Source organism: Amycolatopsis sp. NPDC005003, assembly GCF_053600695.1.
In genome coordinates, this window is record NZ_JBSGAI010000014.1 from 57672 (window position 1) to 168604 (window position 110933).

General features: G+C 71.7%; 115 protein-coding genes and 1 pseudogene (2 of these 116 cut by a window edge). 65 read left to right on the plus strand and 51 right to left on the minus strand.

Features of this window, described 5'->3' with window-relative positions; genetic code table 11:
- Positions 1 to 1442, plus strand: the 3' portion of a protein-coding gene (locus tag ACWED2_RS18115; RefSeq protein ID WP_449691627.1) for a HelD family protein. It extends 649 nt beyond the left edge of the window; 1442 of the gene's 2091 nt are visible here — the last part of the coding sequence; the start codon falls outside the window, past its left edge; its stop codon occupies positions 1440 to 1442.
- A gap of 78 nt (positions 1443 to 1520) precedes the next feature.
- The gene (locus ACWED2_RS18120; protein WP_449691628.1) at positions 1521 to 2918 is read left to right on the plus strand and encodes an alpha/beta hydrolase; all 1398 of its coding nucleotides are present in this window, start codon (positions 1521 to 1523) and stop codon (positions 2916 to 2918) included.
- Positions 2919 to 2945: 27 nt separating this feature from the next.
- Here ACWED2_RS18120 and ACWED2_RS18125 read toward each other — a convergent pair whose 3' ends face one another.
- From ACWED2_RS18125 to ACWED2_RS18140, 4 genes are all read right to left on the minus strand, one after another.
- Complete coding sequence (locus ACWED2_RS18125) at positions 2946 to 4961, minus strand: AMP-binding protein (RefSeq protein WP_449691629.1); 2016 nt, start codon at positions 4959 to 4961, stop codon at positions 2946 to 2948.
- A gap of 215 nt (positions 4962 to 5176) precedes the next feature.
- A complete protein-coding gene (locus ACWED2_RS18130) occupies positions 5177 to 6058 on the minus strand; it encodes a substrate-binding domain-containing protein (protein ID WP_449691630.1) in 882 nt (293 codons plus the stop codon).
- A gap of 242 nt (positions 6059 to 6300) precedes the next feature.
- Positions 6301 to 7323, minus strand: a complete 1023-nt coding sequence (locus ACWED2_RS18135; protein WP_449691631.1) for a LacI family DNA-binding transcriptional regulator — start codon at positions 7321 to 7323, stop codon at positions 6301 to 6303.
- A gap of 451 nt (positions 7324 to 7774) precedes the next feature.
- Positions 7775 to 8362, minus strand: coding sequence for a TetR/AcrR family transcriptional regulator (locus tag ACWED2_RS18140; RefSeq protein ID WP_449691632.1), 588 nt, complete (start codon positions 8360 to 8362; stop codon positions 7775 to 7777).
- A 193-nt stretch (positions 8363 to 8555) separates the two neighbouring features.
- Between ACWED2_RS18140 and ACWED2_RS18145 the strand changes: the two genes are divergently transcribed.
- Complete coding sequence (locus tag ACWED2_RS18145) at positions 8556 to 9269, plus strand: FadR/GntR family transcriptional regulator (protein ID WP_449691633.1); 714 nt, start codon at positions 8556 to 8558, stop codon at positions 9267 to 9269.
- Between the two features lie 31 nt (positions 9270 to 9300).
- Here the strand turns inward: ACWED2_RS18145 and ACWED2_RS18150 are convergent, their stop codons facing one another.
- Genes ACWED2_RS18150 through ACWED2_RS18180 form a run of 7 tightly spaced genes read right to left on the minus strand, consistent with a single transcriptional unit; the run spans position 9301 to position 18134 of the window.
- The gene (locus ACWED2_RS18150) at positions 9301 to 11547 is read right to left on the minus strand and encodes an alpha-L-fucosidase (RefSeq protein ID WP_449691634.1); all 2247 of its coding nucleotides are present in this window, start codon (positions 11545 to 11547) and stop codon (positions 9301 to 9303) included.
- 26 nt (positions 11548 to 11573) lie between these two features.
- On the minus strand, positions 11574 to 12431 hold the full coding sequence (locus ACWED2_RS18155; RefSeq protein ID WP_449691635.1) for an aldo/keto reductase: 858 nt from the start codon (positions 12429 to 12431) through the stop codon (positions 11574 to 11576).
- Positions 12431 to 13450, minus strand: a complete 1020-nt coding sequence (locus ACWED2_RS18160) for an ABC transporter permease (RefSeq protein WP_449691636.1) — start codon at positions 13448 to 13450, stop codon at positions 12431 to 12433. Before ACWED2_RS18160 ends, ACWED2_RS18155 begins: the two co-directional genes overlap by 1 nt.
- Positions 13443 to 14942, minus strand: a complete 1500-nt coding sequence (locus tag ACWED2_RS18165) for a sugar ABC transporter ATP-binding protein (RefSeq protein WP_449691637.1) — start codon at positions 14940 to 14942, stop codon at positions 13443 to 13445. The genes ACWED2_RS18160 and ACWED2_RS18165 overlap by 8 nt, the downstream gene beginning before the upstream one ends.
- Positions 14943 to 14980: 38 nt before the next feature.
- Positions 14981 to 16048 carry a sugar ABC transporter substrate-binding protein gene (locus tag ACWED2_RS18170; protein ID WP_449691638.1) on the minus strand — a complete coding sequence of 356 codons (1068 nt, stop codon included), beginning with the start codon at positions 16046 to 16048 and terminating at the stop codon, positions 14981 to 14983.
- Entirely contained in the window at positions 16045 to 16818 is a 774-nt protein-coding gene (locus ACWED2_RS18175; protein WP_449691639.1) for an SDR family NAD(P)-dependent oxidoreductase, read from the minus strand. The genes ACWED2_RS18170 and ACWED2_RS18175 overlap by 4 nt, the downstream gene beginning before the upstream one ends.
- Positions 16815 to 18134, minus strand: a complete 1320-nt coding sequence (locus tag ACWED2_RS18180) for an enolase C-terminal domain-like protein (protein ID WP_449691640.1) — start codon at positions 18132 to 18134, stop codon at positions 16815 to 16817. Before ACWED2_RS18180 ends, ACWED2_RS18175 begins: the two co-directional genes overlap by 4 nt.
- 183 nt (positions 18135 to 18317) lie before the next feature.
- Here ACWED2_RS18180 and ACWED2_RS18185 point away from each other — a divergent pair, with 183 nt between their 5' ends.
- The 7 genes from ACWED2_RS18185 (at position 18318) to ACWED2_RS18215 (ending at position 25029) form a co-directional block, all read left to right on the plus strand.
- A complete protein-coding gene (locus ACWED2_RS18185; RefSeq protein WP_449691641.1) occupies positions 18318 to 19169 on the plus strand; it encodes a fumarylacetoacetate hydrolase family protein in 852 nt (283 codons plus the stop codon).
- Complete coding sequence (locus tag ACWED2_RS18190) at positions 19166 to 20011, plus strand: amidohydrolase family protein (RefSeq protein ID WP_449691642.1); 846 nt, start codon at positions 19166 to 19168, stop codon at positions 20009 to 20011. Before ACWED2_RS18185 ends, ACWED2_RS18190 begins: the two co-directional genes overlap by 4 nt.
- On the plus strand, positions 20008 to 21285 hold the full coding sequence (gene larA, locus ACWED2_RS18195; RefSeq protein WP_449691643.1) for a nickel-dependent lactate racemase: 1278 nt from the start codon (positions 20008 to 20010) through the stop codon (positions 21283 to 21285). The genes ACWED2_RS18190 and larA overlap by 4 nt, the downstream gene beginning before the upstream one ends.
- Positions 21286 to 21357: 72 nt before the next feature.
- On the plus strand, positions 21358 to 22029 hold the full coding sequence (gene larB / locus ACWED2_RS18200; RefSeq protein ID WP_449691644.1) for a nickel pincer cofactor biosynthesis protein LarB: 672 nt from the start codon (positions 21358 to 21360) through the stop codon (positions 22027 to 22029).
- Positions 22026 to 23159 carry a nickel pincer cofactor biosynthesis protein LarC gene (gene larC / locus ACWED2_RS18205; protein ID WP_449691645.1) on the plus strand — a complete coding sequence of 378 codons (1134 nt, stop codon included), beginning with the start codon at positions 22026 to 22028 and terminating at the stop codon, positions 23157 to 23159. Before larB ends, larC begins: the two co-directional genes overlap by 4 nt.
- Positions 23159 to 23962, plus strand: coding sequence for an ATP-dependent sacrificial sulfur transferase LarE (gene larE / locus ACWED2_RS18210; RefSeq protein ID WP_449691646.1), 804 nt, complete (start codon positions 23159 to 23161; stop codon positions 23960 to 23962). Before larC ends, larE begins: the two co-directional genes overlap by 1 nt.
- Positions 23963 to 24057: 95 nt before the next feature.
- Complete coding sequence (locus tag ACWED2_RS18215) at positions 24058 to 25029, plus strand: amidohydrolase family protein (protein ID WP_449691647.1); 972 nt, start codon at positions 24058 to 24060, stop codon at positions 25027 to 25029.
- A gap of 44 nt (positions 25030 to 25073) precedes the next feature.
- On the opposite strand, the gene ACWED2_RS18220 is transcribed toward ACWED2_RS18215, so the two are convergent.
- Positions 25074 to 26015 (minus strand): GlxA family transcriptional regulator, encoded by a 942-nt coding sequence (locus ACWED2_RS18220; protein ID WP_449691648.1) that lies wholly within the window; start codon positions 26013 to 26015, stop codon positions 25074 to 25076.
- 40 nt (positions 26016 to 26055) lie between these two features.
- Positions 26056 to 27087 (minus strand): YbhB/YbcL family Raf kinase inhibitor-like protein, encoded by a 1032-nt coding sequence (locus ACWED2_RS18225; RefSeq protein ID WP_449691649.1) that lies wholly within the window; start codon positions 27085 to 27087, stop codon positions 26056 to 26058.
- A 68-nt stretch (positions 27088 to 27155) separates the two neighbouring features.
- On the opposite strand from ACWED2_RS18225, the gene ACWED2_RS18230 reads away from it, so the two are divergent.
- A complete protein-coding gene (locus ACWED2_RS18230) occupies positions 27156 to 27794 on the plus strand; it encodes a GntR family transcriptional regulator (RefSeq protein ID WP_449691769.1) in 639 nt (212 codons plus the stop codon).
- 53 nt (positions 27795 to 27847) lie between these two features.
- Here the strand turns inward: ACWED2_RS18230 and ACWED2_RS18235 are convergent, their stop codons facing one another.
- Positions 27848 to 28738: an aldo/keto reductase gene (locus ACWED2_RS18235; protein WP_449691650.1), complete on the minus strand. Its 891-nt coding sequence runs from the start codon at positions 28736 to 28738 to the stop codon at positions 27848 to 27850.
- Positions 28739 to 28822: 84 nt separating this feature from the next.
- On the opposite strand from ACWED2_RS18235, the gene ACWED2_RS18240 reads away from it, so the two are divergent.
- Entirely contained in the window at positions 28823 to 29395 is a 573-nt protein-coding gene (locus tag ACWED2_RS18240) for a TetR/AcrR family transcriptional regulator (RefSeq protein ID WP_449691651.1), read from the plus strand.
- A gap of 6 nt (positions 29396 to 29401) precedes the next feature.
- Here ACWED2_RS18240 and ACWED2_RS18245 read toward each other — a convergent pair whose 3' ends face one another.
- A complete protein-coding gene (locus ACWED2_RS18245; RefSeq protein ID WP_449691652.1) occupies positions 29402 to 29788 on the minus strand; it encodes a hypothetical protein in 387 nt (128 codons plus the stop codon).
- Between the two features lie 105 nt (positions 29789 to 29893).
- Positions 29894 to 30586, minus strand: coding sequence for a glycoside hydrolase family 12 protein (locus ACWED2_RS18250; protein ID WP_449691653.1), 693 nt, complete (start codon positions 30584 to 30586; stop codon positions 29894 to 29896).
- Between the two features lie 375 nt (positions 30587 to 30961).
- On the opposite strand from ACWED2_RS18250, the gene ACWED2_RS18255 reads away from it, so the two are divergent.
- Positions 30962 to 31330, plus strand: coding sequence for a VOC family protein (locus tag ACWED2_RS18255; protein WP_449691654.1), 369 nt, complete (start codon positions 30962 to 30964; stop codon positions 31328 to 31330).
- A 1-nt stretch (position 31331) separates the two neighbouring features.
- Here ACWED2_RS18255 and ACWED2_RS18260 read toward each other — a convergent pair whose 3' ends face one another.
- Genes ACWED2_RS18260 through ACWED2_RS18275 form a run of 4 tightly spaced genes read right to left on the minus strand, consistent with a single transcriptional unit; the run spans position 31332 to position 36047 of the window.
- On the minus strand, positions 31332 to 33032 hold the full coding sequence (locus tag ACWED2_RS18260; protein WP_449691655.1) for an amylo-alpha-1,6-glucosidase: 1701 nt from the start codon (positions 33030 to 33032) through the stop codon (positions 31332 to 31334).
- A gap of 25 nt (positions 33033 to 33057) precedes the next feature.
- Entirely contained in the window at positions 33058 to 33867 is an 810-nt protein-coding gene (locus ACWED2_RS18265) for a carbohydrate ABC transporter permease (protein WP_449691656.1), read from the minus strand.
- Complete coding sequence (locus tag ACWED2_RS18270) at positions 33864 to 34808, minus strand: carbohydrate ABC transporter permease (protein ID WP_449691657.1); 945 nt, start codon at positions 34806 to 34808, stop codon at positions 33864 to 33866. Before ACWED2_RS18270 ends, ACWED2_RS18265 begins: the two co-directional genes overlap by 4 nt.
- Positions 34809 to 34817: 9 nt before the next feature.
- Entirely contained in the window at positions 34818 to 36047 is a 1230-nt protein-coding gene (locus ACWED2_RS18275; protein WP_449691658.1) for a sugar ABC transporter substrate-binding protein, read from the minus strand.
- A 159-nt stretch (positions 36048 to 36206) separates the two neighbouring features.
- On the opposite strand from ACWED2_RS18275, the gene ACWED2_RS18280 reads away from it, so the two are divergent.
- Together ACWED2_RS18280 and ACWED2_RS18285 are read left to right on the plus strand one after the other, a co-directional pair.
- A complete protein-coding gene (locus tag ACWED2_RS18280) occupies positions 36207 to 37223 on the plus strand; it encodes a LacI family DNA-binding transcriptional regulator (protein WP_449691659.1) in 1017 nt (338 codons plus the stop codon).
- 301 nt (positions 37224 to 37524) lie between these two features.
- Positions 37525 to 37680, plus strand: a complete 156-nt coding sequence (locus ACWED2_RS18285) for a hypothetical protein (RefSeq protein WP_449691660.1) — start codon at positions 37525 to 37527, stop codon at positions 37678 to 37680.
- A gap of 15 nt (positions 37681 to 37695) precedes the next feature.
- Here ACWED2_RS18285 and ACWED2_RS18290 read toward each other — a convergent pair whose 3' ends face one another.
- The 3 genes from ACWED2_RS18290 to ACWED2_RS18300 form a co-directional block, all read right to left on the minus strand.
- A complete protein-coding gene (locus ACWED2_RS18290) occupies positions 37696 to 38934 on the minus strand; it encodes a GDSL-type esterase/lipase family protein (RefSeq protein ID WP_449691661.1) in 1239 nt (412 codons plus the stop codon).
- Positions 38935 to 39051: 117 nt separating this feature from the next.
- On the minus strand, positions 39052 to 40608 hold the full coding sequence (locus ACWED2_RS18295) for an alpha-L-arabinofuranosidase B (RefSeq protein WP_449691662.1): 1557 nt from the start codon (positions 40606 to 40608) through the stop codon (positions 39052 to 39054).
- A 237-nt stretch (positions 40609 to 40845) separates the two neighbouring features.
- A complete protein-coding gene (locus ACWED2_RS18300) occupies positions 40846 to 41238 on the minus strand; it encodes a winged helix-turn-helix transcriptional regulator (protein WP_449691770.1) in 393 nt (130 codons plus the stop codon).
- A gap of 144 nt (positions 41239 to 41382) precedes the next feature.
- Between ACWED2_RS18300 and ACWED2_RS18305 the strand changes: the two genes are divergently transcribed.
- Positions 41383 to 42240, plus strand: a complete 858-nt coding sequence (locus ACWED2_RS18305; RefSeq protein WP_449691663.1) for an SDR family oxidoreductase — start codon at positions 41383 to 41385, stop codon at positions 42238 to 42240.
- 27 nt (positions 42241 to 42267) lie between these two features.
- Here ACWED2_RS18305 and ACWED2_RS18310 read toward each other — a convergent pair whose 3' ends face one another.
- Entirely contained in the window at positions 42268 to 42492 is a 225-nt protein-coding gene (locus ACWED2_RS18310; RefSeq protein ID WP_449691664.1) for a hypothetical protein, read from the minus strand.
- Between the two features lie 169 nt (positions 42493 to 42661).
- Between ACWED2_RS18310 and ACWED2_RS18315 the strand changes: the two genes are divergently transcribed.
- Together ACWED2_RS18315 and glgX are read left to right on the plus strand one after the other, a co-directional pair.
- Positions 42662 to 43528, plus strand: a complete 867-nt coding sequence (locus ACWED2_RS18315) for a manganese catalase family protein (RefSeq protein ID WP_449691665.1) — start codon at positions 42662 to 42664, stop codon at positions 43526 to 43528.
- A gap of 133 nt (positions 43529 to 43661) precedes the next feature.
- Complete coding sequence (glgX, locus tag ACWED2_RS18320) at positions 43662 to 45845, plus strand: glycogen debranching protein GlgX (protein ID WP_449691666.1); 2184 nt, start codon at positions 43662 to 43664, stop codon at positions 45843 to 45845.
- A gap of 48 nt (positions 45846 to 45893) precedes the next feature.
- Here the strand turns inward: glgX and ACWED2_RS18325 are convergent, their stop codons facing one another.
- On the minus strand, positions 45894 to 46370 hold the full coding sequence (locus ACWED2_RS18325) for a DUF4383 domain-containing protein (RefSeq protein ID WP_449691667.1): 477 nt from the start codon (positions 46368 to 46370) through the stop codon (positions 45894 to 45896).
- Between the two features lie 189 nt (positions 46371 to 46559).
- On the opposite strand from ACWED2_RS18325, the gene ctaD reads away from it, so the two are divergent.
- Entirely contained in the window at positions 46560 to 48332 is a 1773-nt protein-coding gene (ctaD, locus tag ACWED2_RS18330; protein WP_449691668.1) for an aa3-type cytochrome oxidase subunit I, read from the plus strand.
- Positions 48313 to 48549 carry a hypothetical protein gene (locus ACWED2_RS18335; RefSeq protein WP_449691669.1) on the plus strand — a complete coding sequence of 79 codons (237 nt, stop codon included), beginning with the start codon at positions 48313 to 48315 and terminating at the stop codon, positions 48547 to 48549. The genes ctaD and ACWED2_RS18335 overlap by 20 nt, the downstream gene beginning before the upstream one ends.
- Before the next feature lie 40 nt (positions 48550 to 48589).
- On the opposite strand, the gene ACWED2_RS18340 is transcribed toward ACWED2_RS18335, so the two are convergent.
- The gene (locus ACWED2_RS18340) at positions 48590 to 49432 is read right to left on the minus strand and encodes an SDR family oxidoreductase (RefSeq protein WP_449691670.1); all 843 of its coding nucleotides are present in this window, start codon (positions 49430 to 49432) and stop codon (positions 48590 to 48592) included.
- 168 nt (positions 49433 to 49600) lie between these two features.
- Here ACWED2_RS18340 and ACWED2_RS18345 point away from each other — a divergent pair, with 168 nt between their 5' ends.
- The gene (locus tag ACWED2_RS18345; RefSeq protein ID WP_449691671.1) at positions 49601 to 50038 is read left to right on the plus strand and encodes an Hsp20/alpha crystallin family protein; all 438 of its coding nucleotides are present in this window, start codon (positions 49601 to 49603) and stop codon (positions 50036 to 50038) included.
- On the plus strand, positions 50038 to 50352 hold the full coding sequence (locus ACWED2_RS18350) for a hypothetical protein (RefSeq protein ID WP_449691672.1): 315 nt from the start codon (positions 50038 to 50040) through the stop codon (positions 50350 to 50352). Before ACWED2_RS18345 ends, ACWED2_RS18350 begins: the two co-directional genes overlap by 1 nt.
- Before the next feature lie 83 nt (positions 50353 to 50435).
- Here the strand turns inward: ACWED2_RS18350 and ACWED2_RS18355 are convergent, their stop codons facing one another.
- On the minus strand, positions 50436 to 51653 hold the full coding sequence (locus tag ACWED2_RS18355) for a PP2C family protein-serine/threonine phosphatase (RefSeq protein WP_449691673.1): 1218 nt from the start codon (positions 51651 to 51653) through the stop codon (positions 50436 to 50438).
- A 122-nt stretch (positions 51654 to 51775) separates the two neighbouring features.
- Between ACWED2_RS18355 and ACWED2_RS18360 the strand changes: the two genes are divergently transcribed.
- From ACWED2_RS18360 to ACWED2_RS18385, 6 genes are all read left to right on the plus strand, one after another.
- The gene (locus ACWED2_RS18360) at positions 51776 to 52255 is read left to right on the plus strand and encodes a MarR family transcriptional regulator (RefSeq protein ID WP_449691674.1); all 480 of its coding nucleotides are present in this window, start codon (positions 51776 to 51778) and stop codon (positions 52253 to 52255) included.
- Between the two features lie 74 nt (positions 52256 to 52329).
- Positions 52330 to 53193 (plus strand): STAS domain-containing protein, encoded by an 864-nt coding sequence (locus tag ACWED2_RS18365; protein ID WP_449691675.1) that lies wholly within the window; start codon positions 52330 to 52332, stop codon positions 53191 to 53193.
- Positions 53190 to 53582 carry an STAS domain-containing protein gene (locus tag ACWED2_RS18370; protein WP_449691676.1) on the plus strand — a complete coding sequence of 131 codons (393 nt, stop codon included), beginning with the start codon at positions 53190 to 53192 and terminating at the stop codon, positions 53580 to 53582. The genes ACWED2_RS18365 and ACWED2_RS18370 overlap by 4 nt, the downstream gene beginning before the upstream one ends.
- Positions 53572 to 53994: an ATP-binding protein gene (locus tag ACWED2_RS18375; RefSeq protein WP_449691677.1), complete on the plus strand. Its 423-nt coding sequence runs from the start codon at positions 53572 to 53574 to the stop codon at positions 53992 to 53994. The genes ACWED2_RS18370 and ACWED2_RS18375 overlap by 11 nt, the downstream gene beginning before the upstream one ends.
- Positions 53991 to 55028, plus strand: a complete 1038-nt coding sequence (locus tag ACWED2_RS18380) for an ATP-binding protein (RefSeq protein ID WP_449691678.1) — start codon at positions 53991 to 53993, stop codon at positions 55026 to 55028. The genes ACWED2_RS18375 and ACWED2_RS18380 overlap by 4 nt, the downstream gene beginning before the upstream one ends.
- A complete protein-coding gene (locus ACWED2_RS18385) occupies positions 55028 to 56239 on the plus strand; it encodes a PP2C family protein-serine/threonine phosphatase (protein ID WP_449691679.1) in 1212 nt (403 codons plus the stop codon). The genes ACWED2_RS18380 and ACWED2_RS18385 overlap by 1 nt, the downstream gene beginning before the upstream one ends.
- Here ACWED2_RS18385 and ACWED2_RS18390 read toward each other — a convergent pair.
- On the minus strand, positions 56208 to 56984 hold the full coding sequence (locus ACWED2_RS18390) for a GntR family transcriptional regulator (protein WP_449691680.1): 777 nt from the start codon (positions 56982 to 56984) through the stop codon (positions 56208 to 56210). The genes ACWED2_RS18385 and ACWED2_RS18390 overlap by 32 nt on opposite strands.
- A gap of 140 nt (positions 56985 to 57124) precedes the next feature.
- Here ACWED2_RS18390 and ACWED2_RS18395 point away from each other — a divergent pair, with 140 nt between their 5' ends.
- From ACWED2_RS18395 to ACWED2_RS18405, 3 genes are all read left to right on the plus strand, one after another.
- Positions 57125 to 57994 carry a Cgl0159 family (beta/alpha)8-fold protein gene (locus ACWED2_RS18395; RefSeq protein ID WP_449691681.1) on the plus strand — a complete coding sequence of 290 codons (870 nt, stop codon included), beginning with the start codon at positions 57125 to 57127 and terminating at the stop codon, positions 57992 to 57994.
- Between the two features lie 32 nt (positions 57995 to 58026).
- Positions 58027 to 59511: a CoA-acylating methylmalonate-semialdehyde dehydrogenase gene (locus ACWED2_RS18400; RefSeq protein ID WP_449691682.1), complete on the plus strand. Its 1485-nt coding sequence runs from the start codon at positions 58027 to 58029 to the stop codon at positions 59509 to 59511.
- Positions 59512 to 60098: 587 nt separating this feature from the next.
- On the plus strand, positions 60099 to 60461 hold the full coding sequence (locus ACWED2_RS18405; RefSeq protein ID WP_449691683.1) for a hypothetical protein: 363 nt from the start codon (positions 60099 to 60101) through the stop codon (positions 60459 to 60461).
- Here the strand turns inward: ACWED2_RS18405 and ACWED2_RS18410 are convergent.
- Complete coding sequence (locus tag ACWED2_RS18410) at positions 60458 to 61033, minus strand: TetR/AcrR family transcriptional regulator (protein WP_449691684.1); 576 nt, start codon at positions 61031 to 61033, stop codon at positions 60458 to 60460. The two genes, ACWED2_RS18405 and ACWED2_RS18410, sit on opposite strands and share 4 nt — an antisense overlap.
- Positions 61034 to 61227: 194 nt before the next feature.
- On the opposite strand from ACWED2_RS18410, the gene ACWED2_RS18415 reads away from it, so the two are divergent.
- From ACWED2_RS18415 to ACWED2_RS18435, 5 genes are all read left to right on the plus strand, one after another.
- Entirely contained in the window at positions 61228 to 61680 is a 453-nt protein-coding gene (locus ACWED2_RS18415; RefSeq protein ID WP_449691685.1) for a (2Fe-2S)-binding protein, read from the plus strand.
- Positions 61667 to 62629 (plus strand): FAD binding domain-containing protein, encoded by a 963-nt coding sequence (locus ACWED2_RS18420; protein WP_449691686.1) that lies wholly within the window; start codon positions 61667 to 61669, stop codon positions 62627 to 62629. The genes ACWED2_RS18415 and ACWED2_RS18420 overlap by 14 nt, the downstream gene beginning before the upstream one ends.
- On the plus strand, positions 62626 to 64809 hold the full coding sequence (locus tag ACWED2_RS18425) for a xanthine dehydrogenase family protein molybdopterin-binding subunit (protein WP_449691687.1): 2184 nt from the start codon (positions 62626 to 62628) through the stop codon (positions 64807 to 64809). Before ACWED2_RS18420 ends, ACWED2_RS18425 begins: the two co-directional genes overlap by 4 nt.
- 204 nt (positions 64810 to 65013) lie before the next feature.
- A complete protein-coding gene (locus tag ACWED2_RS18430; RefSeq protein WP_449691688.1) occupies positions 65014 to 66444 on the plus strand; it encodes a carboxylesterase/lipase family protein in 1431 nt (476 codons plus the stop codon).
- A gap of 183 nt (positions 66445 to 66627) precedes the next feature.
- Complete coding sequence (locus tag ACWED2_RS18435) at positions 66628 to 67905, plus strand: sensor histidine kinase (protein ID WP_449691689.1); 1278 nt, start codon at positions 66628 to 66630, stop codon at positions 67903 to 67905.
- Between the two features lie 32 nt (positions 67906 to 67937).
- On the opposite strand, the gene ACWED2_RS18440 is transcribed toward ACWED2_RS18435, so the two are convergent.
- Positions 67938 to 68303, minus strand: coding sequence for a hypothetical protein (locus ACWED2_RS18440; RefSeq protein ID WP_449691690.1), 366 nt, complete (start codon positions 68301 to 68303; stop codon positions 67938 to 67940).
- A 137-nt stretch (positions 68304 to 68440) separates the two neighbouring features.
- On the opposite strand from ACWED2_RS18440, the gene ACWED2_RS18445 reads away from it, so the two are divergent.
- Positions 68441 to 68869, plus strand: coding sequence for a hypothetical protein (locus ACWED2_RS18445; RefSeq protein WP_449691691.1), 429 nt, complete (start codon positions 68441 to 68443; stop codon positions 68867 to 68869).
- Here the strand turns inward: ACWED2_RS18445 and ACWED2_RS18450 are convergent.
- The gene (locus tag ACWED2_RS18450) at positions 68866 to 69555 is read right to left on the minus strand and encodes a GNAT family N-acetyltransferase (protein ID WP_449691692.1); all 690 of its coding nucleotides are present in this window, start codon (positions 69553 to 69555) and stop codon (positions 68866 to 68868) included. The two genes, ACWED2_RS18445 and ACWED2_RS18450, sit on opposite strands and share 4 nt — an antisense overlap.
- 66 nt (positions 69556 to 69621) lie before the next feature.
- Here ACWED2_RS18450 and ACWED2_RS18455 point away from each other — a divergent pair, with 66 nt between their 5' ends.
- Positions 69622 to 70263 (plus strand): hypothetical protein, encoded by a 642-nt coding sequence (locus tag ACWED2_RS18455; protein WP_449691693.1) that lies wholly within the window; start codon positions 69622 to 69624, stop codon positions 70261 to 70263.
- Here the strand turns inward: ACWED2_RS18455 and ACWED2_RS18460 are convergent.
- The 4 genes from ACWED2_RS18460 to ACWED2_RS18475 form a co-directional block, all read right to left on the minus strand.
- A complete protein-coding gene (locus tag ACWED2_RS18460) occupies positions 70185 to 70814 on the minus strand; it encodes a hypothetical protein (protein ID WP_449691694.1) in 630 nt (209 codons plus the stop codon). The two genes, ACWED2_RS18455 and ACWED2_RS18460, sit on opposite strands and share 79 nt — an antisense overlap.
- Positions 70815 to 70895: 81 nt before the next feature.
- Complete coding sequence (locus ACWED2_RS18465) at positions 70896 to 71303, minus strand: VOC family protein (protein WP_449691695.1); 408 nt, start codon at positions 71301 to 71303, stop codon at positions 70896 to 70898.
- Positions 71304 to 71384: 81 nt separating this feature from the next.
- Positions 71385 to 71939: a PspA-associated protein PspAB gene (gene pspAB, locus ACWED2_RS18470; RefSeq protein WP_449691696.1), complete on the minus strand. Its 555-nt coding sequence runs from the start codon at positions 71937 to 71939 to the stop codon at positions 71385 to 71387.
- A gap of 221 nt (positions 71940 to 72160) precedes the next feature.
- Positions 72161 to 73150: a zinc-dependent alcohol dehydrogenase family protein gene (locus ACWED2_RS18475; protein ID WP_449691697.1), complete on the minus strand. Its 990-nt coding sequence runs from the start codon at positions 73148 to 73150 to the stop codon at positions 72161 to 72163.
- Positions 73151 to 73232: 82 nt separating this feature from the next.
- Here ACWED2_RS18475 and ACWED2_RS18480 point away from each other — a divergent pair, with 82 nt between their 5' ends.
- The 5 genes from ACWED2_RS18480 (at position 73233) to ACWED2_RS18500 (ending at position 77803) form a co-directional block, all read left to right on the plus strand.
- Positions 73233 to 73556 carry an ArsR/SmtB family transcription factor gene (locus ACWED2_RS18480; protein WP_449691698.1) on the plus strand — a complete coding sequence of 108 codons (324 nt, stop codon included), beginning with the start codon at positions 73233 to 73235 and terminating at the stop codon, positions 73554 to 73556.
- Positions 73557 to 73627: 71 nt separating this feature from the next.
- Positions 73628 to 74068: a MarR family winged helix-turn-helix transcriptional regulator gene (locus ACWED2_RS18485; RefSeq protein ID WP_449691699.1), complete on the plus strand. Its 441-nt coding sequence runs from the start codon at positions 73628 to 73630 to the stop codon at positions 74066 to 74068.
- A complete protein-coding gene (locus ACWED2_RS18490) occupies positions 74065 to 74871 on the plus strand; it encodes an ABC transporter ATP-binding protein (protein ID WP_449691700.1) in 807 nt (268 codons plus the stop codon). Before ACWED2_RS18485 ends, ACWED2_RS18490 begins: the two co-directional genes overlap by 4 nt.
- The gene (locus ACWED2_RS18495) at positions 74831 to 75652 is read left to right on the plus strand and encodes an ABC transporter permease (protein ID WP_449691701.1); all 822 of its coding nucleotides are present in this window, start codon (positions 74831 to 74833) and stop codon (positions 75650 to 75652) included. The genes ACWED2_RS18490 and ACWED2_RS18495 overlap by 41 nt, the downstream gene beginning before the upstream one ends.
- 36 nt (positions 75653 to 75688) lie before the next feature.
- Positions 75689 to 77803 carry a transglycosylase domain-containing protein gene (locus ACWED2_RS18500; RefSeq protein WP_449691702.1) on the plus strand — a complete coding sequence of 705 codons (2115 nt, stop codon included), beginning with the start codon at positions 75689 to 75691 and terminating at the stop codon, positions 77801 to 77803.
- Here the strand turns inward: ACWED2_RS18500 and ACWED2_RS18505 are convergent.
- Entirely contained in the window at positions 77800 to 78225 is a 426-nt protein-coding gene (locus tag ACWED2_RS18505; RefSeq protein ID WP_449691703.1) for a nitroreductase/quinone reductase family protein, read from the minus strand. The genes ACWED2_RS18500 and ACWED2_RS18505 overlap by 4 nt on opposite strands.
- 157 nt (positions 78226 to 78382) lie before the next feature.
- On the opposite strand from ACWED2_RS18505, the gene ACWED2_RS18510 reads away from it, so the two are divergent.
- Together ACWED2_RS18510 and cutA are read left to right on the plus strand one after the other, a co-directional pair.
- Positions 78383 to 78802, plus strand: coding sequence for a zinc-ribbon domain-containing protein (locus ACWED2_RS18510; protein ID WP_449691704.1), 420 nt, complete (start codon positions 78383 to 78385; stop codon positions 78800 to 78802).
- A gap of 869 nt (positions 78803 to 79671) precedes the next feature.
- Positions 79672 to 79998, plus strand: coding sequence for a divalent-cation tolerance protein CutA (cutA, locus tag ACWED2_RS18515; RefSeq protein WP_449691705.1), 327 nt, complete (start codon positions 79672 to 79674; stop codon positions 79996 to 79998).
- A 3-nt stretch (positions 79999 to 80001) separates the two neighbouring features.
- Here cutA and ACWED2_RS18520 read toward each other — a convergent pair whose 3' ends face one another.
- A complete protein-coding gene (locus ACWED2_RS18520; RefSeq protein ID WP_449691706.1) occupies positions 80002 to 81369 on the minus strand; it encodes a hypothetical protein in 1368 nt (455 codons plus the stop codon).
- A 449-nt stretch (positions 81370 to 81818) separates the two neighbouring features.
- Here ACWED2_RS18520 and ACWED2_RS18525 point away from each other — a divergent pair, with 449 nt between their 5' ends.
- The 8 genes from ACWED2_RS18525 to ACWED2_RS18560 all read left to right on the plus strand — a co-directional run bounded on the left by ACWED2_RS18525 (position 81819) and on the right by ACWED2_RS18560 (position 88493).
- A complete protein-coding gene (locus ACWED2_RS18525; RefSeq protein ID WP_449691707.1) occupies positions 81819 to 82286 on the plus strand; it encodes a hypothetical protein in 468 nt (155 codons plus the stop codon).
- A gap of 2 nt (positions 82287 to 82288) precedes the next feature.
- Positions 82289 to 82672 (plus strand): hypothetical protein, encoded by a 384-nt coding sequence (locus ACWED2_RS18530; protein WP_449691708.1) that lies wholly within the window; start codon positions 82289 to 82291, stop codon positions 82670 to 82672.
- The gene (locus tag ACWED2_RS18535; RefSeq protein WP_449691709.1) at positions 82672 to 82977 is read left to right on the plus strand and encodes a helix-turn-helix domain-containing protein; all 306 of its coding nucleotides are present in this window, start codon (positions 82672 to 82674) and stop codon (positions 82975 to 82977) included. The genes ACWED2_RS18530 and ACWED2_RS18535 overlap by 1 nt, the downstream gene beginning before the upstream one ends.
- Positions 82978 to 83012: 35 nt before the next feature.
- A complete protein-coding gene (locus tag ACWED2_RS18540; RefSeq protein WP_449691710.1) occupies positions 83013 to 83267 on the plus strand; it encodes an AMED_5909 family protein in 255 nt (84 codons plus the stop codon).
- 351 nt (positions 83268 to 83618) lie between these two features.
- On the plus strand, positions 83619 to 85208 hold the full coding sequence (locus ACWED2_RS18545; protein WP_449691711.1) for an FtsK/SpoIIIE domain-containing protein: 1590 nt from the start codon (positions 83619 to 83621) through the stop codon (positions 85206 to 85208).
- Entirely contained in the window at positions 85205 to 86848 is a 1644-nt protein-coding gene (locus tag ACWED2_RS18550; protein ID WP_449691712.1) for a replication initiator, read from the plus strand. The genes ACWED2_RS18545 and ACWED2_RS18550 overlap by 4 nt, the downstream gene beginning before the upstream one ends.
- 26 nt (positions 86849 to 86874) lie before the next feature.
- Positions 86875 to 87075 (plus strand): helix-turn-helix transcriptional regulator, encoded by a 201-nt coding sequence (locus ACWED2_RS18555; protein WP_449691713.1) that lies wholly within the window; start codon positions 86875 to 86877, stop codon positions 87073 to 87075.
- A 155-nt stretch (positions 87076 to 87230) separates the two neighbouring features.
- Positions 87231 to 88493 carry a tyrosine-type recombinase/integrase gene (locus ACWED2_RS18560; protein WP_449691714.1) on the plus strand — a complete coding sequence of 421 codons (1263 nt, stop codon included), beginning with the start codon at positions 87231 to 87233 and terminating at the stop codon, positions 88491 to 88493.
- Positions 88494 to 88576: 83 nt separating this feature from the next.
- Here ACWED2_RS18560 and ACWED2_RS18565 read toward each other — a convergent pair whose 3' ends face one another.
- Positions 88577 to 88867: a hypothetical protein gene (locus ACWED2_RS18565; RefSeq protein ID WP_449691715.1), complete on the minus strand. Its 291-nt coding sequence runs from the start codon at positions 88865 to 88867 to the stop codon at positions 88577 to 88579.
- A gap of 168 nt (positions 88868 to 89035) precedes the next feature.
- Positions 89036 to 89467, minus strand: coding sequence for a single-stranded DNA-binding protein (locus ACWED2_RS18570; RefSeq protein WP_449691716.1), 432 nt, complete (start codon positions 89465 to 89467; stop codon positions 89036 to 89038).
- Between the two features lie 127 nt (positions 89468 to 89594).
- On the opposite strand from ACWED2_RS18570, the gene ACWED2_RS18575 reads away from it, so the two are divergent.
- Both ACWED2_RS18575 and ACWED2_RS18580 read left to right on the plus strand, forming a co-directional pair.
- Positions 89595 to 90206 carry a PhoU domain-containing protein gene (locus tag ACWED2_RS18575; protein WP_449691717.1) on the plus strand — a complete coding sequence of 204 codons (612 nt, stop codon included), beginning with the start codon at positions 89595 to 89597 and terminating at the stop codon, positions 90204 to 90206.
- Between the two features lie 238 nt (positions 90207 to 90444).
- Complete coding sequence (locus ACWED2_RS18580; RefSeq protein WP_449691718.1) at positions 90445 to 91449, plus strand: pirin family protein; 1005 nt, start codon at positions 90445 to 90447, stop codon at positions 91447 to 91449.
- On the opposite strand, the gene ACWED2_RS18585 is transcribed toward ACWED2_RS18580, so the two are convergent.
- The 3 genes from ACWED2_RS18585 to ACWED2_RS18595 form a co-directional block, all read right to left on the minus strand.
- Entirely contained in the window at positions 91423 to 92268 is an 846-nt protein-coding gene (locus tag ACWED2_RS18585) for an alpha/beta fold hydrolase (protein WP_449691719.1), read from the minus strand. The genes ACWED2_RS18580 and ACWED2_RS18585 overlap by 27 nt on opposite strands.
- A 63-nt stretch (positions 92269 to 92331) precedes the next feature.
- The gene (locus tag ACWED2_RS18590) at positions 92332 to 93726 is read right to left on the minus strand and encodes a pyridoxal phosphate-dependent decarboxylase family protein (protein WP_449691720.1); all 1395 of its coding nucleotides are present in this window, start codon (positions 93724 to 93726) and stop codon (positions 92332 to 92334) included.
- Positions 93727 to 93852: 126 nt separating this feature from the next.
- Positions 93853 to 94749, minus strand: coding sequence for a phosphatase PAP2 family protein (locus tag ACWED2_RS18595; RefSeq protein ID WP_449691771.1), 897 nt, complete (start codon positions 94747 to 94749; stop codon positions 93853 to 93855).
- Between the two features lie 116 nt (positions 94750 to 94865).
- On the opposite strand from ACWED2_RS18595, the gene ACWED2_RS18600 reads away from it, so the two are divergent.
- From ACWED2_RS18600 to soxR, 4 genes are all read left to right on the plus strand, one after another.
- Complete coding sequence (locus ACWED2_RS18600; RefSeq protein WP_449691721.1) at positions 94866 to 95555, plus strand: response regulator; 690 nt, start codon at positions 94866 to 94868, stop codon at positions 95553 to 95555.
- Positions 95552 to 96961, plus strand: coding sequence for an ATP-binding protein (locus tag ACWED2_RS18605; protein ID WP_449691722.1), 1410 nt, complete (start codon positions 95552 to 95554; stop codon positions 96959 to 96961). The genes ACWED2_RS18600 and ACWED2_RS18605 overlap by 4 nt, the downstream gene beginning before the upstream one ends.
- Entirely contained in the window at positions 96958 to 97443 is a 486-nt protein-coding gene (locus ACWED2_RS18610) for a hypothetical protein (RefSeq protein ID WP_449691723.1), read from the plus strand. Before ACWED2_RS18605 ends, ACWED2_RS18610 begins: the two co-directional genes overlap by 4 nt.
- A 92-nt stretch (positions 97444 to 97535) precedes the next feature.
- On the plus strand, positions 97536 to 98018 hold the full coding sequence (gene soxR / locus ACWED2_RS18615) for a redox-sensitive transcriptional activator SoxR (RefSeq protein WP_449691724.1): 483 nt from the start codon (positions 97536 to 97538) through the stop codon (positions 98016 to 98018).
- Between the two features lies 1 nt (position 98019).
- On the opposite strand, the gene ACWED2_RS18620 is transcribed toward soxR, so the two are convergent.
- From ACWED2_RS18620 to ACWED2_RS18635, 4 genes are all read right to left on the minus strand, one after another.
- Positions 98020 to 98529: a mycothiol transferase gene (locus tag ACWED2_RS18620; RefSeq protein ID WP_449691725.1), complete on the minus strand. Its 510-nt coding sequence runs from the start codon at positions 98527 to 98529 to the stop codon at positions 98020 to 98022.
- 73 nt (positions 98530 to 98602) lie between these two features.
- Positions 98603 to 99199 carry a hypothetical protein gene (locus tag ACWED2_RS18625; protein WP_449691726.1) on the minus strand — a complete coding sequence of 199 codons (597 nt, stop codon included), beginning with the start codon at positions 99197 to 99199 and terminating at the stop codon, positions 98603 to 98605.
- Positions 99200 to 99201: 2 nt separating this feature from the next.
- Positions 99202 to 99903, minus strand: a complete 702-nt coding sequence (locus ACWED2_RS18630) for a hypothetical protein (protein WP_449691727.1) — start codon at positions 99901 to 99903, stop codon at positions 99202 to 99204.
- Positions 99904 to 100081: 178 nt separating this feature from the next.
- Positions 100082 to 100522, minus strand: a complete 441-nt coding sequence (locus ACWED2_RS18635) for a DUF6314 family protein (RefSeq protein WP_449691728.1) — start codon at positions 100520 to 100522, stop codon at positions 100082 to 100084.
- Between the two features lie 67 nt (positions 100523 to 100589).
- Here ACWED2_RS18635 and recQ point away from each other — a divergent pair, with 67 nt between their 5' ends.
- Complete coding sequence (gene recQ / locus ACWED2_RS18640) at positions 100590 to 102428, plus strand: DNA helicase RecQ (protein WP_449691729.1); 1839 nt, start codon at positions 100590 to 100592, stop codon at positions 102426 to 102428.
- A 4-nt stretch (positions 102429 to 102432) separates the two neighbouring features.
- On the opposite strand, the gene ACWED2_RS18645 is transcribed toward recQ, so the two are convergent.
- The gene (locus ACWED2_RS18645; RefSeq protein ID WP_449691730.1) at positions 102433 to 102648 is read right to left on the minus strand and encodes an antitoxin; all 216 of its coding nucleotides are present in this window, start codon (positions 102646 to 102648) and stop codon (positions 102433 to 102435) included.
- A gap of 161 nt (positions 102649 to 102809) precedes the next feature.
- On the opposite strand from ACWED2_RS18645, the gene add reads away from it, so the two are divergent.
- Positions 102810 to 103784, plus strand: a complete 975-nt coding sequence (gene add / locus ACWED2_RS18650; RefSeq protein WP_449691731.1) for an adenosine deaminase — start codon at positions 102810 to 102812, stop codon at positions 103782 to 103784.
- On the opposite strand, the gene ACWED2_RS18655 is transcribed toward add, so the two are convergent.
- The gene (locus ACWED2_RS18655; protein ID WP_449691732.1) at positions 103762 to 105129 is read right to left on the minus strand and encodes a vWA domain-containing protein; all 1368 of its coding nucleotides are present in this window, start codon (positions 105127 to 105129) and stop codon (positions 103762 to 103764) included. The genes add and ACWED2_RS18655 overlap by 23 nt on opposite strands.
- Entirely contained in the window at positions 105126 to 106007 is an 882-nt protein-coding gene (locus tag ACWED2_RS18660) for an AAA family ATPase (protein ID WP_449691733.1), read from the minus strand. The genes ACWED2_RS18655 and ACWED2_RS18660 overlap by 4 nt, the downstream gene beginning before the upstream one ends.
- Before the next feature lie 63 nt (positions 106008 to 106070).
- On the opposite strand from ACWED2_RS18660, the gene mgrA reads away from it, so the two are divergent.
- Positions 106071 to 107099 carry an L-glyceraldehyde 3-phosphate reductase gene (mgrA, locus tag ACWED2_RS18665; protein ID WP_449691734.1) on the plus strand — a complete coding sequence of 343 codons (1029 nt, stop codon included), beginning with the start codon at positions 106071 to 106073 and terminating at the stop codon, positions 107097 to 107099.
- Between the two features lie 109 nt (positions 107100 to 107208).
- On the opposite strand, the pseudogene ACWED2_RS18670 reads toward mgrA, so the two are convergent.
- Positions 107209 to 107520, minus strand: a pseudogene (locus ACWED2_RS18670) (TetR/AcrR family transcriptional regulator C-terminal domain-containing protein); the annotation flags it as partial.
- Between the two features lie 224 nt (positions 107521 to 107744).
- On the opposite strand from ACWED2_RS18670, the gene ACWED2_RS18675 reads away from it, so the two are divergent.
- Together ACWED2_RS18675 and ACWED2_RS18680 are read left to right on the plus strand one after the other, a co-directional pair.
- Complete coding sequence (locus ACWED2_RS18675; RefSeq protein ID WP_449691735.1) at positions 107745 to 108410, plus strand: TetR/AcrR family transcriptional regulator; 666 nt, start codon at positions 107745 to 107747, stop codon at positions 108408 to 108410.
- Between the two features lie 14 nt (positions 108411 to 108424).
- The gene (locus ACWED2_RS18680) at positions 108425 to 109294 is read left to right on the plus strand and encodes a TIGR03564 family F420-dependent LLM class oxidoreductase (protein ID WP_449691736.1); all 870 of its coding nucleotides are present in this window, start codon (positions 108425 to 108427) and stop codon (positions 109292 to 109294) included.
- A gap of 59 nt (positions 109295 to 109353) precedes the next feature.
- Here ACWED2_RS18680 and ACWED2_RS18685 read toward each other — a convergent pair whose 3' ends face one another.
- Positions 109354 to 110208 carry an SDR family NAD(P)-dependent oxidoreductase gene (locus ACWED2_RS18685; RefSeq protein WP_449691737.1) on the minus strand — a complete coding sequence of 285 codons (855 nt, stop codon included), beginning with the start codon at positions 110206 to 110208 and terminating at the stop codon, positions 109354 to 109356.
- Positions 110209 to 110490: 282 nt separating this feature from the next.
- Between ACWED2_RS18685 and ACWED2_RS18690 the strand changes: the two genes are divergently transcribed.
- Positions 110491 to 110933: the 5' portion of a TRADD-N-associated membrane domain-containing protein gene (locus ACWED2_RS18690; protein WP_449691738.1), read on the plus strand. The gene runs 442 nt beyond the window's last position; 443 of the gene's 885 nt are visible here — the first part of the coding sequence; it begins with the start codon at positions 110491 to 110493; its stop codon lies beyond the right edge, outside the window.

The following is a 110933-nucleotide window of genomic DNA, read 5'->3' on the forward strand; positions in this document are numbered from 1 at the left end:
TCGTCGGTCCCAGCCAGGTCTTCCTCGAATACATCGGGCAGGTGCTGCCCGGGCTGGGCGAGCACGCGGTGGTGACGTCGACCGTCGCCGGCCTGTACCCGGGTGTCCGGCCCGGCCGGGCCGAACCCGCGGACAGCGCCGTGGCCAAGGGCCGCGCCGACATGGCCGGCCGGATCGCGGCCGCGGTGCGGGCCTCGGTGCGGCCGCCCACCGAGCCGGTCGAGATCGCGTTCGAACAGGAAACGCTGGTGCTGGACCCGCGTACCTGCCGCGAGGCCGTCGAAGCGGCGGCGAGCACGGGATTGCCGCACAACCAGGCGCGGCTCGTATTCCAGCAGCGAGCCGTCGCCGCACTCGCGCGGGACCTGCTCGACCGCATGGAGAACGTGGTGTTCTCCGAGACCGGCGAGGCCCTCGACGGCGGCAGCGCCGACGGGCGGCTGAGCGCGGCCGACCTGCGTGCCCTGGCCGCCGCCGGGGTCGTGGTCGAGGCCGGCCAGGACGGGCCGCGGCAGCTGCTCGACGAGACCGACGCGGCCGGGCTGCGAGCCACGCTGCTGGCCGACAACGGGGTGGCGGCCGCGCTGGACCGGCTGTGGCCGCCGCTGACCGCGCCGGAGGTGGTGGCCGGCCTGCTCGGCACGTCGGGCGACGACTGGAGTGCGGCGGACGTGCCGCTGCTGGACGAGGCCGCCGCCGTGCTCGGCGAGCCCGGCGGGAACGCGACCTTCGGGCACGTCGTCGTCGACGAGGCGCAGGAACTGTCCCCGATGGCCTGGCGGATGCTGATGCGGCGGTGCCCGACCAGGTCGATGACCGTGGTCGGCGACCTCGCGCAGACCGGTGACCCGGCCGGCGCCGCGGGCCTCCGCCCCCCGGTGTCCAGCTTACCCGCGGGCACCGACAGTTCCGGGTGGGGCGCGGTGCTGGGGTCGCATGTGGACGGTCGATGGCGGCTGGCGGAACTCACCGTCAACTACCGGACCCCGGCGGAGGTGATGGCCGTGACGGCCGCGCTGTTCGCCGCCCACCACCCCGGTCTCCGGCCGCCCCGCTCCGTCCGCCACGCGGGCGAACACCCCTGGCGGCAGCGCACCACGCTCGCGGAGCTGCCCGGGGTTCTCGCCGGGATCGCCGCCCGCCACCGGGACGGCCGGCTGGCGATCATCGCGCCGCCGTCGCACCACGCCCGGATCACCGCGGCCGTGCCGGTGCGCACGCCACCCGACCTCACCGACACCGTCGTCGTGCTGACGCCCGGGCAGGCCAAGGGACTGGAGTTCGACGCCGTGATCGTCGTCGACCCGGCCGCGATCCTCGCCGCTCCCTTGGGGCACAACGATCTCTACGTCGCCATCACCCGCACCACCCGGCACCTGGGAATCCTGCACCCCGGCCCGCCGCCGCCCGTGCTGGCCGGCGTCCGGGAGCGCTCCCGCTGAGCGATCGGCCCTTGTGGCCCGGACGCCGGAAGCCCTACGGTCGAGGCGAGTCCGGGTCGTCGCGGGGAGGAGCCTCGGATGTGGGGAACGGTTCTGGCGGGCGCACTCCTGCTGACCGGCGGCACCCCCGCCGTGGCGGACGCCGGGTGGTCGCCGTCCCCGATCGCCTGGACGGCGTGCCCCGTCGACCCGGACAGCCCCACGCCGCCGGACGGCGAGTGCGGCACGGTGCGGGTGCCGCTGGACTGGAACTCCCCCGGCGGGCCGTCGATTTCCCTGGCGGTGGGCCGGCACCGCGCCACGGATCCCGCGTACCGCATCGGGGTGCTGCTGGCCGATTTCGGCGGCCCCGGCTCGTCGAGCGCGGAACTGCCGCTGACCTCGCCCTTCTTCAGCCCGGAGGTCCGGGCCCGGTTCGACATCGTGGGCTTCGACCTGCGCGGCACCGGCCGCAGCGAGTTCATCGAGTGCCCGGAAACTCCCCGCCCGCCGGGCGACGAGCCCGCCGGCCCGGCCGAGTTCGCCGCGCTGCGGGCCTACAGCGAGAAAGCGGTCTCCGGCTGCCGCGCCGCCAACCTGCCCGTCTTCGACCACGCGAACACCGAGGACAACGCCCGGGACCTGGACGCGGTCCGCCGCGCGCTCGGCGAGGCCCGGATCAGCTTCCTCGGCATCTCCTACGGCACGCTGCTCGGCCAGCAGTACGCCGAACTGCACGGCGACCGGGTGCGGGCGATGGTGCTCGACAGCGTCATCGACCACAGCGCCGGCATCGAACGCTTCTTCGGCGACCGGGCCGCCGCCGCGGACGGGGCGTTCCGGCGGTTCGCCGAGTGGTGTGACCGCACGGCGGCCTGCGCGCTGCACGGCCAGGACGTCTTCGCCGTCTGGCGGAAAGCCCTCTCGGTGACCGAAGCGATCCCGTACGCGCAAAGCGAGCTGCGCGACCGGGTGCTGAAGGACATGTACCGCCCGGACTGGGCCGACATCGGCCAGGTGATCGCCGACACCGCGGCCGGGAACCCGCCGGTGACCGCGCAGTTCGCCTTCAACTACGAGTCGATCCGCCTGGCCGTCGTCTGCCAGGACTTCGCCCTGCGGATCCGGAGTTTCGCGCAGTACACGGCATTGCACGCCGAAGAGCTGCGCCGCGGGCCGGTCATGCGCGGCAGCACATTGGGCCACGGCGAGGCGATGGCCTGCCTGGGCGTCCACGGCCCGCCGGCGAACCCGCCGCACCGGCTCGACGTCTCGCGGGCGCCGCGGATCCTGGTGCTGAACTCCCTCTTCGACCCGGCGACCCCGTACGCCTGGGCCCTCGCGGTCCACCGCCAGGCACCGGCGAACACGACGCTGCTGACCTACGAGGGCGCGGGCCACGGGGTGTACGAGCGGAACACCTGCACCCGCTCGGCCGGGGACCGCTACCTGCTGACGCTGGCGGCACCCCCGCACGACGTCAGCTGCCCGGCCTGACCGGAGGCCGGACGGCCCCGGGCCGGGTCACCAGCGGTAGTTGCGGCGCAGCGCCCGCTTCACGACCTTCCCCGTCGCATTGCGCGGCAGTTCCTCGACGAACACGACGTCCCGCGGCACCGCGAACCGCGCCAGCCGCTCCCGCACGTGGGATCGCACCGTGTCCTCGTCCAGCCGGGCGCCCGGGACCAGCACGAGGTAGGCCGCCAGGCGCTGGCCGTACTTGGCGTCGTGGACGCCGACCACCGCCGCCTCGCGGACCTCCGGCAGCGTCAGCAGGACCTCCTCGACCGGGGCGGGGGCCACGTTTTCCCCGCCCGACACGATCATCTCGTCTTCCCGGCCCTGCACGAACAACAGGCCGTTCGCGTCGAGGTAGCCGCGGTCACCCGTGTCCATCAGGCCGTCGCGGACGTCCAGCTGCTCGCCGTCGGTGTACCCGTCGAACAGCAGGCGGTTGCCGACGTAGAGGCGGCCGGTCGCACCGGGTGGCACCGGGGTGCCCGCGCGGTCGAGGACGCGGATCGCGGTGCCGATCGGCGGGCGGCCCGCCGTGCCGCGGGCCGCCCGGAGGTCGCGCGGTCCGGCGATCGCGGCCCACGACACCTCGGTCGAGCCGTAGAGGTTGTAGAGGATGTCGCCGAACGCGTCCATGAACTCCTCGCCCAGCCGGCCCGGCAGGCCCGCGCCGGAGCTGGCGACCACGCGCAGCGAAGACAGGTCGTAGCGGGCCCGCGTCTTCTCCGGCAGGTCCAGCAGCCGCCGCAGCATCGTCGGCACCGCGAACAACGCCGTGCACCGCTGCCGCTCGATCATCGACAGCGTCGCTTCCGGGTCGAAGCGCCGGGGCAGCACCAGTCCGGCGCGCAGCGCCATGCCGAGCTGGAGCGCGGCCAGGCCCCAGGTGTGGAACAGCGGTGCGGCGACCAGGATCGGTTCCCCGGCCCGCAGCGGGATCTCCGACAGGACCGCGGCGGCGTCCGCCACGTTGTTCGGCGTCGGGCGGCGCGCGCCCTTCGGCGGGCCGGACGTGCCCGAGGTGAGCACGACGAGCCGGCCGGGACGGCCCGGCGGGGCGATCCGGGCGGGTTCCTGCGCTTCGATCAGTTCTTCGATGGTCGGGCCGTGCCACCCGCCGCCCGGCGGCCACGTCCACAGCTGCGGGATCTCCGGCGGCAGCCGCCCGCGCAGGGCGGCGAACTCGGCGTCGGCGAGCACCAGCTGGGACCCGTGCCGCAGCGCGAACTCGGCGGCCTGGCCCAGGGCCAGCCCGGTGTTCATCAGGGCCACGTCCGCACCCAGCTTGCTGCACGCGATCATCGCCTCGACCATCGCGTTGTGGTTGCGGCACATCAGGAGTACGCGCGAACCCTCGGCGATGTCGTAGCGCTTCAGCACCCCGGCCAGCCGGGTGGTGCGGTCGTCGACCTCGCCGAAGGTCCGCTCGGACCGCTCGTCGCACAGCGCGAGGGACTCCGGCGCGCGGCGCGCCACCGCCTCGTAGCCGCCGGCCAGGGTCGAGCCCCAGCGGCCCACCGACCTCAGCTGCCGCAGCGTCCCGGTGGGCTGGGCCGGGGTGAGGACCCCGGCCCGGACCAGGATCCGCGCGAGTTCGCGCTTCGACGGGCGCGGCGGCAGCGGATCGTCCGCGGGGACGCCGCCGAGGTGGTCGCTGATCGCGGCGACCGCGTCCACGATCCGCTGGCGGATCCGCGGGACCGCCGGCGAGCGGCCGTCGAGCAGGGTGAGCAGGACGGTGATCGCACAGCCTCGGGACACCGGCCGCAGCACGACCGACATCCGGTGCCCTCGGCCGGTCCAGGCCAGGTGCTCGTCGCGGCGGTGGACGAAGACTTCGGCCTCGCCCTCGCCGCCGGCGCGGTACCGGTAGCGGGCACCCCGGCCGGTGGCCTCGGAAACCGGCTCGCAGGAGGTGATGCCCCGGACGAACCGCGGGTAGAGCTCGGGGCTGCCCACGATCGTCCACACCGCCGCGGGTGTGTGCGGCACGGTGACCGTGATCTCGATGAGTTCCGGCTCCATCAGGACGCGACGGAAGGGGACGCCGGCAGGGTGGTCATGACTCGGCTCTCCCTTGGCCGTCCGGAGGTTCGGCCGTTCGGCCGGTACACCGAGCTTCCGTTTGCGCGGACCGCCGTGTCAACACAAGGCCGCACGATTCGATGTATTCGAGCGCGAAGGGCGCCCCAGAACCGGAGAACGGCGGAACGGTTCACACGTTTCTCACGCGGCGCGGATCACCACGGCGGCGGGCCGCTGCTGCCCCGGACCACCAGCGACACCGGGACCCGTTCGAGCGTGGCCGTCCGGACTCCCGACCGCAGTTCCCCGAGCAGGGTCCGCACCACCCGGCAGCCCAGTTCGGCGAACGACTGCCGCACGGTGGTCAGCGGCGGCCAGAAGCTCGCCGCTTCGGCCATGTCGTCGAACCCGACGACGCTGACTTCGCCCGGCACCGAGCGACCGGATTCGTGCAGGGCCCGCAGCAGGCCCAGGGCCATCTGGTCGTTGGCCGCGAACACCGCCGTCACCGACGGGTCGTGGGCCAGCACCCGGCCGAGGGTGTAGCCGGATTCGGCCGTCCAGTCCCCCACCACGGGCACCGGCGCACGCCGGTCGAACCGCGCCAGCGTCCGGCGCCAGGCCCGCTCCCGGTGCTCGGCGGCGAACGAATCCGACGGACCCGCGATGTGCCACACCGTTTCGTGGCCGAGGTTGAGCAGGTGCTCCGTCGCCAGCACCGCACCCTGCGCCTGATCGGTGTCGACCGTCGGATATCCGGCACGGGCGTTCGAATCGACGACCACCACCGGGACGTGCTGCGGGAAAACGATTCCCGGCCAATCCAGGTCGTATTCCTCGACCAGCACCACCAGGCCGTCGACGTCGTGTTTCCCCAGTTCCCGGAACGCATCGGTCACCGCGTCGCGGGTCGGCCTGCCCAGCGGCATCAGCTTGATCGCGTACCCCTCGGCCGCGGCCGCCCGCGCGACGGCGTCGAGCGTCCGGCTGTTGCCGAGGGTGGCCAGTGTCGACGTCAGCACGCCGATCGAGCACGCCGGGTCCGGCAGCACGACAGCCGTGCCACCGCAGGGATCCCCTGTCGTCCGCTCGTGCACGCCGCCCACCCCTCACCGGTCGTTCCCGCTACTCCGAGGTCACCACAGCGGCCGGATCCGGTCACCTTGACGTGGGCAACACCGCTGTTCGCGACGCTCGTCAGCCACCCGCCATCCCCGGCGGAAACGGCTCCGACCTGGGGCCCGTGCCATCGGCAGCCGCGGTGAACGTGGGCCGTACCGGCGGGGTCGTGAACAAGATCACTAAGCGACCGCTCAGTAACAGGCTAGCACCGCGCCGCTCAGGTGGATTCCCGCACCACCAACCTGGTCCCCAGCACGACGCGGTGCGGCGGCCCGGCCGTCCCGTCGAGCACCGCGAGCAGCTCACTCGCCGACCGGGCGCCCAGCGCCTCGACCGGCTGGCTGACCGTCGTCAGCGGCGGGACGGTGGTCCGCGAGATCGGCGCGTTGTCGAACCCGACGACCGCGACGTCGCAGGGCACCCGGCGGCCGGCGCGGCGCAGGGCGCGCAGCACGCCCACCGCCATGACATCGGAGGCCACGAACACCGCGTCCAGGTCCGGTCTCCGGTCGAGCAGCCGCAGCATCGCGTGCTCGCCGGAGGCCTGGCCGAAGTCGCCGTAGGCCACCGATCCCGGGTCGACGGCGCCGGTCGTGGAGATCGCGGCGGCGTAGCCGGCGAGCCGGTCCCGCCCCGGCGCCATGTCCTTCGGGCCGGCGACCGTCGCGATCCGCCGCCGCCCGGCCGCCTGGAGGTGCCGCACGGCCGCCTCGGCGCCGCCGCGGTTGTCCACGTCCACGTAGGTGTACCGGGTGGGGCCGGGGACGATCGGCCGGCCGGCGCTGACGATCGGGAAGTCCACCCGGGACAACGCCGCGGCGCACCGCGCGTGGGTGCTCACGAACAGGGCCCCGTCGACGTGCCCGCCGCCCAGGTACCGGAGGGTGGCGGCCTGGGCCGCCGCCTGCATCATCAGCACCACGACCTGGACACCCGCCGCGGTGAACGCGCGGTTGACGCCGTCCATGATGCGGCCGAAGAACGGATCGGAGAACAGCCGCAGGCCGTCCTCGCACAGGACGACGGCGACCGTGCCCGTCCGCTCCCCCTCGCCCGCGCGGCCCGCGCGCTGCCGGACGTAGCCGAGGGCGCGCACGGCCTGTTCCACCTGGCGGCGGGTCTGCTCGCGCACCTGCGGGAAGCCGTTGAGCACCCGCGACGCCGTCGCCGACGAGACACCGGCGACCCGGGCCACGTCGGCCAAGGTCGGCCGCGGACCGGAAAGGTCGAGAACGGTCATGGTCACCTCCGTGGGGACGGCACGAACCGGGGGCACGTTTCCGCCCGGAAACCGCGAAGCGGCGCGGGGAAAATGGTGTTAACGCTAACATTCCCGGGGAGGGCAATCGGGCCGTCGATCGGGCTTCGACGGTCTTCGCGTTCACCACGGGCTAGCGGGGACCGGCGCGACGAGGGCCGGGGTACCGGTTCTTGGTCACATTCGCACATCCTTGGGCGAGAGTGGGTCCGAACGGCCGAGCCGCGAGCGCCGGCGGGCGTCCGGTGATCTTTTGACCGTTCGCTCGGCAGAACCGATGCTGGAACCACGCACCCCGATGTGTCAACCGGATGACCGAAAGCGACCGGAAAAGCCGCACACCCCTTGTCGAAAACCGTCGAATTCCGCCACACGGGCCGGCACTTGCGATCCGGTGGGGCGACATCGACGCCGGGTTTCCGAGCCGGTGGCTTCAGGAATCCCCGGCCTGCTCGGCGAGGTCGAGGAGCCACGCGCTCCACGCCGGGTCGGTGCGCCGCCCCGGCAGTTCGAGCGCCACCGACACCGTCTGGACGAGACCCGTCGCGAAGAACGTCCGCACCCGGAACGCGTCCACCCCCGTCATCCGGGCGATCGCGGCCAGCAACGCGAGGTGCCGCCGCCGGACCGCCTCGCGCACCGGCTCGTCCGCCGCCGCGTAGCCGTGCAGCACGACCAAGCCGACCGTCGGATCGCTCTGCAGCAACCGGGCATAGGCGGCGCCGAAGGTGGCCAGCGTCGGCTCGGGGCCCTCGAACGCCGCTTCGATGCGGTCGTACGCGGCGTGCACCACTTCGAGGAAGAGCTTTCGCTTGGAGCCGAACACCTGCACGATCCGCGGGTGCGAGATGCCGGCCCGGGCGGCGATGGCCTCCAGCCGGGTGCCCGCCAGCCCGTTGGCGGCGAACTCGACGCCGGCCGCTTCGAGGATCGCCGCGCGGCGGGCCGCCACGGGGAGCCGGGCCGGGCCCGCGTCACGCACCGCCGCCACCCACGCGGCCGACGAACCCCCGGAAGGCATCGGGTCTGCGCTGCGCCATTTTGCTAACTTACAAGTCAGTAAGAATCGCGGACAAGACATCACATGTCTGGTCCGCGAAACGTCATCGAAACAGGTGAATCACCCTTCATTACGCAACATGCGTCACTCCTTCACAGGTATACATCATATGAATGCTAGGATGGTTCTTCAGGCGAGGTGTCCGAGGAGAGCCATGGCGAGGTCGTTGACCGACGAAGCGATCGACCGGATCCGGGAGTTCGTCCGGTCCGGCCGGTTCCCGGCGGGTGCCAAGCTGCCCCCCGAGCACGAACTGGCCACCGAGCTGGGGATTTCCCGCAGCCCCACGCGGGAGGCCGTGAAGGCGCTCGCGCTGGCCCGGGTGCTCGAGGTCCGCCGCGGCGACGGCACGTACGTCACCAGTCTCGCGCCGAGCCTGCTGCTGGAAGGGCTCGGCAACGCGGTGGCGCTCATGCAGGGCGGCAGCGTCCTCGAGCTCACCGAGGTGCGCCGGCTCCTGGAGCCCGCGGCCACCGGCCTGGCCGCCACCCGGATCACCGACGCGCAGCTGCGGGCCGTCGGCGAGCTGCTCGACGCGATGCACGAAGCGGTCGAGGACGTCGAACGCCTCACCGTGCTCGACGCCGCCTTCCACCGGGCGGTCGTCACCGCGACGGGCAACGAAACCCTCACCGCGCTGCTGGACGGGATCTCCTCCCGGACCCTGCGCGCGCGGGTCTGGCGCGGCACGGTCGAACGCGGCGCCACGCACGTGACGCTGTCGCAGCACAAGGCCATCTACGACGCGCTCGCCGACCGCGACCCCGCGGTGGCCACCGCGGCGGCGCTGATGCACGTCGACACGTCCGAACGCTGGCTGCGCGCGCACTTGGCCGAGGTCCGGGAGCTCGACGGCGGAGCGCCGTGACCGGAGCCCGGTCACGACGCCCGCACTCCCGTCAAGCAACGGAAATCGACCAGCGCAGGTTGGGGCTGCCGTCGTCGTTCCACACCTTCAGCGGGGAGCCCGAGGGCACGTTCCCGCCGCTGTCGAGCACCAGCCCGGTGACCCGGTTCGCGATCACGAACACGCCGCCGCCGGTGTCGGTGACCGACCACTGCTGGCTCGCTGCGCCGGTGTAGGCCGACTGCACGGGGTTTCCGCCCGCGGCCGTGGCGCCGGCCCCGTCGATCACCAGCCCGTTGGTGCGGTTGGTCAGCTTGACGAACCCGTCGCCGGTGTCTTCGATGCCGAACTGGAGGTTCGGGCTGTCGTCCGGGGTCCAGATCTTCAGCTTGCTGCCCGCCGCGACCGCTCCCCCGCCGTCGACGGCCAGGCCGTTGGTGACGTTGACGATCCGGAACCACCGGGCAGGGTCGAACGCCACGCGCATCGAAACGATCGCGGACGCCCGCACGTCCGGTGTGGCCACGAGGAACCGGCTCGGAGTTCCGGTGAAGTTGTCGGCCGGATAGCCGAGGGCCTCGTAACCGTCCCCTGGCCAGATCGCGGAAACGGGCTTCGGCAGCGCGGCCTGCAGCTGGGCCGCGGTGTAGCTGCCGACACCCAGCGCCGCGCTCGCGCCGCGATAACCGCGCTCGGCGAACACCTTCGCGCCGGAGGCGGGACCCACCACCGGGATCCGGCCCGCGAAGGTCAGCTTGAGCACGTAGGCGGGCGACTCGTACGGCTTGGCCGGCAGCGTGACGTGCAGGCCGCCGGCGTCCTGGGTGTACTTCAGCGCACCGGGCGCGCCGAGCAGTTCGACGCGGCGCAGGCCGCCGAGGTCGATCCGCCTGCCGGACAGCGTGGTGAGGTCCGCGGTGGCCCCGGGCCAGGCCAGCACGGTCGCGTAGAGCACGCGGCCGGCCTTGTCGCGGGTGAACCGGAAGTCCTTGGCCGTGCCCACCTTGGGGGCGACGAACGAGCCGCCGCCCATCTTGGTCGGGCCCTCGCCGTAGACGTCCCAGACGCGCGTGGAATAAATCGACTCGCCGACGCGGCCGAGGTAGGTGCCGAAGTCGGCGAGCACCGCGCGCTGCTCGGCCGGGATGGTGCCTTCGAGCGTCGGGGAGATGTTGAGCAGCATGTTGCCGCCCTTGCTGACCCGGTCGATCAGGGCGTGGATCATCTGGGTGCTCGAGTAGTAGCCGATGCCCCGGGTGTAGCTCCAGCTGCTGCTGGAGATCGCGTCGTCGGTCAGCCAGTACGGCGTGACGATGTCGGCCGGGCCGCCGCGCTCGTAGTCGGCGACTTCGCCGTTGGTGTTGAACCCGTGGTCGAAGTGCTTGAACGTCGAGACGACGTCCTTGCCCCACTTCTGCGCCTGGTTGTAGTAGTAGGCCAGGAATTCGAGGCGCTGCTGCTCCCCCACCGCGCACGGGCCGCTGTTGATGCAGTAGCCGGGCGAGTTCAGCGAGAAGTCCTGCCAGAGGATGTCGGGCTTGGCGCGGTCGATGACCTCCTTGAGCTTGGCCAGCCACAGCTGGTCGTGCTCGGCGCGCGGCAGCTGGCCGTACAGCTTGCGCAGGCTCGGGGTGCTCTGCGGCGGGGCGAAGTCGTAGAAGCCGTTGTAGTTGAACGCGTGGTGCATCGCGACCAGCAGCTTCAGGCCCTGCCCGCGGATGGCGTCGGAGAACAGCTTCAGCAGGTTGAGGTGCGGCCCGCGGGCCACCGAGTTCCACTCGTTGACCTTGCTGTCCCACATCGAGTACCCGTCGTGGTGCTCGGCGACCGGGCCGGCGAACTTCGCCCCGGACGCCTTGACGACCCGCGCCCATTCCTCCGGGTCGAACTGCCCGCCGTGGGAGGCGAGCTTCGGCGCGAACTGCACCGGGTTGCCTGCCGTGTCGGTGCCGCCGTCGATGAACCGGTCGTAGCCCCACACCGCCGGGTCGCCGTAGGTGGCCTTGTGGTGCTTGTTCTCGCCGCTGTCCGGGATGTACATGTTGCGGCCGTACCACTCGCTGCCGAACTCCGGCGTGGTGAAGGCGCCCCAGTGCCAGTAGATGCCGAACTTGGCGTCCTGGAACCACTCCGGCGCGGGCGGGTGCCGGTCGACCGACGGCCAGGTCGGTTCGTAGCACTGCGCCGCGGCGGCCGCCGCCGGGCCGGCCAGCGCGGGTGGCACGGCCGCCGCGGCGAGCCCGGCGGCCGCGAGGGCGCCGAACTGCCGGCGGGAGAACGGGTTCTGGGCAGGGGGCATCGTTGCACTCTCCTGGGTGAGGGGACTTAGCGGGAAATCAGGTGGTGCAGCAGGTCGTGCGGCACCTCGCGGCGGAAGGCGTCGAGGTTCTCCCGCACCTGGGCGGCGCTCGTGACGCCGACGAGGACGGAAGTGACGGCCGGGTGCGCGGCGGCGAAGGCGAGCGCGCACGCGGCCAGGTCGTACCCGGCCGACTCGGCGGCCTCCCGCATCCGCTGGGCTCGGGCCACCAGCTCCGCCGCGGCCGGGGCGTAGTCGAACCAGGCGCCGGGCCGGGGATCGATCAGCAGTCCGGAGTTGAACACCCCGCCGAGCACCACGTCGACCCCGCGGTCGGCGCACCGGTCGAGCAGGCGTTCGCCGCTGCGGTCGAGCAGCGTGTACCGGCCGGCGAGCAGGACCACGTCGACGTCGAGCCGCTCGACGAACCGGGCGGGCATCTCCCACTGGTTCATCCCGACGCCGATCGCGGAGACCACGCCTTCGTCGCGCAGCCGGCACAGTGCCGGCCACGCCTCGGCAGCGGCTTGCTCTTCGTGGTCGTCGGGGTCGTGCAGGTAGGCGATGTCGACGCGGTCGAGGCCCAGCCGTTCGAGACTGCCTTCGATCCCCCGGCGGACGGCGTCCGCGGAGAAGTCGAAGAAGCAGCCGCCGTCGGTGAGCGTCCGGCCCACCTTCGTCGACACGGTGAACGAGCCCGCGGGCAGCCCGGCCAGCGCCCGGCCGAGCCGGCGTTCGGCCAGCCCGAAGCCGTAGTAGGGCGCGGTGTCGAAGTAGCGCACCCCGGCGCCGGCCGCCGCGGCGACGACCTCCGCGGCGGCCTCGTCGTCGACGTCCCCGAAGACGTTGCCCAGGCCGGCGGTGCCCAGGCCGAGGTCCGCCATCAGGTCTGCCGCTTGCCGCTGGTGATGCGGGACATCACCAGCGCGATGAGGATGATCGCGCCGTTGAGCGCGCCGATCCACTGGGCGGGCACGCCGGCCAGGGTCAGCACGTTCTGGATCATGTACAGCAGCAGGATCCCGGTGAACGCGCCGAAGAGCGTGCCTCGGCCGCCGTTCAGGCTCACCCCGCCGATCACGGCCGCGGCGAACACCGTGAAGATGTAGCCGTTGCCCTGCGCCGCGGCGACGGACGCGAGCCGCCCGGACAGCAGCAGCCCGCCGAGCGCGGCCAGGACGCTGGCCCCGATCAGCACGATCCACACGATGCGGTCGGTCCGGATGCCCGCGGCCTTCGCCGCGTCCTCGTTGCCGCCGATCGCGTACAGGCTGCGGCCGAACCGGGTGTAGCCGAGCAGGACGATCCCGCCCGCGAACAACAGCACGCAGATCCAGATCGACGCCGGGATCCCCGCCCACAGCGTGGTGCCCAGGTAGAGCATCGAATCGGGCAGGCCGAAGAAGGTCTGGCCGCCGGAGATCCCGGTCAGCAGGCCGCGCAGCACGATCAGCATGCCGAGGGTGACGACGAACCCGCTCAGCCCGAACCGGACGATCAGCAGGGCGTTGAGCGCCCCCACCACCACGCCGACCAGCAGCACCACCGGCACGGCGGTCCACGAGGGCAGCAGCCCGAGCGAGTGGCCGCCACCGATCGTCAGCCAGGCCGCCACGCCGGGCGCGAGGCCGAACGTCGATTCCAGCGAGAGGTCCATCTTGCCGACGACCAGGACCATCGTCTGGGCGAGCACCAGCAGCGCGATCTCCGACATCGTCTGCAGGATGTTGATCACGTTGTCGTACTGGAGGAACACCGGGTTCACCAGCTGGCCGACGACGGCGATCGCGATGATCCCGGGCACCAGCGCGAAGTCGCGCAGGCGGGCCAGTGCGATGCGCCGGGGCGCGGCGGACGGTCCGGTCCGCGGCGGGGCGCCCACCGCGGCGGGGCTTTCAGGCATCGAGGTCGACTCCTTCCATGGCGGCCACGACCTCGCGGTCCTGCCAGCCTGCGGGCACTTCGGTGGTGAGCCGGCCGTGGACCACGACCAGCAGCCGGTCGCACAGGCGCAGGTCGTCGAGTTCGTCCGAGGCGATCAGCACCGCGGTGCCCGCCGCGGCGGCCTCCGCGACCTTGCCCAGGAGGAACTCCTTCGACCGCACGTCGACCCCGGCGGTGGGGGTGATCAGCACGAGCAGGCGGGGATCCCCGGCCAGGGCCCTGGCCATCACGACCTTCTGCTGGTTGCCGCCGGACAGCGCGGACACCGGCAACTCGGGGCCGGGGGTCTTGACCGCCAGCCGGGTGATCAGCGTCCCGGCGAGCCGGTCACGCAGGCCGGACCGGACGAAGATGCCGGGCCCGAGCCGGTCCATCACGCTCATCGTGGAGTTGTCCGCAATGGACATCTCCGGCACGAAACCCTGGTGGTGCCGGTCTTCCGGGACGAACCCGACCCCGGCGGCCAGCGCCGACGGGACGTCACCGGGCCGGGGCCGGGAGTCCCCGACGAAGACCGTGCCGGACGTCGGCTTGCGCAGCCCGACGAGGGCCTCGGCGAGCTCGGTCTTGCCGCTGCCGCCCGACCCGGCCAGCCCGACGATCTCCCCGGGCGCGACGTCGAACGACACGTCCTCGAAGAACGGCGCCAGGCTCAGGTCGGCCACCCGGAGCACGGGTTCGGTGCCGTGCCGGGCCGAGGACGCCCGTTCCTGCGTCGCCACGGCGTTCTCCCCGGTCATCGCCGCGACGAGGTCGGCCTTCGGCAACTCCGAGACCGGTGCGGTGAGGACGTGCCGGGCGTCCCGGTACACCGTCACCGTGTCGCAGATTTCGTACACCTCCTGCAGGTGGTGGCTGATGAACAGGAAGGTGACGCCCTGGCGCTGCAGCTCGGCGATGTGCCCGAACAGCCGGGTGATGGCGGCCCCGTCGAGCTGCGCGGTCGGCTCGTCGAGGATGACGAACCGGGCGCCGAACGACAGGGCCCGCGCGATCTCGACGAACTGCCGCTGCTCGACGCTCAGCTCCCGGGCCGGCCGGTGCACGTCGACGGCCACCGACCAGCGTTCGAGCAGCTCCTCGGCCGACCGCCGCAGCGCGGACCAGCGGACGAGCCCGCCCCGGGTCTCCTGCCGGTTCAGGAACAGGTTCTCCGCCACCGACAGGTCGGGGATGATCGTCGACCGCTGGTACACGCAGGCCACCCGGGACCGCCAGGCGTCCCGGTCGGACCGGGCCGGCGCCGGTTCCCCGCTCAGCCGCACGGTTCCGGCGTCCGGCTCGGTCAGTCCGGTGAGGACGGACACCAGCGTCGACTTGCCGGCCCCGTTGCGGCCGACCAGCGCGTGCGTCTGTCCCGGTAGGACGGTCAGGTCGGCGTGGTCGAGCGCCACGGTGGCGCCGTAGCGCTTGACCACCCCGCGTGCCTCGACGACCGGCACGGTGCTCATGTTCGCTTCCTCTCTGAAGCGGGGCTGCCCGGGGCGCTTCAGCTCTTGCTGTTGCCCCACAGGGACTGGTCGTCGACCTTGACGCTGCTGATCGGGCCGAACGTGGCCCCGTCGGCGGTGACCAGCGGCGCGGCCAGCTGGTCCTCCATCAGGCCCTCGCGGATCTGCAGGATGGTGCTGTCGTGGTCGGTCTTGCCCGGTTTCGGCGTCTTGCCGTCGATGGCGTCCTTGACGTACTGCAGGGCGTACTTGGCGAACAGGTCCGCGGGCTGCGACACCGTCGCGTCCATCTCCCCCGCCCGGATCTTGGCGAGTTCCTCGGGGATGCCGTCGTTGGACACGATGAACACGTGCTTCGGGTCGCTCGCCGGGACCGCCAGGCCGCGCTGCTTCAGCAGCTGCAGCGTGCCGGACAGGGCGAAGCTGGACTGCATGTAGACGCCCTTGATGTCCGGGTTCGCGGTCAGCCGGGTCTGCAGCTTCTGGGCGGCGGTGTTGGCGTCCCAGTTGGTGGCCTCGCCGAACACCGTGATGCCCGGGAAGTTCTTCTTCATGCAGTCGTTGAAGGCTTCGGTGCGGTCGCGGCCGTTGATCGAGGCGAGGTCGCCCTGCAGCATCACGACCTTGCCCTGGCCGCCGAGCTTGGTGCCGAGGAACTGGCAGGCCTTCTCGCCGTAGGCCCGGTTGTCGGCGCGCACGACCATGTAGACGTTGCCCTGGTCGGGCCGGGTGTCGACGGACACGACCGGGATCTTCTTGGTCGCCAGCTGCTGCAGCGTCGGGATGATCGCCGCGGTGTCCTGCGGCGCCATCACCACGCCCTTGACGCCCTGGCTGATCATCGTCTGCACGTTCGCCGTGAGGTTGGCGACGTCGTTCTGCGAGTTGGTGGTCTTGAGGTCGAGGCCGAACTGGCCGGCGAACTGGGGCACGTACTTGATGTAGGCGTTCCAGAAGTCGGTGTCGGAGCGCGGGTAGTCGACGCCGACGACGGTCTTGCCGCCCGAAGCGGCGGTCGAGCCGCCGCCGCTGCAGCCGGCCAGTGCGGCCGCGGTCAGGACGCCGGCGGTGACGACAGTCGCGGCGCGCAGGTGCTGGAACTTCATGACCTCTCCTCGTTGACAGGTTTCGGGCGGAGACGAAGGCCGGACATCCCGCCGTCCACGGCGAGATCGGTGCCGGTGGTGGCGCCGGAGTCCGGGCCGGCCAGGTAGCAGATCGCCGCGGCGACCTCCTCGGCGGTGACGAGCCGGCCGGTGGGCTGGCGCGCGGCGAGGGCGGCCAGCTCGGCCGCGGGATCGTCGGCCTGCGCGAGCAGCCGGTCGATCCACGGGGTGTGCGCGGTGCCGGGGTTCACGCAGCACACGCGGATGCCTTCGGCCAGGTGGTCGGCGGCCATCGCGCGGGTGAGCGCCAGGACCGCGCCTTTCGTGGCGCTGTAGAGCGCTCGCTGCGGCAGCCCGGCGGTGGCCGCGATCGAGCAGGTGTTCACGATCGCCGCCGCGCCCGACGCGCGCAGGTGCGGCAGGGCCGCGCGGCTCACCCGCACCATGCCCACGACGTTGACGTCGAACACGCGGTGCCACTCCGCGTCTTCGTTGTCCTCGACGGTTCCCTGCGCCCCGATCCCCGCGTTGTTCACCAGGACGTCCAGGCCGCCGAGGTGCTCGACGGCGGCGGCGACCGCGGCTCGCACCGAGTCGTCGTCCGAGACGTCGGCCCGCACGCCGGTCAGGGGTGCCTCGACCTTGTCGTTCAGGTCGAGGCAGACCACCCGGGCGCCGCGCGCGGACAACCTCAGCGCGGTGGCGAGCCCGATCCCGGATGCCCCACCGGTCACGATCGCCCGGACGCCGTCGAACTCCCCGCCGCTCACGCGACCACCGCGTCCCGCTGCCAGACCGGGCCGTCGGGGAACCGGTACCGCGCCACGGACTCCTCGTGCAGCCGCGCCCCGAGCCCCGGCTCCCGCGGGGCCAGGTAGCGGCCCCGCTCGATCCGCACCGGGTCGACGAAGTGCTCGTGCAGGTGGTCGACGTACTCGATGACGCGGTCGGTCTGGGTGCCGCTCACCGCCACGAAGTCGAACATCGACAGGTGCTGCACCATTTCGCACAGCCCGACCCCGCCGGCGTGCGGGCACACCGGGACGCCGAACTTCGCGGCCAGCAACAGGATCGCGATGTTCTCGGTGACCCCGGCGACCCGGCTCGCGTCGAGCTGGAGGACGTCGATCGCCTCGGCCTGCAGCAGCTGCTTGAACATCACCGCGTTGTGCGTGTGCTCGCCGGTGGCCACCTTGATCGGCGCCACCGCCCGGCGGATCGCCGCGTGGCCGAGCACGTCGTCGGGTGAGGTCGGCTCCTCGATCCAGTACGGGTCGAACTCGGCGAGGGGGCGCAGCCATTCGATGGCCTGTCCGACGCCCCAGGCCTGGTTGGCGTCGATGGCGATCCGGATGTCCGGCCCGACGACGTCCCGCGCGAGCCGCAGCCGCCGGACGTCTTCGTCGAGGTCGGCGCCGACCTTGAGCTTGATCTGGGTGAAGCCGTCGGCGACCGCCTCCGCCGAGAGGGCCGCCAGCTTCTCCGGCGAGTAGCCGAGCCAGCCGGGAGTCGTGGTGTAGGCGGGAAAACCGGTCTCCAGGAGCTCGGCCTGGCGGGCCGCGCGGCCCGGCTCGGCGCGGCGGAGGATGTCGAGGGCTTCGTCGCGGGTCAGGGCGTCCTGCAGGTACCGGAAGTCGACCAGGTCCACCAGTTCTTCCGGGGGCATTTCGGCCAGCAGCCGCCAGACGGGCTTGCCTTCGCGGCGGGCCCGCAGGTCCCACGCCGCGTTGACGATCGCGGCCGCGGCCATGTGGATCGCGCCCTTGTCCGGGCCCAGCCACCGGAGCTGGCTGTCGCCGGTCAGGCGCCGGGAGAAGGCGCCGAGGTCGGCGAGCGCCTCGTCCACCGGCATCCCGGCGACCAGGGGCACCAGCGCCCGGACGGCGGCGACCTCGACGTCGTTGCCGCGGCCCACGGTGAAAGCGAGCCCGTAGCCCTCTTCGCCGGCGCTGGTGCGGATGGTCACGTACGCCGCCGAGTAGTCGGGTTCCGGGTTCATGGCGTCCGACCCGTCCAGGCTCAGCGACGTCGGGAAGCGCACGTCCACGGCGTCGATGGCGCTGATCACTTCGGCCAACGGGGCCACCTCTCCTTCGGGGCAGACAACATATGTATGGCTACGCGTCGGCACGCGGAATGTCCAGAGTCGGTCCGTAACACGGCAATAACTTGGACTCACTGTAGTTATTGACTACTTTCCGCACTTATACGTATGACGACTGGTTTGAGCTTTGAACAAGACATCATATGTCTGCTACGGTCCCCGGCCATGCGCTTCCAACGCCTCGGCGACCCCGGCCACGAGATCCCCGTCGTCCTCGACGAATCCGGTGCGGCGCGGGACCTGCGTTCGCTCACCCCGGACGTCGACGGCGCCTTCTTCGCCGCCGACGGCGTCGCGCGGACCAGGACGGCGCTGGGCGAAGGCACGCTGCCGGTGCTGGATTCCGCGGGCCTGCGCGTCGGCGCGCCGGTGGCCCGGCCCGGCCTGCTCGCCTGCATCGGGCTGAACTACTCCGACCACGCCGCGGAAACCGGCGCGCGGCCGCCCGCCGAGCCGGTCGTGTTCCTCAAGGCCACCAACACGATCGTCGGCCCGGACGACACCGTGCTCATCCCGCGCACCAGCACCAAGACCGACTACGAGGTCGAACTCGCCGTGGTGCTCGGCGGGCGGGCGCGGTACCTGGCGACGCCGGAGGACGCCGACGCGGTCATCGCCGGGTACGCCGTCTCGAACGACGTCAGCGAGCGCGACTTCCAGCACGAACGCGGCGGCCAGTGGACCAAGGGCAAGTCCTGCGAGACGTTCAACCCGCTCGGCCCGTGGCTGGTCACCCCGGACGAAGCCGGCGATCCCCGGGATCTGGGCCTGCGTCTGTCCGTCAACGGGGAGCAGCGCCAGGACGGCACCACGAAGAACATGCTCTTCGACGTCCGGCACATCGTCTGGTACCTCAGCCAGTTCATGGTGCTCGAGCCGGGCGACGTCGTGAACACCGGCACCCCGGCCGGCGTCGCGTTCGGCGCCAACGACTTCCCCTATCTGTCCGAAGGGGACGAAGTGACCGTGGAGATCGACGGCCTCGGCCGCCAGCACCACCGGATCGGCCGGGCGTGACCGGCCGGCGCGTCGACGCGCACCACCACCTGTGGCAGACCTCGGTCCGCCGCCACGCGTGGCTCGACGGCGACGGGACCGCGGCCATCCGCCGCGACTTCACCCCGGCCGACCTGCGCGCGGCCGCCCCGGGAATCGACGCGACCGTGCTCGTCCAGGTCCTGCCGGACCTCGAGGAGTCGATCGGGTTCCTCGCGATCGCGGCCGCCGAGCCGCTCATCGCCGGCGTGGTCGGCTGGCTCGACCTCACCGGCTCGCCCGCGCGGGACCTCGACCGGCTGCGGTCCGCGCCGGGCGGCGAGTTCCTGAAGGGCATCCGGCACCTCGTCGAGCCCGAGCCCGACCCGCGCTGGCTCGAGCGCGAAGACGTGCTGGCCGGACTCGCGGCGGTGCGCGACGCCGGGCTGGTGTACGACCTGCTCGTGCGGCCCCACCAGCTCCCCGCGGCCACCGCGGCGGTCCGGGCGCTGCCGGACCTCACCTTCGTCCTCGACCACCTCGCGAAACCGCCGATCGCCACCGGGGAACTCGAGCCCTGGGCGACCGAGCTGGCCACCCTGGCCCGGGAACCCAACGTCGTCGCGAAGCTGTCCGGTCTCGTCACGGAAGCCGACCGGGAACACTGGACGCCCGCGGATCTGCGGCCGTACGCGGAAACCGCGCTCGCCGCCTTCGGCCCGGACCGGCTGATGCTCGGCTCGGACTGGCCGGTCTGCCTGCTCGCCGGGACGTACGCGGAAGTCATGGGCGCCGCCGAAAGCCTCCTCGACGGCTTGACGCCGGCCGAGCAGGACGCCGTGCGCGGCGGGACCGCGACCCGCGTCTACGGACTGGCGTCATGACTGCGACCGTCCGGCTCGCGTATGGCGAGACCGGCCTGGATCTCACCATCGACCCGGACGTCACCACCGTCGTGACCCCGGTGCACCACCCCGTCACCGAACCCGCGGACGTGTTGCTGCGCCGGGCGTTGCGCGAACCGGTCGCCGGGCCGCCGCTGCGCGAGCGGGTGCGGCCCGGGCAGACCGTCGCGATCTCGGCGTGCGACGGGACCCGGCCGCAGCCCCGCGAACTGATGATCCCGGCGATCCTCGCCGAACTCGACGGCATCGTCCGCCTCGAGGACGTTGTCATCCTCGTGGCGACCGGCACCCACCGCGGCAACACCGCCGCCGAACTGCGCGCCATGTTCGGCGACGAGGTCGCCGGCACCGTGCGGATCGTCAACCACGACGCCCGCGACCGCGCGAGCCTGACCTGGCTGGGCCGCCACGGCGACGACGTCCCGGTGTGGCTGAACAGCGAGTGGGTGGCCGCGGACGTCCGGATCACCACCGGGTTCGTCGAACCGCACTTCTTCGCCGGCTTTTCGGGCGGGCCCAAGCTCGTCGCCCCGGGGCTGGCGGCGCTGGAGACCGTGCTGGTGCTGCACGACGCCCGCCGGATCGGGCACGCGAACGCCACCTGGGGCATCACCGAAGGCAATCCGGTGCACGACGACGTCCGCGCGATCGCCGCGGCCACCGGGGTAACCTTCGCCCTCGACGTGATCCTCAACCGCGACAAGGCGGTCATCGGCGCCTTCGGCGGCGACCTCCCGGCCATGCACGCGGCCGCGACCCGCGCCGCCCGTGACGTCGCCATGCGGCCGGTGCCGGCGCCCTTCGACGTCGTGGTGACGACCAACTCCGGGTATCCCCTCGACCAGAACCTCTACCAGGCCGTCAAGGGGATGTCGGCGGCGCACCGGATCACCCGGCCGGGCGGGACGATCGTCTGCGCCGCGGAGTGCCGGGACGGGTTTCCCGACCACGGCTCCTACCGGGAGGTCCTCGCGTCGGCCGGTTCCCCGGCGGCACTGCTCGCGGAGATCGCGGCCCGCCCGGTGACCGTGCCCGACCAGTGGCAGGTCCAGATCCAGGCGAAGATCCAGGACGACTGCCGGGTCGTGGTGCACACCGATTTCCTCACCGAGGCCGACCTCGCGACGGCGCACCTGACCCGGACCACCGACATCGCCGCCACCGTGGCCGAGGCGCTCGACCGGGCCGGACCGGGTGCCCGGGCCTGCGTCCTGCCGGAAGGCCCGCTGACGATCCCATATGTGCCGGCATGAGCACCGCCGACGTACTCTTTCCCGCGGAGGCGGCATGAACACCGCCGACGTACTTTCTCCCGCGGAGGCGGCATGAACACCGCCGATCTCGGCTTCGCGCGGGTCGACCTGGACCGCGAAGACCGGCAGGGACTCCCGGAAGTCGTTTACGGGCCGGGAAAAGCCCCGGGGCAGATCGCCGCGATCGTGCGGACGCTGCTCGCCCACAACTCCGGTCCGGTGCTGGTCACCCGTGTCGAAGCCGAGCCCGCTCGGGCGGTGCTGGCCGAGGTCCCCGGCGGCCGCTACTCCTCCGGCGCGCGGCTCCTGGTGTGGCGCCCGGCTCCGGCGACCGCCTTCACGGTCGCGGTGGCCGCGGCCGGGACGTCCGACGGCCCGGTCGCCGAGGAAGCGGCGGAAGTCGCCGCGGCCATCGGCCTCTCGGTGGACGCGGTCACCGATGTCGGCGTGGCCGGGATCCACCGCCTGCTGGCCGAAGCCGAACGGCTGCGCGAGGCCGACGCGGTCATCGTCGTCGCGGGCATGGAGGGCGCGCTCGCTTCGGCCGTCGGTGGCTTGGTCGCTTGCCCGGTGATCGCCGTCCCCACCTCCACCGGGTACGGCGCCGGCCTCGAAGGCGTCACCGCGCTGCTCGCCATGCACGCCTCCTGCGCGGCGGGCATCACCGTCGTCAACATCGACTCCGGGTTCGGTGCGGCCATGGCCGCGTTCCGGCTCGCTCAGGTTTTGCGGAGGCCCCGATGACGATCTGCGTCATCTCGCCGTTCACCGGCCTGGCCGGGGACATGCTGCTGGCTGCTCTCGTCGACGCCGGTGCGCCGCTGGAGCGGGTTCGGGCCGCCGTCGCCGCCAGCGGGCTGACCGGGTGGGAGCTGCACGTGGAGTCCCTGCTCACCCACGGGTTGACGGCCGCCCGCGCGCACGTGGGCGTCACCGACGAGGCCACCAGCCGGCCCGCGGCCGAGCTGATCGCCATGGCCGGGCGGGTCGAGCCCGCGCCGGTGGCGGCCCGAGCCGTCGCCGCCCTTCGCGCGATCGCCGAAGTGGAAGGCAGGCTGCACGGGGAAGATCCCGCACGCGTCCACCTCCACGAACTCGGCGGGCACGACACGCTCGTCGACGTCATCGGCGTCTTCGCCGCACTCGACGCCCTGGAAGTGTCCACTGTGTACTGTGGCGCGCTCCCCCTCGGCACCGGCACGGTCCGCACCGCACACGGCCTTCTCCCCTGCCCCGCCCCGGCGACCGCCGCCCTGCTCGAGGGCGCGCGGGCGGTCGGCAGCGACCTCACCGGCGAGACCGTCACGCCCACCGCGGCCGCGGTGCTGAAGGCCGCCGGCGCCCGGTTCGAGCCGCCGCCGGAATTCCGCCTGCTGGCCACCGGCTACGGCGCGGGCACCCGGTCGCTGCCGGACCGGCCGAACGTCGCGGTCGTGCACCTCGGCGAGCCGGTCGACGCCGGGCAGCGCACGCTCGTGGTGCTGGAAACGAACCTCGACGACGTCACCGGCGAAGTGCTCGGGCACGTCGTCGGCGCGGTCCTCTCGGCCGGCGCGCTCGACGCGTGGATCAGCCCGGTGACGATGAAGAAGGGCCGGCCGGCCCACGTCCTGCACGTGCTCGCCGAACCGGCGCACGCCGCCCGGCTCGGGGACCTGGTGCTCGCCGAAACCGGCAGCCTCGGCTTCCGCGAGTACCCGGTTCGCCGCACCGCGCTGGCGCGGGAGACCGAAACGGTCGACGTCCTCGGGAGGCCGGTGCGGCGCAAGCGCGGGCCGCACGGCGCGAAACCCGAGCACGACGACGTCGTGGCGGCCGCGAGGGAACTCGGGCTGCCGGCCCGCGTCGTCGCGACGATCGCCGCGGCACGCTGATGGACGGGACCCGGCTCGTCACCCACCTCGCCGGCCTCGGCCGCCTCGCCGTGGCGTTCTCCGGCGGCGCCGATTCGGCGCTGGTGCTCGCGGCCGCCGTCCGCGCTCTCGGTCCGGCGGACGTGCTCGCCGTGACGGCGAACTCCGCGAGCCTGGCCGCGGTGGAGATGGCGGACGCGCGGCGGATCGCGGCGGACCTCGGGGTCCGCCACCTGACCCCGCCGACCGGCGAGCTGGCCGAGCCCGGGTACGCGGCCAACGGGCGACGGCGCTGCTACTTCTGCAAGTCCACCGTGCTCACGACGATCGCCGAAGTGGCCGTCGCCCACGGTTTCCCGGCGCTGGCCACCGGGACGAACGCCGACGACGCGGCCGACCCGTTCCGGCCGGGCATCCGCGCGGGCGACGAACTCGGCGTGCACACCCCGCTGCGCACCCTCGGACTGTCCAAACAGGACGTGCGAGCCATCGCCCGGGACTGGGGGCTGGTCTGGGCGGACAAGCCGGCGGCGCCCTGCCTGGCCAGCCGGGTCCGGTACGGCATCCCGATCACCACGGCCACGCTGGCGCGGGTGGAACAGGCGGAATCGGCGGTGCGCGCGTTCCTGGCCGGGCGGAGCGTGCACTTCCGCGACCTGCGGGTCCGCGACCTCGGCGGTACCGCCCGGATCGAGCTCGACCCCGCGGTGGCCGCCGAAATCGGCGACGATCCGCGGCTGCTCGGCGCCGTCCGGGCACTCGGGTTCACCGAGGCCGCCGTCGCGCCCTTCCGCTCCGGCGCGCTCAACCACGAACCGGGCTGACGTCCCGGGCTCCCTTCCCCCCATCGAATACATGGCGTATCGTAATGCACGGTGTATTCGATGCACCGTGCATCGAGCACCGCCGAGGAGAAGGAATGAGCCGCGCCCGCCGCATCGACACCCACCAGCACGTCATCCCGCCGCGCTACGCCGAGTGGCTGCACAAGAAGGGCCTTCGCCCCGGCGGGGTGGACGTGCCTTCGTGGTCCGAATCCGCCGCGCTGAAGTTCATGGACGGCCACGACATCCAGACCGGCGTGCTGTCGCTGTCCGCGCCCGGCGTGTACTTCGGCGACGCCGCCGAAGCGCGCCGGTGGGCCCGGGAGATCAACGACTTCTGCGCTGCCGTCGTGGCCCGGCACCCGGACCGGTTCGGCTTCTTCGCCACCCTCACGCTGCCCGACGTGGACGGCGCGCTCGCCGAGGCGGAGTACGCCCTGGACACGCTGCACGCCGACGGGATCGTGCTGCTGGCCAACAACGACGGCCGCTACCTCGGCGACCCGGCGTTCGAGCCGCTGCTGGCGTTCCTGCACGACCGCGGGACGGCGGTGTTCATCCACCCCGGCGAGCTGCCCGCCCCGGAGGTCCCCGGCATCCCGACGTTCACCGCGGACTTCCTGCTCGACACGACCCGGACCGCGATCAGCCTGATCCTGTCCGGCGCGATGAAGAAGTACCCGGGGATCAAGTTCATCCTCGCCCACGCGGGCGGGTTCGTGCCCTACATCGCCTACCGGATCCTGCTGACCGTGCTCAACGAAAAGAACAAGGCGCAGCAAGCGTGGACGCTGCTCGACCAGAAGCACCAGGTGCCCAAGCACCTGGCCGTGCTCAAGCAGTTCTACTACGACATCGCGCTGTCGGCGAGCCCCGCCGCGCTGCCCAGCCTGCTGGAGGTCGCCGACCCCGACCACATCACCTACGGCTCGGACTTCCCGTTCGCACCGCCGGCGGTGGTCGGGTTCCTCGACGGCCAGTTCGAGGAGTACCGGATGCACTCGTCCCTGCGCACCGCGATCGACCGCGGCAACGCCGAGGCCCTCTTCCCCCGGCTCAAAGGCTGATTCCCGGCGGTTCCCGCGGTTTCCGCCGGCGACGCCGACCGGGACTACGGCGACCGGAACGTCTTCCGGTACGCGCTCGGGCTGACCCGCACGGTCTGCGCGAACTGGGCCCGGAAGTTGCTCGGCGACGGGAACCCCACCTGCCCGGCGATCCGGTCGACGGTGTGGTCGGTCAGCTCCAGCAGCTCCTGGGCCTGCCGGATCCGCACCCCGGCCAGCCACTGGATCGGGCTCTGCCCGGTCTCGGCGTGGAAGTGCCGGGTCAGCGTCCGGGTGCTCATGCCCGCCGCGTCGGCGATGTCGGCCAGCGTGAGCGGACGGTGGGCGTTCTCCTCGATCCACGCGAGCGCCTTCTCCAGCGTCGCGGTCTGGTAGGTCGGGCGGTTGCGCAGGATGTACTGCCCCTGCCCGCCGGTGCGCTGCAGGGGCGCGACGGCGAGCCGCGCGGCGTCGGCGGCGACCGCGGCGCCGTAGTCGCGCTCCACGAGGTGCAGGCACATGTCCAGGCCGGCCGACGCGCCCGCGGACGTCAGGATCTGCCCGTTGTCGACGTACAGCGCGTCCGGGTCGACCTGCACGGCCGGGTACCGGCGGGCCAGCTCGTCGGTGGCGAGCCAGTGCGTGGTGGCCCGCTGCCCGTCGAGCAGGCCGGCCTCGGCCAGTGTGAAGGCGCCGACGCAGATCGACGCGACCCGCGTTCCGCGCGCCACCACGGCCCGCAGGAAGTCCACGACCCCGTCCGGGGTCGGCCGGTCCGGGTCGTTCCGCCCGGGGACGACCACGAGATCGGCGTGTTCGACGTCGTCGAGGCCGGTGTCGACGGCGAGCCGCACCGGGCCCGCCCCGACCGCCGGCTCCGGGCCGGCGACGACGACCCGGTAGCCCCCGCGGCCGTCCGGCAGCCGCACCCGGCCGAGTACTTCGATCGGCGTGGCCAGATCGAAGGCGATCACGTCGTCGAGAGCCAGCACCGCAACCGTGTACATGCGGCCACGCTACGCCGGGTGGCGCGATCCAGGCGGCGGGCTACCCGTTGGCCAGGCGACGGCGGACGGTGCGTTCCAGGATGCCGAGGGTGGCCTTCAGGGCGGACTCGGGGACCACCGGGAAGGTGAGGCGCCGCTTCCACTCCTCGCCGATCTCCGACCAGTCGTAGTAGGACGTGACGCGGGTGCCGCCCTCGACCGGCTCCAGCCGGTAGCCGTAGATGTGGCGGACGTGCGTCCCCGTCCGGCCCTCGACGGTCCAGGCGATCTCCTCGCCCGGGACGAGCTTGGTGATGACGACTTCGACGTCGTACCGGCCGAGGGGCACGTCTCCGAGCGCTTCGCGGTCCATGTGCACCACGAACCGGTCGCCGGCCCGCTCGACCGGGTCTCCCTCGGCGGCCATGAGCATGCCCGACGCGTCGATGTCCACGTGTCCCTCCGGGTCGGTCAACACCGCGAAAACGGCGTCCGCGGGCGCCGGGACGAGCCGGGAAACCTCGAGGCGTTCGGCGCTCTCGGCCGAGGTTTCCGCCGTCGCGGTCAGTACCGCGCGAGCGAGGACGTGACCGGCCATGGTGAAGCCGAGAACGGCCGGGGTGACGTCGGCGGGGACGCCGATCGACGCGGTGTCGAGGGCGTGCACCACGAAGAAGTAGCGGTGCGGGCCGTGCCCGGCCGGCGGCGCCGCGCCGATGAAGCGGGCTTCGCGGGTGTCGCCCGGCAGCTGGAAAGCGCCTTCCGGGAGGCCCGCGCCGGTGGCGTCCCCGGCGCCTTCGGGCAGTTCGGTGACGGTGGCCGGGATGTCAGCGACCGCCCAGTGCCAGAAGCCGGAGCCGGTGGGGGCGTCGGGGTCGTAGACGGTGACGGCGTAGCTCTTCGTGCCCGCCGGGGCGCCGCTCCACGACAGCTGCGGGGAGCGGTCCCGCCCCGACCGGTGCTCGGGCGGCAAGGCGGCGCCGTCGGCGATCGTGGTGCTGGTGACGGTGAAGGAGGGCACTTCGGGCAGCCGGGCGAACGGGTCGTTCATCGGATCGCTTTCTTCCGGGTTGAGGACTCTGCCATCGACCATAGCACCAATAATCGATTATCTGCCCGATCGTCTATGCTGGCGAGGTGACTGCTGCACCCGGCCGGCCCATGCTGTCCGAGCAGGCCTACGAGCGCCTGCGGGACGCGATCATGCGCGGGCAGTACGCCCCCGGCCAGGCCCTGAAACCGCAGGACCTGGCCAGGGAGCAGGGTGTGAGCCTGGCCGTGGTGCGCGAGGCGCTGGTGCGGCTGGTGGGCGACGGCCTCGCCGACCGCCTGCCCAACCGCGGCTTCGCGGTCCCGGCTTTTTCGGACCGCCGCTGGCAAGAGGTCGCGGAGGCCCGCCGGACGGTCGAGCCGCTCGTGCTGCGCCTGTCCCTCGAGCGCGGCGACCTCGAGTGGGAAGCCCGGGTGCGGGCCACGCACCACCGGCTGGCCCGCACGCCCCCCGGCGAAGGCCGCCACTACAGCGGCGAGTGGGCCGAAGCGCACCGGGTCTTCCACCGCACGCTGCTGGAGGGCTGCGGCAACCCGGTGCTCCTGGAGACGTTCGACCGCCTGTGGACGGCGAGCGAGCTGGCCCGCCGCTGGTCGGCTCACCGCACCCCCGGCCGCGACCACCTCGCCGAGCACGCCGAGCTGGAGCGGACGGCGTTGGCCCGCAACGCCGATGCGGCGGCCGAGGCACTGACCCGGCACCTCACGACCACCGCGGCGGCCCTGACCGACGACCCGGCTCAGGGTTGAGAGCCCGGCCGGCGCGACTGCCACAAAGCTCAAGCCCGGCCGGAACCGGCCCCTCAGGTCAGGTTGGCGTCCATCGACCGGCCCGGGATCGCGGCCAGCTCGGCCAGGGTCTCGCCGTCGAGTGTGATGGCCGCGGTGGCGAGGTTGGCCTCCAGGTGCGCCCCCGTCGCGGTGCCCGGGATCAGGTGGACGTTCGGGGCCCGGTGCAGCAGCCAAGCCAGGCCGATCTGCGCCGGCGTGTGACCGAGGGCCCGCGCCACCGCCCGCACCGCGGGCTCGTCGGTGACCTTCGGCAGGCCGGGGAACGCGCCGCCCAGCGGGAAGAACGGGACCCAGGCGATGCCCTCCGCCACGCACAGCTCGAGCATGTCCTCGTCGTCGCGGCTGACGAGGCTGTAGGCGTTCTGCACGCAGGCGATCCCCGCCGGGAGCGCCCGGCGCAGGACGTCGAGCGTGACCGCGCTGAGCCCGATCGCGCCGATCTTGCCCTCGTCGCGCAGGGCCGTCAGCACCGCGAGCTGGTCGTCGAGGCCGACGCGCTGGTCACCTTCGGCGACCAGCCCGGGGCGCCGGTCGGCGCGGCGCAGGTTGACCAGCGGGATCCGGTCCAGCCCGAGCGAACGAAGGTTGTCCTCGACGCTCGCGCGCAACTCCTCCGGCCGCTGCGCCAGGCGGAGCGGGAGCGGGCCGCCGGAGTCCGGATCGGCGCCGACCTTGGTGGCGACCAGCACCTCCGATCCGACGGCCTCGCGGACGACGCCGTTGACGAACCCGGCGCCGTAGAACTGGGCCGTGTCGACGTGGTCGACGCCGAGCTCGACCGCGCGGCGCAGGAGGGCGACGGCCGCGGCGCGGTCGTCATGCAGGCGCTCGAGCTGCATGGCCCCGTAGCCGACCCGGGTCACGATCCGGCCGGCGAGCGCGCCGCGAGCGGTGGAAGGCATGGGTGTCCCCGTTCTCGTGCGATGATGGCGAAGCGGAGGAACCTCCGCTAAGCCGACCGTAGCACAACCGGAGGTGCCTCCGCTTTGCCTTCGCCCGAACCCGCCCGGCCGGTGCGCTCGGACGCGCGCCGCAACCGGGACAAGCTCGTCGCGGTCGCGCGCGCCGCGTTCGCCGCCGCCGACGGCGCCGTCACCCTCGAAGCCGTCGCCCGCGAGGCCGGCGTCGGGATCGGGACGCTCTACCGGCACTTCCCGACCCGCGAGGCACTCGTCGAAGCCGTCTACGCCGCGGAACTCGACGACGTGACGGACAGCGCACCGGCCCTGCTGGCCGATTCAGCGCCCGAGCAGGCCCTCCGCGCGTGGATGGACCGCTACGCGGCGTTCGTGGCGACCAAGCGCGGGATGGCGGACGTCCTCCGCGCGGGCGTGGCGTCGGGCCGGATCGCAACCCCGGTGACGCGGCAGCGCATCACGGCCGCGATCGGCGCGATCCTCGAGGCCGGCGCCGAGGCGGGCACGCTGCGCCGGGCCGACCCCGAGGACGTGACACTGATGCTGCTCGGCGTGTTCCTGTCCACGGCCGACGAGCGCGACCCCGAGCGGATCGGGCGGATGCTCGATCTGCTCGTCGGCTCTTTGCGCGTAAACCGCTGAAGCCGGTCAGCCGCGCGGCTTCGCGGTGGCGAGCGAAATCACCGCCAGCACCGTGTTCACGGCGGAGATCGCGACGGTGAACTTCGCCGCCTTGCCCCGCAGTTCGCCGCGCGCACCGGCGTAGGCGGCGGCCGCGGTGTCCGCCGCGTTGACGAGCACCGCCTGCCGCAGGATCCGCCGGGCCGACGGGTCGTCCGCCTTCAGCAGCAGCAGGTCCGTCCCGAGGACCAGGGTGCGGATGCCGAACATCCGCGCGGGGTAGCCGAACCGCTCGTCCTCCCCCGGCGCACTGCCCAGGCTCGCCGCCATCCGGCCGGGGGCCAGCACCCCCACCGCGCCGTTGAAGAGCCGCACGCAGGCCAGCGCTTTCCGCGCGGCGTCACCCGGTTCCATCGATCCACCTCGCCGTAGTGCCGGAGTTCATGGGCGAAGTGTAGGACCGGCGACAGCCGATTGCCCGCTCCTCGTCGGCGACGAGGAGCGGGCAACGCAGGGCGATCAGGACGCCGAAACGGAATAACTGTTCGACGTGAAGTTCAGGCCGCCTGACGACGAGGTGATTTCGAAGCCGAACTGGACCTCGCCGAGGGTGACGTCGCCGAACCAGCCGCGGGCCTTGATCCAGTTCAGCACCGCGAGGATGTCCACGGTTCCGGCGTCGGTGTTCGAGGTGCGGAGGAACGAGAACACCGCGTTCGACCCGTTCGATCCCTTGTAGACGTCCCAGGTGTGGCCGCCGACGCTCACCGTCGTCTGCTTGCTGCCGATCGGGCCGACCGCGCCCTGCTTGTTGACCCACAACATGATTTCGTAGGCGTTGTTGTTCGCCCAGATGTCATAGGCGGTCTCGTAGGCACCGCTGCCCGGGCGGCTCACGTTGAAACTGCTGGACACCTGGCGCAGCGAACCGATCGTGCGGCCGACGTTCTTCGCCGAGTGCGGGTACGACTTGACCCCGCCGGTGTTCGGGTGGTTAGCCCACACTCCCCAGTTCGAGTAGGAATTCGCCCAGATCGACTGCGGCCCCGCCCCGCCGCCCCAGACGTCGTTGCGGACGGTGTACCCGCCGTTGGACCAGGTCGCCCACTGGTCCGAAGACGACCAGGTGGCCGCTTCGGCCACCCCGGCCGTGGTCGCCACCACGGCGGCCGCGGTCAGTGAGACGAGCAGGGAGCGCACAACGTTGTGCATTGGTAGGTCCTTTCCGGGTTGACTCGGTGTCGAATCGTTTCGACGACTTATCCGGCGCCGGCGCGGCGTGAACGGGAGTGGCCCGACTATCGCAGCCGAGTTGCGTACCGGTCAAGATACTGTCGGTGATTTACCCGCATTCGACCAGCATCGATCAAATGCCATCGAACAATACTTCGACGATTTCGATCCGGCCGCAGTTTTCGATTTCGTCGAATCGAAATACGTTTTCTGCACGCCAGCAGGAGATCGCCGACGACACCGCATTGTCGATGCGTTTCGACGGCCGCCCGGCCACCCGGCTTGACTCATGTCAGGTTCCTGACATACGGTGGGCATGTCAGGAACCTGACAACGAATCGAAGGAGCAGCACCATGCCCGCCACCGGCCCCGACTTCATCTCGCTCCAGGCGCGCGACCTGGCCGCCTCGCAGGCGTTCTACGAGCGGTACCTCGGCCTCGTCCGCTCGCCGGCCGGCCCTCCGCACGCCGTCGTCTTCGAGACGAAGCCGATCGCGTTCGCCCTGCGCGACGTCGTTCCCGGCACCGACCTCGACGCCGCCGCCCGGCCCGGCATCGGTGCCGCGATCTGGCTCCACGCCACCGAGGTCCAGGCCATCCACGACGCACTGGCCGCCGACGGGCACACCATCGTCTCCGCCCCGATCGACGGCCCCTTCGGCCGGACGTTCACCTTCGCCGACCCCGACGGCTACCACGTCACGCTGCACGACCGCAGCTGAGCTACGGCTCCGAGCGCGCTTCGGCGTCCCCGGCGAGCAGCAGGTAGGCGGCGGCCGTCCAGGTGTAGGCGCGGTCGCGCAGGCCGTCGCCGGTCAGGGCGTCGAAGTTCTCGGCGAACCCGGACTTTTCGCACACCGCACGGAACCGGGCGCTGACGCGGTCGGCGAGCGCCGGCGCGCCGGCGCGCCGGAGGCCGTCTTCGATCAGCACCGTGACCGGCGCCCACACCGGTCCGCGCCAGTAGCCGTCCGCCTCGTAGCACGCCGACGACGGCCGCTCGGTCGCCAGCCCGATCTCGGTGAGGTGCGTCTCCAGCCCGGCCACGACCTGGTCCCGGACGTCCGGCGGCAGGTGTTCGCCGAGCACGATCGGCATCAGCTCCAGCAGGCTCGCCCCGGACTGCACCGCCCCGGTCGCGGCCGAGCGGCTGACGAACTTCGAGCCGTCCCACAGCTCGCCCAGCAGGGCCGCCAGCATGCGCTCGGCTTCGGCTTCCCACCGCTCGGCCGCGGCGGGATCCCCCTGCCCGGCGGCCAGCACGGCCAGTTCCTTCAGTTGCAGCACCAGGAACGCGGCGAGGTCGGGCGTCTGCACGAGCCGCCGATCGGCGAACGGCGTCGCGTTGTCCCAGCCGCTGTCGTTGCCGTGCTCGTAGTGGGCGAACGGGCCGCCGGGCACGCGGCGGTGCTCGAGCCAGAACGTCGTCCACGCCGCCAGCTGCCGGTAGGCGAGCCCGGGTTCGGGCAGGCCACCGGGCAGCCGGCCGCGCAGCCGGCTCAGCGCCCAGCCGTGGACGGGCGGTTTGACGAAGTTGCGCAGCACCTCGGCGTGGGTGATCGAGTCGGGCAGCGCGCCCCGGTCGTCCTGGTGGTCGAAGACGACCTGGAACTGGTGCCAGGCCAGCTCGGGCCGTCCCGCGGCCAGCGCGAGCGCGGTGAAGCAGTGGTCCCAGCTCCACACCTTGTCCATCCAGTGCTTCGACATCAGCACCGCCGGACGGCCGAGGAACCCGGCGGGCGCCACGATGGCCGACCACAGCACGTAACAGGCGAGCTCCGCCGCCGGTGTCCGCTCGCTGCGCCACGGCGCCACCGAATCGGCGAAGGCGGCGAATTCCGCACTGGCGGCGGCGACCACGTCGTCGAACGGCGTGGTCGCCGAGTACGGCTCGCGGACGCCGTCGAGCTCCTCGATCGCCACCTCCCAGGCACCGCCGCTCACGACGACGGCCCGCTCGGCGGTCCCGAGCGCTTCGGCACCCTCGTGCCGGAGGTGTCCGGAAAGGACGGTGACCCGGTAGCGGCAGCCGGTTTCGTAGGAGGTGAACACGGCCGAGCCGTCGACCGGATCGGCGAAGAAGTAGGTGCCGGTGAACGGGGTCAGCGTGGGCTCCGCCGCCCGGATCCGCAGCCTCAGGCCGTGCCCGGCGATCCGGAGCACGTCGGGTGCCGCGAAGGCCGCCGTGATCCGCCGGTCGCCGGCACCCCAGGTGAGCGCGGCCGGGGTGGCGGCGGCCGGGACCTCCACCCGGTTCCCGCCGCTTTCCGGGACCAGTGCCAGGACGGCGTGCATGCCGTGGCGGTGGGACACCAGGTGCAGGTCGCCGGCGTAGGTGGCCTGGGCCACCACCGGGGAGACGTCGAACCACGATCCCGGGTGGCTGAAGGGGATTTCCCGCAGCGAAAATTCGCCCGTGGGCACAGAAGCCGTCCTTTCCGAGAGGGGCTCAGTCCTTGACGGCGCCCGCGGTGACGCCGGCGGCGACGAACCGCTGCGCCAGCACGAGGAGCACGGCGGCGGGCACGGAGGCGACCACCGCCGTCGCCATGATGGAGTTCCATTCCTGGTTGTTGTTGCCGATGTAGCGGTAGATCCCCAGGGTCAGCGGCCGCATCGAGCCGCCGCCGTCGAGCGTCGCCGCGAAGACGAAGTCCGACCAGGCCCACAGGAACGAGAACAGGCCCGCGGTCACCACCCCGTTGCGGCTCGCCGGCAGCACCACCGACCAGAACGCGCGCACCGCGCCCGCGCCGTCGATCGTGGCCGCCTGGACGAGCTCGTCCGGCACCGAAGCCATGAACGAGGTCAGGATGAGCACGGCGAACGGCACCGCGATCGTCGAGTCGGCGAGGACCAGCCCCCAGGCGGTGTTGGTGATGCCGAGCGAGACGTAGATCCCGTAGAAACCCAGCGCCATGATGATGCCGGGGATCATCTGGGCGACCAGCAGCACGAAACCCAGCGCCCGGTGCCCGCGGGGGCGGAGCTTGGCCAGCGCGTACGCCGACGGCGCGGCCAGGGCCAAGGTCAGCGCCACGGTGCCCAGCGCGACGAACAGGCTGGTGGCGAAGTACGGGAGCTGCTCGCGCAGGACCCGCTCGTAGCCTTCGAACGTCGGCGCGGCGGGGAACCAGTCGGGCGGCGACTTGCGCATCCGCCCGGCCGGGGTCAGCGACACGTTGACCATCCAGTACACGGGGAAGAGCATCACGGCGGTGAGCACCAGCCCCACCGCGGTGCGCCAGCGGCGGATCACGCTGCCTCCTGCCTGCGCTGCGCGCGGATGTAGAGCAGGCCGGCGACCAGTGCCAGCAGGATGAGCACGTTGCCCACGGCCGCGCTCGGCCCGAACCGCGGCAGCATGCTGCCGAACCCGAGCTGGTAGGACCAGGTGGCCAGGGTGGTCGACGACCCGCCGGGACCGCCCTTGGTCATGATCCAGATGACGTCGAACACCTTCAGCGTGTAGACCAGCCCCAGCAGCAGGGTGATCGCCGAAACCGGCCGCAGCAGCGGGAAGGTCACGTGCCGGAACCGCTGCCACGCCCCGGCGCCGTCGAGCGACGCCGCTTCGTACACCTCGGCCGGGATGTTCTGCAGGCCGCTGTGCAGCACGACGAGGTTGAACGGCACGCCGATCCAGATGTTGGCGATGATCACCGAAACCAGCGACCAGGTCGGCGAGGTCAGCCAGTCGATCCGGCCGGCGCCGAACCAGCCCAGCACCGAGTTGACCACCCCGGACTCGCTGTTGAGCAGCCACGCCCAGGTCGACCCCGAGACGATCAGCGGCAGCAGCCAGGGCACGAGGAACAGCGCGCGCAGGGTCGGCCCCAAGCGGAAGTGGCGGGCGAAGAACACCGCCGTCGCGAGGCCGATGCCGTACTGGAAGAGCAGCGACGCGGCGGTGAAGACGAGCGTGTTGAGCAGCGCCGTGCGGAAGGTCGGGTCGGTGAACACTCCTCCGTAGTTGTCGAACCAGACCAGCGGCGCCCCGCCGTGCACGAAGGTGCGGACGGTGTAGTTGCGCAGGCTGAGATCGATGTTCGTGACCAGCGGATAGCCGTAGCACAGCACGAGGTAGGCCACGAGCGGGGCGAGGAACGCCCACGCGAGCAGCTGCGGCCGCCGGCGTCCCGTCCGTCCGGGCGCTCGCGCGGCCGGACGGACGGTGACCGGTTCGCGGATGTCCTGCACGAGCCGGGCCTACTTCGCCGACGCGGCCGTCGCCTGCGCGGCCGCGAGAGCGGCCTCCGGCGTCTTCGCGCCGGTGAGCGCGACCTGCACGGCGCCCCAGAGCGGTTCGGAGATCCGCGGGTACCGGGTGCCGAGGTTGTCGCCGGTGCGGCCCTTCGCGACCTTGACCGCGTCGACCCACACCTTCAGCTCCGGCTGGGCGGCGACCTGCTTCTCCTGCACCGACGGCACGGCGGAGACGTAGGTCAGCGCGGTGTCGGAGTCGAGCACGTTGGCCGGGCTGGTCAGGCAGGACGCGATCTTGCCCGCGGTCTTCTCGGCGTCCGGGCTGCTCTGGGCGGGCACGGTGACGAACTCGCCGCCGGTCGGCGCCGGAGCCGGTCCCCCGGTGCGCGCCGGGATCGGGAGGACGCCGTAGTCGAAGCCGGCCTTCTTCGCGTTCTGCAGCTGCCAGGTGCCGTTCTCGGCGAAGGCGTATTCACCGGTCGCGAACTCCTGCCAGCTGGTGGTCTGCGTGTTGCCGACCACCGAGTTCGGGGCGTATTTCTTGTCCAGCCAGGACTTCCACTGCGCGAGCGCGGCGACGGCGTCGGCCGAGGCGAGGTCGGTCAGGTTCGCACCCGCGCCCCAGAACCACGGCAGGAACTGGAAACTGCCCTCCTCGGTGCCGATGGCGGAGAACGTGATGCCCTTCTTGCCCGCGGCCTGCACCTTGGCCAGCGCGGCGTCGAGACTCGCCCAGTCCTTCACCGACGCCGGGTCGACACCGGCCGCGGTCAGCACGGCCTTGTTGTAGTAGAGGGCGAGCGTGTTCGCCCCGATCGGGACGCCGTACACCTGGCCCTTGACGTCGGCGGCGGCGACCAGGTTGGGGGCGGCCTGCGTGGCGTCGAGGCCGGTGTCCGCATTGGACTTCAGCACGCCGCCCTCGGCCAGGGTGGAGACGACCGGGTTGTCGACGACGAGGACGTTCGGCGCGGTGTTCTGCTGGGCGGCGAGCAGCACCTTGTTGGTGAGGTCGGTCGTGTCGAACGCCTGCCGCGCGATCTTCACCCCGGCTTCGGCGCCGCACTTGTCGATCACCTTCGCCCACGCGGAGCTCGCGTCGAACTGCGGGTAGGGGTCCCAGACGGTGAAGGTTCCGCCGGCCGCCGTGGGGGCGGCTCCGGAGGAGCAGGCGGCCAGCGTCGTCGCGGCGACGGCCACCGACAGCAGCCGGATGAGGGGGTGACGCTTCATGGGGAGGTCCTTCCTGTCGGCACCGGCGACGACGTTCGCACCGCCATCGAACCGGTTCGACGCAGGCGGCGGCCGTCACCGTAAACCGCGGAGACCATCCTGCGCAATACTGCGTGTACTACGATCGAACCGGTTCAGAGCACCGGCGTCAGGAGTCGCATGAACATCGGGGAGATCGCGCGGCGTGCGGGCGTTTCGCGCAGCACTGTGTCGTACGCGCTGAGCGGCAAGCGACCGGTGTCGGCGGCCACCGTCCAGCGCATCAACGACGTCATCGCCGAACTCGGCTTCCGGCCCAACGCCAGCGCCCGCGCGCTGGCCGAAGGCCGCACGCGCACGCTCGGCCTGGTGGTGCCGCCGGCCAGCCGCCGGCTGACCGACGTCCAGCTCGGCTTCGTCGGCAGCGTCGTCGACGCGGCCGCCGCCCACGACCTCGACGTCCTGCTCTCCCCCAGCGGCGGCGACCACGACCGCTCGTTCGAGCGCATCGTGACCGGCCGGCGCGTCGACGGCGTGATCCTGATGGAGATCCTCCTCGAAGACCCACGGGTCGAGCGGCTGAGCCAGGCGAGCCTGCCGTTCGTGACGATCGGCCACGTCGAGCACCCGGGGGCGTCCTGGTGGGTGGATGTCGACTACGGCGCCCTGATCACGCGCTGCGTGCACCACCTGGCGGACCTCGGCCACGAGGAGGTGGTGCTGATCAACCGCTCGGCCGAGCTCGTCGCGGCGGGCTACGGTCCCGCGCTGCGCTCGGCGACCGGCTTCCTCGACGCCACGGCGGCGCGCGGCCTGACGGCGCGCACGGTGTGCTGCGCGGACGAAGCGGCCGCGGGCCTGGCCTGCTTCGAGCAGATCCGGGCGCAGTGGCCCTCGGTGACGGCGGCGGTGACGATCAACGAAGCGGCCCTGCCGGGCGTCCAGCGCGCGTTGCACCGGGCCGGCCTCGAGGTGCCCCGCGACTTTTCGCTGACGGGCGTGATCGCGGAGCGCCTCGCGGAAGACTTCCACCCCCCGCTCACGGCGGCCGACGTTCCCGCGGTGGACCTGGGGCGGCTGGCGGTGGACCTGCTGCTGGCCCAGATCGCGGACGCCGACGCGCAACCGAGGCACGCCCTGCTGGAGCCCCCGATCTCCCTGCGCTCGAGCACGGGTGCCCGCCCCCGCCCCGCCTGACCACAAGCCGGATCTCGCGTGACTGAAGCCGGAACTGGCGTGATTGAAGCCGGATCTCGCGAGTTACGGCTCCAAACACGCGGGTTCCGGCCCTGATCACGCGAGTTCCGGCCTCGATCACGCGGGATACGAGTTTCGACCCGCCCACCCCTGGGGCTGATCGAACCGGTTCGACAACCTTTTTCGCTGGCCACCGAAGCCCCTCGTGGCCGGCCGAGCGGGTTCCCCGCCGGTTTCGAGCTTGCGCGACACGGGAAGCTTGGACCCCGGAGGGGGCCCGCGAACTCGCCGGGAGGTTTCGATGTCCCCCATCGACCACCTGATCGTCACCGTCATCGGCGGCCGCCGGGCCCGGGCGAGGGCCCGGGAGCAGCGCCCCGCCCCGGAACCGGTGCCCGGCCGGCCGGACCCGAAGCCCGGGTCCGGCCGCCGCCCCGCGGCGTCCGGCGACACGTAGCGGCGGCCGGAGGGATCAGCGGGCGAACACCTTCAGGTCGATCGAATCGCCGAGGAGCCGGTCGCCTGCCGCGTTGGGGTGGTAGCAGTCGGTGCGCCAGTCCGCGCGGATCACCGTCGGGTCCGCCGGGTCGCGCAGCACGGCGTCGAAGTCGAGCACCGCGTCGAACGTCCCCGAAGCGCGGATCCACGCGTTGACCGCGAGCCGGGCCTGCTCCTTGGGGCTCCCGGCCGGGTTGCACATCGGCAGGACCGTCGCACCGACGATCCGGCGGCCCGTCGCGTGCACCCGCCCGGCGATGCCGCGCATGGCGTCGATGACCTGCGCCGCCGGGGCCGGTGGCGCGTTGTCGCCGCCGCCGAGGTCGTTCGTGCCCTCCAGGAGCAGGACGTACCGCACGCCGGGGAGCGAGAGCACGTCCCGGTCGAGCCGCACCGGGGCCGGCGGGCCGCAGCACTGGCCGGTCGGGTCGTACGGGTTCGGCTGGACGCTGACGGTGTTGCCGCTGATGCCCGCGTTCGCCACGGACAGCCGGCGGCCCGGCGGGAGCGTCCCGATGCGCTCGGCGAGCACGTCGGTCCAGCGCGGGCCGCCGCCGAAGGCGTTGTAGCCGTCGGTGATCGAGTCGCCGAGGGCGACGATGGTCCCGCGGGCCGGCGAGACGGCGCTGATCGCGTCGGCCCACCACAGGACGCCGGGCCGGTGCGGCCCGTACGCGCTGCCCGATTCGTCGGCGCCGGCGTCACCGGGCCCGGCCGAGGTGAACGAGCCGGGGGTGAAGGTCTGCGGTGGCGGGAAGGTGTGGTCGTTGATCGGCGCGCCGGGCGCGTACACGCTCACCGCGACGTGATCACCCCGCCGGACCGGCAGCGGCAGCGGATCGGTCCACACGCTCGCGCCCGGCGGGATCGTCACCGCGTGCCGGAGGTGGAAGGTGGCCCGGTGGTTGGACCCCGGCACCAGCGCGGGCGAATCCGTCGACGGCTGCCGCCCGACCCACACCGAGCGCACGGTCATCGCGGTGCCGCCGAACGGGTTGCCCAGCCGGACCCGCAGCGCCGTCCCGGTGGCGGTCACCGTGAGCACGTTGCGGACGGTGACATCGGGGGCGGTGCCGTGCACGCCTTGCAGAGCGGACTCCGTGAGGGTCACCGAACCCGGTGGAGCGCCACCCGGCGGCGAGGCGTCCGCCGCCGCCGGCGCCAGCAGCGACGCGGAAACGGCCAGGACCACAGCGGTTCGACGGAAACGCATCCGAGACGTCCTTTCGTCGAGGTGCCGGCGAGGATTCAGGCTACGACCGCCCGCCGGTGCGGGAAAGCGCCGCCACGGGCCCGGCCTCCGAGGCCGGGCGCGTGGCGGCCGTCCGGCTCAGGAAGCCCACGGCGGGCTGATGAGCCAGCTCACGTCGTCGCTGTAGGCGTTGGCGTTGTCGAAGGTGTTCGGACCGCCGTCGGCGGCGATGTAGAGGATGTTGCCGTAGTGGCGGACGTACCGGTCGGCGTAGTTGAGCGATCTGAGCGAGGCACCCTGGCCGTTGCGGCCGGCCTCCGGGCAGAAGGTCGCGTCCTGGGCGAACAGCGCGCTGCCGTCGTTGGCCTGCAGGTACAGCTGGTAGTTGTAGTGCCGCAGGTACTGCCCGGCCACGTTCTTCGACTCGAACGACACGCACGAGCCGCTACCGAGGCCCGCCCGGACCGTCCAGGACGCGTTGCCCTTCTCCATGGCCGAGCTGCCGGACCCGACGACCGCGGTGTCCACAGTGGATCCGGTGTGGTGGATGTAGCGGTCGGTGCAGCAGGCGGTGGTGGCACGCAGCGACACGGCCGAACCCGGGGTCAGGCCGGTGCCCGTGGAACCCGTGGCGTAGCCGGCCGCGGTGATGTTGGCCTGCACCGCGTTTTCGGTGGCGTCCGACGGATACCCGGCCGTCAGCACGCCTTCGTAGAACGTGCCGCGGGCGCCGATGCTGTTGTCGCCGCCGATGCCCAGGATGATGGCCCCTTCCTTCTTCATCGGGTTGTAGCCCGCGACGTTCGGGCGCACGCCGTCGTAGAAGGTCGACACGCCGCCGGACTGGGCGTTGCCGCCGCGGATGGCCCAGTGGTTGGGGCCGCCCTTGACGATGGCGGTCAGGAAGCGGTGGCCGATGCTCGGGTCGTTGGCGTTGTAGTGCTGGTTCACGCCGGAGAACAGGCCGTTCTCGAGGTCGGCCATGATCCACGGCCCGTTGCCGGCGCCGTAGCCCCAGACCTTGTTGTTGCCGAAGTAGATGGCTTCCATCGTGCCGTTGCCGTTGTCGCGGCTGTTGCGTTCGGCGTTGCCGTAGTCGAAGCAGCAGCCGCCGTTGTAGTGCGTGCCGTCGAAGATCGCGTACATGCCTTCGGGCTGGTCGCCGGTCGCGACGCCGTTGGTGTTGTTGTTGCGGTACCCGGTTCCGGGCGCCACGTAGACGCCGTAGGCCTTGTGACCGCCGACGGAGATCGGCGCCGCGGTGGCGTTGGCGAGGTTGTCGTACCCGCCCGCGGCCGGGCCGGAGAACCCGCCCGGCGGCGCCTGCGTGAGGCGGTTGTTCCGGCCGGACTGGTCGTAGATGACCGTGATCAGGCAGGTGGTCCCCGCGCAGAACGCATCCTGGGTCGCCGCGTTGGCCACCCCGCCCGCGGCCAGCGGTGCGATGTCGCGCGTGGCGCTGTCGGACGCGCGCCGGACCTGGTACAGCGGACCGGTGTAGGAGCCGTATAGGGCGCGGGTCGTGGAATGCGCGGCCACACAGGGCGTTCCCCCGGCCGCGTAGATGTCGCACGGCCCTTGGGTGGCCGCCTGGGACGTGCCACCGCCGGCGAGGAGGCCGGTGACGAGCGTGCCGGCGACGATCAGGGCCGGCGCGATGGCGCGTGAACGGGCGTGTCTCGGCTGTCGTGCCATGGTGATCTCCCGCTGGGGTACGGAAATCGTCGATTCGACAGGGCGCGGGCCGGCGACGGTGCCAACCTCCTCCTCGATCGCCGACACGCAGGAACGGCACAAGCGGAGCGATTGTGAGCGCTAACATAACTCCCGCGAAACGCGAGCGCAACGGCCCGTTCACCGCGGCCGGGGAATTTCGACGCTTTCGAGATCGCCTTGCCCCGCAAGGGTTTCCGCCGGCAGGCCGGACAGGCGTCAGGCGCTCGCGGTCTTCGCCGCGTCGTAACGGGCTTGCGCGGCCAGCACGCCGGGCACGGCGGCCTCGAGCACCTCGATCAACCCCAGCAGCCGCTGGGCGACTTCCCGCCCGGCGGGCGTCAGGCTGTACTCCACGTGCGGCGGGATCGTCGGACGCGCTTCCCGGTGCACGAAGCCGTCGCGCTCGAGCGCCTGCAGCGTCTGGGCGAGCATCTTCTCGCTGACCCCCTGCACCCGGCGGCGCAGGGCGTTGAACCGGAACACACCGTCGTTGAGCGCGACGAGGGCGAGCACCCCCCACCGGCCGGTGACGTGCTCCAGCACGGCCCGGGAGGCGCACGCGGTACTGAACACGTCGGCGACCAGCGCCTCGTGCTCGGCGTCGGTCACGCCGTCGCCTCGTTGTCCGTCCATCCCTTGATACTACCCAAGAGTTTGCACGATGGATGTGACGGCACTAACAATGAGTTGGTACTTTCTAAAAGTTAGTACATGCTCGCAGTCACCAGGTACTTGAACCTTCAAGGAGTCCGCATGATCGTCGTCACCGGTGCCACCGGCCACCTCGGCAAGCTCGTCGTCGAAGGCCTGCTCGAGAAGCTCCCCGCCGACCAGGTCGTCGCCGCGGTCCGCACCCCGGAGAAGGCCGCCGGCCTGGCCGAACGCGGCGTCGACGTCCGCCACGCGGACTACACCGACCCCGGCAGCCTGGTCACCGCGTTCAAGGGAGCCGACAAGGTGCTGCTGGTCTCCAGCAGCGAGGTCGGCCAGCGCGTCGCCCAGCACCAAGCGGTCATCGAAGCGGCGAAGCAGGCCGGCGTCCGGCACCTCGTCTACACCAGCGCCTCGAAGGCGACGACGTCGAAGCTCGCCGTGGCCCCGGAGCACAAGGCGACCGAGGAACTGATCGAGGCTTCCGGCCTGGCCGCCACCATCCTGCGCAACAACTGGTACAACGAGAACTACGCCGACACGATCAAGCAGGCCGCCCAGACCGGCAGCTTCGTGGGCAGCGCCGGTGACGGCCGCGTCGCCAGCGCCACGCGGGCCGACTACGCCGCCGCCGCGGTCGCGGTGCTGACCGGTGAAGGCCACGAAGGCAAGATCTACGAGCTCGCCGGCGACGTCACCTGGACGAACGCGGACCTCGCCGCCGAGATCGGCAAGGCCACCGGCCGCGAGATCAGCTACGTCGACCTGCCGGCCGACGAGCACGCCAAGGTCCTCGCCCAGGCCGGCCTGCCGGAGCCGCTCATCGGCTTCATCGTGGCGATCGACGGCGACATCAAGGACGGCCTGCTCGCCGAGACCACGGCCGACCTGCGCACCCTGACCGGCCGCCCCAGCACGCCGATCGGCGTGACCGTGGCCGAGGTCGTCAGCTCGCTCTGAATCCGCCGCGGAAGCCGCCCGGCCGTCTCACAGCGGGCGGCCGGGCGGCTTCCGCCGCGACACGCTGGTCTCCCGCAACGGCGGCTGCCACACCCGGGCTTCGGGGGACTGGCCGTCGTCACCGGGCTGGTCGAGCGGGTCGGTCCCGTTCTGCCAGCGAGCCCAGTGAGCCGCGCACATCCTCCGCCAGAGGGCCGGCTCGTCGCACTGGTACCGCCGGCAGGTCGGCACCCGCTCCTGGTGATCGGTCACGTATTCGCTCCACTCGCCTTCGAACGTTCCGCGTTCAACTACCACAGCGACCGTAGCGTTGTCGATCCCTCGTCCCCTCCCGGCGAACGCTTCGCGATCGCCGTGGTTAACCCTCCGCTAACCGGGAAAGCCCCGTCCGACCCACCACCCGGACGACGGAGGGAACACCGTGTTCCGTCACACGAAACTGCTCCAGTTCGAAGCCAAGCCGGAAAAGCCGGACGCCGTCTACGCCCGCAAGCTCCAAGAACTCATCGGCGGCGCGTTCGGTGAGATGACCGTGACCATGCAGTACCTGTTCCAGGGCTGGAACTGCCGCATCGAAGGCAAGTACAAAGACCTGATCATGGACACCGCGACCGAAGAAATCGGGCACGTCGAAATGCTCGCCACGATGGTCGCCCGCCTGCTCGAAGGCGCCCCCTCCACCGTCACCGCCGAAGCCGTCAAGGACCCGGTGATGGCCGCGACGATCGGCGGCATGGACGTCCAGCAGGCCATCGTCGCCGGCGGCGGCGCCCTCCCGGCCGACAGCAACGGCTACCCCTGGAACGGCAAGTACATCGTCGCCTCCGGCAACCTCCTGGCCGACTTCCGCGCCAACGCCGCCGCCGAAGCACAGGGCCGCCTGCAAACCGCGCGCCTCTACAACATGACCGACGACCCCGGCGTCAAGGCCATGCTCCAGTTCAACCTCGCCCGCGACACCGTCCACCAGAAACAATGGCTCGCCGCCATCGAAGAACTCAAAGCCGACGGCCTCGAAGGCGACATCGCCCCGAACGCCCTGCTCGACGAAGAAGACCAGACCCACAACCACACCATCTGGCACCTCTCCGACGGCCCCGACGGCGCCAAGGGCACCAGCTGGACCACCGACGCCGGCATCGAGTACCTGATGGACCCGGAACCCCTCGGCGGCCCGGGCACCGCCCCGAAGCCCGACCCGGCGCTCTTCGGGACCTACGCCCCGCTGCAGGACGCCAAGGGCACCGCCAAGGGCAAGGCCAAGGAGGTCAAGAACAAGCTCACCTGAGGCCGGTCCGGGGCCGCCGCCCGGCGGCGGCCCCGCCCGGACGGCCGTCCGGGTGAGGAGGGCGACGTCACGGTGTCCGGGTGCGCCCGGCGGGGTACTCCGGGCGGAGATCCCTCGCACCTGTGGAGGCCCAGTGCAGCCTTGGCCCGGTTCCCCTTACCCGCTCGGAGCCGATTACGACGGCGTCGGTACCAATTTCGCGCTCTTCTCCGAGGTCGCCGACCACGTCGACCTGTGCCTGTTCGACCCGGACGGAACCGAGACCCGGATCCGGCTGCCGGAGGTCGACGGCTTCGTCCACCACGGTTACCTGACCGGCGTCGGCCCCGGCCAGGAGTACGGCTTCCGGGTCCATGGGCCGCACGACCCCGCCGGCGGGCTGCGGTGCAACCCCGCCAAGCTGCTGCTGGACCCGTATGCGAAGGCCGTCACCGGCCGGGTGGACTGGGACGAATCGGTGTTCGGCTACCGGTTCGGCCGTCCCGAGGAGCGCAACGACGACGACTCGGCGGCGCACACCGTCCGCGCGGTGGTCGTCAACCCGTACTTCGACTGGGCCAACGACCGGCCGCCGAAGGTGCCGTACAACGAGACCGTCGTCTACGAAGCCCACGTCCGCGGGCTGACGCAGCTGCACCCGGACATCCCGGAGGAGCTGCGGGGGACCTACTCCGGGCTGGCGCACCCGGTGATGGTCGAGTACCTCAAGACCCTCGGCGTCACCGCCGTCGAGCTGATGCCGGTCCACCAGTTCCTGCACGACCACGCCCTCATCGAGCGCGGCCTGGCCAACTACTGGGGCTACAACACGATCGCCTACTTCGCGCCGCACAACGAATACGCCGCGTCGATCCTGCCGGCCACCCCGGGCAGCGAGGTGCACGAGTTCAAGGCGATGGTGCGGACGCTGCACGAGGCGGGGATCGAGGTCATCCTCGACGTCGTCTACAACCACACCGCCGAGGGCAACCACCTCGGGCCGACGCTGTCCATGCGCGGCATCGACAACCAGGCCTACTACCGGCTGGTCGAGAACGACCCGCAGTACTACATGGACTACACCGGCACCGGCAACTCGCTCAACGTGCGCCAGCCGCACACCCTGCAGCTCATCATGGACTCGCTGCGGTACTGGGTGACCGAGATGCACGTCGACGGCTTCCGGTTCGACCTCGCCGCGACGCTCGCCCGGGAGTTCTACGACGTCGACCGGCTGGCCACCTTCTTCGACCTGGTGCAGCAGGACCCGGTGGTGAGCCAGGTGAAGCTGATCGCCGAGCCCTGGGATGTCGGCCCGGGCGGCTACCAGGTGGGCAACTTCCCGCCGCTGTGGACCGAGTGGAACGGCGCCTACCGGGACACCGTCCGCGACTTCTGGCGCGGTGAACCGGCCACGCTGGGCGAGTTCGCCTCCCGGATCACCGGCTCGTCGGACCTCTACCAGAGCGACGGCCGCCGCCCGTTCGCGTCGATCAACTTCGTCACCGCGCACGACGGCTTCACCCTGACCGACCTGGTGTCCTACAACGAAAAGCACAACGAGGCCAACGGCGAGGACGGCCGCGACGGCGCCGACGACAACCGGTCGTGGAACTGCGGCGCGGAGGGCCCGACCGAGGACGAGAAGGTGCTCGACCTGCGGGCCCGCCAGCGCCGGAACCTGATCGCCACGCTGCTGCTGTCCCAGGGCGTGCCGATGATCCTGCACGGCGACGAGCTCGGCCGCACCCAGCAGGGCAACAACAACGCCTACTGCCAGGACAACGAGCTGTCCTGGGTGGACTGGTCGCTGCTGGAGCGCAACCGCGAGCTGTTCGAGTTCACCTCGGGGGTGGTCAGCCTCCGCCATCGGCACCCGGTGTTCCGCCGCCGCCGGTTCTTCGCCGGCCGGCCGATCCGCCGCGGCGACGAACTGCGCGACATCGCGTGGTTCACCCCGGCCGGCGACGAGATGACCGACCAGGACTGGGAGGCGGGCTTCGGCCGCAGCATCATGGTCTTCCTCAACGGCACGGCGATCCCCGACCTCGACGCCCGCGGCGAGCGCGTGGTGGACGACTCGTTCCTGCTCTGCTTCAACGCCCACGACGACGACATCACGATGACGATCCCCGACGGCGGTTACGGCGCGGAGTGGGCGATCGTGCTCGACTCCGCGACGGGCGAGGTGTTCCACCGGTCGGTCGGCGGCGTGCTGGTCGGCGGCGTGGCGGGCGACCGGCCGGCCACCCCGCGCACGGTGCCGGGCGCGGCAACGCTGGTGGTCGGCGGCCGGTCGCTGACCGTGCTGATGCGCACCAAGGAGCAGGACGGCTGACGCGCCGCGGCCGGGTCGCGACGGCGACCCGGCCGCGGTCCGCGGTGGTCAGCCGAGGCCGGGACCCCGGGCGGCGTGCGGCCCCGGACCGGTGCGGCCCGCGCGGGCCGTCAGCAGGCCGAGGGCGATCATGCCGACGCCCAGGCCCAGGTGCAGCCAGTTGTCGGCGGTGTTGACGGGCACGAAGTTCGCGTCGCTGCCGTGGTCGATCAGCAGCCCGTAGAGCCAGAGCACCAGGTAGACGGCACCCCCGGCGATGAGGAACAGCCGGGCGCCGCGCGGGGTGCGGGCCGAGGCGAGGCCGGCGACGCCGAACAGCAGGTGGACGATGTTGTGCAGCACGGAGACCATGAACACGCCCAGCAGCATGGCCATCGAGTCGTGGCCGGCGAAGCTCAGCCGGTCGTAGCCGGTCGTGATACCCGGAACGAAGCCGAGCACGCCGACCAGCAGGAAGACGACCGCAACGACCGCGGCGGCGACCTGCACGGGTGTCCGGGTCCGGGGATGGGTGGCGGTGGACATTTCGGTTCCTTTCGGCCGGTGACGCCGCACGACATACCCGGCCGGACCGGTACCAATCCCCGATCCGGGTCTCGCTCCGGTTGCGAAGGGCCGCCGTTCGGATGATCCCGGGAGCCGCGCGTGTAGCGGCCCCCGGGCCTGGGTACGCGCGCGGGAACAGCCATCCCCGACGGGAGCAGGTGGAGCCCGATGACCGACACGGTGACGCGCCCGGCCCCGATCCCCCACCGCCCGGTGTGGCGGGGTGCGCGCGGTGGGACGATCCTCAAAACCATCCGCACCACCGACCACAAGACCATCGGTGTGCTCTACCTGACAACGTCGTTCGCGTTCTTCCTCATCGGCGGCCTGACCGCGCTGCTGATGCGCGGCGAGCTCGCCCGGCCCGGCCTGCAGTTCCTCTCCCCGGAGCAGTACAACCAGCTGTTCACCATGCACGGCACGATCATGCTGCTGCTCTACGCCACCCCGAACCTGTTCGGGTTCGCCAACTTCGTCCTGCCCCTGCAGATCGGCTCGCCGGACGTGGCCTTCCCCCGGCTCAACGCGTTCTCCTACTGGCTCTACCTCTTCGGCGGCACGATCGTGCTCTCCGCCTACGCCACCCCCGGCGGCCCGCCCGACTTCGGCTGGACCGCCTACACCCCGCTGTCCAACGCCATCCACTCCCCCGGCGTCGGCGGCGACCTGTGGATCTCCGGCCTCATCGTCACCGGCCTCGGCACCATCCTCGGCGCCGTCAACATGATCACCACCGTGGTCTGCCTGCGCTGCCCCGGCATGCTGATGTGGCGCATGCCGATCTTCACCTGGAACATCCTGTTCACCTCGGTGCTGATCCTGCTCGCCTTCCCCATCCTCACCGCCGCCCTGTTCGCCCTCCTGGCCGACCGGCACCTCGGCGCCCACGTCTTCGACCCCGAAAACGGCGGCGCCATCCTCTGGCAGCACCTCTTCTGGTTCTTCGGCCACCCCGAGGTCTACGTCGTCGCCCTGCCCTACTTCGGGATCGTCACCGAGATCGTGCCGGTGTTCAGCCGGAAACCGCTGTTCGGCTACAAGCTGATGGTGTTCGCGACGATCGGGATCACCGGGCTTTCGGCGGTCGTGTGGGCGCACCACATGTTCGCCACCGGCGCCGTGCTGCTCCCCTTCTTCTCCATCATGACGTTCCTCATCGCGGTGCCGACCGGGATCAAGTTCTTCAACTGGATCGGCACCATGTGGAAGGGGCAGCTGACCTTCGAGTCACCGATGCTGTGGTCGGTCGGCTTCATGGTGACCTTCCTGCTCGGCGGCCTGACCGGGGTCATCCTCGCCTCGCCGCCGCTGGACTTCCACGTCCACGACAGCTACTTCGTCGTCGCCCACTTCCACTACGTCCTCTTCGGCACCATCGTCTTCGCGACCTTCGCCGGGATCTACTTCTGGTTCCCGAAGATCACCGGCCGGATGCTCGACGAAGGCCTGGCGAAGTGGCATTTCTGGACGACGTTCCTCGGCTTCCACACCACGTTCCTCATCCAGCACTGGCTCGGCGACGCCGGCATGCCGCGCCGCTACGCCGACTACCTCTCCAGCGACAACTTCACCTGGATGCACACGGTGTCCACGATCGGCGCGTTCGTGCTGGGACTGTCGGTGCTGCCGTTCATCTGGAACGTCTTCAAGAGCTACCGCTACGGCGAACCCGTCGCCGTCGACGACCCGTGGGGCTACGGCAACTCCCTCGAATGGGCCACCACCAGCCCGCCGCCCCGGCACAACTTCCTCGAACTGCCCCGCATCCGCTCGGAGCGCCCCGCGTTCGAGCTGCACTACCCGCACATGGTCGAGCGGATGCGCGCCGAAGGCCACATCACCCACGGGCACCCCGGCGACAAGCCGTCGCCGTCCGAGGTCGCCGCGGGTGCCATCCAGCCCGACGACCAGGGCGACAGCGATGATCCCCGCGGCCGCTGACCCGGGGCCGCCGCTGCGGGCGTGGGAGCGGCGGCGGCTGCGCGGGATCGAGCGAGGACTTAGGCCGGGCAACCGAGGGCGGCTGCTGCTGTGCCTGGGCCTGGACGCCGTCGCGCTGGCGTTGCTGGCCGCCGGGATCTTCCTGGCGCTGCCGTGGTTGTTCGCGGCGTGCGTCGCCGGCAACCTCGCCGTCTGCCTGCACCTGGACCGGGGCTGACCGCCGGAACTCCCCGGCTCCGGCGGCCTTCCCGGCGGCCTCAGAGAATCGGTGTCCCACCCGTCACCGCGACGCGGGCCCCGGACACGTAACTGCCGTCGTCGGAGGCCAGCAGCACGTACACCGGCGCCAGCTCGGCCGGCTGCCCGGCGCGACCCAGCGGCACCTGCTCACCGAAGGACTTCACCGCCTCCTCCGGCATGGTCGACGGGATCAGCGGCGTCCAGATCGGCCCGGGCGCGACGCTGTTGGCCCGGATCCCCTTCGGTCCCAGCAGCTGCGCCAGCGCGGCGCACATGTTCGCGATGCCCGCCTTCGTCACGTCGTAGGGCAGCAGCTGCGGCGTCGGGTTGTCGGAGTTCACCGACGAGCTGCCGATGATCGACGCCCCCGGCTTCATGTGCGGCACCGCCGCCTTGGCGAGGTGGAAGAACGCACTCAGGTTCGTGGCGATCGTGTGATCCCACTCCTCGTCCGGGATCTCTTCCAGGCTTTCGTGGCTCATCTGGAAGGCGGCGTTGTTGACCAGCACGTCGATCCGGCCGAACTCGTCCACGGCCCGGGCGACCAGGGCCCGGCAGTGCGCCGGGTCGGCGACGTCCCCGGGCACGACGACGGCCTTGCGCCCGGCTTCTTCGACCCAGCGGCGCGTCTCTTCGGCGTCTTCGTGCTCGTCCAGGTAGGAGATCAGCACGTCGGCGCCTTCCCGCGCGTACGCGATGGCCACCGCGCGGCCGATGCCGCTGTCCGCTCCGGTGATCAGCGCCGCCTTGCCGGTCAGCTTGCCGGAGCCGCGGTAGGTGTGCTCGCCGTGGTCGGGCCGCGGTGTCATCGCGGCGGTCGTCCCGGGCGGGGTCTGCTGCTGGGCGGGCTGCTCGGACACGGGTGGCTCCTCCGGTACGGGGTTTCGGCTCTCCCGTCCCGTGTTCCCGGTGGCTCACGGCTCACACTGTCATCTTGATGATGACTTCCCACTTGTCATCGTTTTGATGACATGCTAGAACAGTGGTGCGTGTTGACACCCACCGTCGAAGTCAGAAGGAGGACACCGATGTTGATGCGCACCGACCCGTTCCGTGAGCTGGACCGTCTCACCCAGCAGGTCCTCGGCACCGCCGGAACCTGGTCGAAGCCGGCGGCGATGCCGATGGACGCCTACCGCGCCGGCGACGAGTTCGTGGTCTGCTTCGACCTGCCCGGCGTCGCCCCGGACGCCATCGACCTCGACATCGAGCGCAACGTCCTGACGGTCAAGGCGGAGCGCCGCCCGCTCCAGGGCGGCGACGACGTCGAGATGCACGTTTCCGAACGGCCGCTGGGTGTCTTCTCCCGCCAGCTGTTCCTCGGCGAGAGCCTCGACACCGACCACATCGCCGCAGACTACGAAGCGGGCGTGCTGACGCTGCGCATCCCGGTCGCCGAGAAGGCCAAGCCCCGCCGCATCGAGATCGGCGGCGACCGGGCCGGCCGCAAGGAAATCCAGGCCTGATGAACGAGCGGGCCCACGCCGCGGCGGAGCGGATCTTCGCCGCGGCCGCGGACCTCGGCACCACCCGCCAGGAGGCGGTCCTCGTGACCCGGGCGGTCCACGCGGTCAAGAAGGGCCGCCCGACCGAGGTCGCCCTCACGGACACCCCGCAACACCGGCGGCGCCGCCTGGCCCACGTGGTCGGCTGCGAGCTGTGGGAGCCGGGCATCGACGCGGACGAAGTGCTCGCGGCGGTCGTCGCCGCGGGACGCACGGCACCTCAGGAGCGGAAACCGCCGGCCGCCTCTCCCCCGCACGCCATCGCGGCTGCCTGACCCGATCCCCGGCCGGCAGCACCCAGCCGCCTGCGACCCCGAGCGAGCCGGAGGCGGCTGGTTTCGGGCCGCGCGGCCCGAAGCTACTGCGCCCCGTCGGCCCGCCGCACCGTCACCGCCGGCTCGTTCCCCGTGCCGGACAACGGCGTCGACCCGAACCAGTCCAGGCACACCACCATCGCGTCGTCTTCGGCCTGGCTGCCGTGCCGCCGGGTCGACAGCTCCCGCAGCACCGCGCCCGGCACGTGCGCCGCCGGCAGGTCCGCCGTCGCCGTCACCGCCTCGGCGAGCTCCCGGTCGCCATAACGCTCCCCGTGCGGGCCGAGCGCGTTGTACACCCCGTCGCTCACGAAGACGAACCGGTCGCCGTCGGCGGCCTGGAATCCTTCGAGCGTGTAGATCGTCCCGTCGAACGTGCCCAGCGGGAGCTGCTCGTCGAACAGGACCCGCTCGGCCTTCCCGTCCCGCAGCCGCCACAGCCGCGGCGAACCGGCGTCGACCACCGTCACCGCGCCGGTGGCCAGATCGAACTCCAGCAGCAACGCGGCCACGTGCTCGGCGCCGCGGTAGTGCGCGTACAGCGCCTGATCGGCGAGCTCGGCCTGCGCGTCGAGCGGGATCCCGGCGCGCCGGGCGTTGCGCAGCGCGTTCACCGCCAGGTTCGTCAGCAGCGCGGCTTCGCTGCCCTCCCCCATGCCGTTGATCAGCGTGACCGCGAGTTTCCGGGCGGACGCCGACCAGTCGAAACAGTCCCCGTAGATGGCGTACGCGGGCTCCAGCTGGCCGCCGAGCGCGAATTCGGGCCGGGTGCAGGCGCGCCCAGGCAGCAGCTGCCACTGCATCTCCGCCGCCAGGGTCAGCCGCGAAGACCGCCGCGCCTGGATGTACAGGTCGGTGTCGCGGTCGGCGACGAACAGCTCGTGGGCCGCCGCTTCGGCGAACCGCTGGAGCTCGGCCCACACCTGCGGCTCGGGCTCGTGGGGCAACGTGACGGCCAGGACGCCGAGCCGGTCGCCGCGGACGCTGACCGGCAGGTAGCCGGTGACGCGGTCGCCGTCGTGGGAGAACGTCGCCGCCTGCGCGAGGAACGCCGCGCCCGGGGTCGTGCCGTCGACCGGGATCGGCTCCGTCGTGTAGGGCTGCTCACCCACCCGGCACAGTTCGGTCAGCGCGTAGTCGGCCATCAGCAGCTCGACCGCCAGGGTGCCGAAGTGCTCGCCCAGCCCCGAGCGCAGGGCGCCGGGCAGGTCGTGCGGTGGTACGTCACGCAGGAGCCGCTCCACCGCCAGGGATCTGTCCAACGCCTGCCTCCTGCTCACGCGCCCACACCGGGTCCGGTTCTGTCGAGTCTGCGCCGCTCCGGCGCGCCGGTCCACGGCGAGTCGCGTGAGCTGTGCTGCCGGTTCAGCATAGGGATGCCAGAGTGGACGCCGTGGATCGATCCCGCGAGCAGGCCGCCCCGGACGGGACGGCCGCCGTGTCGGACCTCGCCCGCCTCCTGGAGACGGTCGTCGAGGGGGAGCGGGACGTTTCGCCGCGCCCGCTGTCGGTGTCGCAGCTGCGCGCGGTGGTCGCGCTGGATCGCCACGACGGGGTCAACCTGCGGCAGCTGGCCGAGCAGCTGGGCTCGACGCCGCCGCTGGTCAGCAGGCTCTGCGACCGGCTGGAAGCGGTCGGGTTCCTGGAACGCCTGCCCAGCGCGCGCAGCCGGCGGGAGCTGACGCTGCGGCTGTCCGATCGCGGGCGGGCGTACCTGCAGGAGCTGCGAGCGCGGCGGCGGGACCGCGTCGAGGCGCTGCTGGCGAAGATGAGCCCCGCGGGCCGGACCGCACTGGCCGCCGGGCTGCGGGAGTACCGGGCGCTGGCCGAGGCGGCCGGGGACCTCCCGGATTTGCGTTCCTGATACAACTGTTGTTATATGACAATCACTCAGTCGGCGTACAGCAGAGCGCGCCCCGAACCACGGAGGAGGCGTCGGTGCTGGGCACGGACGACAGCCAGGTCCGCTCGGTCCTGGCGCGGATGCTGACGGAGGACCGGTCCGCGCTGGTCCACGACTGGGCCGGGCAAGAGCCGGGCGACGGCGACCGCACCGGCCAGGATCTGCGCCGCGAAGCCGCCGAGCTGCTGGAAGCCCTCCGGAACGCACTCGGCGGCACGCTCCCCGTGTCCCGGATCGTCGACCAGGACCCCGCGGTGCGGGACGCGCTGACGTCGCTGTCGGAACGCCGCGCCCGCGCCGGCGCCCAGCCGTCGGCCACCGCCATGGCGATCCTCGCGCTCAAGCGCACGATGCTGGGCGCGATCGAGCGGCACACCGACGACTCCGCCCTGCGCTACCGGGCCGCGCTGCTGGTCAACGAGCTGCTCGACAGCGCGGGCGTGCTGACCTTCGAGGTCTACTCGGCCGGCCGCGAGCGGATCATCCGCGAACAGCACAGCCAGATGCTGGAGCTGTCCACGCCCGTCGTGCGGCTGTGGCGCCACGTCCTCGCGGTGCCGCTGATCGGCACGCTCGACAGCGCCCGCACCCAGGTCGTGATGAACAGCCTCCTGGAGGCGATCCAGGCGAACGAGGCGCGGGTGGCGATCATCGACATCACCGGCGTCCCGACCGTGGACACCGCGGTCGCGCACCACCTGCTGCAGACCGTCAGCGCCGTCCGGCTGATGGGTGCGGAGTGCGTGATCAGCGGCATCCGCCCGTCGATCGCCCAGACCATCACGCAGCTCGGCATCGACCTCTCGCACATCGTCACCCGCGGCTCGCTGGCCGACGCGCTGGCGACCGCGATGCAGCTGCTCGGCGACAGCGCCCGCCCGGGCGCGGTGACCGGGTGACCGCCGGCCTGCCGATCCTGCGGCTGGGGGACATCCTGCTCGGCGGGCTGCTGAGCGACCTGGACGACAAGACGGCTCTCGCGTTCACCGAAGAGCTGACCGAGCGGATCGCGAACGAAGGCATCCGCGGCGTCATCATCGACATCTCCCGGCTGGAGATCATCGACTCGTTCGTCGCGCGCGTGCTCATGCAGCTGGCCGGCACCGGGCGGCTGCTCGGCACGCGGATGATCGTGGCGGGGATGCGCCCCGCCGTCGCGCTGACCCTGACCGAGCTCGGGCTCCGGCTCACCGGCGTCCGGACCGCGCTCAACGCGGAACAGGCGATGGAGCTGCTGGGCTGGCGCCGTCCCGCCGAGGCCGCCGAAGAGGCGCCTCATGCTTCCTGACGAGCGGACCGTCCCCTCCGGCGAGCACCCGGTGCGGGTGGAGGAGGACCTCCTCGCGGCCCGGCACGCCGTGCGCGCGGCCGCGGTCGCCGCCGGGTTCACGATCGTCGACCAGACGAAGATCGTCACCGCGGCCAGCGAGCTGGTCCGCAACGCCTACATCCACGGCGGGGGCGGCACGATGACCGTCGAGGCCGTGCGGGACCCGGCCGGGCGGCTCGGGATCCGGCTCCGGGTGCGCGACGAAGGACCCGGGATCGCCGACGTCGACCAGGCGATGACCGACGGCTTCAGCACCGGCGCGGGGCTCGGGCACGGACTCGGCGGCACGCGGCGGCTGGTCGACGAGTTCGACCTCGACACCACGCCCGGCCGCGGCACCACCGTCACGGTCGTGCGCTGGAAGCCATGACCGCCACCGTCGCCGGCCTGACGCGCCAGATCCGCGTCGACCACCCCAGCGCGGGCTACGCCGCCGCCCGCGTCGCCCGCGAAGCCGCGCGCGAGGCCGGGCTCGCGGACGTGCTCGCCGATCGCGCCGCGGTGGTGGCGGCCGAGCTCGCGAGCAACATCGCCAAGCACGCCGGCGGCGGCTCGGTGTTCGTGCAACGATCGCTTTTCGGGGGTCCGGGTGGCGAAGCCCCTGGTCGGCACAGCTCGCTCACCGGGCGCGGCGTCGACGTGCTGGCCGCCGACGACGGCCCCGGCATGGCCGACCTCGACCACTGGCTGCTCGACGGCAACACGACCACCGCCACCCTGGGCACCGGCTTGGGCGCGGTGAAGCGGATGGCGGCCGAGTTCCGGATCACGTCCTCGCCGTCGGCCGGGACGCTCGCCGCCGCCCGCCTGCTCGACCCCGGGGCGCCGGCGCCCCACCGCGCGATCGGGCACTTCCGCCTGCCCCGCGACGGCGAGGAGTACTGCGGGGACGCCGTCGCGCTCGCCGACGTCACGGGCAGCCGGACCGCCGTGGTCGCCGACGGGCTCGGCCACGGCCCCGACGCCGCCGAAGCCGCGGACGCCGCGCTGCGCGTGTTCACCGAAAACCCGGACCGCCCGCTGCCCCACCAGCTGACGAACATGCACCGCGCGCTGCGCACGACCCGCGGCGCGGCGGTCGCGCTCGTGCGGATCGCGCCGCGGCGGCTCGAGTTCTGCGGCGTCGGCAACGTCAGCGGCGCGAGCCTCGGCGGCGGCCCGTCGCGGCTGCTGCTCAGCACCCCCGGCATCGTCGGGTTCACCCTGCCGTCGGCGCCGGTCCGGCACCTGGCGCTGGCCGAGGACGACGTCGTCGTGCTGCACACCGACGGGGTCGGCACCGGCTGGCGCGTCCCCGGCCGGGCGCCGGACCTGCTGCTGCTCGCCGCGGACCTGGCCCACCGGCACCGCAACGCCCGCGACGACGCGGCGATGCTCGCCCTGCGCGCGGACCGGCCCGCCTGATGCGTCCCGACCTGGCCCGGATCCGGCGGCGCCTCCGCACGGCCTGCACCGAAGCCGGGGTGCCCACCGACGACCGCGGGCGGCTCGTCCTCGCCGTCACGCTGCTCGCCGAACCGGCGCTCACCGCGGGGGAGAACGTGGACGTGGCGACAGCGGCCGCGGACCGGCGGCTCGCCGTCACCGTGCGGCTGGACCACGCCGTCAGCCAGGGCACCCGCGACGCCCTGCCCCTGCTGCCCGAGCGCGCCGACGGCCACACGCTGACCTGGCACCTCACCGGCGGCGGACCGGCGGCCCCGGCCGACCCGGACGACGACCGGGCGACCCGCGAAGAGATGCTGGCGCTGGTGGCCCGCGCCGACACCCTCGCCGGCGAGCAGCGGGATCTGAAGCACGAGCTCGCGGAGACCAACAGCGGCGTGCTGGCGATGTACGTCGAGCTGGAGCAGCGGGACGAGCAGCTCCGCCGCGCGCACGCGGCGATCTTCCGCGAACTGGAGGACGCCCTGCGCCCGCGGCCGCCGGTGGTGCCGGGCCTGGAGCTGGCCGTGCACTACTCGCCGACCGACCAGGACTCCCCCACCGGCGGCGACCTGTACGACTGGTTCGTCCTGCCGGACGGCCAGGTCCACGTGACGCTGGTCGACGCGGTCGGCCACGGCGTCACGTCGACCCGGCACGCCCTGACGATCACGCACGCGATCCGCACCCTCGCCCTGGAGGGGCACCCGTTCCGCGACCTGATCGCGCACGCGGCGCACACCCTGGCGGCGATCGAGCCGGGCCTCATGGCCACCGTCCTGCTGGCTCGCGTGGACCCGGCGACCGGCCGCACCCGGTTCGCGAACGGCGGTCACCCGGAGCCGGTACTGGTCACGGCAGCCGCGCCGGCGCGGCTGCTGCCCCCGCCGGCGCCGGGCCGCGGGGTCGGCTTCCCCGACCCGGGGACCCGCGAGCTGGTCGACGTGGTCCTGGCGGAGGGCGACACGGTGCTCCTCTACACGGACGGGCTGGTGGAGAGCCGCAAGGACATCGACGAGGGCCAGGCCCGGCTGCTGGCGCTGGCCGAGGCCCGCCGCGGGTGGCCGGCGGCGGAGCTGCCCCGCGAGCTGGTCACCCGGATGCACGACGTCGTGCTGCACGCCGACGACACGGTGGTACTGGCGCTGCGCCGGAGCCCTACTGCGGCCCGTTCGTCAGCGACAGGTTGAACGTGTACCGGGACGCCCGGTACACGTGCCACCCGTATTCGACGACCCGCCCGGAGTCGTCGTACGTCGTGCGCTGCATGGTGAGCAAGGCCGCCCCCGGCTCCTCGCCGAGCAGTTCCGCGTCCGCTTCGGTGGCGAGCCGCGCCCCGATGTTCTGCTCGGCCGCGTGCAGCCGCACCCCGGCCGACCGCAGGAGCTGGTAGAGCCCGCGCTCGCGCAGCTCGTCGTCCGCGGGGTCGATGACGCCGTCGGGCAGGTAGTTGTTCATCAGGGCGAGCGGCTCGCCGTCGGTCGAGCGGAGCCGCTTCAGCCGCCGGACGTGCGTCAGCCCGGGCGCCTCCAGCAGCCCGGCCACGTCGGCGGCGGCTTCTTCGACCCGGTTGACCAGCACCGCCGTCTCCGGCGTGCCACCCAGGCCGGCGAGGTCGTCGAACAGGCTGCTCAACCGCAGCGGCCGGGCCACCTTCGTCCGGACGACCTGCGTGCCGACGCCGCGCCGCCGCACGAGCAGCCCCTGGTTGACCAGCGTCTGGATCGCCTGGCGGATGGTCGGCCGCGACAGGCGCAGGCTCGCGGCGAGGTCGACCTCGTTGTCCAGCCGCGCTCCCGCCGGCAGCCTGCCGTCCTCGATCGCGGCGTGCAGCTGCCGGGACACCTGGAAGTACAGCGGCTCGGGGCTGCCCGGGTCCAGCACGATCTCGCGCCCCGCGTCCCAGGCCGGGAAGGCGGCGTCCAGCTTGCTCATCCGCGAAGCCTACCGTCTGCGCGCCACCTGTTGGGATGACGTGTTGTCCATATGTCTTGACAAAGTTTCGGCCCGCTGGAATCGTCGACGGCAGGGGCACGAAGAGCGCGCCTCGAAGACCGGGAGCTGGGAGCGGAACTGTGACCGACGTGCTGCGGCGCATCGTCGCCCGACGCGTGCGCGCCCCGGAAGCGATCGCCGAGGCCGCCGCGAACCGCATCCGGGCCGAGTCGCCCTTCAACGACAAGGGCCGCACGATGATCATCGCGGCGGACCACCCCGCCCGCGGCGCGAACGCGGTGGGCGGCAACCCCTCGGCGATGGCCGACCGCGGCGAGCTGCTGGAGCGGCTGTGCCTGGCACTGGAACGCCCGGGCGTCACCGGCGTCCTGGCGACCGCGGACGTCATCGACGACCTGCTGCTGCTCGGCGTGCTCGACGGCAAGACGGTGCTCGGATCGATGAACCGCACCGGGCTGGCCGGGTCGAGCTTCGAGATCGACGACCGGTTCGCCTGCTACGACGCGGAAGCGATCGAGCGGATGCGGTTCGACGGCGGCAAGACCCTGACCCGGATCTGCCTGACGGACCCGGCCACGCCCAGCGTCCTGGAGAACACCGCGAAGGCGGTCAACGAGCTCGCCGACCGCAAGCTGATCGCCATGGTGGAGCCGTTCCTGTCGACGTGGGTCGAGGGGCGCCTCCGCAACGACCTCTCCCCCGACGCCGTCATCAAGTCGATCACGATCGCCGCCGCCCTCGGCCGGTCCTCGGCCTACACGTGGCTCAAGCTCCCCGTGGTCGAGGACATGGAGCGCGTGCTGGCGTCCTCGACGCTGCCGGCCGTCCTGCTCGGGGGCGAGGTGACGGACCCGGACGCGGCCTTCGCGGCCTGGCAGCGGGCCCTGACCCAGCCGACGGTGCAGGGCCTGGTGGTCGGCCGGTCGCTGCTCTACCCCCACGACGGCGACGTCGCCAAGGCCGTCGACACCGCGGTCGGACTGCTGTGAACCCGCACCGGCGCCACTACCCGGAGGACTCCGTGAACACCATCGAACACTGGATCAACGGCACGGCCACCCCGGCGGGCTCCACCCGCACGGCGCCGGTTTACGACCCCGCCACCGGGCAGCGGCAGGCTTCGGTGCTGCTGGCCGAGCCGTCCGATGTGGACACTGCGGTCGCCGCCGCGGGCAAGGCCTTCGAGCACTGGGGCGACTCCTCGCTGTCCCAGCGCACCAAGGTGATGTTCGCCTTCCGCGAGCTGCTCGTGCGGCACGAAGACGAGCTCGCCCGGATCATCTCCGCCGAGCACGGCAAGGTGATCGAAGACGCCCGCGGCGAGATCGTCCGCGGCCGCGAGGTGGTCGAGTACGCCTGCGGCATCGCCGACGCGCTCAAGGGCAGCTTCTCCGACCAGGTCTCCCGCGACGTGGACGTGCACGACTTCCACCAGCCCCTGGGCGTGGTCGCCGGGATCACGCCGTTCAACTTCCCGATCATGGTGCCGCTGTGGATGCACCCGATCGCCATCGCCACCGGCAACACGTTCGTCCTCAAGCCCAGCGAACGCGACCCCTCGGTCTCGAACTTCGTCGCCCGGCTGTACGCCGAAGCCGGGCTGCCGGACGGCGTCTTCAACGTCGTGCACGGCGACAAGACGGCGGTCGACGCCATCCTCGACCACCCCGGCATCGCGGCGGTGTCGTTCGTCGGTTCCACCCCCATCGCCAAGTACGTCCACGAACGCGGCACGGCGGCCGGCAAACGCGTCCAGGCCCTCGGCGGCGCGAAGAACCACGCGGTCGTCCTGCCCGACGCCGACCTCGAGTACGCCGCGGGCCACCTCACCGCCGCCGCGTTCGGCTCGGCCGGCCAGCGCTGCATGGCCATCTCCGTCGGCGTCGCCGTCGGCTCGGCCGGCGACAAGCTGGTGGAGATCCTCGAACGCAAGGCCCGCGAGGTGAAGGTCGGCCCGGGCACCGACCCGGCCAGCGACATGGGCCCGGTCGTCACCGAAGCCGCCCGCGACCGGGTGACGCACTCCGTCGCCCGCGGCGCGGAGCAAGGCGCGAAGGTCGTCGTCGACGGCCGCGGCCTGCAGGTCGAAGGCCACGAAGAAGGCTTCTTCGTCGGACCGTCCCTGCTCGACGAGGTCACCCCGGAGATGGACGCCTACCGCGAGGAGATCTTCGGCCCGGTCCTGGCGATCGTCCGCGCCGAGACGCTCGACGAGGCGATCGCGCTCATCAACGCCAACCCCTACGGCAACGGCACCGCGGTGTTCACGGCGAGCGGCGAAGCGGCGCGCAAGTTCCAGCGTGAGGTCAAGGTGGGCATGATCGGCGTGAACGTCCCGATCCCGGTCCCGATGTCGTACTACTCCTTCGGCGGCTGGAAGGACTCCCTCATCGGCGACAGCCCGATCCACGGCCCCGCGGGCGTCCGCTTCTACACGCGAGCCAAGGTGGTCACCACCCGCTGGCCCCACACCGAAGCCGCATTCAACTTCCCGACATCCAGCTAGAGCGCGGGCCCCTCGCCCGCCAAAGGCCCCGCGCCGGGGATCTCGCCCCGGGCAGGGCCAGGCCACGGCTGGCAAACGGTCGCTCGAACGGCAATCGCGGCGGCGGGGCGCTGCCGTTCGAGCTGGTCCGCCGACCGGGCCGCGCCCAGACCGCCGGCTGATCGGCAAGGGCGGCTCGCACGTCGGCCCGCCCGCCACGGCCCGCCCCGCCCTCGGCGGCGCGCTGTCCGCCTCTCGCCAGTCAGCCACGCCTTCCGTGGCGAGCCCAAGCACCTCCGCCTTCCCACCCCAAGCCCGCAGCCTTGTCTCCCCCATCAGGCCAAAGCGGCACCGCCCGCCCACCTCAAGCCCGCTGCCTTGCCTCCTCGCAGGCCGAAGCGGCACCGCCCGCCCACCTGAGCCCACGGCGGCCCCGCCTTCCTGCGCCGAGCCAGGGCCCCGGCCTCCCACCTCAAGCCGAGGCGGCGGCGCACTTCCCACCTCGAGCCGAGGCGGCGGGCCAAGCCGCCCAGGCGCGGCCCGCCCTCAACCGGAACCCTCTTCTCCGTTTTCCGGTACCGTGGCAGCATCCCGCCAGAGGAGGCCACGTGGTGCATCGAGGTTCGCTCCCGAAGAAGGCCGTCGAGCGCGTCAACACGTGCGTCGGCGCGCTCCGGACCTCACCTCGATGGGGGCCGCTCGTGCGCCGCCATCTCACCCGGATCAGCTACACCGGCCGGCGGTCGGGCCGCACCTTCAGCACGCCGGTCGCCTTTCAGCGGGCGGGCGATGTCGTCACCATCCGCGTGGCGATGCCCGATGCGAAATCGTGGTGGCGCAACTTCACCGGGGACGGCGCTCCGCTCACCCTCGAACTCGACGACACCGACCGCACCGGGCACGCGGTCGCCCGCCGAGACGGGAAAGGGCGGGTCACCGTCACCGTCGACCTCGGGGGCGGCGAAGCCTAGCCCGGCTGCGCGGCCATCCCGTGCCACAGCAAGTCCGCGAGCTCCGCCGCGTCGCGCTGCCAGTCGCCGTTCGGGTCGAGCCACAGCAGGCCGCCCAGTCCGCGCATGACCAGCACCGGCGTCAGGCCCGGCCGGACCGTCCCGGCCGCCACGTTGGCTTCGAGCATCGCCGACACCGCGCCGAGCATGTCCTCGAAGGCGTCGCCCGGCAGCTCGCCCCGGGCCGCCGTCGCGGTCCGCAGCGCGTCCGCCAGCCCCTTCTTGGTCATCATGTAGTGGGCGACGTGGTCGGTCACCCACAGCCGGAGCGCTTCGTCCGGGGCGTGCTTGTCCAGCAGCACCGGCACCACTTCCACGATGTGCCGGACCTCCCGCCGGTAGACCGCCAGGATCAGCGCCTCCGGCGTCGGGAAGTGCCGGTAGACCGTGCCGACGCCGACCTCGGCCTGCTTGGCGATCGCGTTGAACGAGACCTCGCCGGTTTCGGCCAGGGACGCCGCCGCCGCGACGAGGATGCGCTCGTGGTTGCGCCGCGTGTCCGCGCGGCGCGGGCTGACCGATCCGGTCGTCATCGTTCCTCCCGGAGGTCGTGCCGTCCCGCTGAATCTAGCCGAGTGCTGGAGCTGCTCCAGCCCGAGCGGTTCGTTGCCAAGCGGATTGTAATCCGCTAGCCTCGCGACCGAGTGAAGCGGATGACTATCCGCTCCCGCCTTCACCGCCCCACCACACCGTCGGGCAACCCGCCCGGCTCCGCGGAAAGAGACCAGTGGACATCTCACTCGAAGTCAACGGCACCACCGAACACCTCGACGTCGATCCCGGCGTCACGCTCCTGGACGCGCTGCGCGAGCGCCTCGCCGTCACCGGCCCGAAGAAGGGCTGCGACCGCGGGCAGTGCGGCGCCTGCACCGTGCACGTCGGCGGCAAGCCCGTGCTCTCGTGCCTCACCCTGGCCGCCACCGTCCGGCAGCCGGTGACGACCGTCGAAGGACTGTCCACAGAGGACGGGCTGCACCCGGTGCAGCAGGCGTTCGTCGACCAGGACGCCCTGCAGTGCGGGTTCTGCACCGCCGGGCAGATCATGTCGGCGGTCGCCGCCGTCGAGCAGGACGTCGCCGACGTGCGGGAGTTCATGTCCGGCAACCTCTGCCGGTGCGCGGCCTACCCGAACATCGTCAAGGCGGTCGAGCAGGCGAGGCGGGCCGATGCGTCCCTTTGAGCTGACCGCACCCACCACCGTCGAGGCGGCGGTCGCCACGCCCGGCACGTACCTCGCCGGCGGGACGACCCTGGTCGACCTCATGAAGCTCGACGTCCTGACGCCGGACCACGTCCTGGACATCAACGACGTGCCGTTGCGGGGCATCGACACCGCCGACGGGCTGCGCTTCGGCGCGCTGGAGCGGATGAGCGCCATCGCCGCGCACCCGGGCGTCTACCCGGCGATCTCACGCGCGCTGCTGCTGAGCGCGTCCCAGCAGCTGCGCAACATGGCCAGCATCGGCGGCAACCTGCTGCAGCGCACGCGGTGCTCGTATTTCCGGGACGTCGCCATGCCGTGCAACAAGCGCGTACCCGGCAGCGGCTGCTCCGCGCTCACCGGCGCGAACCGGATGCACGCGATCCTCGGCACGAGCGATTCGTGCGTGGCCACGCACGCCAGCGACGTCGCCGTCGCCCTCGTCGCGCTCGACGCCCGCCTGCGGCTGGCCGACGCGACCGGCACCCGCGAGGTCGCGCTCGGCGACTTCTACCAGCTGCCCGGCGACACCCCGGCCGTGGAGAACGACCTGCGCCCCGGCGAACTGATCACCGAGGTGATCGTGCCGCGGCTCGACTGGGCCGCGAACTCCACCTACGTCAAGGTGCGCGACCGGCAGTCCTACGAATTCGCGCTGTGCTCCGCCGCCGTCGCGCTGGACGTCCGGGACGGGATCGTCGCCGACGCCCGGGTCGCGGCCGGCGGCGTCGGGACGGTGCCGTGGCGGCTGCCGGCCGTCGAAGCGGCCCTGCGCGGCAACCCGGCGACCGAGGCCGCCTTCCAGGCGGCCGCCGCGGTGGCCACCGACGGCGCGCAACCGTTGTCCGAGAACGGGTTCAAGGTGCCGCTGCTGCAGCGGACCATCGTCCGGGCCCTGCTCGAACTGCCCGAGGGGAGCTCCCGATGATCACCCGGCTGGACGCGCCGCTGAAGGTCACCGGCGGCGCCAAGTACGGCGCCGACCACACCTTCTCCGGCATGGTCTACGGCTACATCCTGCTCAGCACGATCGCCCACGGCGAAATCGAGGCGATGGACGCCACCGCGGCGAAGAGCGCACCGGGCGTGCTCGAGGTGTACACCCCGTTCGACCCGCTGACGCTGCACACCCCGAGCCTGCCGGTGTTCGGCGAGACGTGGGTTCCGTTGCAGGACAAGGAAGTCTCCTACTACGGCCAGCCGATCGGCTTCGTCGTCGCGGAGACGTTCGAGCAGGCCAGGGACGCCGCGGCCCTCGTCGAGGTCGCCTACCGCGAGCGGCCCGCCCGCACCTCGCTCGCCGAGTCCCTCGACACCGCCGAAATGGCGCCGCCGACGTTCAACGGCGCTCCCCCGGAGATCGAAGTCTTCGAAGACGGCGTCGAATCCATCGATGCCGCCCTGGCCGCGAGCCCGGTGGTCGTCGAGGCGACCTACTCGACCGCGACGCAGAACCACGCCGCGATGGAGCCGCACTCCGCGGTCGCGGTGTGGGACGACGGCGAGCTGACCGTCTACAGCGGCAACCAGGCTTCCGACATGCAGGCGACGGAACTGGCCGTCGCGCTCGGCCTGCCGCGGGAGGCCGTCCACGCGGTCAACCCGTTCGTCGGCGGCGCGTTCGGCGGCAAGGGGCGGACGTCGACGCCGGCGTTCCTGGCCGCGGCGGCGGCCCGCGCCCTGGGCCGCCCGGTGAAGGCCGCGCTCACCCGCGAACAGGTCTTCACCGCCACCGCCGGCCGGGCCTCGACGATCCAGAAGCTCGCGATCGGCGCCGACCCGGACGGCACCCTGGTCGCCCTGAGGCACGACTCGTGGTGCCACAGCGACACCGCGCGGTCGTTCGTCGAACCGACGTCGCACGGCACCTCGCGCGAGTGGTACGCCACGAAGAACCTGTCGATCACGCAGCGGGTCGTGCCGCTGAACGTCCCGCCGACCACGTTCATGCGGGCCCCCGGCGAGGCACCCGGCTCGTTCGCGCTGGAGAGCGCGATCGACGAGCTCGCCGTGAAGCTGGGCATGGACCCGATCGAGCTGCGCGTCCGCAACAACTCGACCGCCCCGCCCGGCCACGACCTGCAGTGGTCGAGCAAGCACCTCGACGAGTGCTTCCGCATCGGCGCCGACCGGTTCGGCTGGGCGAACCGCCCGGCGGGCACGCGCACCGACGGCGACTGGCTCGTCGGCCAGGGTGTCGCCACCGCGGTGTTCCCGGCCCTGCGGTTCCCGGCCACCGTCGGGATCACGCTGCGGGCGGACGACACCGCCGACGTCGCGACCAGCGGTGCGGACCCGGGCACCGGCCTGCTGACCGTGCTCTCCCTGGTGGGCGCCGAATCGCTGGACATCCCGGCGGACCGGATCACCCCGCGCCTCGGCGATTCGGCCCTCCCGCCGGGCGGCATGTCGGGCGGCTCGACGGCGACGGCGAGCGCGGGCACGGCGATCATGCTCGCCGCCGCCAAGGCGATCGACGAACTGACCGCGCTCGCCGCCGATCCGGGCGCACCGTTCGCCGGGCGCCAGGTCACCTACGCCGACGGCCGCGTCTTCGCCGACGGCGAGTCGATGACCTTCGGCGAGCTGCTGCGGGCCGTGGGGCGCGAAACGCTCGAGGTGACCGGGACGTCGGCGCCCGGCGAGGAGATGACCAAGCACTCCTTCGCCTCGTGGGGCGCGCAGTTCTGCGAGGTCCGGGTGCACAGGTGGACGCGCGAGGCGCGGGTGTCCCGGATGCTCGGGGTGTTCGACGCCGGCCGGATCATCAACGACAAGGCGGCTCGCAGCCAGATCATGGGCGGCATGATCTGGGGTGTCTCGGCCGCGCTGCACGAGGGCCTCGAGATCGAGGCGAACGGCCGGCTCGCCAACGGCGACTTCGCGAGCTACCTGCTCCCGGTCAACGCCGACATCCCCGAGGTCGACGTCCAGTTCGTCGAGTACCCCGACACCCTGCACAACGCGGTCGGCGCGCGGGGCCTCGGCGAGATCGGCACGGTCGGCATGGCGGCGGCGGTGGCCAACGCCGTGTACAACGCCACCGGCATCCGGGTCCGGCACATCCCGATCACCATCGAGGACCTCCTCGAGGGCCTCGAAGGCTGACGCTCGCGGGCAGGGCGTTCCCCAGGCGCCCTGCCCGCACCCCCGCAAGAGGAATTCACGGTGTCGCCGCGCGTCCGGCCGATCCGGGCCAGGCGCCGTTATCCATCCGCGACAAGCTCGGAGACGGAACGCCCATGACGGCGGCCCGTCCGCGGTCCTAGGCTGACGGGCACTTCCCCCGACAGTCCACGAAGGGACCCCCGCATGACCGACCCCGTCGTCTCCACCACGTCCGGCGCGGTCCGCGGTCAGGTCACCCCTGCCGGCGTGGTGCTCTTCCGCGGCATCCCGTACGCCGCCGCGCCCGACGGCGAGCTGCGCTTCGCCGAGCCCGTCCCGGCGCCACCGTGGGAGGGCGTCCGCGACACGCAAAGACCGGGGCCGACGGCGCCGCAGCGCCGTCACGACGTGCCCGGCCTCGACCTGACCCCGCTGACCGGCACCGGCTGGCGCCCGGGGCCGGAGTACCTGACGGTGGATGTCTGGACGCCGCAGCCGGGCGCCGCTTCCCTGCCGGTGCTGGTGTTCGTGCACGGTGGCGCGTTCATCGGCGGCGCCGCGTCCGCAGCGGTCCACGACGGCACGGCGTTCGCCCGCGCCGGCGCCGTGCTGGTGACCGTCCAGTACCGGCTCGGCATCGACGGCTTCCTCCCCCTGGACGGCGGCGCGACCAACCTCGGCCTGCGCGATCAGCTCGCCGCCCTGCACTGGGTGCAGGAGAACATCGCGGCGTTCGGCGGCGACCCGGCCAACGTCACCCTCTTCGGCGCGGCGTCGGGCGCCGTCAGCGTCGCCTGCCTGCTCGGCTCGCCGCTCTCGGCGGGGCTCTTCCACCGCGCCATCGTCCAAAGCGGACACCCGGACATGGTCCGCGACGGCGTCCAGGCGCGCCGGCTGGCCAAGGTGGTCGCCGACGAGCTGAAGGCGGAACCGACCGCGGAGGCGTTCCGCAAGGTGTCGACCGAGCAGCTGCTCGACGCCCAGGACGCGGTCCTGCGCCCGGGCGGCGCCCCGGACCTGCGCGACGCACTGGGCTACGACCGCGGCTACGGCCTGAGCCCGTTCCTCCCGGTGATCGGCGACGACGTCCTCCCCCGGCACCCGGCCAAGGCGATCAAGGAAGGCGCGGGCCGCGACGTCGACCTGATCGTGGGCAGCTGCAGCGAGGAGATGCGGCTCTACCTGGTCCCGACGGGCGCGCTGGAAGCGGTCACCGACGACCAGGCGGTGGCCTCCCTGGCGGTGTCGCACCCGGACCCGGCGGGCGTGCTGTACGCGTACGGCCTCGGTTCGGGGCGGACGGCGGGCGAGGTCCTGGTCGAGGCCCTGACGGACCTGGTCTTCCGCGACGGTGTGCGCGACCTCGCCGAGCACCACACCGGCCGGACGTTCCGGTACGAGTTCGAGTGGGGCTCGCCCCTGCTCGAAGGCAGGCTGGGCGCGTGCCACGGGCTGGAGCTGCCGTTCGTGTTCGGCGCGCTGGACGCCGCCTCGGGGCCGCGCGGCCTGCTCGGCGAGAACCCGCCGCACGAGCTGGCCGCGGAACTGAACGGCGCCTGGCACCGCTTCGCGACGACGGGTTCGCCGGGCTGGGCGGAGTACACGGGCGAGGACACGATGTTCCACGCGTACTGACGGCGCGGCCGGAGAACCGTGCCGCGGCCGACGCAATCCCCCTCGCCCCGGTCGGCCGGGAGATCACGAACCGGTCGAGGGCTTTGCTCCAGCGGGCTGGCTCCTGGCCGGGACGGTTGACTATCCCCCTTCCGCGCTGCCAGGCTCAGGCCGCCCGGACGGCCGGATGAATGGGGACCACCGATGCCCGAGGCGGGCTCTGCCGCACCGCCACGCGCCTTCGTCCGCACGCTGCTGCGCAGCGGCACACCCGCGGAACCCGCCGAGCCCATCGCCGACAGCGGTGACCTCACCGCCGTCGGCGACGCGACGCTCGCCCGCGCCTCGCGCTACTGGGTCGCCGTGCCGCTGGCCTACCGCGTCGCCGCCTTCGTCAAGGTCTTCATCGGGTTCACCGCCGCGAACGGCACGCTCGGCCTGGGCCCGGTGCTGGGCGCCACCCTCTTCGCCGTCGTGGCCAACACCGCCGCGATCGTCTGGGTGCTGCGCTCGGGCGGACTCCGGGCCCGCCTCACCGGCCGCGCGCTCGGTCTGGACCTTTCCCTCGGCGTGGCCCTCAACCTCGTGGTCGCCGTGACCGCCCCGGCCGTCATTCAGCCGTTCGCCGTCGACGTGTCCTGGACCTGGCTCGTCGGCTCGGTCGCCATGTGGGCCGGCACGTCCGGGCTGCCCGCGGCGCTGTGGCTGTTCGCGGCGGCCGTTCCGCTCCGGGCCGCGCTGACCCTGGCCGGCGGGCTGCCGTTGAGCCACCAGCTCGCCCTCACGCGGTCGATCGGCTGCATGGTGGCGCTGGCCGTGGCGATCGTGCTCGCCGTGGCGATCCTCATCATGCTCGGCGTCGGCACGCGGTTCGCGGTGGACATCGGGCTGCGGCGCGGCCGCGAAGCCGAGCGCCGCCGGACCCGGCGCATCATGCACGACAGCGTCCTGCAGACCCTCGAAGCGCTGGCCATCTCGGCACCGGGCGACGACGCCCACGCCGTCACCAGGCTGTCGGAGCTGCGTTCGGTCGCCAAGGCGGAGGCGGCCGAGCTGCGCCGCAGGATCACCGAGCCGGTGCCGAGCGGGCCGACGCGCGGGTTCGCGGTCGAACTCGCAGACGTCGCCACCGAGCTGGCGCGCGATGGCCTGCGCACCCAGCTCGTCGCCGCGGACTTCGCCGACGACCACAAGGTGTCGCAGGACCGGCGCACCGCGTTGTGCGAAGCGGTCCGGGAAGCGTTGCGCAACACCGTCAAGCACTCGGGGACGAAGCAGGTCGTGCTGCGCGTGGAGGAACGCGACGGCGGGATCGCGGTGGTCGCGCGTGACCAGGGGCAGGGCTTCGACGTCCGCGACCGGCCGCCGGGCTTCGGGATCAGCCAGTCCATCATGGCCCGGCTGGCCGAGGTCGGCGGGCACGGCACGGTGGACTCGCAGCCGGGCCGCGGCACCCGCGTCACGATGTGGGTCCCCGGCTGAGCCGGCCACGTGGTGGGGCGCCCGGCACCCGCTCAGGCCGCGCGGCGCGCGGCACGCTCAGCCCGCTCCGCGGCGAGGCTCGCGCGGCAGGCCGCGGTCAGCCGGGTGGTGGCGGCGCTGCCGCCGTGCCCGCAGCGCGGGCAGGACATCGCCACGGCCAGGGACAGCTCGTCGACCGCGACGGCCAGCTCGGTCCGGCAGCCGCGGCACCAGCGGTGCCGGGTGACCGGGCTGACGTGCGCCGGCGAGGCGACGCACTGGTGGATCCACCGGCCGTGCACGTGGCAGGTCAGCCGGTCGTCGGGCGCCAGCAGGCCCATGTCCTCGGCGTCGTCCTCGGTGGCGAGCAGGACCGGCAGGGTCCGGACCCGGTTCGGGGTGCTGGTCGTGGCGGTCATCGTGCTCTCCTTCCCGTCACAGGTGCGTCGAACCGGCGGGCCCGGGATCGACATCCCGGCGCCGGCTGGCCGGATCCCGGCGGTTCCTGACCATCCGGCCACTCCCCCCGGCCCGGGAAGATCGCTAGCTTCGACGCGTGTCGAAAATCCTCCTTTCGGTCCACGTCCTGGCGGCGATCCTCGCCGTGGGCCCGGTCGCGGTCGCGGCCAGCATGTTCCCCGCCGCGGTCCGGCGCGGCGACGTCAAGGCGGCCACCCTCCTGCACCGGATCTGCCGCGTGTACGCCTACGCGGCCATCGCGGTCCCGGTGTTCGGCTTCGGCGTCGCGGGCACGATGCACGTGATGGGCGACCCGTGGCTGCTCGTGTCAATCGGCCTGACCGCGGTCGCCGCCGCGGTGCTCGCCCTGCTGATCCTGCCGCGCCAGAAGCGGCTGCTGGCCGAGGAGGAGTCCACATCGGACGTCCTCGGCCGGCTGGCCATGCTGACCGGCGTGTTCAACCTGCTGTGGGCGGCGGTGACGGTGCTGATGATCGTCCGGCCCGGGTCGTCGACCGGTGCCTAGACCGCGAGTGCGAGCGGCACGCGCACCGCCACGAAATCCGGCCGCTGCCGCAGCGCGAACCCCAGGGAGAGGTAGAGGCGGATCGCCGAGGTGTTCCCCGCGGCCGCGTGCATCATCGGCACCTCGCCGCGCTCGCGGATGCCCGCGGCCACCGCGAGCACCAGCCGGGTCGCGAGGCCCTGCCCGCGGTACGCCGGGTCCGTGCAGACCGCGCTGATCTCCGTGTAGCCCGGCGGGTGCAGCCGCTCGCCGGCCATGGCGACGAGCGCTCCGCCGCGCCGGATGCCGAGGTACGTGCCGAGCTCGACGGTCCGCTTCCGGAACGGCCCCGGCCGCGTCCGCTCGACGAGGTCCAGCATCTCCGGCACGTCCGCGGGCCCGAGCCGGACGGCCTCCGGGTCCGGTGCGGCCGCGACCCCCTCGTCGACCAGCTGCACGCCGGGGATCTCGTCGAGCACCTCCCAGTCCGACGGCGGCCGCGCGCCGGTGGCGGCGAGCACGACCGTCGCCCCGGGGCCGGCCAGCTCGGCGACGTCCCGCCAGTCCTGCTCGCCCGGGTCGTCGGGCAGGGCCAGGAACGGCGCGACGTCCTCCGGGTAGCGCAGGACCCGCCCCTGCCGTTCCGCGAAGCGGGCGTGCGGGCCGGTCAGCGAAGCCCAGGTCGGGTTGTCCAGCGGAGAAGCCATGACTCCAGCATGCGGACACCGGCCGGGTGGCCGCCGCCACTCCCACATCCTGGGTAGGGTGCGCACGTGGGTTCCCAGGTGCCGGTGTGGATTCCGATCGTCGTCGCCCTGCTCGGCCTCGCCGGGGTGATCCTGACCCAGGTCCTTTCGGGCCGCCGCGAAGCCCGGCGGATGGCCGAAGAGGCCGCTCGCGAAGAGCGCCGGTGGCAGCGCGAACGCGAAGCCCGGACCCACGAGACCCGCGCCGAGGCCTACGCCCGGCTGATGGGCGCCCTCGAAGCGTTCGACGGCGTGCTGTTCCAGGCCCGCGCGATCCGCGAATCGGACCGCGAACCGGACCGCGAACTCGACGAGCACCAGCTCGCCGAACTGCGGGAGGTGCGCAGCGAGGCCCAGCACGCCCTCGGGCCCGTCGTGCTGCACGCGCCGGAAGCGGTCCGGCGGCTGATCAGCGACGCCACGCTGCCCCGGATGCGGCTGGCCGCGATGCTGCTCGACCCCGGCCCCGACGACGGCACGAAGCTGCGGCCCGCCTGGGACGCCGGCCAGCGCGGCTACCGCGTCATGCGCGCCCGGATGCGGGCCGACCTCGGGTTCGACGCGGAGCCGGTGGAGGAGCTGTTCGGCGCTCAGCCGACCGTGGTCAGCGCCTCGTCGGAGAGCACTTCGGACCCGGCGGACACGACCAGCCGCCCGCCGGCGACCTGATAGCTGTACTCGCCGTTCACCGCGACGAAGCCGTCGCCCTCGGCCCGGGCCGGCAGCGTGATGTGGGTGTCGTCGGAGGCCGCCTGCCCGCGGGCCTGCCCGTCGTAGAAGATCCGGCCGTCAGGGACCCGGCAGATCGTGACGAGGGACTTTTCGGTCTGTCCCACGAGCAGCGCCGTCCCCACCCCGCCGGGCAGGTAGCGCGCCGCGTCCGCCGGGCACGGTTTTTCGGCCGGCGTCGACGTGGTCGTGGCCGGCGTCACCGGCGGGATGACGCCGTTCGCGGTCGTGACGACGGTCTTGGTGGTCGGCAGCGCGGGCGTCGTGTACTCCGGGAACGGCCCCGACGCGTACGGCGAGGGCCGCGAGTCCCCGGTGAACAGCAGGACCCCGCCCACCGCGACGCCGGCGACCACCATCAGGGTCAGCAGCACCCACAGCGCCCGCGCGCGGGCCCGGCCCGGCGCCAGCCCCGCGCAGGTGCCACAGCGCCGGGCGGCGGGGTCGTTGACCGCGCCACATTGCGCACACGTCCAGGGAAAACCCGCCATCGGGCCTCCTTCGGCCCGGCGCCACGCCACGCCGGTGTCCCCATGGTCACCGACGGGGGCACCGGCTGCAACGGCTCGTGGCTACCCTTGTACGACGTTGACCATCCAGGGGATGCCGAACTTGTCGACGCAGGCACCGAATTCGTCGCCCCACATCTGCTTTTCGAACGGAACCGTCACGGTGCCGCCCTCGCTCAGCTTGTCCCAGTAGCCGCGCAGGTCGTCGGCGTCGTCGCCGCTGAGGCTCACCGAGATGTTCGTGCCCGGGTTGTGCTCCATCCCGGCCGGGGTGTCGGCTGCCATCAGCGTGAAGCCGTTCTCCGCTTCCAGCTGGGCGTGCATGACCTTGTTCGCGTCCGCTCCTTCGGGTGAACCGAATTCCCCGAACGTGTTCAGGGTGAGCGTGCCGCCGAAGACACCCTTGTAGAACTCCATCGCCTGCCGCGCGTCGTCGCGGAAGCTCAGGTAGGGGTTGAGACGAGAAGCCACGGCCATCTCCTTCGATCGGACGAGAGCAGCATCCTCGCAGAACGCCGGACCGGCGCCAATCGGCGGATTTTCAGGGTCGCCTCAGAGCACGAACCGTCGCCGCGCGACGGGTTCCAGCGGCAGCGCACCGTGCAACGCGGCCCGGGCCCGCAGCTCCAGCGCCCGGTCCAGCTGCCGGGCTCCGGGCGCCGCGGTGTGGAACGTGCCGCGGTCGAACAGGTACACCAGCGCCAGCTTTCCTTCGCGGCGCCCGGCCGGCTCGCCGAATTCGACGGTCGCGAACCGCAGCGAGCCGCCGTAGCCGGCCCTGGCCAGCCGGTCCGCGACGTCGACCAGGTCGCTGGTCAGCACGCGCAGGTCGCGGTTGCGGCGCCAGCACCGGACCGTCGAACGGCCGTGGAGGTCCTGCGTCACCAGCGGGTGCACCGGCAGCCGCGCCGACGTCGCGGCGATCAGCTCCGCCTCGGTGCGGGCCAGCGCGTCCCCGTCGACCTTGAAGTCGACCGTGCCGCCGCCGGTGGGCGCGAGGCCGAGCGCGGCGCGCATCCGCGGGGCGGCCGCGGCGAGGGTGTACAGGGACTGCAGGTGCGGGCGGGAGGTCCAGCATCGGACGAGCTTGCTGTCCAGCAGGGTCACGACGAACGTTCCTATCCTCATTTCGGAGGCCACCGGACCGGGCGCACTGGCAATGTCCACTGTGGACGTCAGGCGCGGGGACGCGGGGCCGGAAGGGACAGCATGCGCCCGCCGCGGGATTTCCGGACCGCAACTTCCGTCGTGGCGCGGCGAACGGCACCGGCCCGCCGCCGAACGGTCACTCCGGGTAGGTTCAGCCGATCAGCGGTATCCCTCTCGCCTCACCCCACGGCGATCACGACCTTGCCGAAGTTCTCCCGCTCCTCGAAGCGCCGGAACGCCGCGGCGGCGTCCTCGAACGAGTGAACGCTGTCGATGACCGGCTCGATCGGCCACACCTCGAGCCACCGGAGCAGGTCTTCGGTGTCCTCGCGGCTGCCGACCCAGATCTTCCGCACGGTCGCACCGCTGCGGAACAGGTCCATGAAGTCGATCGGCGGCCCGCTCCGGCCGACGAACCCGACGAGCGCGATCTCGGCGTGGTGGATCCCGGCCGCGACCAGCGACTGGGCGAACGTGCCGGGCCCGCCGACCTCGACGATCCGGTCCGCGCCCCGCCCGCCGGTGGCGTCGAGCACCGCCTTGCCCCAGTCCGGCGTCGCGACGTAGTCGATCACCGTGTCCGCGCCCAGCCCGGTCAGTTTCGCCACCTTGGCCGCGCTCGACGTGGTCGCGACGACCCGCGCCCCGCGCGCCTTCGCCAGTTGCAGGGCAAACAGGGAGACGCCGCCGGTGCCGAGGGTCAGCACGACGTCGCCCGGGCGCACCCCGTCGAGCGACGTCCACGCCGTGACGGCGGCACACGGCAGCGTCGCGCCCTGCTCGAAGGTGAGCGAATCCGGCAGCGCGACGAGCGCGTGCTCGGGGACGGCCCGGTATTCGGCGAGCCAGCCGTCCCGGCCGTTGCCGTACCCCACCGCGGTGTCCGGCATCCGGCCGGCGATCCAGTCCGGGTGGAACGCGTTGACCACCCGGTCTCCCCCGGCGAACCGCGTGACCCCCTCGCCGACCGCCGCGACCTCGCCCGCGGCGTCCGAGACCGGGATCAGCGTATCGGCCCCGGCGGCGAAGTGCTCGCCGTTCAGGATGAGCAGGTCCCGGTAGTTCAGCGACACGGCCCGCACGCGGACGAGCACCTCGCCGGGCCGCGGCTCGGGCATCGGCTCTTCGCGCTGGACCAGACGGCCGGACCGCGGACGGTAGACGCGCACTACAACTCCTCATGTTAACCAGATGACTAACATTGACCATGGCACAGCGGCTCGCGTCCGGGCAACCGGGGATACTCGGACCATGGCCAGCCGCACCGCGACCCCCCTGGAGCACCCGGACCTCGAGGACGTCCCCTTCAGCGCGGCCCTGGAAGCCCTGCGCGACCCGCACCGGCTGGCCATGATCGCCGCCCTGGCCAGGGAACCCGGCCGGCCGTGCGGCGCGATCATGCCGCCGGTGAGCAAGCCCGCCGCGTCCCGGCACTTCAAGATCCTCCGCGCCGCCGGGCTGCTCCGGCAGTGGGACAGCGGCACGCAGCGGCTGAACGCACTGCGCCGCGAGGAGTTCGACGCCCGCTTCCCCGGCCTGCTCACCCTGGCCCTCGCCGAAGCCGCCCGCGGCTGATTCCGCCCTTTTCTCGCCAACCAGACATTTAGCGTTGCTAATAGATCTGGGGCAGAGCTACTTTCAGGGGCATGACCGAACTCGCCGACCGCCTGCTGGGCGCCGTCCAGGGGATCCGCCGGGTGGTGCGCCGCCGGGTGCGCGCCGGCGTGGCGGGCACGCCACTGCCCGGCGCCCAGGTCGAACTCCTGCGCGTCGTGGCCGACCACCCCGGGATCGGCGTCGCCGCGGCCGCGCGCGAACTGCACCTGGCGAACAACTCGGTCAGCACGCTGGTGAACCAGCTCGCCGACGCCGGCCTGCTGCGCCGCGAGGCCGACCCCGCCGACCGGCGCGCGGCCCGGCTGGAGATCACCACCGCGGCCGCCGACCGGATGACGGCCTGGCGCCGCGCCCGCACCGGGCTCGTCGCCGACGCCCTCGCGAAACTGTCTGAAGAGGACATCACGGCCATCGGGCAGGCGTTGCCGGCACTGGAAAAACTCATGGGCATCCTGAAGGAGCAACCATGACCGAACCCGCGGCGGTGCGCTGCACCGGCCTCAGCCACTCGTTCGGCGCCACCCGGGCGGTGGACGGCGTCGACCTCGAAATCCACCCGGGCGAGGTGTTCGGCCTGCTGGGCCCGAACGGCGCCGGCAAGACGACGACCCTCCGGATGATCACCACCCTGCTGCCCGCCGCGCCGGACCGCATCACGGTCTTCGGTGTCGACGTCGCGCGCCGCCGGATGGCCGTGCGGCGGCTCATCGGGTACGTCCCGCAGCAGCTGTCCGCCGACAGCGCGCTCACCGGCCGCGAGAACGTCGCACTGTTCGCACGGCTCTTCGACGTGCCCCGCCGCGAGCGGGCCGGGCAGGTGCGGCTGGCCCTGGACCTGGTCGGGCTGGCCGGCGACGCCGACCGCACGGCCAAGACGTACTCCGGCGGCATGATCCGCCGCCTCGAACTCGCCCAGGCCCTGGTCAGTTCGCCGCGGCTGCTCGTCCTCGACGAGCCGACGGTCGGGCTCGACCCGGTCGCGCGGTCGTCGGTGTGGGACCGCATCGGCTCGATCCGCGAGGCGACCGGCATGACCGTGCTCGTCACCACGCACTACATGGACGAAGCCGAGCAGTACTGCGACCGCGTCGCCCTGATGGACGCCGGCCGGATCCGCGCGCTGGGCACCCCCGCCGAACTGGAAGCCGCCCTCGGCCCGGAGTCCACTTTGGACGACGTGTTCCGGGCGGCGACCGGGAACCGGCTCGACCACGAAGAAGGAGGGATCCGCGGTGTCCGTGCCACTCGCCGTACCGCCCGCCGCCTCGGCTGAGGAGGGCCCGCTGCGCCGGCTGCGCGTGCTCGGCGCCCGCGTCGGCGCGATGTGCCTGGTGGAGCTGCAGAAACTGCGCCGCGACCAGACCGAGCTGCTCACCAGGGCGATCCAGCCCGCGCTGTGGCTGCTGATCTTCGGGGAGACCTTCACCCGGCTGCGCGCGATCCCGACCGGCTCGACGCCGTACCTCGACTTCCTGGCGCCGGGCATCCTCGCCCAGTCGGCGCTGTTCATCGCGATCTTCTACGGCATCCAGATCATCTGGGAGCGCGACGCGGGCGTGCTCGCCAAGCTCCTGGTGACCCCGACCCCGCGCGCGGCCCTCGTCGCGGGCAAGGCCTTCGCCGCCGGCGTCCGTGCGCTCGTGCAGGCGCTGATGGTGCTGATCCTGGCCGCGATCCTCGGCGTCGGCCTGACCGCCAACCCGCTGAAGCTCCTCGCCATGGCCGTCGTCCTCGTGCTCGGTTCGGCGTTCTTCTGCTGCCTGTCCATCGTGATCGCCGGGATCGTGCTGTCACGGGAACGGCTGATGGGCATCGGGCAGGCGATCACGATGCCGCTGTTCTTCGGCTCGAACGCGCTGTACCCGGTGGACCTGATGCCGTCGTGGCTGAAGGTGCTCAGCCACGTCAACCCGCTGAGCTACCAGGTCGACGCGCTGCGCGGCCTGCTCATCGGGACCCCCGCCCACCTCGGGCTCGACTTTGCCGTGCTGGCGGTGGCGACGGCGGTGGCCGTTTCGGTCGCCTCGGCCCTGCTCGGCAGGTTGGCCCGCTGAGGCACATGTCTCACCGAACGGAAGCTTTATCGCCCGATGCCTAATGTCGAATTCGTGAAACGTCGCCGGGCCGTGGTCCCCTTTGTCGGTTTGTGCCTGCTCGCCGGAATTCTGGTCGCCGGGACGGTGACGCCCGCGGCCATCGGGGCGGGTCTGTTGTCGAATCAGGTCAGCGATTCGGTGGACGCCATTTCCGCCCAGCTCGCCGCGGCCGATCCGCCGCTGGTCACCACCGTGACCGACCGCGACGGCACCCCCATCGCGACGCTCTACGCGCAGTACCGCCTGCCCGTCACCGCGGCCGGGATCGCCACCACGATGAAGGCCGCGATCGTCGCCGTCGAAGACCGCCGGTTCTACACCGAAGGCGGCGTCGACATGCAGGGAATGCTCCGCGCGGCGGTCAACGACAGCACCGGCGGGGCGCTGCAGGGCGCGTCCACGATCACGCAGCAGGACGTCAAGAACTACCTGATCAACGTGGTCGACCGGAACGACCCGGCCGCCCAGCAGGCTGATCGCGAGGACTCGCTCGCCCGCAAGCTGCGCGAGGCGAAAATGGCCGTCCAGCTCAACGCCACCATGAGCAAGGACGACATTCTGGCGAATTACCTCAATGTGGTCGAATTCAGCGGAACCGTGTACGGTGTCGGCGCGGCGGCCGAGGCGTATTTCGGGACGACCGCGGACAAATTGACCGTGCCGCAAGCCGCCCTGCTCGCCGGAATGGTGAACAACCCGAGCGTCTACAACCCGTACACCCACGCCGACAAGGCACTGCAGCGCCGCAACCTCGTCATCGACGACATGGTCACCAACGGCTCGATCCCGGCGTCGTACGCGGCGACGGCGAAGGCTGCCCCGCTCGGGGTGGTGCCGAACGGCCCGGTGACGCCGTCGGGCACCTGCCTGGGCGCGGCGCCGGACGCCGGCTTCTTCTGCGCCTACGCGGAAAGCTACCTGGTGCACGCGGGGTTCACCGCCGACCGGCTGGCCACCGGCGGCTACACGATCAAGACCACCCTCGACCCGCGCGTCTCGCAGGTGGCCAAGGACGCCGTCGACGCGAACGTGCCGACCACCCAGGACGGCGTGGCCAACACCTTCGCCGTCGTCCAGCCGGGCCAGGACGGGCACCAGGTGCTCGCCATGGTCGCGAACCGCGACTACGGCACCGATCCGGCGCGGGGCGAGACGTCGACCGACATCGTCGCCGACGCGAGCAACGAGTTCGGCGCGGGCTCGTCGTTCAAGATCTTCACCTCGGCCGCGGCGCTCGTCACCGGCAAGGCGGGGCTCGACACGCCGCTGCCGAACCCGGACAGCCAGTGCTTCCCGGTACCGGACGCGCATTCGTCCTGCTACACCGTCCACAACGACGGCCACTACGCGGACCCGATCACCCTCGCCGACGGGCTGGCGACCTCGCCGAACGTCGCGTTCGTCGGGCTGGAGAGCCAGGTGGGGATGCCCGCCGTGCTCGACATGGCCTCCAAGCTCGGGCTGCGGAACACCCTCGCGACCAACGACGCCGGCCGCACCCCGGACCCGAAGTCGGGCAACCCGCAGTTCAGCGAGCCGCAGTCGCAGTACTTCCAGAACCTGCTGTCGTTCACCCTCGGCAACAGCCCGGTCAGCCCGCTGGAGATGGCGAACGTGTCGGCGACCCTGATGAGCGGCGGCGTGTGGTGCCCGCCGAACCCGATCCTGTCGGTGACCGACCGGAACGGCAACGCCGTGCCGGTGGCGCAGCAGGCGTGCGAACGGGTCATCCCCCAGGGCGTGGCGGACACCCTGGAAGCGGGGCTGAGCAAGGACACCACGAGCGGAACGTCCGCCGAGGCGGCCCGCGCGGCCGGCTGGACCCGGCCCGACATCGGCAAGACGGGTACGACACAGCTGAGCGAATCGGTCGCGTTCGTCGGGGGTGTCGACGGCTACGCGGTGTCGTCCATGGTGTTCGCCGACGGGCCGCACCCGCGGGAGATCTGCCCGGGCACGCCGGTGCACCTCGGCGACTGCGGCCACGGCGCGTTCGGCGGCACGGTCGCCGCGCCGCCCTACTTCCACGCCATGAGCCGGCTGCTGGCCGGGGTCCCCGACCAGCCGATCCCCGCCGCCGACCCGGCGTACCTGCAGGCGCGGAGCTAGCGCGGTTCGAGGAAGACGAGCGGGATCTCCCGCTCGGTCTTCGTCTGGTACTGCGCGTAGTTCTTGAAGTCGGCGGTGATCTTCGGCCACAGCCGCGCCCGCTCGTCCGCGTCGGCGATCCGGGCGCGCATCGGCTGCTTCGGCCCGCCCTTGAGCGAGACCTCGACGTCGGGGTGGTCGCGCAGGTTGAGGAACCACGCCGGGTGCGTGTCGTCGCCACCGCGCGACGCCACGACGACCCACGTGTCGCCGTCCTGGTGGGGCGAGGTCAGCAGCACCGACCGCGGCTGCCCGCTCTTGCGGCCGATGGTGGTGAGTTCCAGGACGGGCATGGCGACCTGCCACCCCACCCGGCCCCCGGTGAGCTTGATCAGGCCGCGGTGCACGGCATTCATCGTCTTGAGGGCGAAGTCGCTCGGCATGATCCCAATCTAGTCCCGGGGCATCCGGCGCCGTGGTACGGCCCGGATGTCCGGTTCGCCGGATGATCGTCCACGCGGGATCGGCGAAACCGCCCCGTCCGGCGCCGGCGGTGTGCGAGGCTGCCCGGCGAAGGAAGAACCGGAAGAGAGAAGACCGATGCTGATCTGGGGCTGGCGTACGCGCATCTACGTGCTGGCGATGACGACGTTCTTGTGCGGCCGGTGCGGTAACCCGGCTTCGCACGCGGTGCGCAAGGCGGTCACGAAGTTCACGCTGTTCTTCATCCCGCTGTTCCCGATCAGCGTCAAGTACACGGCGCAGTGCACGTTCTGCGGGATCGAGAACCGCATCCCGAAGGAGGATGCGCTCCGGCTGCAGGCGCAGGAGGAGCAGGGCCAGGCGCAGCAGCAGGCGGCGCCGGGGTACCCGCCGCACCCCTCGCAGGGTGGTGCTCCGCAGGGGTTCCCGCAGCAAGGGCTGCCGCAGCAAGGGTTTCCGCAGCACCCGTCCCAACCGCAGGGGTTCCCGCAGCAGGGTCCGCCGCAGCAGGGCCAGTTCCCGCAGCAGGGCCACTGAGCGCAGGCCGTCGCCGGTGGTCCGGACCGCCGGCTCGGCTCGGTCCCGGCTCGGCACACTTGGCCCGGCTCGCATGCCCGGCTCTCCCGCTCAGCCGGCCCGCACGGCCCGACTCGGCACGCTTGGCCCGGTTCAGTCCGATAGGGGTAAGGCTGCTCTGTTGAGTTGTCAAACAACTTCGGGCGGCGTTTCCCGAGCTGGGAGGGTTTCGCGGTCAGACAGGGCCTGACCTGGGCTTTCCGGCCGATTCGGGCCGGTTGGGTCCGGTCCGGGCTGGACGTGTGACGGCCTGGAGACGGCCTGGCGGCCCGGGTCTGTTCGGTCCAGAGGGTGAGTTGGTAGGGGCTGAAGAGGGCGGTCTGGTTGGGGCTGAGCTGGCGGCTGGGCATCGTTGCGGCTCCCTTGGGTGAGTCGGTTACGGGGCTTGCTCGCCTGGTGGGCTCGCCGCCCCCGTCTTCCTCGCCCCTGCCGCCATTAGCACCGGGCTGCCGGTGTCAAGAGTGAGCGAAGCTCATCGCGCAGCGACGCCGAAGGCGCTCTTGATGCTGGTAGCCCGGTGTTAAACGATCGCCTGCGAGGGAACGGGCTCACCATGTGAGCTGCCAGCCGAGCTGAGCGACGAGACGCAGTCGGCGGGGCTGCCTTGGGTTCTGGGTGCCGTGGCGTCGGCGGCGCACCTGCGGGAGCCGAGCCGTCGGCGGGCGCGCCCGGCGGCCGGCCGGAGCGGAGCGGGAGGCCGGTCCGCCAAGGGCGGCGTCCGACGGACGCAAGGTGACCTGTGCGCGCCGCCGCAGGCGGCGCCTTGATCCCATAGAGCCGAATTCGGCAGTAAACTCGGCTGGGCAGGCGCGGATCGAAGGAGGGGCACGTTGTCGCGTAAGTACTACACGGTGGTCACGATGACGGACAGCGCGGAAGACGCTGCGCGGTTAGCTCGTGGCATCGTTGAGGCACGTCTCGGCGCGTGTGCCCAGGTGACCGGGCCGGTCCGGAGTTTCTACCGTTGGCAGGGCAGCATTCATGATGAGCAGGAGTGGCAGTGCTTGGTCAAGACTGACGGTGACCGGCTTGACCTGCTGTTCGCTCACATCAAAGAAAACCACCATTACGACGTGCCTGACATCGTCGCGCAGCCGATCGAAGCCGGTAGCGAAGAATACCTTGCCTGGCTGACAACCGAGACGCGACCAGTGTAACCGCTACCGATGCAAGCCTGATCGGATCTTGTCTCGCATGGTGTTTCCGGGACTGCCCTTCTTCGCGGACGCAAGCTCGGAGGACAGTGTGAGCAGGCGCTGTCGTGACAAGCTGCTCTCGGTGCGGATCGTCGAATCGATCGCACTGTCCACCAGCGCGCGTGCTCGATCGTAGTCGTTCGCCCGCACGCAAAGCGTCGTCAAGTCGGCGAGAGCTAGAGCGCGCTGCTTCCGAACGGTCGGAGGTAGGGACGCAAGCAAGGAATCTGCGATGGCAGGAGCGTCCTTGTGCTGAAGTCCCATGTAGGTCGAGACTGTGAGGCTACCCAGCCTGTTCGCCGTGAAGAACGTCGTCCAATGGCGCTCCGTGCGCGGGTGTGCGAAGTCGAACGCCGTGAAAGCCCGTTCGAGTGCACGCATGGCTTCCGTCTCGTTGCCCAGACGGCTTAGTTCCTCGGCCTGGCGCGCCGCCACCCATGACCGGGTAGCAGGAGCTGTATTACCGGGGACGTAGCTTTCGGCCTGCTGTAGTAGCCTCACGGCCGGGACGGTGTCGTTTCGCGAGGACGCCAGGTAGCTCCAATAGGAAAGCGCGCACGCAGCCAATGGGCCGTCACCTGAGTCTTTGGCAATCTTCAGCGTCTTTCGCCAGGACTGCACTGCCTCGTTTGCATTTCCAAGGTCGAAGTGTAGCCATCCGACAAGTGTCTCGGTCTCGCCGAAAGTGCGAACAAGTTCGTTGCGAATACTCTCCGTTCGAGCATTGGCGAGCAAGGCGGATATCACCGCGCGGTGACGCACTAATCCGTCAAGCAACTGACGTGCCGGAACGGTGTGTTCGTTGTCGTGAAAGTCCGCTGTTCGGTCCTGCATGAGTTGGACAGTGGCCATGTCGACGGGGCGGTCTTTTTCGACTGAATCCATCAGGCGCTGCCATGGCGCATTTGCCAGCAATCCAGCGCTCGCGGCCGAAACGGCCAAGACGCCTGCGCCTTTCAGTAGGTCGCGGCGGGGTACAGGACTCAGCTCCTGATCGGTCGTCTCGGCCGGAGCGGCTTCCGGCTGGCCGGCCTCGGCCTGCGGTTTTCGGAACCACAATAGATCGCGTGGCACGTGTAGCGCCTCGGCCCATTTCTGGAGCTTGACCAGGTCGTGAATGGCAGACGGGGACCGTTCGAGCTTGCTGAGCTGGCCTTGGGTGATGCCGAGCCAGGCAGCCAGGTCGGCCTGCTTGACCTTCGGGGACTGCGCGGAGCGATAAGCGCGGAGGAAGCGCCCGAAGTGCTGACCGAGCAGGGGCGAACGTATGTCGGACCGTTCCCAGAAGTCGGCCGGAAGGTCCGGCGCAACCGCTGTGACATCGTCGTTCATCTGGTCACCCCCTGAAGATGCCGTATGCATCGAGTGTAGCACGTTGGCACGCCTCTGACCTGGCGATATGCGTCGGAGGAATATTCCGTGCACGCTGCCGTATTCGTATGCCCGACCTTTGTTTCGGAACCCGCCTGTTTGGCCGATTGTAGTAGTTGTTCGACAAGCTGAGCACGTAGGGAGGCCGCGAAGTGAGAGGGCTGTTACATGGCGAAGCGCGTGCGACGCACCGGCTCTCGTCCGACTGAGGATGGCGACGAGGGGGCGGAGAGGTACATGTGGGCGTTCCGGGAAGGGGCGACTGTCATCCTTTCCATTCCAGGCATACGAGATTTGACGTTATCAGCCGATGAGGCGCGAACGATTGGCCGGATGCTGATGGACACGGCCGACGACGTAGATCGTGAAAAGTCATCAAACAAGAGTCAAGTACAGTAAGGGCTAATTTAATGGCTATCGAAAAGGGTCACCGGTTCGCGGTCGCGTTCGATGAGGCGTTCCCGCAGGGCCTTGTGATGGTGGGCGAGGTTTCGCCTGACAACGAGTTTCAGTCGCGGGAGGACAAGGCGGCCGGTCGGCCGGTGCGGCAGCGCGTGGACGAGTCGACGGGCAAGCGGCAGTGGAAGTTCCTGGCGACCGACCTGGGTGAGACGCGGGCCAAGCGCGCTTCCTTCGAAGTGACGTTGCTGGCCGATGTGCAGCCGGTGCCGTCGGCGTCGGAGGTGATGCCGGGGATGCGGCCGGTGGAGCTGGAGGGCTTGACGGCGGAACCGAGGGTGGCCGGTCAGGGCGAGTACAAGTACCAGTCGTACGTGTTTCGGGCGACGGGCTTCAAGGCGGCCGACTCCGGGGCGGCGGGCAAGTCGTCTCGCTCGGGCTCGTCGGCGGGTGCTGCTGATGGCTCGAAGGCGGCCTAGGGGTGCTGACCGTGGTTGTTGGGAGCGAGCCGGACCCGGCGTCGTATGAGCGGCTGAACCAGGAGTGGCAGCGCGCTTACGCCGACTACCACATGGCGTATCGGGCGGCGGCGAAAGACCCCGCGCGGTCGGACCTGGCGGAGCGGGTCTCGTACTCGGCTCGGCGGGTGGCTCGGTTGTGGCATGAGCTGTCGGCGGTGCCAGGTCTGGAGTGGTGGGCGGTGGCGGCTCTGGCTGCTGCGGCGGAAGCCATGACAGAGGCAGCGCAGGACTGGGCGACGCTGGCCGGCCACCCGTTGGTGATGGATCGGCGGCCGGTTCCGGCGCAGCGGCGGCGGTTGCACCCTGCACCGATCCGGCCTCGGCGTGACGGGCGGGGTGCCTGATGGCGGCAGCAGAGCTGGAGCCGGTGCGGTTTGACGACGTGGACGCCGGGGTGTTCGTGCCGGTGGGTGTGCTTTTGCGGCGGTTGCGTGACCTGCGCGGCTGGAAACAGGCCGAGCTCGCTGATCGGTCGGGGTTTTCGGCGTCGTTCATTGGTGGGGTAGAGGCAGGCTCGCGGCCGTTGCGTCGGGTTCCGGCGATCATGCGTCTGGCGGACGTGCTGATGATTCCGCGCGCACAGTTGTTCGACTGGGTGGTGTCCGAAGTGGAACAGGAGCAATCGGTGTTACGGGGTGACGCGGAGTGAGCCGGGGTTCGGTGGCAAAAACCCCAGAGTATCCGGTGAAGCTCCGCGACGCGCAGATGGACATTTTCGCGCGGATGCCGTCGAAGGATTCGCCGTTGTCCGCGTGGGTCGAGTTCCACCGGCATAACGCACGGATGTTCAAGTCCATGGCCGAGACGGACCCGGATCACAAGTGGGAGGCGCTGGCGAATCACGGTATCCAGTTGCGGTGTGTGGAGCGGCTGACCCAGCGTCCGGAGTGGAAGGAGGACTACGCGGGCGAGGCGCAGTCGGAGACGTCGGAAGACTGACAGCGGCACGATAACTGAATATTGGTAGTAGTTACGCACGTGGGGACGTGTGATGGATAAACGCGTCCCTGCGTGCATAAATTGTCCTGTTTTTCGGACGCGCAGAACCAGCCCTCTTGGGCCTAGGAAACCTTCTCGGGCTGGTTCTGCGCCTGTTCACTGGAGTAAGCGAACAATGCCTACGATAAATGATGGCAACCAAGGGCAGTCAACCGGGGTCACTCGGATGCGCTGCACAAAATGTAAGAAGTTCGCTCGGCTGCTGCCGGGTGAGGACCGGTGCGCCCCATGCCTGGGGATGCTCCCACTTCCGTTGGTGCTGCCGCGCGCAAGTGTGCGGGGTGGTCGCTGATGGACGCGCACACGGTGATGACCCTCACCCTGGTGGCAGGCGGCCTGGCGGTGCTGCTGTGGGTCCTGGCCAAGATCGGACGGGCGCTGGCCGGGCTGCTGGAGATGCTGGCCGCTCTGGCGGTGGTCGGGATGGTGCTGTGGGGCCTCGCGCGGGCCGTCGGCTGGATTGTTCGGCAACTGGTGACGCACTGGCGGACCTGCCTGGCCCTGCCCGGGTTGTGGGCGTGGTGCCGCTACCTGGGCTGGATCTCCCTGGTCGTGACGTTCGGCGTGCTCGGCCTAGTCCAGCTCGTATGGTGGCGGCTGGACGCGGTGGGCTATGACCACTGGTGCGGCCGGTGGCTGCGGAGCTGGTGGCTGCGCTGGGCACTGTACGGACGGAAGCTGGCTGGTTGGCTAACCGCGTGCGGACTGGTGGTGCGGGACGCCTCGGTGCCGGTGGATGTGACGGTGTCGCTGATCGGACGCGGCCGGGGCCGCTCGGCGGTCTCCCGCAGTGAGAACCGTTCGGGCAGGGTGGCGGTGCCGACACTGCTGTCGGTGCGGTCCGGGGCCTCGTGGGATGAGGTGCGGGTACGGCTGGTGCCGGGCCAGACTCCCGAGGAGTTCGACGACGCGGCCCGTGCGCTGGCGGTGGCTCGGAAGGTCACGCGCTGCCAGATCCGGGAGTTGAGCCCGGACGTGGTGTCGATCGATTTCATGCGTCGAGACCTGCTGACTGCCCCGGTGGCGTGCCTGCCGGTGCCGGACCTGGTGGCCGTCGACGGGACCGGGGTGGATCTGCGGGCGGTCTACGCGGGGTCGACGGAGTACGGAAAGCCGTGGCGGCTGCCGCTGGTCGGAACGGGGTCACACACGCTGGTCGCCGGTGCCACCGGGTCGGGGAAGAACTCCGTGATGTGGTGCCCGCTGGTCGCGGCGGCCTCGGCGATCCGGGCCGGGGTGATCCGCTGTTCGGGGATCGACCCGAAGGCAATGGAGCTGTCCTACGGACGCGGGATCTTCGCCCGCTACGGCCAGTCCGGCAAAGAAGCCTTGGAAGTCCTCGACGCGCTGTTGGAGGAGCTGGAGAAGCGCAAGCGGGAGTTCGCCGGGCTGACACGGCAGGTGCCGATCTCCACCGAATACCCGGTGGAGCTGCTGGAGTTCGACGAGATCGGGGCGCTGACCAAGTACACCGACCGCAAAACCCGTGACCTGATCGTGGAGAAGCTGGCGATCCTGACTACCCAGGGCCGGGCGCTCGGCTTCACCGTTCGTGGCTACGTGCAGGAGCCGACGAAGGACACGGTACCGGTGAGGGAGCTGCTGCCCCGGCGCATCGCGATGCGGCTTACCTCGAAGACGCAGGTTCCGATGGTGCTCGGAGACGGCGCGTATGAGCGGGGCGCGTGGGCGAACCGCATCCCCGAGGACGCTGCCGGGGTCGGTTACGTGTGGGGCGAAGGCATCCGCGAACCCCTGCGGGTCCGCGCTGGCTGGGTGCCCGATCAGACGATCAAGCAACTGGAGCACTACGTCACCAACGGTGGCGCCCAGGTCGTCAACCTCGCTGATCGACGCGGCGGCGAAGGGAGGCGGGCATGACCGACACCCACGCAACGCAGGATCGGCCGGCCACCCCGGTCGAGCGAATCCGTCCCGCGCTGGCCGCCGATGTGGTCAAGGCGACGGCGGAGAAGCACGGCGTCTGTGTCCGCCCGTTCACGATGGAGGTCGGGGACACCGAAACCGGAGAGATCCGCTACGTCCCCGTCCCGTGCGGCTCCACTGTGGAGTCGGTGTGCCTGCCGTGTGCCCGGAAGGCGAAGGCGCTGCGGCAGGCCCAGTGCCGGGAAGGCTGGCACCTGACCGAAGAGCCGGTGATCATCAGGGAGAAGCCCTCGGAGACGCAAACCGAGCTGCTGACCTACCGGGCTGACCTGGCCGCGCACTACCGCGACGTGATGGCGGCCGGGGACGAGACGGAGGCGGAGGAGCTGCGGGCAGAGGTCGCGGGCGTGGACGCGGAGCTGCGGGCCTCAGGCATGACCGGTCGCCTGCCCGCCCTGGACGCGCCGGAGCGCAAGGCGGTGAAGCGCTCGACCAAGCGGCGCCAGGACGCACCGAACCTGCCCCGGCGCAAGGTTGCGAAGACGACGGTGGGGCGGGAGTTCGCGGGCAAGTTCCGGCCGTCGATGTTCGTCACGCTGACCTGCGACACCTACGGCCGTGTCCGGCCGGACGGGTCACCGGTCGACCCGGCTTCGTATGACTATCGGCGGGCGGCTCGGGATGCGGTGCACTTCGCGGCGCTGGTGGATCGGTGGTGGCAGAACCTGCGGCGAGTCGTCGGCTGGGACGTGCAGTACTTCGCCACGGTCGAGCCGCAGCGGCGGGCGGCCCCGCATCTGCACACGGCGTTGCGGGGTGCGATCTCGCACGAAACCATCCGCCTGGTCACCGAAGCGACCTACCACCAGGTGTGGTGGCCCGCTCATGACGAACTGGTCTACACGGATCGGAAGCCTTTGTGGGATCCCGGTTCTCGTTCCTTTGTGGACCCGGAGACGCGGGAGCCGTTGACGGCGTGGGACGACGCGGTGGCGGCCGTCGAAGAACCGGCGCACGTCGTGCGGTTCGGCGCGCAGGTGCACTCGAAGGGCATCCTCGGCGGTACCGAAGAGGCTGGGCGGCACATCGGCTATCTGACCAAGTACCTGACGAAGTCGACGGGCGAAGTGGTCGACGCGGACACGGCTGCCCAGCGGGACCACCACGACATGCTTCACGCCCACCTGGCCATGACGCCGTGCTCGCCACGCTGCGCTGTCTGGCTGCTGTATGGCATCAACCCGAAGGGAGCGAACGGGAAGACGACTCCGGGGCACTGCAAGGGGCGTGCGCATCGGCGGGCGACGCTCGGCCTTCCGGGGCGGCGGGTGCTGGTGTCGCGCAAGTGGTCCGGCAAGACGGTAGCCGACCACAAGGCGGACCGTCGGGGCTTCGTGCTGTCCGCCCTGGCGGCGGTCGGGATCAGCAAACCGGAGCCGGCCCCGGACCGGTTCGTGTGGCGCAAGGTCGAGCCCGGGGATACCCACTGCCCGCCCCGTGACCAGCTGGTCATGCGGGCGATCTCGGAGCGCATCGCGTGGCAAGCCGAGTACTCCCGCGCAATGCTCGCCGCCGCCGGACCACCAGGGTCAGAAACTTCGGCAACTGCGCCCACCGCCGTGGAGGCTGCTTGACCGTACGCGGAGGGGAGGACGCGGGGATGACAGTGCGCATTCGGATGGTCAGCGTGGAAGGGCTATGGGGGCCGGAGGAGCTGGGGGCGTTCCTCGGCTTATCGGAAAAGACGCTCAAGCACTGGAGGCAAACCGGGTACGGCCCGGCGTTCACGCGCATGGGCAAGCACGTCCGCTACGACCCGGCGGTGGTCCGGGCCTGGCTCAACGGACTGGACGCGGCCTGATCACAGGTCGCCCGCAACGGCCCTGGTGTCCCTGCACGCGCCGAATGCAGGGACACCAGGGCACCGGAGCCGTACCGGATTGGTTCAGCTCCCGAAGAGAAAGGGAATCGCCTGTGAAAGGACACGTGGAAGACCGCTGGTGGCGGAAGAAACGAGTGGACGGCAAGCTGGTCTACTCCGAGAGTGGCCGACCGGTCCGCGAGAAAACCGAACTGTTCGGCAAAGGAGAACGGTACAAGGTTCACTACTACGACGCGGACGGCAACGAACGCTCGAAGTCGTTCCCGGACAAGGAACTAACCCGGGCGAAAACGTTTCTCACGAAGATGCAACACGACGTCTTGTCGGGTGAATTCGTCGACCCGAAGGCTGGAGAGCTACTGTTCCGGCAATATGTAAAACAATGGCGAAAAGGACAGTCGGCGGATGCTTCTACGCGTCAGACTCTTGACGGGAGGTTCGACGCTAGCATCCTTCCGTTTCTTGGGGACAAGCCGTTGAGGGTTGTCGAGAAAACTGACACTATTCGAGACTGGTTGAGTTGGCTGGAGCGTCCCAAGTCGGAAGACGGTCGCGGGTTGGCAGCCTCTTACCGTGCCGTGCTTTTCGATATTGTATCGGGGGTCCTGGAATCTGCATTCTTCGACAAGAAGATTCGCCGCAACCCATGCAAGGCGAAAAGTATCAAGCGTCCAAAGTCGGATCAGCGGAAGGTCGTCTCCTGGAAGGAAGCTCAAGTGCACCAGATCAAACTTGCGCTTCCGGAGCCGTACAAAGTGGTAGTGCCACTCGGCGCCGGGGTGGGACTTCGGCAGATGGAGATCTTCGGGTTCAGCCCGGACGACCTCGACCGCGACGCCATGATCGCCAACGTGCAGCGGCAGATCCGCTGGATCGGTACCACTCCGGTCTTCGCTCCTCCCAAGGGCGGGAAGACGCGCGTGGTGCCGGTCGGTGCTGGCGTGCTGGACGAGATCGACGACTACATGGAGCGATTCGAGCCCGTCACGGTCACACTGCCGTGGCTCGAACCCGGCGGCCGCCCCGAGACGGTGCGGCTGCTCATCCGCAAGGTCCGGCGACCCAACCAGGTCAGGGGGCGCGCGGCGTCGGAAGTGATCTCCGGTATCAACTTCAACCGTGACGTTTGGGTACCGGCGTACAAGACGGCAGGACTCGACTACACCCCGAAGCGGGACGGGATGCACGGCATGAGGCACTTCTATGCGTCCACTGCCCTCGCTGCTGGAGTGTCGATCAAGGAACTGGCCGAGTACCTCGGGCACCATGACCCGGGCTACACACTCCGGATCTACACCCACCTTGTCCCGTCCAGCCATCGCCGAGCGCGGGCCGCGACCGACAAGATCTTCAAGCCTCGTCGGTCGCGGACGGCCCCGGAATCTGAGACGGCCTAGCGACGGCCTGGAGAGATCAACAACTACAAAGTGGCAGGTCAGGCCAATCCCATTGAGTTGTCAAACATCCGCCGGTCGCCGGGTCAGGCGGCCGATCTTTGCTCGGGGGTGATCAGGGCGCGGCCTGCCGGGGTCAGGACCGCCGGCACCAGCTCGCCCGGGCGGCCGGGGCGGTCCGCGCGGACCAGGCCCTGGTGGGCCAGTGCGTGCGCCGCGAACTGGTCGCCGCACGAGAGGCCGTCGATGAACAGGTCCGGTTCGCTGCTGCAGGACACCCGGCCGCGGCCCGCGCCGACTGCTCGGAGCATCGCCCGCATCCGGTGGTTGACCACGGGGTGCGTTGCCGGTGAGCCGGTCTTCTCGTTCCCGTTCATGTCGGTCCCTCCCGCTCGTGGTTCGGCCGCTACCCCTGCGTCGAATCGCCGGACGGGATTTCGACAACGGGTTTGGCCGGAGCGTCCCCCTCATCGTCACCGCAGGCGATCGAGCGCGGGTCGAGGCCTCGTCAACGGTGTTCGGAGGCCGGCCGCGAACGGATGGCCTCAGAAGGGCGGCTTGCCCGCCGCCACCGGTTCCGGGGCCCAGGCACTCCCTTCGCCACCCGTCGCGCGGCTGACCTTCGCCACCTTGGCCGTGGCGTACCGCAGGGACGGCCCGATCTCGTCGACCTCCAGCTCCATGACCGTGCGCTTCTCCCCCTCCTTCGTGTCGTACGACCGCTGTCTCAGCCGGCCGTGGACGACCACGCGGGTGCCGCGCCCGAGCGACTCGGCGACGTTTTCCGCGTACTCGCGCCACAAACTGCAGCGCAGGAACAGGGCGTCGCCGTCGCGCCAGGTGCCCGACTCGCGGTCGAACACGCGTGCGGTGCTCGCGACCGTGAAGTTCGCAACCGCCGAGCCGGCCGGGGTGAAGCGCAGGTCGGGGTCGCTCGTGAGGTTGCCGACCACCGTGACCGCCGTTTCGCCTGCCATCGGTCTCTCCTTGTCCTCCGGGGTGCGGGGTGCACCGCTCTTGCCGACGAGGAGAGCACGGGGGTCCGACAATTCCGGGCCGGGGCGACGAGATGCCGACACCCGTCCGGGCTGGTTTCCTGCCGCCATGCCGACGGCGTTTCAGAAGGAGCTCGTGACGCTCGCCCACCGGCTGGCGGACCTGGGCGACCTGGTCGCGAGCGCGCTCGAGGAGGCCACGCGCTCGGTGCTGGAAAGTGACCACACGCTGGGCGGACGTGCACTCGAGCAAGCGGCGGCGGTGGCCGCCCTCGGGGCCGCGTGCGAGGACCAGGCGTGTGCGCTGCTGGCCCTGCACGCGCCTCGGGAAGCGGAGGTGAAAGTGGTTGTCGCGGCCGTGCACACCGCCGCGGATCTCACTCGGATGGGTGGTCTTGCGCGGGAGGTCGCCGAGGCTCGGGGACCGGTGCCGCCGGACGTGCGGCCCGCGGTCGGGCGGCTCGGTCAGCACGCGGTGAGCGCCGCGCGGGGACTGCGGGAGGTACTGGTCGGCGGGGACGGCGCGGGGCTCGGTGCGGCGGTGGCGCTCGGGCGGGTGGCCGAGCGGGAGGCCCGCGAGTGGGTGGACGGGCGTGCGTGGCCACGCTCGGCCGGTGTCGCGGTCGATCTCGCGTTGCTCGCCGCGGTGTACGGCCGGTTCGCCGCGACGGCGGTCCGGGCCGGGCACCGGGCGGCCGGGTTCGTGCCGGTCGGGACGTAGTGGCGGCGGGAAACGCGACGCGGACGGCCGAGCTCGTACCGGCCGCGCCCCAGCGACACGCCCACACGAAACACCAAGCCGCACGGCCAACCGAGCCCACGCCGGTCGAGCCGCAACGGGGCGTCCGGCCAGCGCCGCGTAGTCCGGCCAGCGCCGCGCGGTCCGGCCGCGGCGAAACGCCCGGGCCGTGACATCGCCCACCCGCCCTCCGGCCGCCGGCGCGACTACCGTGGCCGGCATGAGCAACACCGAGGCCGCCCCCGCCGAACTCGCCTGTGGTGACCGGCCCGCGGCCGCCGATCCCGATCGGCCCGACGTCGAGGTCCTCGCTCCGCGGGAGGTTCCGCTCGGCGGCCCGCGCGCGATGCGGGTGCGGCGGACCCTCCCCCAGCGGTCGCGGTCGCTGATCGGCGCCTGGTGCTTCGCCGACCACTACGGCCCGGACGAGGTCGCCGGGGCCGGGGCGATGGACGTCGCCCCGCATCCGCACACCGGGCTGCAGACCGTCAGCTGGCTGTTCTCCGGCGAGATCGAACACCGCGACAGCCTCGGCACGCACGCGATGGTCCGCCCCGGCGAGCTGAACCTGATGACGGGCGGGCACGGGATCTGCCACTCCGAGGTCTCGACGGCCGCCACCAAGACGCTGCACGGCGTCCAGCTCTGGGTGGCGCTGCCCGAACGGCACCGGCACACGGCGCGGGCGTTCGACCACTACGTCCCTTCGGTGAACCGGATCGAGGGCGCGGAGATCCGCGTCTTCCTCGGCTCGCTGGCCGGCCGGACGTCCCCGATCCCGACGTTCACCCCGCTGCTGGGCGCCGAAGTCGTGCTGGGCCCGGACGCCCACATGTCGCTCGGCGTGGACCCCGGCTTCGAACACGGCGTCCTGGTCGACACCGGCGACGTCGAGGTGGCCGGCACCCGCGTCCGGGCGGCGGAGCTGGGCTACGTCGGCACCGGGGTGCGCTCGCTGACCTTGAGCAACCGCGGCACGGAACCGGCGCGGTTCCTGATGCTGGGCGGTACCCCGTTCGACGAAGAGATCCTGATGTGGTGGAACTTCGTCGGCCGCACCCACGAGGAGATCGCCGCGTTCCGCGAAGCCTGGCAAGCCGGATCGGACCAGTTCGGCGAGGTGACGGGCTATGCGGGCGAGCGCCTGCCGGCCCCCGCGCTGCCCGCGGTCCGCATCAAACCCCGGCGCAATCCCGGCTCAGGCCAGAAAACCGCCCACGGCTGAGACGAACGCGGGCGCGTCGTCCAGCCACGGGTAGTGCGCGGCGCCGGGCAGCACGACGGCGCGCCCGTCCGGGAACAGCGTGGCGAAGCGGTCCGCGACGGCGGGGCTCGCGATCCAGTCCAGCTCGCCGGCCAGCACGAGCACCGGCGCGGTGACGGCGCCGAGTGCGGCGCGGGTCGTCTCGGGTTCGAAAGCGCCGGCGGAGTTGTAGATCCGCGCGGCCACGCCGTTGCGCTGGCCGGGTTCGCCGGCCTGGTGCCGCCGGGCCGCCTCGTCCCAGCGGGCGTAGTACATCGGGGCGAAGGCGGCCCAGTCGGCGCTCGTCGCCGTCTTCGCGGCGATCGACTCGTAGGCGGCGGCCGCGGCGGCGAACCAGGGTGCGCCGGCGCGCCGGGCCATGATGCGACGCCGTTCCTCGGACGGCACGTCGAAGCCGACGGCCCGCGGGCTCGGCGCGATCAGCGCGAGCCGGCTCAGGCGTTGCGGGTACCGGGCCGCGTACCGGACAGCCAGGCTCGCCCCGGCCGAATGGCCGAGCAGGTCGAAGCGTTCGAGGCCGAGGTGCTTGCGCAGGGCCTCGACGTCCTCGATCTGGCGGTCGCACCGGTAGGTGGCGGGATCGGCGGGCTCTTCCGACTCGCCGGTGCCCCGCAGGTCGAGCACGGCGGTGCGGCGCCGGGTGGTCAGGCCGCCGAGCTCCCCGAGGTAGCCGCCGGCCCGCATCGGACCGCCGGGCAGGCACACCACCGGCGGCTCGGCCCCGGAACCGGCGAGGTGGACGGCGAGCGCGGTTCCGTCCGGCGCGGAGAAGATCGGCACGCTCCCGACCTTGGCACCGCGGGGCCGGTGGAACAAGTTCCACCGCTTCCGGCCGGCGCGCCCTCACGAAGGCAGTGTCGTGACCAGCCGCTCCAGCGCGGCGAAGACCCGTTCGACGTCCGCCTCGGTCGTCCGCCAGTTGCTGAACGCGGCGCGCAACGCCGGGCGGCCGTCGTACACCGTCGGTGTGAGGAACGTGGTCCCGTCCTCGGCGATCGCGCGCACGAGCGCGTCGATCCGGTCGGGTGTCACCGCTCCGGCCGGGGTGAAGCAGACGACGTTGAGCCGCACCGGCGCAAGGAGGTGCCAGTGCGGCGAGCCGTCGATGCGTGCGCCCAGGTCCCGCGCCAGTGCGACGCAGCGCTCGACGATCTCGCGGTGGCCGGCGCGGCCGTACGCCACGAGCGAGAACCAGGCCGGGAGTGCGCGCAGCCGCCGGGAGTTCTCCGGCGTCAGGTGCAGGAAGTCCGGCGTCTCGCCGATCTCGCCGAGGTAGGCCGCGTTGTTGCTGAACACGCGCAGCTGCAGGTCGCGGCGGCGGGTGAACTGGACCGCCGAGTCGTAGGGCACGTTGAGCCACTTGTGCAGGTCGACGACCACCGAATCGGCCTGGTCGAGGCCGGCGGTGAGCGCCGCGTGCTCCGGGGACAGCGCGGCGAACCCGCCGAACGCGGCGTCGACGTGCAGCCAGAAGCCGTACCGCCGCTTGAGCGCGGCGATCGCCCGCAGGTCGTCGAAGTCGACGGTGTTGACCGTCCCCGCGTTCGCGACGACGACGGCCGGGCCGTCGAGCGACTCGAGCGCTTCGGCGAGTGCGGCGACGTCGACGGCTTCGCGGCCCGGCAGCACCGGCACCCGCCGGAGCGACGACCGGCCCATCCCGAGGAACGACAACGCCTTGAGGACGCTCGAATGCGGCGAGCCGGACAGCACGGTGACCGGACCGAGCGCGGCGGCGCCTTCGGCGGAGACCGTCACGCCGGCTCGTTCCCCGAGCCATTCGCGGGCGATGGCCAGGCCGGTCACCGTGGACATCGTGGCGCCGGTGACGAACGCGCCGGAGTAATCCGGGCCCAGCCCGAACAGTTCGGCCAGCCAGCCGACCGTCTCGCGTTCCAGGTCCTGCGCCGAGGAATCCATACCGCTGGCGGGATTCTGGTCGTAGGCGGCGGTGAGCCAGTCGCCGGCCAGCGCGGCCGGGGTCGAGCCGCCGGTCACGAAACCGAGGTACCGCGGGCCGGCGCTGCCGGCGAACCCGGGTTCCCAGCGCCGTGCGAACTCGTCCAGCGCACCACGCGCACCCGCGCCGTCGACCGGCAGGGGCGCCTGCTCCACGGCCACGGGCGGGACGGCGGCTGCGCGCTCGCCCAGCCCGGCGAGCGCCTCGGCCGCGAATTTGCTTGTGGCGTCGAGGAGATCGGGCAGGGAGTGCAGGTCATCGGCGAGCCTCGGGTCCATTTCACCGACGCTAAGCGCGGCCCGGCCCGGCTGTCGCGGGCCAATCCTCCGAAACTGGCCCGCTCGCGCGGGTGCGAACGGGCCTCACCCGTGACTGCCGGGGCAGCACGCGTGATCGGAGGGGCATCACACGCGCCGGAGGCGGCGGACGCGGGTCTCGGCCGGGTCGAACGCCACCCGGCGCAGCGGCCCGATCAGCAACAGCACCACCGCCATCGACGACAGCGCCGCCAGCACCAGCGCCGCCACGAACTGGGCCGCGCCCGACGTCGCCGTCGACAGGACCGCGTACCCGGCCAGCACCAGGGCCGAGGGGGCCAGGAAGCACGTCAGCACCGGGATCGGCGGCACCCGGTCACCGTCGGGGCGGCGGGCGGAGACCACCGCCGCCCCGGCGCAGGTGACCGCCGCGACCAGCAAGCAGCCGCCGACGGTGTCGCTCAACCGGTGCCAGCCCAGTGCCACCGCCGCCGCCGAGACCCATGCGACGCCGAGCCCGCCCGTCACCAGGGCGGGCAGCCGGAACCTGCGGGGCAGGACGATCGCCAGCGCCACGAGCACGGCCATCGCCGCGCTGACGTGCCCGCTCGGGAAGCTGTTGTGACTCGCCACGCCGAAGCGGTCGCCGGTGCTGGGGCGCTCCAGGACGTACAGCTTGAGCAGCTGCGCCACCACGAGCGGCGCGGTCAGCATCGTCAACGCCGGCACGCCGAGGGCCGGTCGCCGTCGCGCCACCGCGATCGCCACGATCAGCACGGCCACGCCGCCCAGCACGACCACCAGGTCGGCCTCCCGCAGCGGGGCCGCCCAGTCCACGGCGGTGCCCGCGGTCTGGGCGCTGCGGACGACGCCGTTTTCGACGCCGCGGCCGGCCTCCGTGCGGACGAAGAGCAGGTAGGCCACGACGAAGGCGAGGGCGAAGCCGGCCGCGCCCGCCAGGAGGACGGCCGTGCGAGAGGTGACCCGGGTCGCGAGCGCGGGGCCGGCCGGGCGGGTCGCGGAGGGTGCGTCGGTGAGGATCACTGCCATGTCCCCGAGTCTGGAACGCGCTTTTCGGGATCCGGTCAGCGCGATGTCATGGTTTCGCTACAAGATCCGCCCGGGTCGCCATGACGTGCGCTTTTCCGAATAATGACGCCGTGGCCGAGGTACTGGTGGTAGAGGACGACGCGGCGGTGCGGGAAGGCCTGCAGCTGGCCCTGCGCAGGCAGGGACACGTGGTGCGCACCGCGGAATCCGGCGAGCTCGGCATCGAGGTGCTCGTGCACCACCGGCCCGACATCGTCGTGCTCGACCTGATGCTGCCCGGCATGGACGGCTTCGAGACCTGCCGCCGGATGCGGGCGTCCGGCCCGGTCCCGATCATCATGCTCACCGCGCGCAGCGACGACTTCGACGTGGTGGCCGGGCTCGAAGCGGGCGCGGACGACTACGTCGCCAAGCCGGTCGAGCCGCGGGTGCTGGACGCGCGGATCCGGGCGGTCCTGCGCCGGTCGGCGGCCGAACCCCCGGCCGGGCCGGCCGCGGCCGAAGAGCGGCACGGCGACCTCGTCATCGACCGGGCCGCGCTCGAGGTGACCAAGCGCGGTGCGCCGGTCTCGCTGACCCCGACCGAACTCAAGCTGCTGCTGGAGCTCTCGCGCACACCCGGGCGGGTATACAGCCGCCAGCAGATCCTCTCCGCCGTGTGGGACCACGACTACCTCGGGGACTCCCGGCTCGTCGACGCCTGCGTGCAGCGGCTGCGCGCGAAGATCGAGGACGTCCCGGCACACCCGGAGCACGTGCAGACGGTCCGCGGGTTCGGCTACCGGTTCGGCCGCTCGTGACGGCACCGCGGCTCCGGTCCTGGCTCGCCGGGCTGCGGCCCCGGCTGGTCGCCGCCTTCGCGGTGATCATGATCCTCGGCGCCACCACCGCGGCGGGCGTGAGCTACGTCTTCGCGCGCCGGGCCATTCTGGAAGGCGTCCAGGACCAGACCATGCTGAAGCTGCGGGACCAGATCGCCGCGTACCTGCCCACCGTGTCGCTGCCGCCGTCCCAGGCCACGCTCGACGCCTTCGCGACGGCGCTCAAGTCCAGCAACGCCCTCGTCGTCTACCAGGATCTGCACGCGACCTCGGGTCTGTCGATCGACGACGTGCCGGGCGACCTGCGCCACGCCGTGGCCACCAGCACCAACATCCAGTTCCAGCGCGTCGACGTCCAGGGCTTCCCGCTGTTCTTCGTCGGCGTCCCGGTGCGGACCGGCAGCGGTAAGCCGAGCGGCCTCGAGGTGTACGCGATGACGCGGCTGACCGACCAGCAGGAGGCGATCGACGAGCTGGCCCGCTACGCTGTCCTGTTCTCCGCGCTCGTCCTGCCGTTCGCGGTCGGGGTCGCGCTGCTGGCGGCCCGGCAGGTGCTGCGGCCGGTGCGCGCGCTCAACACCGCGGCGAGCCAGCTCGGCCGCGGACGGCTGGACGTGCGCCTGCGCGCGAAGGGCTCCGACGAGCTCGCCCAGCTGGTCACGACGTTCAACCACACCGCCGCGGAGCTGGAGCGCACGGTCGGCACGCTGCGGGCGATGGAAGCCGACGCGCGGCGGTTCGTCGCCGACGTCTCCCACGAGCTGCGGACGCCGCTCGCCGCGATGAACGCGGTCACCGACGTCCTCGACGAGGACGCCGAGCAGCTGCCGCCGGACACCGCGGTCGCGGCGCGGCTGGTGTCGGCCGAGACGCGGCGGCTGACCCGGCTGGTGCAGGACCTGATCGAGATCTCCCGGTTCGACGCCGGGCGGGCGGAGCTGCGCCGGGAGCGGCTGGACGTCGCCGCGGCGATCACCGAAACCCTCGCCGCCCGCGGCTGGGAACCCGGGGCCGAGCTGGTCGCCGACCTGCCGCCGGGGATCAGTGCGGGGCTCGACCGGCGACGGCTCGACATCGTCGTGGCGAACCTGGTCGGCAACGCGCTGCGGCACGGCGCTCCGCCGGTCGAGGTGGTGCTGCGGCAGGAACACGGTGACCTCGTGCTCACCGTCACCGACCACGGGCCGGGGATCCCCGCCGACGTGCTGCCGCGGGTCTTCGACCGCTTCACCAAGGCCGACACCGCCCGCGCCCGGTCCGAGGGCAGCGGCCTCGGGCTCTCCATCGCCCGGGAGAACGCGCGGCTCCACGGCGGCGACATCGTCGCGGCCAACACGGGCACCGGCGCCCGGTTCGAGCTGCGCCTGCCCCGGGAGGCGCGGTGAAGAAGCTCGTCGTCGTCGCGGTGCTGCTGCTGGTGAGCGCGTGCGGGATCCAGCCGACGTCGGTCGTCTCGGCCGGCCCGGCGCCGACCCTGCGCGACCCGGCGCGCGAGGGCCGCGGCACCGACCTGATCCTCTACTTCGTCCTCGCCGACCGGGTGACCCCGGTGGCGCGGCCGGGCAGCGGGGTGGTGGGCGTCGAGTCCGCGCTGACGATGCTGCTGGAAGGACCGTCCGCCAACGAGCTGGCCGGCGGGTACACGACGGCGCTGCCCCGCCGCTCCGGCGTGATCACCTCGACCCCTGGCCCGCCGGCGACGATCACCGTCCCGTTCCCGCTGCGGCCGATCACCGGCGCCGGGATCAACCAGCTGGTCTGCACCGCGTTCGCGGCGCTGGCCGCCCAGGGCGGGTACACCGCCGACGGCACCGTCGCCGTCGCCGGCCCGGACGTCCTGCTGCCGTACCAGACGTGTCAGGCGTGAGCCGGTGTCGACATGACGGCAAGCCGCCTCGGCCGGGGCGAGACTTCAAGTTCGCTTGAAGTCGAGCGCGCCGCTGTGGTTGGCTGTGGACCATGGTGAACGCCCCGGCCAGGCCGCTGCCCGACCTGACGGTCGGCGAACTCTCCCGGCGCAGCGGAGTCCCCGCGTCGGCCCTGCGCTTCTACGAGGACGAAGGGCTCATCCACAGCCGCCGCACCGCGGGCAACCAGCGGCGCTACCGGCGGGACACGCTGCGGCGGGTGACGTTCATCCGGATGTCCCAGCGGGTCGGGATGCCGCTGTCGAAGATCCGGGAGGTGCTCGGCCTGCTGTCCGACGACCGCACGCCCACCCGCACCGACTGGGCGCGGATCTCCCGCTGCTGGCAGGACGACCTCAACGCGCGGATCCGGCAGCTGGAACAGCTGCGTGACCAGCTGGACGACTGCATCGGCTGCGGCTGCATGTCCCTGGCCAAGTGCCGGCTCGCCAATCCCGGCGACCGGCTCGGCGCCGACGGCCCGGGGCCGCAGCGCCTCGCCGACCACCGGGCGGACTGCAGCGAGGCTTGTTGAGCTAGCCGCGCTTCAGCAGGCCGCGGACGTACATCGCCTGCCCGGCGTGCTGGGTGTCGTCGTCGAGGACGCTGATCAGGCGGACGCCCAGCGACACCGGCGGATCCCAGGCCTCGTCGACGATCCGGTCGAGGTCCTTCTCGCCGAGCCCCTCGAGGTACCGGACGGTCTGCTCGTGGACGGCGTCGTAATAGCCGGTGAGCAGGTCCGGTTCGTCGACGCGGACCGCCTCGACGTCGGCCGGCCGGTGGCCGTAGCCGGTGTCACCGGCCGGGAACGGGAGGCCGAACCGGGAAAGCCAGTCCTGGCCGGTCCACGCCTGCTCCGTCCCGGCCACGTCGGCGACGTGGTCGTCCTGGACCCGGGTCAGGTGCCAGACCAGCCAGGCGATCGAGTTGGCCTCGTCGGCCGGCCGGGTCCCGAGCTGCTCCGCGGTGAGCCCGGCGACCGCCGCGTGCACCGTGCCCTGGACCCGGCTGAACCCCTCGACGAGCAGATCGGCCACGTTCATCCGGCTGCCTCCCGTTTGCCGACACGTTCCCCGGCCGGACTACCCGATCATGCCCGCCGGCAAACGGCGTCCGCTACCGCGGCAGCAGCTGGTCGAAGAAGGAGCGGTAGCGGCGCAGCGCGATCCGCAGTTCCTCGGTGGCCGGTTCGCCCTGCTGCCACTGGGCTTCCAGCTCGCTCTTGTGCTCGGCGAAGGTGGTGGCCAGCGCGCTGATCACGGCGGCGACGAGCTCGTCGGCCTGCTGGACCGCCTGCTTCGGGTCGTCGACGAAGCCGGTCTGGACGTTCTGCCAGCGGTCGCGGAACCCGGTGACCTTCTCCTCGTCGATCAGCGGCGGCGTTTCGACGTCGCCACCCGAGGCAGCCGGCGTCTCGACGTCGCCACCCGAAGCGGCCGGCGTCTCCACGTCGCCACCGGATTCGGCGGGCGCTTCCACGTCGCCGCCCGACTCCTCGGGTGCGGTGGTGCCGTCGGCGTCGTGCTGCCCGGCCGAGGCCAGGTCGGCGGTGCTCAGGTTCTGGTCGCTGTCCGTGCCCGGCTCGCGGAAGTCGGCCCGGTCCTGACCGGGGACTTCGGTGGTGCTTTCGCCGGAGTAGGCCTCGCGGTCGCCCTCACGCCCGGTCAGGTCCCGGTCGTCCTCGGCGTCGTGCCGCGTCAGGTGATCGGTCATGGTCAACGTCCTCCGTTCGACTCGGTCCGCGGGGTCGCGGACGCCTGGCGCTCGGTCACGTGACGGTCGGTCTCGTGCCGGTCGGTGTCCCGCTCGGTGTCGCGGTCGCGCCCGCTGTGGTCGTGACCGTTCCGGCGCTCGTGGTGACCGTGGTCGTCGTGGTGCCGCTCGTCGTCGGCGCCGTCGGTGAGCAGGTCCTCGAACACGGTGCGGTAGCGCACCATCGCGTCCCGCAGGTCCTCAGTGGACGCTGCGTCGCGCTTCTGCTGCGTGGTGTGCGCGGCCCGGTAGTGCTCGAGGGTCTTGGCGTGCCGCACGGAAAGGTCGGCCAGCTGCTGCTCGTAGCCCTCGGTCGGGTACCCGCGTTCGGCCATCAGCGAGTTCAGCAGCTGCTCGGCTTCGCCGACCGCGGCGGACGGCTGGTCGACGAACTTTTCCTGGACCCGGGCCCATTCCCGGGCGTAGCGCTCGCGCGCCGACGCCGAAAGCGGCCGGATGTCGAGCTCCTTGTGCCGGCGTTCCCGCTCGGCGAGTTCGCGCTGCGCGGCACGAGGGCTGTCCTTCTCCGCGACCGCGCGGTCGTACTCCGGGCCGAACCGCTGCTGCAGCCGTTTTCGTTGCATCTCCTGCGTCACCAGCCAGATCACGGCGCCGAGCACCGCGACGGCCACGACGACGATCAAGACGATCAGCCATGTGGGCATCGCTCAAACTCCTTCAAGGATTCCAAGCCCCCGATGGGATCCGGGTTCCCGGATCGGCGCCGCGGAAAACGGGGCGAGGGCGCCTGGACCTCCGGATTCGGCCGTCCGGCGGCGTCGATACGGCCGGATGCCCTCGCCCGCTCGCGGGAGCTGTGACGCGGTGACGGTGCGTGGTCACCTACGGCTTCGTCTGACGGGCGAACCGGCTGATGATCACGTGGTCCTTGGCCGGCCCGCGCACCGCCCACTCCTGCCGCCACCGCGCGGCACCGGTCACGCGGAACTCGCCGCGGTAGAGATCGGCGCGGCAGGGGTGGTCCGCCGTCCAGTGGCCTGCGCGCAGGTCGAGGTCATGGAAGAAGCCGCCGTGGTCGAAGTGGACCGCCGCACGCCCGGGTCCCTCGAGGCGGTAGTGCAGCGTCCGGGTGACCGGCCCGACGTGGCCGCCGAGCCGCAGCTCGCCCTCTTCGTGGTAGACGAGAACGCCTTCGGCCTCCGCGAACGTGGCCGCGCCGGTCACCTCGCCCGCCGGGTCGCCGTCGGCCGTGCGGATTTCCCGGTCCAGGTGCCACCCGCCGCTGAAATACGCGACGAGATCGGGAACGGGCCAGTACTGCACCCGCCCATTCTGCCATCCGCGGCGGGGCGGGCCGGAACTGTCGGACCCCCGCTCTATAGTCGGGCGGGTGGCAGAGACCGAGCTCGCACCCGCGTCCGACGCGCTGGAGACCCTCCGGCGCGTGTTCGGCTACGACAGCTTCCGCGGCGATCAGGCGGCGATCGTCGAGCACGTGATCGCCGGCGGCGACGCGCTGGTGCTGATGCCCACCGGCGGCGGGAAGTCGTTGTGCTACCAGATTCCCGCGCTCGTGCGGCCCGGCGTGGGCGTGGTCGTCTCGCCGCTGATCGCCCTGATGCAGGACCAGGTCGACGCGCTGCGCAACGCCGGCGTCCGCGCGGGTTTCCTCAACTCCACCCAGGACTACGCGGCGCGGCAGGAGGTGGAGACGGCGTTCCTGAACGGCGAGCTCGACCTGCTGTACCTGGCGCCGGAGCGGCTTTCGGTCGAATCCACCGTGCGGCTGCTCGACCGCGGCAAGATCTCCCTGTTCGCGATCGACGAAGCACACTGCGTCGCCCAGTGGGGCCACGACTTCCGGCCCGACTACCTCCAGCTCTCCGCGCTGCACGAGCGGTGGCCGGAGGTGCCGCGGATCGCGCTGACGGCGACCGCGACCGAAGCGACGCACAAGGAGATTTCGGCGCGGTTGCGGCTCGACGAGGCCCGGCACTTCGTCGCGAGCTTCGACCGGCCGAACATCCAGTACCGGATCGTCGGCAAGAACTCGCCGCAGCGGCAGCTGCTGGAGCTGCTGCGCACCGAGCACGCCGGTGACGCGGGGATCGTCTACTGCCTGTCCCGGAACTCGGTGGAGAAGACCGCGGAGTTCCTGGTGCAGAACGGGATCCCGGCGGTGCCGTACCACGCGGGGCTCGACGCGCGCACCCGCGCGAAGCACCAGTCGCGGTTCCTGCGCGAGGACGGGCTGATCGTGGTCGCGACGATCGCGTTCGGGATGGGCATCGACAAACCGGACGTCCGGTTCGTCGCGCACCTCGACCTGCCGAAGTCGGTCGAGGGCTACTACCAGGAAACCGGCCGGGCCGGTCGCGACGGCCTGCCGTCCACCGCCTGGCTGGCGTACGGGCTGCAGGACGTCGTCCAGCAGCGCAAGATGATCGACACGTCCGAGGGCGACGAGGCGCACCGGCGGCGGCTGGGCGCGCACCTGAACGCGATGCTCGCGCTGTGCGAGACGGTCGAATGCCGCCGCGTGCAGATCCTCAACTACTTCGGGCAGCAGGCCGGCCCCTGCGGCAACTGCGACACGTGCCTGAACCCGCCGGAGAAGTGGGACGGCACGATCCCGGCGCAGAAGCTGCTGTCGACGGTCGTGCGGCTGCGCAACGAACGGCGCCAGAAGTTCGGCGCCGGCCAGATCATCGACATCCTGCTCGGCAAGTCCACGCCCAAGGTCACGCAGTTCCAGCACGACACGCTCAAGACGTTCGGCATCGGCACCGAACTGCGCGAGCCGGAGTGGCGGGCGGTCGTCCGCCAGCTGCTCGCCCAGGGCCTGCTCGCCGTCGAAGGCGACTACGGCTCGCTCGTGCTCACCGAAACCAGCGCCGAGGTGCTGGGCGGCGATCGCCAGGTGCTGCTGCGCCGCGAACCCGAGCGGGCGGCCGCCGCCGCGAAGGTGCGCAGCACGCGGAAGGCCGCCGCCGCAGTGGAGATGCCCGCGGAGGCGGCGCCGCTGTTCGAACGCCTGCGGGCCTGGCGGGCCGGCGTCGCGAAGGAACAGGGCGTGCCCGCCTACGTCGTCTTCCACGACGCGACCCTGCGCCAGATCGCCACGCAACGGCCGGCGTCGCTGGCGGATCTGGGCACGGTCAGCGGCGTCGGCGAGAACAAGCTCGCCAAGTACGGCGAAGGACTCCTGGAGGTCCTGACCGCGGAGTGAGGGGTTACCGGCCGGTGGCCGGCCCCGGGCGGCCCGGCTGCCCGGTCACCGAGTTGACCTTGCGCACCGCGCCGGCGATCTGGTGGTGGTACTTGCCCTTGGTCTTGTCGTCGACGAACTTCGCGGCCTTGCCGACGGCCTGGTTCACCTTTTCGGGGTTCTTCTTCGCGTAGGCACGAGCCGCGCCGGCAGCGCCGGCCAGCATGGTCAGCTTCTTCATCAGAGGCACGGTGGCCCTCCTTGTCGGTTGCGGTCATCCTGACAACGCGGACGAACCACCCGGAGGTTCCCCGTGTGACGTGGGCCAAAACCTGAGCCCGCCGCGGCCGGCCCCGGAAATTGCCGCGCGGGCCGCCGCCGGAGGGCCCTAGGCTCGTGATCATGCGCGACCTGGCCGCCCTGCCGAAGGCCCACCTGCACGTTCACCTGGAGAGCACGATCCGCCCGGCCACGCTGCGTGAGCTCGGCGAGGCGAACGGCGTCGACGTCCCGGGCGAGCCCCCGGTGTTCGACGGCTTCCGCGCCTTCGCCGACTACAACGCGCTCATCCGGTCCTGCCTCCGGCGCCCGGAAGACTTCGAACGCATCGCGCGGGAGTACTGCGAGGACGAAGCCGCCCAGGGCACCCGTTACGCCGAAGTCACCTTTACCGCGGCCTCGCACGGGGAACGGCTGGGCGACCTCGAAATGCCCCTCGCGTCCGTCCTGAAAGGACTGTCGCGGAGCACGGACCTGGAGTGGCGGCTGCTGCTCGACCACTCCCGGCGCCGGTCGGTCGAGCGCGCCGAGCGCACCCTCGACCTCGCGCTGAAGTACGACGAGGTCTTCGCGATCGGCATGGCGGGCGAGGAAAACCACTCACTGCGTCCGTTCGCGACGCTCTTCGAGAAGGCCCGTGCGGCCGGGATCCGACTGCTGCACCACACCGGCGAAGACGCCGGTCCCGACAGCATCCGCGAGGCCATCGAAGTGGGCCGGACGGAACGGCTCGGCCACGGCATCCGCGTCCTCGACGACCCCTCGCTGGTCGCGGAAGTGCGGGACCGCGGCCTGGCCCTGGAGGTGTGCCCGTCGTCGAACGTGACGCTCGGGCTGGTGCCGTCGCTGCCCGAGCACCCGCTCCCCCGCCTGCGCGACGCGGGCCTGACGGTCACGCTCAACACCGACGTCCCGTCGGTCACCGGCGCCGCGCTGGCCGAGGAGTACGCCCGGGTGCAAAGAGCCTTCGGCTACGACGACGCGACGATGGCGGACTTCGCCCGCGCGAGCGTCGAGGCGTCCTTCGCGCCCGAAGCGACCAAGGCACGGATCCTGCGCGGCATCGACGCCTGGCTCACACCGGCAGCAGGCGGGTGACCAGCGTGCCGAGCTGGTGCACCGTCCGGCACTCGTGCATCTCGACGACGTCGGCGTACTCCAGCGCCGCCGAGTCCCCCGTGGACCACAGCGACCGGCGCTCGGGGTTGAGCCAGTAGACGTGCCGGGCGCGGGCCTTGATCTCGCGGACCGCGTCGAGGTTGGGGTCGCCGCCGTTGGTGCGGGCGTCGCCGAGAATCAGCACCGACGTGCGGGGGCCGACCGCGTCCAGCCAGTTTTCGGTGAACTGGCGCAGGGAGCCGCCGTAGTCGCTGTGGCCGTCCCAGCGCACCAGCGCCGCTTCGGACAGCATGCGCGCGCCCAGGTGCTCGGGGTCCGCCGCGCCGGTGGTGACCAGGTGGGTGACTTCGTCGGCGCTGTCCACGAAGGCGAACACGCGGATCTTGCTGAACTGGTCGCGCAGCGCCTGCACCAGCAGCATGGTGAAGTTCGCGAACCCGGCCACCGACCCGGAAAGATCGCACAGCAGCACGATTTCCGGCCGCCCGGGGCGCCGGTGGCGGTAGGCCGGGCGCAGCGGCACGCCCCCGGTCGAGAGCGACCGCCGCAGCGTGCGGCGCAGGTCGATCTGCCCGCGCGTCATCCGGCGGCGGCGCGCGGCCAGGCGCGTCGCGAGCTTGCGGGACAACGGCTGGATGGTGCGGCGCAGTTCGGCGAGCTGGTTGCGGCTGGCGATGAGGAAGTCGACGCGGTCGGCCGCGGGCGCGATGGCGTGCTTCGCGACGCGTTCGCGGCCCCGGACCTCGGCCGCGCGGCGGCGCGCCTCCGTGCGGACCTGCCCGCGGAAGTCCTCGACGCGGCGGCGGATCTCGTCGCGGTCGAGCCGGTCGGTGAACTCGCCGCGGGCGCCGCCGCCGCGGACCGCGGCCAGCACGCGGGCGATCAGCGTCTGCGGCTGGAGCCGTTCGAGGGTCTGGTGGGCGGAGAAGCCGCCGCCCGGTCCGGACGCCGAGCCGTACTGGCCCAGCATGTCGACGGCCAGCCCGGCGAGCTGCGACAACGCCTGCTGGTCGCCGTCGGCGAGCGCGGCGGCCAGCTCTTCGCGCAGCTCCTCCAGCGTCGTCGGCTGGTCTTCGCGGGCCCGTTCGGGCGCGCCGATGCCCGCCGGGAAGTAGAGGTCGAAGGCGGCGTCGAACACCGCGCGCTGCCCGCCGCGGCGAACGAGGGCGGCCGCCAGGCCCTCGCGGACCAGCGAGCGGTCGTCCATGCCGAGGACTTCCAGCGCGGCGGCGGCGTCGACGGTCTCGGCGGGCCCGGCCGGGATGCCCTGGGCGCGCAGGGCCTTGACGAACGCCGCGAGCCGCTCCGGCACGCCGCCGGTCACGACGCGTCCAGGACCTGTTCGAGCTTCAGGCCGGCGCCCGCCTTGGCGATGTCGTCCTGGTGCTTGAGCACGACGCCGAGGCTCTCCCGCACGACCCGCTCGTCCAGCGTGGCCGCCCCGAGGGCGAGCAGGGTGCGCGCCCAGTCGATCGTCTCCGCGACCGACGGCAGCTTGCGCAGGTCCATCGCGCGCAGCGCGGCGATCACCCGGACGACGGAATCGGCGAGCGCCGCGTCGATGCCCGGGACCTTGAGCCGGACGATGTCGCGCTCGAGGTCTTCGTCGGGGAAGTCGATGTGCAGGAACAGGCATCGGCGGCGCAGCGCTTCGGACAGCTCGCGGGTGGCGTTGGACGTCAGCACGGCGAACGGCGCGCGCGTGGCGGTGATCGTGCCGAGCTCGGGCACGGTGACCTGGAAGTCGCCGAGCACCTCGAGCAGGAGGCCCTCGACCTCCATGTCGGCTTTGTCGGTCTCGTCGATGAGCAGCACGGTCGGCTCGTCCGACGAGATCGCGGTGAGCAGCGGGCGGCGCAGCAGGAACTCCTCGCCGAAGATGTCGGTGCGCGCGGCCTCCCACGTCTCGTCGCGGCCGGCGGTGATCCGCAGCAGCTGCTTCGCGTGGTTCCACTCGTAGAGCGCGCGGGCCTCGTCGATGCCCTCGTAGCACTGCAGGCGCACCAGCCGGGAGCCGCTGACCTGGGCGACGGCCTTGGCGAGCTCGGTCTTGCCGACCCCGGCGGGCCCCTCGACCAGCAGCGGCTTGCCGAGCCGGTCGGCCAGGAACACCGTGGTCGCCACCGCCGTCGAGGCCAGGTAGCCGGCCTCGGCCAGCTTGGCCGACACGTCGTCGACGGAGGTGAAGAATCCGGTGCCCACCACGTGCCTCCTAAGCGGTCGCTCACCAGGAGAGTACCCGAAGAACGGGTTAGCATCGGCCGCGTGACCTACGTTGCCGCTTCCGGCCGATACGAATCGATCCCCTACCGCCGTTGCGGGCGGTCCGGGCTGAAACTGCCCGCGATCTCGCTCGGGCTGTGGCACAACTTCGGCCACGACAAGCCGCTGGAAACCCAGCGCGCGATCACCCGCCGCGCCTTCGACCTGGGCATCACCCACTTCGACCTGGCCAACAACTACGGCCCGCCGTACGGCTCGGCGGAGGAGAACTTCGGCCGGCTGCTGGCCGGCGACTTCAAGCCGTACCGCGACGAGCTGGTGATCTCCACCAAGGCCGGCTACGACATGTGGCCCGGCCCGTACGGCGAGTGGGGCTCCCGCAAGTACCTGCTGTCCTCCCTGGACCAGTCGCTCGGGCGGCTGGGCCTGGACTACGTCGACATCTTCTACTCGCACCGCTTCGACCCCGAGACGCCGCTGGAGGAGACGGTCGGGGCGCTGGACGCCGCCGTCCGCGCCGGGAAGGCGCTCTACGTCGGGATCTCGTCCTACAACTCGGAGCGCACCGCCGAGGCCGCGCGGCTCCTGCGTGAGCTCGGCACGCCGCTGCTGATCCACCAGCCGTCGTACTCGATGCTCAACCGCTGGATCGAGGAGGACGGCCTGCTCGACACCCTGGAAGAAGCGGGCGCCGGCTGCATCGCGTTCTCCCCGCTGGCGCAGGGCCTGCTGACCGACCGGTACCTGAAGGGCGTCCCGTCGGACTCGCGCGCGGCCCAGGGCAAGTCCCTCGACCCGGACACCCTCGACGAGAACCGGCTGGGCCGGGTGCGCGCGCTCAACGACATCGCCGGCCGGCGCGGGCAGACGCTGGCGCAGCTCGCGCTGGCCTGGGCGCTGCGCGACCACCGGGTGACGTCGGTGCTGATCGGGGCGAGCAGCGTCGGGCAGCTCGAGGACAACGTCGGCGCGCTGGGCAACCTGGAGTTCTCGTCCGAGGAGCTGACCGAGATCGACGGCCACGCGACCGACGCGGACATCAACCTCTGGAAGCGTTCGTCGGACTCCTGAGCCCTGAACCGAGCCCGGCCCGCGGGGGCGCCCCCCGTTTTCCACTCTACCGGTGAGCACCGACAATTCCGGCGGTTCAGGGAGCTTGCCCGGCACCATGGCGACCCGGTCATGCTCGGTGGGCGCCGGGAGCCTGCGCGGGTGATCGACTCGATCCCGCCGGACCGAACGCCTGCAGGAAGGTGTCGACGGCGGCGCTCGTCACGGCGCGCAGCTCGGTGGTGGGGACGCGGCGGGTGCCGAGCCGGGCGCGCTTGTCGATCGGGCCGGACAGCAGGGCCACGAACTGCTCCGCCGCCAGCAGCGGGTCCGGCGTGTGCAGGTGACCGGCGACGGCGAGGCGGGCGAGCCGATCGGCGAGGGCGCCGGTGACGCGGTCGGCCGTTCGCGTGTGGACGATGTCGAGCAGGTCGGGGAACTGGTTGAGCTCCGCTCGATGATCGGGCTGAGGATGGGGGAGACGTGTCGGGGTGGCCGTCGCGGATGGTGTCGAGGCAGCCGTGCACGGCCGGGCCGAACGCGCGCAGCCGCATCAGGTCGCCGGTGACGAGGTTGGCGCCGATGGTCGGGCCCCTTCGCATGAGCCGCGACAGTCGCCCGGCCCGACGTTTGACCAAATGAGAAATCTGGTCATACGATGTCGGCGTGCCTCCTGCCGAAGACCGGGCCGAACGGGCCGAGCGCATCCTCGACGCCGCCGCCGAACTGCTCCTGCGTGCCGGGTACCGGCGGACGACGATCGAGGACGTCGCCGAGCGGGCCGTCGTCGGCAAGGGGACCGTCTACCTGCACTGGAAGAACCGCGAGGAGCTGTTCCTCGCGGTTCTCCTCCGCGAATCCGTCCGGGCCCTCGAAGACCTCGTCGCGGCCCTGGCGGCCGATCCGCTGTCCACGCGACTTTCGCGGCTGACCGAAATCCAGTACGCCAACGTCCTGCGGCGCCCGTTGCTGCGGGCCGGTTACGCCGACGACGCCGAGACGCTCGGCAAGCTGCTGCCGAAGCTGCACGGCAAGCTCGACCCCCGGCACGCGGAATCGTTCGTCGAGTACCTCGAGCTGCTGGCCGCGAACGACCTGCTGCGCACCGACCGGCCGGTCCGCGAACTCGTCGTCGCCTTCCAAGCCGTGCTGCACGGCTTCCTCGGCCGCACACCCCCGCCCGAACCCGCCCTGATCGCCGACGTCGTCGCGCACGCCTTCGAACCCCGCGCCGTTTCGACGAGGCAGCTGCGGGCGGTGGCTCCGCGGGCGCTGGCGCTGTTCACCGAAGCCGTCGCCCTCGACCGCAAGCAGCTCGAACGCGCGTACTGACCACTGGAGGCCCCATGCGCACCGGAATCCTGATCGACGAACTCGGCGTCGGCTTCGACGCCATGACGGCCCAAGCCCGCGAAGCGGCGAAGCTCGGGTACGGCACGCTCTGGGTGGCCCAGCGCGGCGGCTGGGACGCGCTCACGGCCCTGCCCGCGCTCACCGCGGCCGCACCCGGCCTCGGACTGGGCACGTGCGTCGTCCCGACGTACTCGCGGCACCCCATCACCATGGCCGCGCAGGCGCTGACGGTCCAGGCGGCGGCCGGGGCGCCCGTCCACCTCGGCCTCGGGCTGAGCCACCGGCACATCGTCGAGGACGAGTTCGGGTATTCGTACGACCGCCCGATCCGGCACCTGCGCGAGTACCTCCAGGCGCTGCACCCGTTGCTGCGCGGGGAAAAGGCGGACGTCCACGGCGAGTCGCTGACCGCCGCGGCCGGGCTCAACACCCCCGGCGCGCAGCGGCCCGCGGTGCTGCTCGGCTCGGTGAGCCCGCAGGCCACACGGCTGGCGGGCGAGCTGGCCGACGGCGTGATCACGACGTTCGCGGGCCCGCGGGCGATCGGCGAGTTCGTGGTGCCGACGCTCGGCCGCACGTCCCGCGTGGTCTCCGGCCAGCTGATCTGCGTGACGTCCGAAGTGGACGAACGCCGCACGTGGGTCGAGCAGACCTACGGCGGTGCGGCGAACATCCCGGCGTACCGGGCGATCCTCGACCGCGAAGGCCACGAGCGGGTGGCGGACACCGCGTTCGTCGGCGACGAGGAAACCGTGCGGCGCCAGGTGAAATCCCTCGAGGACGCGGGCGCGACGGAGCTGCTGGTGATGCCGTTCGGCTCGGCGGAGGAGCAGGCCCGCACCCGCGAGCTGCTGGCGGCCTGAGCCGCCTCCGGGCGACGTCCGACAACCCGGGCCCGCGGGGGCGCCCCCCGGTTTCCACGCTACCGGCCGGCACCGACAATTCCGGCGCCCTGGGCCTCCGCCGAGAGGTCCTGCCACTCGTCCCAGGTGGCGAGCCGGTCCGCGTAGGTCTGCTTGATCATCGGGTAGAAGCCCTGGCCGAAGAGGACGCGCAGGGGCGGGTTGGGCAAGTCGACGACCTTGAGGAGGGCCTGGGCGGCGGCCGCCGGGTCGCCGGCGGGCTGCTTGCCCGCGACCTCGGCGAGCCGGCGGCGGAGCCCGTCGTAGACCGGCTTGGTCTCGGCGACGTGGCCGTTGGCGAGGGGGTTCGGGTTCTTGCCTTCGCGGGTGGCGAAGCCGCCCGGCTCGACGATCGTGACCTTGACGCCGAAGTCGGCGACCTCCTTGGCCAGGGTTTCGCCCAGTGCTTCGATCGCCCACCGGGACGCCTGGTACGCCCCGCCGAGCGGCATCGCGATGAGCCCGGCGGCCGAGGACAGCTGGATGATGTGGCCCGAGCGCTGTTCGCGCAGGTAGGGCAGCGCGGCCTGGACGACCCACAGCGGGCCGAACACGTTGGTTTCCAGCTGCGCGCGCAGTTCGGCCTCGGTCAGCTCCTCGATGGCTCCGATCTGCGCGTAGCCGGCGTTGTTCACGACGATGTCCAGGCGGCCGAAGTGCTCCGCGGCCCGCTTCACGGTCTCGAAGACGGCGGCCTTGTCGGTCACGTCCATCTCGAGCGGGAGCACGGCGTCGCCGTAGGTGGCGACGAGCTCGTCGAAGCTCTCGGTGGACCGTGCGGTGGCGGCCACCCGGTCGCCGCGGCCGAGGGCGGCCTCGACGAAACGGCGGCCCAGGCCGCGCGACGAACCCGTGACGAACCAGACCTTGCTCATGGTGTTTCCCCGTTCTGCGTGTGGCATCCGATCGACCACAAGACACCGGGGGCCGGAAACCCGTGACAGCGCGCGCACGTGACGCCGGTCACTCGCGGAAAAGCTGCCACGCCCCAGCCGGACCGACCGCTCCGCTCACCTCCAAGCGTCGCCAATAGGCCGCACTCAAGAGAGGTAATCGCAGGTCAAGCATGTAACAGCCGCCGACCGACCGACGACTGATGGGCAACACGCGCGGCCGGACAACAGCCCGTGTCGCCGAGCAACCTCCGGAGGACCATCGTGAGCGCCTTGGTGACCGCCCTGCCGTGGCTGGGCACGCTGCTCGCCGGCTTCCTCGGTGCCGCCGCGAGTTTGTTCTCCAACTTCTCGCTCCGCAAGAACGAATCAAGACGGCGATCCGTCGAAAAGGAAATCGCTGCGACACTCGGCCTTCCACTGAACACCGAGCCTGCAGAAAAATCGGAAGGACGGGACACCGCCCCGGGTTCGGTTGATGCGCCGGATACGACCGGCGAAGCAGCTGAATCCCCCGATCGGGACGTCCGCACCGGCCGAGGCGAGATCGACGTCGCCAGTTCGCGAGCGACTTCGGAGATCGCCGACGTCGTGCGGCAACAGTCCGACGGTCACGCTCTGCTGGTGGTCAAGTACTACGCCCAAGGCCTCACCCAGGCTTCCGTCAGCTTCGCGTTGAGCATGACCTTCTCGGTGATCGGCTTCGG

Excerpts from the sequence above, each read along its gene's own strand:
- ACWED2_RS18385 (WP_449691679.1), top strand. The coding sequence starts at position 55,028 with ATGCGTCCCGACCTGGCCCGGATCCGGCGGCGCCTCCGCACGGCCTGC.
- ctaD (WP_449691668.1), top strand. The coding sequence starts at position 46,560 with ATGACCGACACGGTGACGCGCCCGGCCCCGATCCCCCACCGCCCGGTG.
- ACWED2_RS18380 (WP_449691678.1), top strand. The coding sequence starts at position 53,991 with ATGACCGCCACCGTCGCCGGCCTGACGCGCCAGATCCGCGTCGACCAC.
- larA (WP_449691643.1), top strand. The coding sequence starts at position 20,008 with ATGACTGCGACCGTCCGGCTCGCGTATGGCGAGACCGGCCTGGATCTC.
- larE (WP_449691646.1), top strand. The coding sequence starts at position 23,159 with ATGGACGGGACCCGGCTCGTCACCCACCTCGCCGGCCTCGGCCGCCTC.
- ACWED2_RS18145 (WP_449691633.1), top strand. The coding sequence starts at position 8,556 with ATGGCGAGGTCGTTGACCGACGAAGCGATCGACCGGATCCGGGAGTTC.
- ACWED2_RS18580 (WP_449691718.1), top strand. The coding sequence starts at position 90,445 with ATGAGCAACACCGAGGCCGCCCCCGCCGAACTCGCCTGTGGTGACCGG.
- ACWED2_RS18305 (WP_449691663.1), top strand. The coding sequence starts at position 41,383 with ATGATCGTCGTCACCGGTGCCACCGGCCACCTCGGCAAGCTCGTCGTC.
- ACWED2_RS18645 (WP_449691730.1), bottom strand. The coding sequence starts at position 102,648 with ATGAAGAAGCTGACCATGCTGGCCGGCGCTGCCGGCGCGGCTCGTGCC.
- ACWED2_RS18215 (WP_449691647.1), top strand. The coding sequence starts at position 24,058 with ATGAGCCGCGCCCGCCGCATCGACACCCACCAGCACGTCATCCCGCCG.
- ACWED2_RS18620 (WP_449691725.1), bottom strand. The coding sequence starts at position 98,529 with ATGAACGTGGCCGATCTGCTCGTCGAGGGGTTCAGCCGGGTCCAGGGC.
- ACWED2_RS18420 (WP_449691686.1), top strand. The coding sequence starts at position 61,667 with ATGCGTCCCTTTGAGCTGACCGCACCCACCACCGTCGAGGCGGCGGTC.
- ACWED2_RS18550 (WP_449691712.1), top strand. The coding sequence starts at position 85,205 with ATGACCGACACCCACGCAACGCAGGATCGGCCGGCCACCCCGGTCGAG.
- ACWED2_RS18435 (WP_449691689.1), top strand. The coding sequence starts at position 66,628 with ATGCCCGAGGCGGGCTCTGCCGCACCGCCACGCGCCTTCGTCCGCACG.
- ACWED2_RS18255 (WP_449691654.1), top strand. The coding sequence starts at position 30,962 with ATGCCCGCCACCGGCCCCGACTTCATCTCGCTCCAGGCGCGCGACCTG.
- ACWED2_RS18500 (WP_449691702.1), top strand. The coding sequence starts at position 75,689 with ATGCCTAATGTCGAATTCGTGAAACGTCGCCGGGCCGTGGTCCCCTTT.
- ACWED2_RS18230 (WP_449691769.1), top strand. The coding sequence starts at position 27,156 with ATGCTGTCCGAGCAGGCCTACGAGCGCCTGCGGGACGCGATCATGCGC.
- ACWED2_RS18680 (WP_449691736.1), top strand. The coding sequence starts at position 108,425 with ATGCGCACCGGAATCCTGATCGACGAACTCGGCGTCGGCTTCGACGCC.
- ACWED2_RS18685 (WP_449691737.1), bottom strand. The coding sequence starts at position 110,208 with ATGAGCAAGGTCTGGTTCGTCACGGGTTCGTCGCGCGGCCTGGGCCGC.
- ACWED2_RS18280 (WP_449691659.1), top strand. The coding sequence starts at position 36,207 with ATGAACATCGGGGAGATCGCGCGGCGTGCGGGCGTTTCGCGCAGCACT.
- ACWED2_RS18575 (WP_449691717.1), top strand. The coding sequence starts at position 89,595 with ATGCCGACGGCGTTTCAGAAGGAGCTCGTGACGCTCGCCCACCGGCTG.
- ACWED2_RS18335 (WP_449691669.1), top strand. The coding sequence starts at position 48,313 with ATGATCCCCGCGGCCGCTGACCCGGGGCCGCCGCTGCGGGCGTGGGAG.
- ACWED2_RS18570 (WP_449691716.1), bottom strand. The coding sequence starts at position 89,467 with ATGGCAGGCGAAACGGCGGTCACGGTGGTCGGCAACCTCACGAGCGAC.
- larC (WP_449691645.1), top strand. The coding sequence starts at position 22,026 with ATGACGATCTGCGTCATCTCGCCGTTCACCGGCCTGGCCGGGGACATG.
- ACWED2_RS18125 (WP_449691629.1), bottom strand. The coding sequence starts at position 4,961 with ATGGAGCCGGAACTCATCGAGATCACGGTCACCGTGCCGCACACACCC.
- ACWED2_RS18520 (WP_449691706.1), bottom strand. The coding sequence starts at position 81,369 with ATGAACGACGATGTCACAGCGGTTGCGCCGGACCTTCCGGCCGACTTC.
- ACWED2_RS18440 (WP_449691690.1), bottom strand. The coding sequence starts at position 68,303 with ATGACCGCCACGACCAGCACCCCGAACCGGGTCCGGACCCTGCCGGTC.
- ACWED2_RS18285 (WP_449691660.1), top strand. The coding sequence starts at position 37,525 with ATGTCCCCCATCGACCACCTGATCGTCACCGTCATCGGCGGCCGCCGG.
- ACWED2_RS18325 (WP_449691667.1), bottom strand. The coding sequence starts at position 46,370 with ATGTCCACCGCCACCCATCCCCGGACCCGGACACCCGTGCAGGTCGCC.
- ACWED2_RS18345 (WP_449691671.1), top strand. The coding sequence starts at position 49,601 with ATGTTGATGCGCACCGACCCGTTCCGTGAGCTGGACCGTCTCACCCAG.
- larB (WP_449691644.1), top strand. The coding sequence starts at position 21,358 with ATGAACACCGCCGATCTCGGCTTCGCGCGGGTCGACCTGGACCGCGAA.
- ACWED2_RS18525 (WP_449691707.1), top strand. The coding sequence starts at position 81,819 with ATGGCTATCGAAAAGGGTCACCGGTTCGCGGTCGCGTTCGATGAGGCG.
- ACWED2_RS18185 (WP_449691641.1), top strand. The coding sequence starts at position 18,318 with ATGCGCTTCCAACGCCTCGGCGACCCCGGCCACGAGATCCCCGTCGTC.
- ACWED2_RS18450 (WP_449691692.1), bottom strand. The coding sequence starts at position 69,555 with ATGGCTTCTCCGCTGGACAACCCGACCTGGGCTTCGCTGACCGGCCCG.
- ACWED2_RS18535 (WP_449691709.1), top strand. The coding sequence starts at position 82,672 with ATGGCGGCAGCAGAGCTGGAGCCGGTGCGGTTTGACGACGTGGACGCC.
- ACWED2_RS18490 (WP_449691700.1), top strand. The coding sequence starts at position 74,065 with ATGACCGAACCCGCGGCGGTGCGCTGCACCGGCCTCAGCCACTCGTTC.
- ACWED2_RS18220 (WP_449691648.1), bottom strand. The coding sequence starts at position 26,015 with ATGTACACGGTTGCGGTGCTGGCTCTCGACGACGTGATCGCCTTCGAT.
- ACWED2_RS18565 (WP_449691715.1), bottom strand. The coding sequence starts at position 88,867 with ATGAACGGGAACGAGAAGACCGGCTCACCGGCAACGCACCCCGTGGTC.
- ACWED2_RS18390 (WP_449691680.1), bottom strand. The coding sequence starts at position 56,984 with ATGAGCAAGCTGGACGCCGCCTTCCCGGCCTGGGACGCGGGGCGCGAG.
- ACWED2_RS18150 (WP_449691634.1), bottom strand. The coding sequence starts at position 11,547 with ATGCCCCCTGCCCAGAACCCGTTCTCCCGCCGGCAGTTCGGCGCCCTC.
- ACWED2_RS18430 (WP_449691688.1), top strand. The coding sequence starts at position 65,014 with ATGACCGACCCCGTCGTCTCCACCACGTCCGGCGCGGTCCGCGGTCAG.
- ACWED2_RS18290 (WP_449691661.1), bottom strand. The coding sequence starts at position 38,934 with ATGCGTTTCCGTCGAACCGCTGTGGTCCTGGCCGTTTCCGCGTCGCTG.
- ACWED2_RS18155 (WP_449691635.1), bottom strand. The coding sequence starts at position 12,431 with ATGGCGGACCTCGGCCTGGGCACCGCCGGCCTGGGCAACGTCTTCGGG.
- ACWED2_RS18120 (WP_449691628.1), top strand. The coding sequence starts at position 1,521 with ATGTGGGGAACGGTTCTGGCGGGCGCACTCCTGCTGACCGGCGGCACC.
- ACWED2_RS18375 (WP_449691677.1), top strand. The coding sequence starts at position 53,572 with ATGCTTCCTGACGAGCGGACCGTCCCCTCCGGCGAGCACCCGGTGCGG.
- ACWED2_RS18295 (WP_449691662.1), bottom strand. The coding sequence starts at position 40,608 with ATGGCACGACAGCCGAGACACGCCCGTTCACGCGCCATCGCGCCGGCC.
- ACWED2_RS18505 (WP_449691703.1), bottom strand. The coding sequence starts at position 78,225 with ATGCCGAGCGACTTCGCCCTCAAGACGATGAATGCCGTGCACCGCGGC.
- ACWED2_RS18140 (WP_449691632.1), bottom strand. The coding sequence starts at position 8,362 with ATGCCTTCCGGGGGTTCGTCGGCCGCGTGGGTGGCGGCGGTGCGTGAC.
- ACWED2_RS18275 (WP_449691658.1), bottom strand. The coding sequence starts at position 36,047 with ATGAAGCGTCACCCCCTCATCCGGCTGCTGTCGGTGGCCGTCGCCGCG.
- ACWED2_RS18630 (WP_449691727.1), bottom strand. The coding sequence starts at position 99,903 with ATGCCCACATGGCTGATCGTCTTGATCGTCGTCGTGGCCGTCGCGGTG.
- ACWED2_RS18545 (WP_449691711.1), top strand. The coding sequence starts at position 83,619 with ATGGACGCGCACACGGTGATGACCCTCACCCTGGTGGCAGGCGGCCTG.
- ACWED2_RS18425 (WP_449691687.1), top strand. The coding sequence starts at position 62,626 with ATGATCACCCGGCTGGACGCGCCGCTGAAGGTCACCGGCGGCGCCAAG.
- ACWED2_RS18225 (WP_449691649.1), bottom strand. The coding sequence starts at position 27,087 with ATGGTCGATGGCAGAGTCCTCAACCCGGAAGAAAGCGATCCGATGAAC.
- ACWED2_RS18135 (WP_449691631.1), bottom strand. The coding sequence starts at position 7,323 with ATGACCGTTCTCGACCTTTCCGGTCCGCGGCCGACCTTGGCCGACGTG.
- ACWED2_RS18555 (WP_449691713.1), top strand. The coding sequence starts at position 86,875 with ATGACAGTGCGCATTCGGATGGTCAGCGTGGAAGGGCTATGGGGGCCG.
- ACWED2_RS18480 (WP_449691698.1), top strand. The coding sequence starts at position 73,233 with ATGGCCAGCCGCACCGCGACCCCCCTGGAGCACCCGGACCTCGAGGAC.
- ACWED2_RS18170 (WP_449691638.1), bottom strand. The coding sequence starts at position 16,048 with ATGAAGTTCCAGCACCTGCGCGCCGCGACTGTCGTCACCGCCGGCGTC.
- ACWED2_RS18460 (WP_449691694.1), bottom strand. The coding sequence starts at position 70,814 with ATGGCGGGTTTTCCCTGGACGTGTGCGCAATGTGGCGCGGTCAACGAC.
- ACWED2_RS18410 (WP_449691684.1), bottom strand. The coding sequence starts at position 61,033 with ATGACGACCGGATCGGTCAGCCCGCGCCGCGCGGACACGCGGCGCAAC.
- add (WP_449691731.1), top strand. The coding sequence starts at position 102,810 with ATGCGCGACCTGGCCGCCCTGCCGAAGGCCCACCTGCACGTTCACCTG.
- ACWED2_RS18245 (WP_449691652.1), bottom strand. The coding sequence starts at position 29,788 with ATGGAACCGGGTGACGCCGCGCGGAAAGCGCTGGCCTGCGTGCGGCTC.
- ACWED2_RS18235 (WP_449691650.1), bottom strand. The coding sequence starts at position 28,738 with ATGCCTTCCACCGCTCGCGGCGCGCTCGCCGGCCGGATCGTGACCCGG.
- ACWED2_RS18165 (WP_449691637.1), bottom strand. The coding sequence starts at position 14,942 with ATGAGCACCGTGCCGGTCGTCGAGGCACGCGGGGTGGTCAAGCGCTAC.
- ACWED2_RS18625 (WP_449691726.1), bottom strand. The coding sequence starts at position 99,199 with ATGACCGATCACCTGACGCGGCACGACGCCGAGGACGACCGGGACCTG.
- soxR (WP_449691724.1), top strand. The coding sequence starts at position 97,536 with ATGGTGAACGCCCCGGCCAGGCCGCTGCCCGACCTGACGGTCGGCGAA.
- ACWED2_RS18350 (WP_449691672.1), top strand. The coding sequence starts at position 50,038 with ATGAACGAGCGGGCCCACGCCGCGGCGGAGCGGATCTTCGCCGCGGCC.
- ACWED2_RS18510 (WP_449691704.1), top strand. The coding sequence starts at position 78,383 with ATGCTGATCTGGGGCTGGCGTACGCGCATCTACGTGCTGGCGATGACG.
- ACWED2_RS18590 (WP_449691720.1), bottom strand. The coding sequence starts at position 93,726 with ATGGACCCGAGGCTCGCCGATGACCTGCACTCCCTGCCCGATCTCCTC.
- ACWED2_RS18250 (WP_449691653.1), bottom strand. The coding sequence starts at position 30,586 with ATGCACAACGTTGTGCGCTCCCTGCTCGTCTCACTGACCGCGGCCGCC.
- ACWED2_RS18160 (WP_449691636.1), bottom strand. The coding sequence starts at position 13,450 with ATGCCTGAAAGCCCCGCCGCGGTGGGCGCCCCGCCGCGGACCGGACCG.
- ACWED2_RS18485 (WP_449691699.1), top strand. The coding sequence starts at position 73,628 with ATGACCGAACTCGCCGACCGCCTGCTGGGCGCCGTCCAGGGGATCCGC.